This is a genomic window from Peribacillus sp. NJ4, assembly GCF_030348345.1.
Classification (GTDB): Bacteria; Bacillota; Bacilli; order Bacillales; family DSM-1321; genus Peribacillus.
The window spans coordinates 1,810,145-1,925,487 of the sequence record NZ_JAUCFQ010000001.1; the positions used below are offsets into that span (position 1 = coordinate 1,810,145).

121 protein-coding genes, 2 pseudogenes, 1 riboswitch and 1 other annotated feature (1 of these 125 cut by a window edge) are annotated in these 115,343 nt (G+C 41.7%); of the genes and pseudogenes, 101 read left to right on the forward strand and 22 right to left on the reverse strand.

The features are described 5' to 3' along the window. Positions 1 to 1,289: 1,289 nt before the first annotated feature. Positions 1,290 to 1,479, forward strand: a pseudogene (locus QUF94_RS09050) (ABC transporter ATP-binding protein); the annotation flags it as partial. A gap of 271 nt (positions 1,480 to 1,750) precedes the next feature. Here QUF94_RS09050 and purF read toward each other — a convergent pair. Next, positions 1,751 to 3,121 (reverse strand): amidophosphoribosyltransferase, encoded by a 1,371-nt coding sequence (gene purF / locus QUF94_RS09055; protein WP_289315566.1) that lies wholly within the window; start codon positions 3,119 to 3,121, stop codon positions 1,751 to 1,753. Between the two features lie 824 nt (positions 3,122 to 3,945). Between purF and QUF94_RS09060 the strand changes: the two are divergent. The 4 genes and pseudogenes from QUF94_RS09060 to QUF94_RS29060 all read left to right on the forward strand — a co-directional run. Beyond that, a pseudogene (locus QUF94_RS09060) lies at positions 3,946 to 4,292 on the forward strand (ATP-binding cassette domain-containing protein); the annotation flags it as partial. Positions 4,293 to 4,722: 430 nt separating this feature from the next. Then, a riboswitch (cyclic di-GMP riboswitch) is annotated at positions 4,723 to 4,806 on the forward strand. Between the two features lie 18 nt (positions 4,807 to 4,824). Next, positions 4,825 to 4,929 carry a DNA-binding anti-repressor SinI gene (gene sinI, locus QUF94_RS09065; protein ID WP_289315567.1) on the forward strand — a complete coding sequence of 35 codons (105 nt, stop codon included), beginning with the start codon at positions 4,825 to 4,827 and terminating at the stop codon, positions 4,927 to 4,929. 525 nt (positions 4,930 to 5,454) lie between these two features. Then, positions 5,455 to 5,592: a hypothetical protein gene (locus QUF94_RS09070; RefSeq protein ID WP_289315568.1), complete on the forward strand. Its 138-nt coding sequence runs from the start codon at positions 5,455 to 5,457 to the stop codon at positions 5,590 to 5,592. Between the two features lie 275 nt (positions 5,593 to 5,867). Beyond that, entirely contained in the window at positions 5,868 to 5,984 is a 117-nt protein-coding gene (locus QUF94_RS29060) for a YwzD family small protein (protein WP_483313645.1), read from the forward strand. A gap of 1,044 nt (positions 5,985 to 7,028) precedes the next feature. Here the strand turns inward: QUF94_RS29060 and tagU are convergent. Then, complete coding sequence (gene tagU, locus QUF94_RS09075) at positions 7,029 to 7,958, reverse strand: polyisoprenyl-teichoic acid--peptidoglycan teichoic acid transferase TagU (RefSeq protein ID WP_289315569.1); 930 nt, start codon at positions 7,956 to 7,958, stop codon at positions 7,029 to 7,031. Positions 7,959 to 8,112: 154 nt separating this feature from the next. On the opposite strand from tagU, the gene QUF94_RS09080 reads away from it, so the two are divergent. The 4 genes from QUF94_RS09080 (at position 8,113) to QUF94_RS09095 (ending at position 10,660) form a co-directional block, all read left to right on the forward strand. Then, positions 8,113 to 8,901 (forward strand): hypothetical protein, encoded by a 789-nt coding sequence (locus QUF94_RS09080; protein ID WP_289315570.1) that lies wholly within the window; start codon positions 8,113 to 8,115, stop codon positions 8,899 to 8,901. Between the two features lie 3 nt (positions 8,902 to 8,904). Next, positions 8,905 to 9,282: a GntR family transcriptional regulator gene (locus QUF94_RS09085; protein ID WP_289315571.1), complete on the forward strand. Its 378-nt coding sequence runs from the start codon at positions 8,905 to 8,907 to the stop codon at positions 9,280 to 9,282. Beyond that, positions 9,279 to 9,971, forward strand: a complete 693-nt coding sequence (locus QUF94_RS09090; RefSeq protein WP_289315572.1) for an ABC transporter ATP-binding protein — start codon at positions 9,279 to 9,281, stop codon at positions 9,969 to 9,971. The genes QUF94_RS09085 and QUF94_RS09090 overlap by 4 nt, the downstream gene beginning before the upstream one ends. 242 nt (positions 9,972 to 10,213) lie before the next feature. Then, positions 10,214 to 10,660, forward strand: coding sequence for a hypothetical protein (locus QUF94_RS09095; protein WP_289315573.1), 447 nt, complete (start codon positions 10,214 to 10,216; stop codon positions 10,658 to 10,660). Between the two features lie 506 nt (positions 10,661 to 11,166). Here the strand turns inward: QUF94_RS09095 and QUF94_RS09100 are convergent. Beyond that, the gene (locus tag QUF94_RS09100) at positions 11,167 to 12,438 is read right to left on the reverse strand and encodes a replication-associated recombination protein A (RefSeq protein ID WP_289315574.1); all 1,272 of its coding nucleotides are present in this window, start codon (positions 12,436 to 12,438) and stop codon (positions 11,167 to 11,169) included. A gap of 282 nt (positions 12,439 to 12,720) precedes the next feature. Continuing rightward, complete coding sequence (locus tag QUF94_RS28755; RefSeq protein ID WP_353957746.1) at positions 12,721 to 13,167, reverse strand: nuclease-related domain-containing protein; 447 nt, start codon at positions 13,165 to 13,167, stop codon at positions 12,721 to 12,723. Positions 13,168 to 13,611: 444 nt separating this feature from the next. Between QUF94_RS28755 and cymR the strand changes: the two genes are divergently transcribed. The 14 genes from cymR to QUF94_RS09170 all read left to right on the forward strand — a co-directional run bounded on the left by cymR (position 13,612) and on the right by QUF94_RS09170 (position 27,189). Continuing rightward, positions 13,612 to 14,031, forward strand: coding sequence for a cysteine metabolism transcriptional regulator CymR (cymR, locus tag QUF94_RS09105; RefSeq protein ID WP_034308657.1), 420 nt, complete (start codon positions 13,612 to 13,614; stop codon positions 14,029 to 14,031). Positions 14,032 to 14,092: 61 nt separating this feature from the next. Further along, on the forward strand, positions 14,093 to 15,238 hold the full coding sequence (locus QUF94_RS09110; RefSeq protein WP_289315575.1) for a cysteine desulfurase family protein: 1,146 nt from the start codon (positions 14,093 to 14,095) through the stop codon (positions 15,236 to 15,238). A gap of 29 nt (positions 15,239 to 15,267) precedes the next feature. Next, positions 15,268 to 16,383 (forward strand): tRNA 2-thiouridine(34) synthase MnmA, encoded by a 1,116-nt coding sequence (gene mnmA, locus QUF94_RS09115; RefSeq protein ID WP_289315576.1) that lies wholly within the window; start codon positions 15,268 to 15,270, stop codon positions 16,381 to 16,383. Between the two features lie 121 nt (positions 16,384 to 16,504). Beyond that, complete coding sequence (locus QUF94_RS09120) at positions 16,505 to 17,170, forward strand: tetratricopeptide repeat protein (protein WP_289315577.1); 666 nt, start codon at positions 16,505 to 16,507, stop codon at positions 17,168 to 17,170. Between the two features lie 36 nt (positions 17,171 to 17,206). Next, complete coding sequence (gene recD2, locus QUF94_RS09125; protein ID WP_289315578.1) at positions 17,207 to 19,615, forward strand: SF1B family DNA helicase RecD2; 2,409 nt, start codon at positions 17,207 to 17,209, stop codon at positions 19,613 to 19,615. A 107-nt stretch (positions 19,616 to 19,722) separates the two neighbouring features. Then, positions 19,723 to 20,292, forward strand: a complete 570-nt coding sequence (locus QUF94_RS09130) for a LemA family protein (RefSeq protein WP_483313646.1) — start codon at positions 19,723 to 19,725, stop codon at positions 20,290 to 20,292. Next, positions 20,292 to 21,065, forward strand: coding sequence for a TPM domain-containing protein (locus QUF94_RS09135; protein WP_289315580.1), 774 nt, complete (start codon positions 20,292 to 20,294; stop codon positions 21,063 to 21,065). Before QUF94_RS09130 ends, QUF94_RS09135 begins: the two co-directional genes overlap by 1 nt. A gap of 147 nt (positions 21,066 to 21,212) precedes the next feature. Next, positions 21,213 to 21,671, forward strand: coding sequence for a PRC-barrel domain-containing protein (locus QUF94_RS09140; protein ID WP_483313647.1), 459 nt, complete (start codon positions 21,213 to 21,215; stop codon positions 21,669 to 21,671). Beyond that, positions 21,661 to 21,876, forward strand: a complete 216-nt coding sequence (locus QUF94_RS09145; protein ID WP_063233024.1) for a hypothetical protein — start codon at positions 21,661 to 21,663, stop codon at positions 21,874 to 21,876. The genes QUF94_RS09140 and QUF94_RS09145 overlap by 11 nt, the downstream gene beginning before the upstream one ends. 227 nt (positions 21,877 to 22,103) lie before the next feature. Next, the gene (locus QUF94_RS09150) at positions 22,104 to 23,180 is read left to right on the forward strand and encodes an AI-2E family transporter (protein WP_289315582.1); all 1,077 of its coding nucleotides are present in this window, start codon (positions 22,104 to 22,106) and stop codon (positions 23,178 to 23,180) included. Positions 23,181 to 23,489: 309 nt separating this feature from the next. Next, on the forward strand, positions 23,490 to 26,126 hold the full coding sequence (gene alaS, locus QUF94_RS09155; RefSeq protein WP_289315583.1) for an alanine--tRNA ligase: 2,637 nt from the start codon (positions 23,490 to 23,492) through the stop codon (positions 26,124 to 26,126). A 66-nt stretch (positions 26,127 to 26,192) separates the two neighbouring features. Next, the gene (locus tag QUF94_RS09160; protein ID WP_034311358.1) at positions 26,193 to 26,462 is read left to right on the forward strand and encodes an IreB family regulatory phosphoprotein; all 270 of its coding nucleotides are present in this window, start codon (positions 26,193 to 26,195) and stop codon (positions 26,460 to 26,462) included. Continuing rightward, positions 26,462 to 26,887, forward strand: a complete 426-nt coding sequence (gene ruvX, locus QUF94_RS09165) for a Holliday junction resolvase RuvX (RefSeq protein ID WP_064463555.1) — start codon at positions 26,462 to 26,464, stop codon at positions 26,885 to 26,887. The genes QUF94_RS09160 and ruvX overlap by 1 nt, the downstream gene beginning before the upstream one ends. A gap of 11 nt (positions 26,888 to 26,898) precedes the next feature. Further along, complete coding sequence (locus QUF94_RS09170; protein ID WP_289315584.1) at positions 26,899 to 27,189, forward strand: DUF1292 domain-containing protein; 291 nt, start codon at positions 26,899 to 26,901, stop codon at positions 27,187 to 27,189. 66 nt (positions 27,190 to 27,255) lie between these two features. Here the strand turns inward: QUF94_RS09170 and QUF94_RS09175 are convergent, their stop codons facing one another. Then, positions 27,256 to 27,465 (reverse strand): hypothetical protein, encoded by a 210-nt coding sequence (locus QUF94_RS09175; protein WP_289318491.1) that lies wholly within the window; start codon positions 27,463 to 27,465, stop codon positions 27,256 to 27,258. 241 nt (positions 27,466 to 27,706) lie between these two features. Here QUF94_RS09175 and mltG point away from each other — a divergent pair, with 241 nt between their 5' ends. From mltG to QUF94_RS09215, 8 genes are all read left to right on the forward strand, one after another. Next, a complete protein-coding gene (gene mltG / locus QUF94_RS09180; RefSeq protein WP_289315585.1) occupies positions 27,707 to 28,843 on the forward strand; it encodes an endolytic transglycosylase MltG in 1,137 nt (378 codons plus the stop codon). A gap of 270 nt (positions 28,844 to 29,113) precedes the next feature. After that, positions 29,114 to 29,779, forward strand: a complete 666-nt coding sequence (locus QUF94_RS09185) for an O-methyltransferase (protein ID WP_289315586.1) — start codon at positions 29,114 to 29,116, stop codon at positions 29,777 to 29,779. Continuing rightward, positions 29,766 to 30,695: a peptidase U32 family protein gene (locus QUF94_RS09190; RefSeq protein ID WP_289315587.1), complete on the forward strand. Its 930-nt coding sequence runs from the start codon at positions 29,766 to 29,768 to the stop codon at positions 30,693 to 30,695. The genes QUF94_RS09185 and QUF94_RS09190 overlap by 14 nt, the downstream gene beginning before the upstream one ends. Before the next feature lie 32 nt (positions 30,696 to 30,727). Then, a complete protein-coding gene (locus QUF94_RS09195) occupies positions 30,728 to 31,999 on the forward strand; it encodes a peptidase U32 family protein (RefSeq protein ID WP_289315588.1) in 1,272 nt (423 codons plus the stop codon). A gap of 1 nt (position 32,000) precedes the next feature. Further along, positions 32,001 to 32,639, forward strand: coding sequence for a uridine kinase (udk, locus tag QUF94_RS09200; protein WP_144479404.1), 639 nt, complete (start codon positions 32,001 to 32,003; stop codon positions 32,637 to 32,639). A 304-nt stretch (positions 32,640 to 32,943) separates the two neighbouring features. Beyond that, positions 32,944 to 33,420 carry a transcription elongation factor GreA gene (gene greA, locus QUF94_RS09205; RefSeq protein WP_289315589.1) on the forward strand — a complete coding sequence of 159 codons (477 nt, stop codon included), beginning with the start codon at positions 32,944 to 32,946 and terminating at the stop codon, positions 33,418 to 33,420. A gap of 124 nt (positions 33,421 to 33,544) precedes the next feature. Further along, positions 33,545 to 35,305, forward strand: a complete 1,761-nt coding sequence (locus tag QUF94_RS09210; RefSeq protein ID WP_289315590.1) for a peptidoglycan D,D-transpeptidase FtsI family protein — start codon at positions 33,545 to 33,547, stop codon at positions 35,303 to 35,305. An 87-nt stretch (positions 35,306 to 35,392) separates the two neighbouring features. Further along, positions 35,393 to 36,121, forward strand: a complete 729-nt coding sequence (locus QUF94_RS09215) for a YrrS family protein (RefSeq protein WP_289315591.1) — start codon at positions 35,393 to 35,395, stop codon at positions 36,119 to 36,121. 63 nt (positions 36,122 to 36,184) lie between these two features. Here the strand turns inward: QUF94_RS09215 and QUF94_RS09220 are convergent, their stop codons facing one another. Then, the gene (locus QUF94_RS09220) at positions 36,185 to 36,397 is read right to left on the reverse strand and encodes a DUF2536 family protein (protein WP_289315592.1); all 213 of its coding nucleotides are present in this window, start codon (positions 36,395 to 36,397) and stop codon (positions 36,185 to 36,187) included. A 160-nt stretch (positions 36,398 to 36,557) separates the two neighbouring features. On the opposite strand from QUF94_RS09220, the gene QUF94_RS09225 reads away from it, so the two are divergent. The 6 genes from QUF94_RS09225 to QUF94_RS09250 all read left to right on the forward strand — a co-directional run bounded on the left by QUF94_RS09225 (position 36,558) and on the right by QUF94_RS09250 (position 41,086). Then, positions 36,558 to 37,196, forward strand: a complete 639-nt coding sequence (locus tag QUF94_RS09225; RefSeq protein ID WP_289315593.1) for a class I SAM-dependent DNA methyltransferase — start codon at positions 36,558 to 36,560, stop codon at positions 37,194 to 37,196. 16 nt (positions 37,197 to 37,212) lie between these two features. Beyond that, complete coding sequence (mtnN, locus tag QUF94_RS09230) at positions 37,213 to 37,908, forward strand: 5'-methylthioadenosine/S-adenosylhomocysteine nucleosidase (protein WP_289315594.1); 696 nt, start codon at positions 37,213 to 37,215, stop codon at positions 37,906 to 37,908. Positions 37,909 to 38,003: 95 nt separating this feature from the next. Beyond that, positions 38,004 to 38,927 carry a PLP-dependent cysteine synthase family protein gene (locus tag QUF94_RS09235; RefSeq protein ID WP_289315595.1) on the forward strand — a complete coding sequence of 308 codons (924 nt, stop codon included), beginning with the start codon at positions 38,004 to 38,006 and terminating at the stop codon, positions 38,925 to 38,927. A 1-nt stretch (position 38,928) separates the two neighbouring features. Beyond that, positions 38,929 to 40,065 carry a bifunctional cystathionine gamma-lyase/homocysteine desulfhydrase gene (locus tag QUF94_RS09240; protein ID WP_289315596.1) on the forward strand — a complete coding sequence of 379 codons (1,137 nt, stop codon included), beginning with the start codon at positions 38,929 to 38,931 and terminating at the stop codon, positions 40,063 to 40,065. A 115-nt stretch (positions 40,066 to 40,180) separates the two neighbouring features. Further along, positions 40,181 to 40,447 carry a YrhC family protein gene (locus QUF94_RS09245; protein WP_289315597.1) on the forward strand — a complete coding sequence of 89 codons (267 nt, stop codon included), beginning with the start codon at positions 40,181 to 40,183 and terminating at the stop codon, positions 40,445 to 40,447. Positions 40,448 to 40,945: 498 nt separating this feature from the next. Next, on the forward strand, positions 40,946 to 41,086 hold the full coding sequence (locus QUF94_RS09250) for a YrzI family small protein (protein ID WP_072273247.1): 141 nt from the start codon (positions 40,946 to 40,948) through the stop codon (positions 41,084 to 41,086). A 235-nt stretch (positions 41,087 to 41,321) separates the two neighbouring features. Here QUF94_RS09250 and QUF94_RS09255 read toward each other — a convergent pair whose 3' ends face one another. Next, the gene (locus QUF94_RS09255) at positions 41,322 to 41,510 is read right to left on the reverse strand and encodes a hypothetical protein (protein ID WP_289315598.1); all 189 of its coding nucleotides are present in this window, start codon (positions 41,508 to 41,510) and stop codon (positions 41,322 to 41,324) included. A 190-nt stretch (positions 41,511 to 41,700) separates the two neighbouring features. Here QUF94_RS09255 and sigK point away from each other — a divergent pair, with 190 nt between their 5' ends. Then, positions 41,701 to 42,432, forward strand: coding sequence for an RNA polymerase sporulation sigma factor SigK (gene sigK, locus QUF94_RS09260; protein ID WP_289315599.1), 732 nt, complete (start codon positions 41,701 to 41,703; stop codon positions 42,430 to 42,432). A 176-nt stretch (positions 42,433 to 42,608) separates the two neighbouring features. Here sigK and QUF94_RS09265 read toward each other — a convergent pair whose 3' ends face one another. Further along, positions 42,609 to 42,911, reverse strand: a complete 303-nt coding sequence (locus tag QUF94_RS09265) for a hypothetical protein (RefSeq protein WP_289315600.1) — start codon at positions 42,909 to 42,911, stop codon at positions 42,609 to 42,611. Positions 42,912 to 43,074: 163 nt separating this feature from the next. Here QUF94_RS09265 and QUF94_RS09270 point away from each other — a divergent pair, with 163 nt between their 5' ends. Further along, positions 43,075 to 44,865 carry a M3 family oligoendopeptidase gene (locus tag QUF94_RS09270; protein ID WP_289315601.1) on the forward strand — a complete coding sequence of 597 codons (1,791 nt, stop codon included), beginning with the start codon at positions 43,075 to 43,077 and terminating at the stop codon, positions 44,863 to 44,865. 65 nt (positions 44,866 to 44,930) lie between these two features. Here QUF94_RS09270 and pssA read toward each other — a convergent pair whose 3' ends face one another. Then, the gene (gene pssA, locus QUF94_RS09275; RefSeq protein WP_289315602.1) at positions 44,931 to 45,470 is read right to left on the reverse strand and encodes a CDP-diacylglycerol--serine O-phosphatidyltransferase; all 540 of its coding nucleotides are present in this window, start codon (positions 45,468 to 45,470) and stop codon (positions 44,931 to 44,933) included. A gap of 135 nt (positions 45,471 to 45,605) precedes the next feature. Between pssA and QUF94_RS09280 the strand changes: the two genes are divergently transcribed. After that, a complete protein-coding gene (locus QUF94_RS09280; protein ID WP_289315603.1) occupies positions 45,606 to 46,391 on the forward strand; it encodes a phosphatidylserine decarboxylase in 786 nt (261 codons plus the stop codon). 53 nt (positions 46,392 to 46,444) lie between these two features. On the opposite strand, the gene QUF94_RS09285 is transcribed toward QUF94_RS09280, so the two are convergent. Further along, entirely contained in the window at positions 46,445 to 46,585 is a 141-nt protein-coding gene (locus QUF94_RS09285; protein ID WP_034311351.1) for a sporulation histidine kinase inhibitor Sda, read from the reverse strand. 465 nt (positions 46,586 to 47,050) lie between these two features. Between QUF94_RS09285 and QUF94_RS09290 the strand changes: the two genes are divergently transcribed. Genes QUF94_RS09290 through QUF94_RS09325 form a run of 8 tightly spaced genes read left to right on the forward strand, consistent with a single transcriptional unit; the run spans position 47,051 to position 52,064 of the window. Beyond that, the gene (locus QUF94_RS09290; RefSeq protein WP_289315604.1) at positions 47,051 to 47,572 is read left to right on the forward strand and encodes a YqeG family HAD IIIA-type phosphatase; all 522 of its coding nucleotides are present in this window, start codon (positions 47,051 to 47,053) and stop codon (positions 47,570 to 47,572) included. Further along, entirely contained in the window at positions 47,569 to 48,678 is a 1,110-nt protein-coding gene (gene yqeH / locus QUF94_RS09295; RefSeq protein ID WP_421156041.1) for a ribosome biogenesis GTPase YqeH, read from the forward strand. Before QUF94_RS09290 ends, yqeH begins: the two co-directional genes overlap by 4 nt. Before the next feature lie 20 nt (positions 48,679 to 48,698). Continuing rightward, positions 48,699 to 49,541, forward strand: coding sequence for a shikimate dehydrogenase (gene aroE, locus QUF94_RS09300; RefSeq protein ID WP_289315606.1), 843 nt, complete (start codon positions 48,699 to 48,701; stop codon positions 49,539 to 49,541). After that, positions 49,535 to 49,825, forward strand: a complete 291-nt coding sequence (gene yhbY, locus QUF94_RS09305) for a ribosome assembly RNA-binding protein YhbY (protein WP_207437102.1) — start codon at positions 49,535 to 49,537, stop codon at positions 49,823 to 49,825. Before aroE ends, yhbY begins: the two co-directional genes overlap by 7 nt. A gap of 11 nt (positions 49,826 to 49,836) precedes the next feature. Continuing rightward, positions 49,837 to 50,406 (forward strand): nicotinate-nucleotide adenylyltransferase, encoded by a 570-nt coding sequence (locus QUF94_RS09310; protein ID WP_289315607.1) that lies wholly within the window; start codon positions 49,837 to 49,839, stop codon positions 50,404 to 50,406. Then, positions 50,396 to 50,968, forward strand: a complete 573-nt coding sequence (yqeK, locus tag QUF94_RS09315; RefSeq protein ID WP_289315608.1) for a bis(5'-nucleosyl)-tetraphosphatase (symmetrical) YqeK — start codon at positions 50,396 to 50,398, stop codon at positions 50,966 to 50,968. The genes QUF94_RS09310 and yqeK overlap by 11 nt, the downstream gene beginning before the upstream one ends. Then, positions 50,968 to 51,324, forward strand: a complete 357-nt coding sequence (rsfS, locus tag QUF94_RS09320; RefSeq protein WP_057218744.1) for a ribosome silencing factor — start codon at positions 50,968 to 50,970, stop codon at positions 51,322 to 51,324. Before yqeK ends, rsfS begins: the two co-directional genes overlap by 1 nt. Then, positions 51,321 to 52,064, forward strand: a complete 744-nt coding sequence (locus tag QUF94_RS09325; protein WP_289315609.1) for a class I SAM-dependent DNA methyltransferase — start codon at positions 51,321 to 51,323, stop codon at positions 52,062 to 52,064. The genes rsfS and QUF94_RS09325 overlap by 4 nt, the downstream gene beginning before the upstream one ends. A gap of 100 nt (positions 52,065 to 52,164) precedes the next feature. On the opposite strand, the gene comER is transcribed toward QUF94_RS09325, so the two are convergent. Beyond that, complete coding sequence (gene comER / locus QUF94_RS09330) at positions 52,165 to 52,995, reverse strand: late competence protein ComER (RefSeq protein ID WP_289315610.1); 831 nt, start codon at positions 52,993 to 52,995, stop codon at positions 52,165 to 52,167. 110 nt (positions 52,996 to 53,105) lie between these two features. Here comER and QUF94_RS09335 point away from each other — a divergent pair, with 110 nt between their 5' ends. From QUF94_RS09335 to QUF94_RS09345, 3 genes are all read left to right on the forward strand, one after another. Continuing rightward, on the forward strand, positions 53,106 to 53,741 hold the full coding sequence (locus QUF94_RS09335) for a helix-hairpin-helix domain-containing protein (RefSeq protein WP_289315611.1): 636 nt from the start codon (positions 53,106 to 53,108) through the stop codon (positions 53,739 to 53,741). A 74-nt stretch (positions 53,742 to 53,815) separates the two neighbouring features. After that, positions 53,816 to 54,376, forward strand: a complete 561-nt coding sequence (locus QUF94_RS09340) for a ComE operon protein 2 (protein ID WP_289315612.1) — start codon at positions 53,816 to 53,818, stop codon at positions 54,374 to 54,376. 25 nt (positions 54,377 to 54,401) lie between these two features. Further along, complete coding sequence (locus tag QUF94_RS09345; protein ID WP_289315613.1) at positions 54,402 to 56,708, forward strand: DNA internalization-related competence protein ComEC/Rec2; 2,307 nt, start codon at positions 54,402 to 54,404, stop codon at positions 56,706 to 56,708. A 75-nt stretch (positions 56,709 to 56,783) separates the two neighbouring features. Here QUF94_RS09345 and QUF94_RS09350 read toward each other — a convergent pair whose 3' ends face one another. Further along, a complete protein-coding gene (locus QUF94_RS09350; RefSeq protein WP_289315614.1) occupies positions 56,784 to 56,918 on the reverse strand; it encodes a YqzM family protein in 135 nt (44 codons plus the stop codon). Between the two features lie 341 nt (positions 56,919 to 57,259). On the opposite strand from QUF94_RS09350, the gene holA reads away from it, so the two are divergent. Then, positions 57,260 to 58,276, forward strand: coding sequence for a DNA polymerase III subunit delta (holA, locus tag QUF94_RS09355; protein WP_289315615.1), 1,017 nt, complete (start codon positions 57,260 to 57,262; stop codon positions 58,274 to 58,276). An 88-nt stretch (positions 58,277 to 58,364) separates the two neighbouring features. Here holA and rpsT read toward each other — a convergent pair whose 3' ends face one another. Next, positions 58,365 to 58,631 carry a 30S ribosomal protein S20 gene (rpsT, locus tag QUF94_RS09360; protein ID WP_034308554.1) on the reverse strand — a complete coding sequence of 89 codons (267 nt, stop codon included), beginning with the start codon at positions 58,629 to 58,631 and terminating at the stop codon, positions 58,365 to 58,367. A 286-nt stretch (positions 58,632 to 58,917) separates the two neighbouring features. Here rpsT and gpr point away from each other — a divergent pair, with 286 nt between their 5' ends. From gpr to deoC, 13 genes are all read left to right on the forward strand, one after another. Continuing rightward, positions 58,918 to 60,036: a GPR endopeptidase gene (gpr, locus tag QUF94_RS09365; protein ID WP_289315616.1), complete on the forward strand. Its 1,119-nt coding sequence runs from the start codon at positions 58,918 to 58,920 to the stop codon at positions 60,034 to 60,036. 86 nt (positions 60,037 to 60,122) lie between these two features. After that, on the forward strand, positions 60,123 to 61,322 hold the full coding sequence (gene spoIIP / locus QUF94_RS09370) for a stage II sporulation protein P (RefSeq protein WP_289315617.1): 1,200 nt from the start codon (positions 60,123 to 60,125) through the stop codon (positions 61,320 to 61,322). Positions 61,323 to 61,342: 20 nt separating this feature from the next. Continuing rightward, on the forward strand, positions 61,343 to 61,666 hold the full coding sequence (locus tag QUF94_RS09375) for a YqxA family protein (RefSeq protein ID WP_289315618.1): 324 nt from the start codon (positions 61,343 to 61,345) through the stop codon (positions 61,664 to 61,666). A gap of 176 nt (positions 61,667 to 61,842) precedes the next feature. Further along, a complete protein-coding gene (lepA, locus tag QUF94_RS09380) occupies positions 61,843 to 63,678 on the forward strand; it encodes a translation elongation factor 4 (protein ID WP_289315619.1) in 1,836 nt (611 codons plus the stop codon). A gap of 89 nt (positions 63,679 to 63,767) precedes the next feature. Beyond that, positions 63,768 to 64,919 (forward strand): radical SAM family heme chaperone HemW, encoded by a 1,152-nt coding sequence (gene hemW, locus QUF94_RS09385; protein ID WP_289315620.1) that lies wholly within the window; start codon positions 63,768 to 63,770, stop codon positions 64,917 to 64,919. A gap of 124 nt (positions 64,920 to 65,043) precedes the next feature. After that, positions 65,044 to 66,072 (forward strand): heat-inducible transcriptional repressor HrcA, encoded by a 1,029-nt coding sequence (hrcA, locus tag QUF94_RS09390; RefSeq protein ID WP_289315621.1) that lies wholly within the window; start codon positions 65,044 to 65,046, stop codon positions 66,070 to 66,072. Between the two features lie 98 nt (positions 66,073 to 66,170). Beyond that, a complete protein-coding gene (gene grpE, locus QUF94_RS09395; RefSeq protein WP_375089561.1) occupies positions 66,171 to 66,767 on the forward strand; it encodes a nucleotide exchange factor GrpE in 597 nt (198 codons plus the stop codon). Positions 66,768 to 66,804: 37 nt separating this feature from the next. After that, positions 66,805 to 68,637: a molecular chaperone DnaK gene (gene dnaK, locus QUF94_RS09400; RefSeq protein WP_289315622.1), complete on the forward strand. Its 1,833-nt coding sequence runs from the start codon at positions 66,805 to 66,807 to the stop codon at positions 68,635 to 68,637. A 329-nt stretch (positions 68,638 to 68,966) separates the two neighbouring features. Next, positions 68,967 to 70,082, forward strand: coding sequence for a molecular chaperone DnaJ (gene dnaJ / locus QUF94_RS09405; RefSeq protein WP_289315623.1), 1,116 nt, complete (start codon positions 68,967 to 68,969; stop codon positions 70,080 to 70,082). A gap of 36 nt (positions 70,083 to 70,118) precedes the next feature. Further along, positions 70,119 to 71,060: a 50S ribosomal protein L11 methyltransferase gene (gene prmA / locus QUF94_RS09410; RefSeq protein ID WP_289315624.1), complete on the forward strand. Its 942-nt coding sequence runs from the start codon at positions 70,119 to 70,121 to the stop codon at positions 71,058 to 71,060. 144 nt (positions 71,061 to 71,204) lie between these two features. Continuing rightward, on the forward strand, positions 71,205 to 71,957 hold the full coding sequence (locus QUF94_RS09415; RefSeq protein WP_289315625.1) for a 16S rRNA (uracil(1498)-N(3))-methyltransferase: 753 nt from the start codon (positions 71,205 to 71,207) through the stop codon (positions 71,955 to 71,957). A gap of 6 nt (positions 71,958 to 71,963) precedes the next feature. Further along, entirely contained in the window at positions 71,964 to 73,301 is a 1,338-nt protein-coding gene (mtaB, locus tag QUF94_RS09420) for a tRNA (N(6)-L-threonylcarbamoyladenosine(37)-C(2))-methylthiotransferase MtaB (protein ID WP_289315626.1), read from the forward strand. A 155-nt stretch (positions 73,302 to 73,456) separates the two neighbouring features. After that, positions 73,457 to 74,128 carry a deoxyribose-phosphate aldolase gene (deoC, locus tag QUF94_RS09425; protein ID WP_289315627.1) on the forward strand — a complete coding sequence of 224 codons (672 nt, stop codon included), beginning with the start codon at positions 73,457 to 73,459 and terminating at the stop codon, positions 74,126 to 74,128. Between the two features lie 33 nt (positions 74,129 to 74,161). Here deoC and QUF94_RS09430 read toward each other — a convergent pair whose 3' ends face one another. Continuing rightward, complete coding sequence (locus QUF94_RS09430; RefSeq protein WP_289315628.1) at positions 74,162 to 75,094, reverse strand: Na/Pi symporter; 933 nt, start codon at positions 75,092 to 75,094, stop codon at positions 74,162 to 74,164. 224 nt (positions 75,095 to 75,318) lie between these two features. On the opposite strand from QUF94_RS09430, the gene rpsU reads away from it, so the two are divergent. The 26 genes from rpsU to QUF94_RS09560 all read left to right on the forward strand — a co-directional run bounded on the left by rpsU (position 75,319) and on the right by QUF94_RS09560 (position 99,604). Continuing rightward, complete coding sequence (rpsU, locus tag QUF94_RS09435) at positions 75,319 to 75,492, forward strand: 30S ribosomal protein S21 (RefSeq protein WP_028391853.1); 174 nt, start codon at positions 75,319 to 75,321, stop codon at positions 75,490 to 75,492. 14 nt (positions 75,493 to 75,506) lie between these two features. Continuing rightward, on the forward strand, positions 75,507 to 75,950 hold the full coding sequence (locus tag QUF94_RS09440) for a GatB/YqeY domain-containing protein (RefSeq protein WP_289315629.1): 444 nt from the start codon (positions 75,507 to 75,509) through the stop codon (positions 75,948 to 75,950). Positions 75,951 to 76,254: 304 nt separating this feature from the next. Beyond that, entirely contained in the window at positions 76,255 to 77,574 is a 1,320-nt protein-coding gene (locus QUF94_RS09445) for an NfeD family protein (RefSeq protein ID WP_483313682.1), read from the forward strand. A 50-nt stretch (positions 77,575 to 77,624) separates the two neighbouring features. Then, complete coding sequence (floA, locus tag QUF94_RS09450; protein WP_421157110.1) at positions 77,625 to 78,626, forward strand: flotillin-like protein FloA; 1,002 nt, start codon at positions 77,625 to 77,627, stop codon at positions 78,624 to 78,626. A gap of 22 nt (positions 78,627 to 78,648) precedes the next feature. Next, positions 78,649 to 79,152 carry a hypothetical protein gene (locus QUF94_RS09455; RefSeq protein WP_289315631.1) on the forward strand — a complete coding sequence of 168 codons (504 nt, stop codon included), beginning with the start codon at positions 78,649 to 78,651 and terminating at the stop codon, positions 79,150 to 79,152. Positions 79,153 to 79,278: 126 nt separating this feature from the next. After that, complete coding sequence (gene yqfC / locus QUF94_RS09460; protein WP_034308511.1) at positions 79,279 to 79,563, forward strand: sporulation protein YqfC; 285 nt, start codon at positions 79,279 to 79,281, stop codon at positions 79,561 to 79,563. Between the two features lie 15 nt (positions 79,564 to 79,578). Continuing rightward, positions 79,579 to 80,766, forward strand: coding sequence for a sporulation protein YqfD (yqfD, locus tag QUF94_RS09465; RefSeq protein WP_289315632.1), 1,188 nt, complete (start codon positions 79,579 to 79,581; stop codon positions 80,764 to 80,766). Between the two features lie 3 nt (positions 80,767 to 80,769). Then, on the forward strand, positions 80,770 to 81,732 hold the full coding sequence (locus QUF94_RS09470) for a PhoH family protein (RefSeq protein ID WP_289315633.1): 963 nt from the start codon (positions 80,770 to 80,772) through the stop codon (positions 81,730 to 81,732). A 191-nt stretch (positions 81,733 to 81,923) separates the two neighbouring features. After that, positions 81,924 to 84,098: an HD family phosphohydrolase gene (locus tag QUF94_RS09475; protein ID WP_289315634.1), complete on the forward strand. Its 2,175-nt coding sequence runs from the start codon at positions 81,924 to 81,926 to the stop codon at positions 84,096 to 84,098. Next, positions 84,095 to 84,571, forward strand: coding sequence for an rRNA maturation RNase YbeY (gene ybeY, locus QUF94_RS09480; protein WP_289315635.1), 477 nt, complete (start codon positions 84,095 to 84,097; stop codon positions 84,569 to 84,571). The genes QUF94_RS09475 and ybeY overlap by 4 nt, the downstream gene beginning before the upstream one ends. Continuing rightward, a complete protein-coding gene (locus QUF94_RS09485; protein WP_089361538.1) occupies positions 84,549 to 84,926 on the forward strand; it encodes a diacylglycerol kinase family protein in 378 nt (125 codons plus the stop codon). The genes ybeY and QUF94_RS09485 overlap by 23 nt, the downstream gene beginning before the upstream one ends. Before the next feature lie 38 nt (positions 84,927 to 84,964). Further along, positions 84,965 to 85,363, forward strand: a complete 399-nt coding sequence (gene cdd / locus QUF94_RS09490) for a cytidine deaminase (protein WP_289318330.1) — start codon at positions 84,965 to 84,967, stop codon at positions 85,361 to 85,363. Then, on the forward strand, positions 85,356 to 86,285 hold the full coding sequence (era, locus tag QUF94_RS09495; protein WP_289315636.1) for a GTPase Era: 930 nt from the start codon (positions 85,356 to 85,358) through the stop codon (positions 86,283 to 86,285). The genes cdd and era overlap by 8 nt, the downstream gene beginning before the upstream one ends. Positions 86,286 to 86,384: 99 nt before the next feature. Continuing rightward, positions 86,385 to 86,528 (forward strand): YqzL family protein, encoded by a 144-nt coding sequence (locus QUF94_RS09500; RefSeq protein ID WP_101222596.1) that lies wholly within the window; start codon positions 86,385 to 86,387, stop codon positions 86,526 to 86,528. A gap of 33 nt (positions 86,529 to 86,561) precedes the next feature. Beyond that, positions 86,562 to 87,314 carry a DNA repair protein RecO gene (recO, locus tag QUF94_RS09505; protein ID WP_289315637.1) on the forward strand — a complete coding sequence of 251 codons (753 nt, stop codon included), beginning with the start codon at positions 86,562 to 86,564 and terminating at the stop codon, positions 87,312 to 87,314. A gap of 58 nt (positions 87,315 to 87,372) precedes the next feature. Then, positions 87,373 to 87,549: a binding site (T-box leader), on the forward strand. A 100-nt stretch (positions 87,550 to 87,649) separates the two neighbouring features. Next, a complete protein-coding gene (glyQ, locus tag QUF94_RS09510; protein ID WP_061140675.1) occupies positions 87,650 to 88,546 on the forward strand; it encodes a glycine--tRNA ligase subunit alpha in 897 nt (298 codons plus the stop codon). Next, positions 88,533 to 90,602 carry a glycine--tRNA ligase subunit beta gene (gene glyS, locus QUF94_RS09515; RefSeq protein ID WP_289315638.1) on the forward strand — a complete coding sequence of 690 codons (2,070 nt, stop codon included), beginning with the start codon at positions 88,533 to 88,535 and terminating at the stop codon, positions 90,600 to 90,602. Before glyQ ends, glyS begins: the two co-directional genes overlap by 14 nt. Before the next feature lie 162 nt (positions 90,603 to 90,764). Next, entirely contained in the window at positions 90,765 to 91,403 is a 639-nt protein-coding gene (gene ccpN / locus QUF94_RS09520; protein ID WP_286182260.1) for a transcriptional regulator CcpN, read from the forward strand. Positions 91,404 to 91,419: 16 nt separating this feature from the next. Continuing rightward, entirely contained in the window at positions 91,420 to 92,241 is an 822-nt protein-coding gene (locus QUF94_RS09525; RefSeq protein ID WP_289315639.1) for a pyruvate, water dikinase regulatory protein, read from the forward strand. Positions 92,242 to 92,741: 500 nt separating this feature from the next. Continuing rightward, positions 92,742 to 93,197: a YaiI/YqxD family protein gene (locus QUF94_RS09530; RefSeq protein WP_289318331.1), complete on the forward strand. Its 456-nt coding sequence runs from the start codon at positions 92,742 to 92,744 to the stop codon at positions 93,195 to 93,197. A gap of 51 nt (positions 93,198 to 93,248) precedes the next feature. Next, the gene (dnaG, locus tag QUF94_RS09535) at positions 93,249 to 95,054 is read left to right on the forward strand and encodes a DNA primase (protein ID WP_289318332.1); all 1,806 of its coding nucleotides are present in this window, start codon (positions 93,249 to 93,251) and stop codon (positions 95,052 to 95,054) included. Between the two features lie 35 nt (positions 95,055 to 95,089). After that, positions 95,090 to 96,223, forward strand: a complete 1,134-nt coding sequence (gene rpoD, locus QUF94_RS09540) for an RNA polymerase sigma factor RpoD (RefSeq protein WP_289315640.1) — start codon at positions 95,090 to 95,092, stop codon at positions 96,221 to 96,223. A 207-nt stretch (positions 96,224 to 96,430) separates the two neighbouring features. Beyond that, the gene (locus QUF94_RS09545) at positions 96,431 to 96,859 is read left to right on the forward strand and encodes a hypothetical protein (protein ID WP_289315641.1); all 429 of its coding nucleotides are present in this window, start codon (positions 96,431 to 96,433) and stop codon (positions 96,857 to 96,859) included. Positions 96,860 to 97,197: 338 nt separating this feature from the next. Beyond that, positions 97,198 to 97,566: a cytochrome c550 gene (gene cccA / locus QUF94_RS09550; protein WP_133352846.1), complete on the forward strand. Its 369-nt coding sequence runs from the start codon at positions 97,198 to 97,200 to the stop codon at positions 97,564 to 97,566. Between the two features lie 215 nt (positions 97,567 to 97,781). Beyond that, positions 97,782 to 98,489, forward strand: coding sequence for a tRNA (adenine(22)-N(1))-methyltransferase (locus tag QUF94_RS09555; protein WP_289315642.1), 708 nt, complete (start codon positions 97,782 to 97,784; stop codon positions 98,487 to 98,489). Continuing rightward, positions 98,486 to 99,604 (forward strand): Nif3-like dinuclear metal center hexameric protein, encoded by a 1,119-nt coding sequence (locus QUF94_RS09560; RefSeq protein WP_289315643.1) that lies wholly within the window; start codon positions 98,486 to 98,488, stop codon positions 99,602 to 99,604. Before QUF94_RS09555 ends, QUF94_RS09560 begins: the two co-directional genes overlap by 4 nt. A gap of 47 nt (positions 99,605 to 99,651) precedes the next feature. Here QUF94_RS09560 and QUF94_RS09565 read toward each other — a convergent pair whose 3' ends face one another. After that, positions 99,652 to 100,596: a 4-hydroxy-3-methylbut-2-enyl diphosphate reductase gene (locus QUF94_RS09565; protein ID WP_289315644.1), complete on the reverse strand. Its 945-nt coding sequence runs from the start codon at positions 100,594 to 100,596 to the stop codon at positions 99,652 to 99,654. Between the two features lie 127 nt (positions 100,597 to 100,723). Continuing rightward, positions 100,724 to 101,398, reverse strand: a complete 675-nt coding sequence (vrrA, locus tag QUF94_RS09570) for a VrrA/YqfQ family protein (protein ID WP_289315645.1) — start codon at positions 101,396 to 101,398, stop codon at positions 100,724 to 100,726. A gap of 423 nt (positions 101,399 to 101,821) precedes the next feature. On the opposite strand from vrrA, the gene QUF94_RS09575 reads away from it, so the two are divergent. Next, on the forward strand, positions 101,822 to 103,135 hold the full coding sequence (locus QUF94_RS09575; protein ID WP_289315646.1) for a DEAD/DEAH box helicase: 1,314 nt from the start codon (positions 101,822 to 101,824) through the stop codon (positions 103,133 to 103,135). 12 nt (positions 103,136 to 103,147) lie between these two features. After that, the gene (locus QUF94_RS09580) at positions 103,148 to 104,044 is read left to right on the forward strand and encodes a deoxyribonuclease IV (protein WP_289315647.1); all 897 of its coding nucleotides are present in this window, start codon (positions 103,148 to 103,150) and stop codon (positions 104,042 to 104,044) included. An 86-nt stretch (positions 104,045 to 104,130) separates the two neighbouring features. Here the strand turns inward: QUF94_RS09580 and QUF94_RS09585 are convergent, their stop codons facing one another. Further along, positions 104,131 to 104,391, reverse strand: coding sequence for a DUF2624 family protein (locus tag QUF94_RS09585; protein WP_063233031.1), 261 nt, complete (start codon positions 104,389 to 104,391; stop codon positions 104,131 to 104,133). Positions 104,392 to 104,605: 214 nt separating this feature from the next. Between QUF94_RS09585 and QUF94_RS09590 the strand changes: the two genes are divergently transcribed. From QUF94_RS09590 to QUF94_RS09600, 3 genes are read left to right on the forward strand one after another with little or no spacing between them, the layout of a single operon-like run. Then, positions 104,606 to 105,370, forward strand: coding sequence for a metal ABC transporter ATP-binding protein (locus tag QUF94_RS09590; RefSeq protein ID WP_289315648.1), 765 nt, complete (start codon positions 104,606 to 104,608; stop codon positions 105,368 to 105,370). Between the two features lie 21 nt (positions 105,371 to 105,391). Next, positions 105,392 to 106,225 (forward strand): metal ABC transporter permease, encoded by an 834-nt coding sequence (locus tag QUF94_RS09595; RefSeq protein ID WP_289315649.1) that lies wholly within the window; start codon positions 105,392 to 105,394, stop codon positions 106,223 to 106,225. 14 nt (positions 106,226 to 106,239) lie between these two features. Then, positions 106,240 to 106,665 carry a Fur family transcriptional regulator gene (locus QUF94_RS09600; RefSeq protein ID WP_289315650.1) on the forward strand — a complete coding sequence of 142 codons (426 nt, stop codon included), beginning with the start codon at positions 106,240 to 106,242 and terminating at the stop codon, positions 106,663 to 106,665. Positions 106,666 to 106,703: 38 nt separating this feature from the next. Here the strand turns inward: QUF94_RS09600 and QUF94_RS09605 are convergent, their stop codons facing one another. Continuing rightward, a complete protein-coding gene (locus tag QUF94_RS09605) occupies positions 106,704 to 107,288 on the reverse strand; it encodes a 5' nucleotidase, NT5C type (RefSeq protein ID WP_289315651.1) in 585 nt (194 codons plus the stop codon). An 87-nt stretch (positions 107,289 to 107,375) separates the two neighbouring features. On the opposite strand from QUF94_RS09605, the gene QUF94_RS09610 reads away from it, so the two are divergent. Further along, the gene (locus QUF94_RS09610; RefSeq protein ID WP_289315652.1) at positions 107,376 to 107,927 is read left to right on the forward strand and encodes a DUF308 domain-containing protein; all 552 of its coding nucleotides are present in this window, start codon (positions 107,376 to 107,378) and stop codon (positions 107,925 to 107,927) included. Positions 107,928 to 108,026: 99 nt separating this feature from the next. Here QUF94_RS09610 and ispG read toward each other — a convergent pair whose 3' ends face one another. The 3 genes from ispG to QUF94_RS09625 form a co-directional block, all read right to left on the reverse strand. Beyond that, positions 108,027 to 109,139: a flavodoxin-dependent (E)-4-hydroxy-3-methylbut-2-enyl-diphosphate synthase gene (gene ispG / locus QUF94_RS09615; protein ID WP_289318333.1), complete on the reverse strand. Its 1,113-nt coding sequence runs from the start codon at positions 109,137 to 109,139 to the stop codon at positions 108,027 to 108,029. 213 nt (positions 109,140 to 109,352) lie between these two features. Continuing rightward, on the reverse strand, positions 109,353 to 109,685 hold the full coding sequence (locus QUF94_RS09620) for a hypothetical protein (RefSeq protein ID WP_289315653.1): 333 nt from the start codon (positions 109,683 to 109,685) through the stop codon (positions 109,353 to 109,355). A gap of 425 nt (positions 109,686 to 110,110) precedes the next feature. Further along, positions 110,111 to 110,878 (reverse strand): DUF1189 domain-containing protein, encoded by a 768-nt coding sequence (locus tag QUF94_RS09625; protein ID WP_289315654.1) that lies wholly within the window; start codon positions 110,876 to 110,878, stop codon positions 110,111 to 110,113. Positions 110,879 to 111,041: 163 nt separating this feature from the next. Between QUF94_RS09625 and QUF94_RS09630 the strand changes: the two genes are divergently transcribed. Together QUF94_RS09630 and sodA are read left to right on the forward strand one after the other, a co-directional pair. Then, positions 111,042 to 111,527 carry a DUF456 domain-containing protein gene (locus tag QUF94_RS09630; RefSeq protein ID WP_207440841.1) on the forward strand — a complete coding sequence of 162 codons (486 nt, stop codon included), beginning with the start codon at positions 111,042 to 111,044 and terminating at the stop codon, positions 111,525 to 111,527. Between the two features lie 144 nt (positions 111,528 to 111,671). Beyond that, positions 111,672 to 112,280 (forward strand): superoxide dismutase SodA, encoded by a 609-nt coding sequence (gene sodA, locus QUF94_RS09635; RefSeq protein ID WP_034308436.1) that lies wholly within the window; start codon positions 111,672 to 111,674, stop codon positions 112,278 to 112,280. A 76-nt stretch (positions 112,281 to 112,356) separates the two neighbouring features. Here the strand turns inward: sodA and QUF94_RS09640 are convergent, their stop codons facing one another. Beyond that, positions 112,357 to 112,656, reverse strand: a complete 300-nt coding sequence (locus tag QUF94_RS09640; RefSeq protein ID WP_289315655.1) for a hypothetical protein — start codon at positions 112,654 to 112,656, stop codon at positions 112,357 to 112,359. 664 nt (positions 112,657 to 113,320) lie between these two features. On the opposite strand from QUF94_RS09640, the gene QUF94_RS09645 reads away from it, so the two are divergent. Together QUF94_RS09645 and QUF94_RS09650 are read left to right on the forward strand one after the other, a co-directional pair. Further along, entirely contained in the window at positions 113,321 to 114,541 is a 1,221-nt protein-coding gene (locus QUF94_RS09645; protein WP_289315656.1) for an MFS transporter, read from the forward strand. A 188-nt stretch (positions 114,542 to 114,729) separates the two neighbouring features. Next, a protein-coding gene (locus tag QUF94_RS09650) for a peptidoglycan D,D-transpeptidase FtsI family protein (protein WP_289315657.1) crosses the window boundary here: on the forward strand, positions 114,730 to 115,343 show its start. Its footprint extends 1,555 nt past the window's final position; the window shows 614 of its 2,169 coding nt (coding positions 1-614); the start codon lies at positions 114,730 to 114,732; the stop codon falls past the right edge of the window.

Genomic DNA, 115,343 nt, shown 5'->3' on the forward strand with positions numbered 1-115,343 from the left:
ATTAATCACTGAAATAATGGGTATTATTAAATGAATTAAAGAAAGAGTAACTATTAAAAGCTATGACTCATATCTAGAGGGCGGTTGCTCTATTGACTGGATTAATTAAGAAAGGATGAATTTTAATGCCTTTATACCAAATGAAAGAAATATTGACACCCTTAAAATTAGTTGGAGTTAAGTTTTTTAAATCCGATGATAATAGTATTTTCATCAAGGTTTTTAACCAACATCGAAGAAGGTTAAAGTAATATGTTTTGATATAAGGAGTATTAACCTAAATGTACCTCCAAAGTGTTAGGAGAACCACTTTAGCAGAACATCTAGCGTGTTAAATAAAAGTCATTAGTTGTTTATTGAGAGACTAAAATAAAAAAGTTTTAGGCTCCTTAGTATGTGTGGTTTTAAAGATCCATCATGATATGTGTAAGCGAAGTAACATTATGATAAAAGGTGTCTACGGGGACACATGGGTATGAAAAAAATCGGTAAAATCACCTGTCATAAAAATACAAACTTCAGATCATTTAAGGAAAGGTATTTTGTATGAGGTAATAGGTACAGAGTAAAAGAATGGTATGTATAAAGGGAAAAAATTCAGGATTATCGTTCGTGACTTCATTAGGAGAGAACAGAACTTGAAAAGTCATCATATCAATGGAAAATATAAGAATATTAGTACATGGGGAAGGCTGATAATCAGCCTTTTTTTTTGAACTGGATTCTACTGTTATCTTTTGTTATAACTTGAAAGCTTGCGGATGAAGTGATCTGTAATCAACAAAACTATTCATTTGCGTGGGCTGATAGGTAAGAGTTTCTTATAGATTAGAACAATATATTGTTAGTTCCCTATAATATTGTTCGGGAATTGTAAGTACGAATATTTCTATGTAATATTCGGATATAATTAGATATATTTACTGACTATAATGTTCCGGCGTTAAAACTTTTCAATAAGTAGTAAAGCAATATTTAATAAAAAGTAAGGATTATCAGTATATAGTAATATTGTAAGCGCTTTCGATTTGGGGTAGTATGAATAAAATAGTAAAAAGAATGACGTTGCATTATTAGTATTCATTATTAGTATTTATATTTAACAACAGAAAAACAATCGGAAAAAATCCTATAAAAGGGGAAGCTTTAATATGAATGAACTTAGCAATGTTTTTGTGGGGCTATTGTGGGGAACGTTATTAAGCTTTCCGTTGTGGTTGTCATTTTTCGGTTGGATTAAAATAATAATGAATTTTATAAGTTAAGAAATTAAAGACTCGGAATAAAAAGATACACTCATTGGTGATCGAGAAGTTCGACTGTTAGGAGGAGAAAGACAGCTCGTGTACTAGCCCGAAGAATTTTACGTAAACCATCGATCCTTGTTCTAGATGAAACAACAAGTGCCTGAAAGACTCAAAGGAACCTTGACCATTATTGTAATTGCTCATCGGTTAAAGACTTCGTAATGCGGATCAGTATTGGTTTTGGAGTAGGGTGAAGAAGCCTAGTAACACGAATCTCTTAAATCCCGGTTCAGCATAAACTTGAACACCTTAAAAAAGTTGTATAGATAAGTGGAGCCATCCATTTGTAGAGAGAAAGAAAGAGAGAGATAAGTAATTGTAAGTGGTAAGAGAAAACAGTGACAAATTCCAAGGTTTAATAGTAGGAAAATGGCAGGCACCACACAAAGACAGTTGTTTTTGTGTGGTGCCTGCCATTTTTATCCTACTTAAGCTGTATCACTTCAAATATTAGTTGGGTATGCACCACTAAAACAGGCTACACAGCGACTGCTAGTTTCTCCAAGATCCACATCTACAGCCTCTAATAACCCTTGGGTGCTTAAAAAAGCTAATGAATCTGCCCCGATAACCTGTCCCATAGCTCGTTCGTGTTCGTGTATGTTGGCAAATAGTTCTTCCTTAGTTGGCATATCCACTCCATAAAAACAAGGGTTTCTAACCATAGGTGAACTAATTCTTACATGGACTTCCTTGGCACCTGCTTGCCTAATCAATTGGACAATGCGCTTGCTTGTCGTTCCCCTAACAATCGAATCATCGACTAATACCACCCTTTTTCCTTCCAAAATTTCTTGCACAGCGCTTAATTTCAGTCGAACAGCTAAGTCGCGCAATTCTTGCGTGGGCTCAATAAACGAACGACCAGCATAAGGATTTTTAATAATCCCCATTTCATATGGAATTCCTGATTGTTGGGAAAAACCAATGGCGGCAGGGACGCTTGATTCGGGAACTGCAACGACAACATCAGCTTGTGTCGGATGTTCTTTTGACAGAATTTTACCTAATTCCTTCCGGATTGTTAAGACACTTCTTCCTTGAATAACGGTATCCGGACGGGCAAAATAGACAAATTCAAAGGAACAAAGGGAAACCTTACCTTTTTCAGCAAATCTTCCAGTTTGAATTCCATTTTCATCTATAAGAAGCCATTCACCCGGTTCAACTTCCCGCCAGAACTTAGCATCAATTGCATTTAAAGCGCATGTTTCTGATGAGGCGATGATTGATTCACCAATTTTTCCAAGGCTAAGCGGACGTAACCCATGACGATCCAGGGCAATTAGCATTTGTTTTTCAGTCATTATAATCAAGGCAAATGAACCGTCGATACGTTTAAGCATATCAGGTGCGCTTTCTGCGAAATGCTTTTTACTTGAACGAGCTATTAAGTGAGCAATAATTTCAGTATCGGTTGTTGTTTGAAATATGCTTCCCTGCTGTTGTAACACTTCCCGTTCTATCCTTGCATTTACGAGGTTGCCATTATGAGCAACAGCCAGGTCCCCCTCGCTATATTTAAAAACGAGGGGTTGTGCGTTTTGCAGTAAACTTTCACCAGAAGTTGAATATCGTACATGACCAATGGCCATGTTGCCGATTAGTTCATCAAGGATGTCCCGTGAAAATACATGGGTAACTAATCCCATTCCCCTGTGATTCCTGAATGATTTCCCATCACTAGCCACAATTCCTGCACTCTCCTGACCACGGTGTTGAAGTGCATGAAGTCCGTAATAAGTTAATTCGGCTGCTTTGGGGTGATTGAATACTCCAAATACCCCGCATTTCTCCTGCATTTCTGAATCCATTTTTCTCTTCCTCCCGTTGATATCCTTTTTGTTATTTTTGGCAAAAGGTGAATTTCTATCCTTTTTATTTACTAATCAGTAAATGGATAGGGATTAAACTAATTGCAGCCATAAAAAAGTTCTATGGAACAGGTAGGGATAATTGCTTAGCGTTATTGAATGAATATCTTGGTATAAAAGACTTTTGGGTATAATGGAATATTTTGTATTAATGTAATTTGTATGATTTATATTAAACTATATAGTAAAGAACAGATATTAATTTATAAAATCTAGCTCAGTATTAAAATAGTGAATAATACAGTTAATATTTTTGCCGATTAGCGATACTTTAATATGAAGATCAAGCAAAGGGACTTCGCAGAAGGCGATGTCAAGCTGCTATCAAAATACAAGGAGAATTTGATGACAAAAAACAAATTTATTACGTTCGAGGAAGCTCATGAAAAGAAAGAAAGAAGTAAGAAAATTTTTATTGGGTCTTATATTACTATTATTTTAATTTTGATTTCTTTATTGACTTTTTTTCTTGGTAAATCATAACTGGTGTTAAATAGGGCTGAGAAATCAGTCCTTTTTTTGTGTTAAGAAGGTGAAAGAGGAAGTATGCAGGGAGCTCTCCTTTTGTCGAAATGGGTAGTCAAAGTAGTTAAGAGTCCTAAGACTACAAAAGAGACGATCTTTATTTTCAGAAGTTCTTGTTGTGGGACTATTGTGGGGAACACTTTTAAGCTTTCCGTTGTGGTTGTTATTTCTCGGTTGGATCAAAATAATAATGAATTTTGAATTTTATAAGATAAGAAATTAAAGACTCGGAATAAAAAGATACACTCATCGGTGATCGAGGTGTGCGACTATCGGGAGGAGAAAGGCAGCGTCTAGTGTTAGACAGAGGATTTTACGTAAACCGGCCATCCTGGTATTGGATGAAGCGACGAGTGCTTTGGATACGGAGAACGAAGCGAAGATTCAATCCGCTATTGAAAGATTAAAAGGAAAAATGACCATCATCGTCATAGCTCATCGATTATCGACGATTCGCAATGCCGATCAAGTGTTGGTCATGGATCATGGGGAAATCATTCAGGTCGGTGAATATAACCAGTTAGCGAATGAAAAAAGAGGGATGTTTAGCAATTTATTAGGTATCCAAATGGAATCAAGTGTGTAAATATTTACTAGAGTTCACGAACAGTCAGGTTACAGCCATATTATGGCATTGTAATGCTGGCTTTTTTTCTTAGGGAAAATAAATTAAAACTGAATCACTTAGCCCACTTATTTCGAAAATATTATTTTTGTAGAATAGTAAATTGGGATTATTATAGCTATTATAAATCTTTTTTTATTAAAAGAGTTGTAAAGAAAGAGTATTATACCAGTGTTTTTGCATTGTGATGTCACTTTTTGATGAATGATGTTGAAAAATGACAGAAAAAAACGAATAGTATTAAGAGCTATTATTACGTTTTTAAGTATAATTAACATTAATATAGTTTTAATTAAGGGTAATTTTTTGAGGGCATGATGGTTTATTTAGCCCCATGGAAACAGTGAATTGAAGGGATTTATTAATCTTGAGAATAATTAATGTGAAATATTCTTGAGAAAGGCAAACCTATTGAAAAGTAGGGACGCAAAATTACAGGTCTAAGGCTAAATGCTAAGACGGCTGTGTTACCACAAGTTGGGTGGGATTTATCATGGAAGCTAACAATGAACGGGAAGAATGGGCTTATCTAATTTTAGAGGCTAAAAATCTAGGATTATCTATTGAAGATGTGTGGGAGTTCATCAAGGGAAAATGAACTGGAAAAAGCAAATCAGGGGATAAAAATTACGTTAGGGAAGGCTGTTATACAGTCTTCTTTTTTTATTTTCATTAAAGGAAATCACCTTAAAAGGTATCTAGAATATAGAACATGGGGACAATAATAAAAAGGCAACCTAAATTGAGAGGGATTTTTATTATGGATGGACTTAATTCTTTTATAAAGGGATTAATATGGGGAACTTTATTCAGTGTACCGTTATGGTTGTCTTTTTTCGGTTGGATAAAAATAATAATGAATTTTATTAAGTAAGCGCTTAATAAAATTAGATATTAAAATGATACCTAGGCAGGATTTAACAGAATGATCATAGAATTTAGTTAAAGTACATAATAAGTTAGTCGTAACCTGCTACAGATTTAAGAAATATAGCCTATAAAAAAATAGTTAATAATACTTAAATATTTTTGGTAGTGTGCCGATACTACACTATAGTGATCAAGCAAAGGCCGCGGTAGGCGATGTCAGATAGCTGCCATCAAAATAAAAGGAGATTATTTGATGTCAAAAAACAAATTCATTACGTTCGAGGAAGTTTATGAAAAGAAACAGAGAAGCAAGAAAATTTTTATTGGGACTTATATTACCATTACGTTAGTTTTAATTTCATTAATGACTTATTTTATGGGACAATCATAACATTGGGTATCAAAAAAGGGCTGAGTAATCGGTCCTTTTTTGGTTTTCTTATATCACACCTATTTACTTATATCTTACTATTATTCATTCCTCCGGTATATTTCGGAAATGTTAAAATTGGGTGAATTTTTGGCTTTTAAACTAGTTTCCGCTTGCCAATCCTTAATATATGTGATTATCAAATAAAAGAGCTATAATCCTTATTTTTGAAAAAAAGGATTAGGACAACAGGATGAAAATGGTGGCTCAAATATATACTGGAGTGGAAATTACGAATGGATTTTTTTGATATTATAAAAGACACTTTTGCAAAAGGAGAGTCTGGGCAGGATGTTACTGTGAATGAACTTGTGGAAGAGATTAAGGAGAAATTAAGCGGGATCATTGAATAACCTAATAGAATATGATTGGTAGATTTTCATCTTATGGCAGGATGTCATGCTTGACACATTTGGCGGTTTGCTAGGAATCTTCTGTTTTCTTTTCTTTTATCGGAGAAGGCGTCATAGAATCTAAGAAATCTTTTTCGGTACATATACGTAAGGAGCATGTCTACCAACATGCTTCTTTTTTGTCGTTATCCTTATATATGAATGATAACCTGTGAGGGCGATGAGGTGAGGAGACAAGATAAGATTCCTATAGGAGTATCGGCGAGCTTGTATCATTTTTTGGGAAGTCCAGGGATATGTTAAGTTTTGAAGTGAAGCTTCGGTTTTCCGAACCTGCGGATGTGCAAAATCGGTCCAGCGCCAGCATATGGAAGTGCAGACCTTTCAGTATGATGTAGGCCAATTTAAGAAAGTGAAGAACTGGAGGCTGGATAAGGATGGGAGGCAGCATAAAACGGCCTATGAAATTCCAGTTACACAGGTCTTCAATTCTCGCTTTGGATGTTTACATGGAACAAGATTGCTATGTCGTGAAAGAAAAAGGCGAATGGCGTTTGTTATGGGATCACCAGTTTGAATAGATTCCTCTCCTTTTTCAGGCTCGAGTTCGTTTTATTGAAAAGGGAGAGGCGATGCTCTCATGTAGCGATGATAAGATCTACTTCTCATGAAACATATTTCATTCTTGAACGATCACTGATGGCTTTAAGAATAAACATTTTGTCCTGTGTGCTTAGCATAGCCCAGCTGCCTGCTTTGATTTTCATGTAAATCCGCTCCTTTTGTTTAGGATTATTTATTATAGTTGATGAATGGTGGTTGATGGAATTCCGGGTCCATAGAATAATAGGTCTAGTGATTTAAAGGGGCAAGGGGAAGATGGAATTATCAGCTCATATTAGATTATACCGTTTTTTTATGCCTAATAAACAACAAAAATTCCTACAAATCTCTACAATTGGTGTCCGTTTTTTGTCAGAATATTGGACGGGGAAAATGAAAAAGCTGTCAGGATGCGGGTCCGGACAGCTCTTTCATTTTTTCTTATTTGATGGATAATTGTTCTTTTAATTCGGATTGAACCTTTTCTTTTTGTTCATCCGACACAATATTATAGTAGACTCCGTCGATTTTCGTTCCATTTCCTGGAATAGTTGCTTGGGTTATGCTTTTGCTAGCGTCCCTGTAGTTCTTTTGGATGTCCATCATGTCATCAAACGTCAAATTCGTCTGGATATTTTTACTTAATGCAGCGAAGACATCATCGTATTTCGTCAATGATGAAAGGCTTGCGCCTTCCTTGATGACAGCTTCGATGATGGAACGTTGTCTGGATTGACGGCCATAATCACCATTCGGATCTTCATATCTCATTCGCGAATATTTAAGTGCATCTTCCCCATTTAGATTAATGCTTCCCTTTGCAAAATGGACGCCTTCATAGGTGAAGTCCAAATCGTTTTGGACAGTCACGCCGCCGACTGCGTCAACGATATCCTTAAAGCCTTCCATATTGATTTTCATATAATAGTCGATAGGGATATCCAGGAAATTCTCAACGGTATCCATGGACATTTTCGCTCCGCCGAAAGCAAATGCGTGGTTAATTTTATCCTGTGTACCATGACCGACTATCTCGGTCCGTGTATCACGCGGAATGCTTAGCATTTTTACCGATTTCTTTTGTGGATTGACTGTCAAGACGATCATAGTATCTGAACGGCCTTTGTCGCCATCACGTTCATCGACACCGAGCATGAGCATCGAGAATGGCTCCTGATCTGATAGTGCAAGGTCTTTGGTTCGTTTATCCGTGGTACGGTCTATTGGTGTATGCATCGTGTCAACGGTTTTTGTCAGTGAATTCCATACAGAGTAGGCAAAAGCTCCCCCTGCTAATATAAAAAGTAGGACAATTATACCGACTACCTTCAGCCAAGTCCGTTTCTTTTTCTTCTTTTTTTCATGTCTCATATATTACTTCCTTCCTCTTTTTGTAACCACATCATCTATTATATTTAATTTCAGTTTAAAAGAATAGTATATTATGTTATTTTATAATACCTTTGACATATTTTGGTGTAACTGTGTACTATGTAACTAGAACAATTCTGAAGGGGTTGAGAAGTTGAATTCATTTAAAGGTTTAGTGCAAAAGGAGTGGTTGATCGGGAAATCCACACTTCTGTGGTTGTTGGTTGCGCAAGTTGGCTTGGTGTTCATTTCTTTTTTAGTATCCAAATTTTTGGAAGTTGCAGGTCTTTTTTATATGTGTACATGGGTGATCTTGTTCTTACAGCCATTTATTATGTTCTCTTTGATTTTTGGATGTTTGAATTACGAGGGGAAGACGCAATTGTGGATTCACAATCCCCAGTCTGCAGCGATGTTGCTTGGAAGTAAATTAGTGTCAAGTGTGCTGTTTCAAGTGGTTTCCATTTTATTTGCCAGTTGTTTAGTATTTGTGGCTTTTAAGGTTCCGACTAGTTATTTTCAGCAAGACTTTCAGGTGGGAAATATTACAGAATTAGGTGGCTTGTTACAGTTAGGCGGGGTTATGACGGCGGTTAGTATTGTCATAGCTGTGCTTATGATGTTTTTATGGGTAGTGTATCATGCACTCGCAAGGGTTCAATTTATTAAAAATATTCGTTGGCTGTTAGTGTCTCTTCTGTTTATAGGAATGGTTTTGTTGAAAAATTGGGTTGGTCATACAATGGTATATCAGAAACTGGATGATATATGGGCTGTACCGGCTTTTAGCGGTTCGTCGTTTAGCTTGTCTCAAGCCAAGTTGGAGTTTTATATAGAAAGCGGGGGAAATATTTCGCTTTTGACAAGCGGGTTGGATGTTATTGGATTAGTGATATTGTTCCTCGCTTCATGTTGGCTGCTGGACCGAAAGATTGAGGTGTAAAGGATGCCAGAGGATTTTCATGCATCAAAGCCGATTTATTTACAGGTTGCGGATCGAATTTGTTATTCAATTGTACGGGGTGAAATAAAGAGTGGGGATAAATTGCCATCGGTCCGCGAAATGGCTGTCGAAATGGGTGTCAATCCGAATACGATACAGCGTACTTATAGCGAGATTGAGAGGGATGGAATTGTGGAGACGAGAAGGGGGCAAGGTACATTCGTTAAAAATGATTCGGCGCTGATTGCTTCACTGCGTACCCGGATTCAAACGGAAGTTATTGAGACATTCGTTGAGAACATGAAAGAAATTGGCTTGTCGAGAGAAGAAATGCTGACGGCGGTACAGCAATTTCTGAAGAAGCAGGGGGATGCGGAATGACAGTTGAGCTGCATGATGTAACGAAAAGGTATGGAAGCATTGCTGCCCTTGATGGTGTATCACTCACGTTTGAAGTGGGGAAGATTTATGGGGTGTTAGGAGCCAATGGTAGCGGTAAGTCAACATTGCTCAAACTGATTGCGGGTCTCGCGAAACCGGATCATGGTGAAGTGACGGTCGCTGGGATGCCGGTAAGCAGGAGGACAGCTTCTGTTGTTTCTTATCTGACAGAGCTTGATTTTTTCTATCCCAATTTTACGGCAGGTCAGTATATTGAATTTCATGCATCGCAGTTTGCTGATTTTAATCGGGATAAGGCAATTGAAATGCTGGCATTCATGAAATTGGATGACCGGATGAAGGTCCGTACGATGTCGATAGGTAATCGGGGAAGGCTTAAATTAGTGCTAGCCCTTTCCCGTGAGGCACCGGTCATATTATTGGATGAACCATTCTCAGGGTTGGACGTTATGGTCAGGGAGTCGATTGTACGGTGCTTGCTGTCTTCTATCGATTTTGAAAGGCAAATGGTTATTATGGCGACTCATGAAATTGAGGAAATCGAGAACATCCTTGATGAAGTCATTCTGATTAAGGATGGAGAGATCATTTCAAAAGAAAATGTCGAGGACCTCCGCGAAAGTAGTGGGAAATCGGTGGTCGGTTGGCTAAAGGGACATCATAGCTAACATGAAGGGGAAAATGTAAAGTAGCTTCGATTCCGAGGCTATTTTTTTGTTTGCAAGGAGAAGAAACTTTGAGTCTAATTAAATTGACCAGGTAAAATTGAATCACCAAATATTCCTAAGAGAATGAAGTTTTACTTTAAAATGGGTGATAAGCAAAGTCCCTATTAGATAGAAGGCGCATATATATGCAGTACGGATATCCCTAAAGAATAATTAAATAAATATTGGAGGTTAAAAAATAAATGGAATATTCAACGGAAAGTTCATCGTACGAAAGTGATTCAACGGAAAGCTCATCGTATGAGAGTGATTCAACGGAAAGCTCATCGTATGAGAGTGATTCAACGGAAAGCTCATCGTATGAGAGTGATTCAACGGAAAGCTCATCGTATGAGAGTGATTCAACGGAAAGTTCATCAGATGAAAGTAGTTCAACGGAAAGCTCATCAGATGAAAGTAGTTCAACGGAAAGCTCATCATCAGATGAAAGTAGCTCAACGGATTCAGCAGATGAAGGCAATTCAAATGAAATCCTTTCCGGCGAAATTGGTACAAATGAACTCACCGCAGAAGAAAATTCAGCTGAGGGTGAAGAGAATGGCAGTCCTCGTCGTGTAAATGTATTTAAGAAAATGTGGCTGGAAAATATGATTAAAGCATCGAAGGGTATCTATAAAGAAGAAGATTGACCACACAGGTACAGCAACCAAAAAGTTGTTGTGCCTTCTTATGAAAGTGGACATGCCGCTAGCAATCGCAATTGACATATCCTTTTACTGGATACGAGGAAACCTAATTTTTCTGCGGCTAAAAGTGCGCAGATTGCAGTCCGCAATAATCTAAGATTAAATGCTGTAAAAGTTATCGGGCTAGAATCAAATATTGAAATGTTGTTTCTGCCCTTGATGCGGACTAATTCCCGGGGAAAATTGGCCAAGCAAGGCGATTCAAAGGGAATTTAGCCTAAGCGTTCCGGTTTTTAACTAAGAAAGTCCTAGCCGGAGCGTTTGGCTGACAGGTGTACATACAAACCAATAAACTGGTCGTGCTCAATTTAGTTATGCATCCGCAGAATATTGGAATGAGTAATAAGGTTGATGAATGCTCATGAGGAGGCGGTCTTTGTCAATCTGAGGAATATTAAAAGTTTTCAATTCCCACAATAAAAAAACTCCGGGTCTGAAGTGATCCGGAGTTATTTCTTTTTCTCGATATTTTCATAGACCGAGGCAAGGGCTTGTTCAAATTTTCCGCTCTTTTTAGGTTTGTAATATTTTTTGCTGCGCAGTTTGTCCGGTAAGTATTGCTGCTTCACCCAGCCATTCTCGTAGTCATGCGGATAAAGGTAGCCGATGCCGCGTCCGAGGTCAGTGGCGCCTTTGTAATGGGCATCCTTGAGATGATCTGGTACATCTCCACTATGGCCGCTGCGAATGTCGGACAGAGCTGCATCAATTGCGACAATAGCCGTATTCGATTTTGGTGATAGGCATAACTCGACCACTGAGTTGGCAAGTGGAATCCGGGCTTCAGGAAACCCAAGTCGTTCAGCGGCTTCGACGGCAGAGAGTGCCCTGGGACCAGCCTGGGGATTGGCAAGACCTATGTCTTCGTAGGCAATGACCACCATGCGGCGGGCAATGCTGACAAGATCACCGGCTTCGACCAATCGCCCCAAATAATGAAGGGCTGCATTCACATCACTTCCGCGAATTGATTTTTGGAATGCCGACAGAACATCATAATGGGCATCTCCGTCCTTGTCATGTGAGAAGCTTTTTTTCTGCATGCATTCCTCGGCAATTTGTAGATCTATATGAATCGTTCCGGACTCATCGGTTTCGGTGGAAATGACGGCGAGTTCAAGAGCGTTAAGGGCACTGCGGACATCTCCGTTGGAAGCAGTCGCGAAATGGGTAAGGGCATCAAGGCTGACATCGGTTTTATACGCACCAAGCCCCCGTTCTTCATCATGAAGTGCCCGTTCCAGAGCTTTGGTTATATCATTGGTTTCCAATGATTTGAGCTCGAAAATCTGGCACCGGCTTCTGATGGCCGGATTGATTGCATGATAGGGATTGCTGGTAGTTGCACCGATCAAGGTGATCATCCCGTTTTCAAGATAAGGCAATAGGAAATCCTGCTTCGCCTTATCGAGTCGATGAACCTCATCAAGCAGCAGAATCACTTTCCCGGACATCTTAGCCTCGGCTGCCACGATTTCCATATCCTTTTTATTATTGGTCACCGCGTTCAGCGTCCGAAAAGCAAACTTCGTGCTTCCTGCAATCGCACTTGCAATCGATGTCTTGCCAATTCCCGGCGGACCATACAAAATCATGGAAGAAAGCTGCTTGGCTTTCACCATCCTTGCAATAATTTTTCCTTCACCGACCAGATGCTCCTGCCCGATGATCTCATCAATCGATCGAGGCCGCATCCGGAAAGCAAGCGGTTTAATATTCATTGCGCACCTCTCCTTTTTATATAAGGTATCACAACTGATAGGGGAAATGCGCTGATTATGGTGTAAAAGAGAGCGAATTCTTAATATAGTAGTCCGTTTGGGGATTTAATTTGTGCTATAGTTCGATAAATCGACCTACCGGGGGAATAATCCGTCCTAAAATGAATTAATTCGACCTACCAGCAGAATAATCCGACCTACCAGGGAATAATTCGATCTATCCTTCTAAGAGAGAATTTAATAGATAAACGCTGCCTCTAGTATGGCCGGAATGATTCAGTTTCAGTGAAAGTAATAGTTTTTTGCACTGGATGGGGATTGGAGTTGGACGAAGTTTCGAAATGCGCTGTTTGTAATTGTAGGTTTAACGAGGTATAGATAATCATAAAGTGCCGAAATGTGAGCATCAAGGGAAATATCCAAACAGGTACGGCAAATCCACTTTTTTGATTTCCGCTCCATGGTAAATGCAGAACACTTAAAGATTTCACCAGCCATGTTTTTGACTTCAAGGATTAAAAGGAAAGAGGATGTGAGGATGAGGATGTCCATTTGGAAGGGAAAAGGTGATCCAAATAGACGGTGGTCATGAAAGGGTAGATACTCTTTTTCAGGAAGGGATTTAAGAGATTGGAAGACTCTGTATTCACCGTTGTATCCTGCCTTGATTTTTTTGATATCTGCAATTATTGCAGGTTGCCTCGCATGTCCGGGAGGTAAGTGTCTCATCAGAGCAGAGCATCTAGCATGTCTATCTTAAAAGGCATCTTGCAGTTTTTAATGATCATGATAACCACTCCTTATAGATTTAAGTGAAGTATTCTCGGTTAATAAAGTGATTTCCTATATTTTAGTGAAAATAAATGTGGCATGGAACGAACTTTTATATTAAATCGAGCTAGGGCCCAATAATCCGGCCGTCCGAGCGGGAAATTCGACCTTTCCCCACTATCCGACCGTGCGTACGAATAATCCGTCCTAACCCAAAATTCCGTCTACACCGGAAAAAAATCCGTCATCCGATCAGTTACATTTCATTCTTTTTTTGCATTTTCCTACCTTTCCAATTAGGATAATTTGACAAATGAAGGGCGGGTGAATGCATTTCCGGCGGGAATATGCTATAATTTCAAAAGAATTTAGAAACGGATAAATAATTTGAGGTGTATATGTATGAAGATATCTACTAAAGGCCGTTATGGTTTAACGATCATGATCGAGCTTGCTAAACATTATGGAGAAGGCCCGAAAAGTTTGAAATCGATTGCCCAGACGCATAATTTGTCGGAGCATTATTTGGAGCAGTTGATTGCGCCGCTTCGTAATGCAGGGTTGGTGAAGAGTGTCCGTGGTGCTTATGGCGGGTATGTCTTGTCTAAAGATCCTCAGGAGATCACTTCGGGTGATGTCATCCGCGTATTGGAAGGGCCGATTACCCCGGTTGAAGGCATTGAGGATGAAGAGCCGGTTAAGCGCCAGCTTTGGATCCGGATTCGCGATGCTGTGAAGGATGTATTGGATAATACGACGCTTATGGATTTGGCTAGCTACAAGGATACGGGTGAAATCGATTCTTATATGTACTATATTTAAGTGATTAGCAATGCGCCTATTATGTAGGCGCTTGCGTTTTTTTAATGGAGGCGACAAAAAAGTGGACAGAATATATTTAGATCATGCTGCGACTTCACCGATGCATCCGAATGTGATCGATAGGATGATGGTAGTCATGAGCCATGACTTTGGCAATCCGTCGAGCATTCATGCTTTCGGGCGGGAGGCGCGCCATGTTTTGGATGAGGCGCGTTCGAGTATTGCTACGAGCATAGGTGCCGGGCGGAATGAAATCATTTTCACGAGCGGTGGAACCGAGGCGGATAATACGGCAATCATTGGTGTTGCCAATGCTTATAAAGAAAAGGGAAAGCACATCATCACGACGGAGATTGAGCATCATGCGGTCTTGCATACGTGCCAATTCCTTGAGAAGTCTGGCTTTGAAGTCACATATTTACCTGTGAATGAAGCGGGGCTTATTTCAATTGCCGATTTAAAGGCTGCATTGCGGGACGATACGATTTTGGTTTCGGTCATGTTCGGCAATAACGAGGTTGGAACGATTCAGCCGATTGCTGAAATTGGACAGCTGCTCAAGGGGCATCCAGCCATTTTCCACACGGACGCGGTCCAGGCATATGGTTTGATCCGTATTGACGTTCGTGAGTTGGGGGTGGATTTGCTGAGTGTATCAGCACATAAAATCAACGGTCCCAAAGGAATCGGCTTTCTATATATGCGTGAAGGTTTGAAGCTGAATCCGCATTTATATGGCGGGGAACAAGAACGCAAACGCCGTGCAGGTACGGAGAGTGTGCCGGCAATTGCTGGTTTTTCAGAAGCTGTTTTACTTGCACAAAGCTCGATGGAAGAGAAAACGGAGCAATACAAGCGATTTAAAGACGTATTGCTTGCCGTCTTTGATGAGGCGGATGTACAATATGAAATTAACGGATCTATGGAACAGTCGCTGCCACATGTGCTGAATGTTAGTTTTCTGGGTACGAATGTGGAATCGATGCTCGTCAATATGGACTTGGCAGGTGTTGCGGTATCGAGCGGATCCGCTTGTACAGCCGGGTCAATCGATCCGTCGCATGTACTAGTGGCGATGTTCGGGAAAGATTCGGAGCGGACGAAGAATTCGATTCGTTTCAGCTTCGGTTTGAACAACACGGAAGAGGACGTCAGGCAGGCAGCTGAAACCACCGTTAAAATCGTTCAAAGATTAGTGGGAAGATAATTCCTTCTTTAAATAAATGAGGTGACAGAATGAATAAAGCACCAAAGGACACCCGCGTCGTCGTGGGCATGTCAGGAGGCGTGGATTCTTCTGTGTCAGCCCTGCTATTGAAGAATCAAGGCTATGATGTGGTCGGGATTTTCATGAAGAACTGGGATGATACAGATGAAAACGGAGTTTGTACGGCAACGGAAGATTACAATGATGTAATTGCCGTATGTAATCAAATCGGCATCCCTTATTATGCGGTCAATTTCGAAAAGCAATATTGGGATAAAGTTTTCACTTATTTCTTGGATGAGTATAAAGCGGGCCGCACTCCGAATCCGGATGTAATGTGCAATAAGGAAATCAAGTTCAAGGCATTTCTTGAACATGCGGTAAGTCTTGGTGCTGACTATGTGGCTACAGGTCATTACGCACAGGTTGAATACCGGGATGGCGAATACAAAATGCTTCGCGGTATCGATAATAATAAGGATCAAACGTACTTCTTGAATCAACTTACTCAAGAACAATTGGAAAAAGTCATGTTTCCGCTTGGACATATTGATAAGAAGGAAGTCCGTGAGATTGCGAAAGAAGCGGGTCTTGCTACGGCAACGAAAAAAGATTCTACAGGCATCTGTTTTATCGGTGAACGTAATTTCAAAGAGTTTCTAAGCAATTACCTTCCAGCTCAGCCAGGAGATATGGTCACGATGGATGGCAAGGTCATGGGCAAGCATGACGGATTGATGTATTACACCATCGGTCAGCGTCACGGTCTGGGGATTGGCGGCAGCGGCGATCCTTGGTTTGTTGCGGGTAAAGACTTGAAACGCAATGTTTTATATGTGTGTCAAGGGTTTGATAATGATGTGCTGTATTCCAATTCGCTTCGTGCAGTGAATGTTAGCTGGGTAGCGGAACATATACCTGCGGATGAATTTACATGTACGGCAAAGTTCAGGTACCGTCAAGAGGATAGCGGTGTTAAGGTGAAGGTCTTGGAAAATGGTGATGTCGAAGTCATCTTTGACGAGCCAGTCCGCGCGATCACACCTGGACAAGCAGTCGTATTCTATGATGGTGAAGTGTGCCTTGGTGGCGGTACGATTGATGAGGTATTTAAAAAAGGTGAAAAACTGACTTACGTAGGGTAAAATAAGCATGTCCCCAGCTGTGTTTGCGGTTGGGGACTTCTTTTGGATTGCGGGTGTGCTGTCTGAATTCGACTACTGTTATGCTATACTTTTTAATATAAAAATGGAGTGTGAAATGATAATGGATAAGAATCAACTAGGAATTGAGTTAATGCAGCAAGGGAAATACGAAGAAGCGGCGAAAGTTTTTAATGAGGCGATCGAGGAAAATCCGAATGAGCCTGTTGCCTACATAAATTTCGGGAATGTATTGACTGCCGTTGGTGAAACGGATAAAGCGGTCAAGTTTTACAGAAAGGCGATTGAGCTGGATGAAAATGCAGCTGCGGCTTATTATTCATTAGGTAACTTATACTATGAATCCGATTCTAAATTAGTCGAAGCGAAGGATATGTTTGAAAAGGCAATCCGCTTGGGACTGGAGAACAGCGATGCTTACTTTATGCTTGGATTGACATTGATGGCGTTGGATCAACCGAAGTTGGCGATGCCTTATTTACAGAGAACGGTGGAGCTGAGCCCAGAGGACGTTGACGCGAGATTCCAATATGCACTATGTCTTGCCAATGCGGAATTATACGATGAATTGATCAATCAACTGAATTTAGTTGTGGAGCAGGATCCGGGACATGCCGATGCTTATTATAATTTAGGTGTTGCGTTTGCCGGGTATCGTGAAGATGCGCAAGCAGCGATTGCTTATTTTGATAAGGCTTTGGAAGCACAGCCTGACCATATGCTTGCTGCACACGGTAAGAAACTGATGGAAGAAATGAATGCTGAGTAAATAGTCGGCATATGCATGGAAAGGTGGGGAGTAGCGTTGAGCCAGCAAGATTCGTTGGATTTGTTTTCAGAGGAGAAAATGTTCATGAAAGGAAGTCATTTAGTGACGATCTTTCATAATGAAGAAAATATGTACTCGGTTGTAAGAATTCGTGTGCATGAAACGAATCTGAATTATGAAGAGAAGGAAGCTGTCGTAACAGGTTATTTTCCAAGGATGCATGAGGATGAGATCTATATTTTTTATGGGGCGATGAAGGAACATGCGCGTTTTGGCCTTCAATTTCATGTGGAGCATTTCCGTAAGGATTTGCCTCAATCCAAGGAAGGGATCGTCAGTTATTTATCCGGTGATCTTTTCAAGGGCATTGGGAAAAAAACAGCCGAAAGCATTGTTGAGACACTAGGGGAAAAGGCAATTTCCAAAATTCTGGCTCAGCCTTCGTTACTTGATGATATCCCGAAGCTATCAGGGGAAAAGGCAAAGGGCCTCTATGATACATTAGTCGAGCATCAAGGTTTGGAGCAGGTGATGATCGCCCTGAATCAATATGGCTTTGGACCACAGTTGTCGATGAAGATTTATCAAATGTATAAACAGGATACGATCACGATGGTTCAGGGAAATCCTTATAAGCTCGTAGAGGATATTGAAGGGATTGGTTTTGGACGGGCGGATGAGCTTGGGCATCAGCTTGGCATTTCCGGCAGCCATCCCGACCGAATCAAGGCTGCGTGCTTGTATACACTTGAATCACAATGCCTCCAGGATGGAAATATCTACATAGAAGCCGAGCAGCTATTGGAAGCGGTCAAGCGGCTGCTTGAGGAAAATAAACGGGATCGCATTGAATTCACAAACATTTCCTCGGAAATAATCGAATTGACGCAAGAGGGGAAAATAGTTGTCGAGGATCAACGAATTTATCCGCCTTCACTATTCTATTCCGAAAAGGGAATCGTCATGAACATCAAGCGGCTGCTTGCTCAAACGGAGTATGAGGACCAGTTCCCGGAATCGGAGTTTTTGCTGGCACTTGGGAAGCTGGAAGAGCGGCTTGATGTTTCCTACGCCCCGGCCCAAAAGGAAGCGATACAAACAGCCCTGCAGTCCCCCATGTTAATCTTGACGGGGGGACCGGGTACCGGTAAGACGACAGTGATCAAAGGAATTGTTGAGCTTTATGCGGAGCTGCATGGTGTATCCATGGACATTAACGATTATAAAAAAGAAGGAAGCGATCCATTTCCATTCGTACTTGCGGCTCCTACTGGCCGTGCAGCGAAACGCATGGCCGAATCGACTGGACTTCCCGCTGTTACGATCCACCGTTTGCTGGGGTGGAACGGGAGTGAAGGCTTTTCCCATGATGAGGATAATCAGTTGGATGGCCGGATCGTGATCATCGATGAGGTTTCCATGGTGGATACGTGGTTGGCCCATCAATTGTTTAAAGCCTTGCCGGAAAATGTCCAAGTGATATTGGTAGGTGATGAAGATCAGCTGCCATCAGTCGGCCCTGGGCAGGTTTTAAAGGATTTGCTTGCATCGGATTGTGTACCGACTGTCAGTTTGGAACATATATACCGTCAAGCTGACGGCTCATCGATCATTGAATTGGCCCATGACATCAAAAAAGGAAGACTCCCGGATGATGTTACGAAGCAGCAAGAAGATCGATCGTTCATTCGCTGCCAGACCGGGCAAATCGCCCAGGTAATCGAGAAAGTGGTTGCGAATGCCAGGACAAAGGGTTTCACGGCCAGGGATATACAGGTGCTGGCTCCGATGTATAGGGGGCCTGCCGGGATTGATGCACTGAATAAAATGCTTCAGGAAGTGTTCAATGGCAATGCGGATGAAAAGCGGCGGGAAATTAAATTCGGTGACGTGATATACAGAACGGGTGATAAGGTGCTTCAACTGGTGAACCAGCCAGAGGAGGGTGTCTTTAATGGCGATATGGGTGAAATCGTGTCCATACTGTTCGCTAAGGAAAATACCGATCATGTCGATAAAGTTATCATATCTTTCGAAGGTATCGAGGTGACCTACACGAAACAGGACTTGAACCAGATTACTCATGCATATTGCTGCTCCATCCATAAGTCGCAGGGAAGCGAATTCCCCATTGTTATTTTACCTGTAGTGAAAAGTTATTATCGGATGCTCCGCCGAAATTTATTGTATACGGCGATTACCCGCAGTAAAAATTTCTTGATCCTTTGTGGTGAAGAGGATGCATTCCGTTTAGGGATCGAGCGTAATGATGAGATGCGCCGGAAAACGACTTTGCGTGAAAAGCTGCGGGAGATTTTGAGTGAGGAAGATATGCCGGTTGAAAAGGGAGAGGTACATGCACAAGAGGCAAGTTATCTTGATACTCTCATGCATGCTGACCCGATGATCGGGATGGAAAGTGTCACCCCTTATGATTTCATGTAGCTGGTGATCAATGTTTTGTTTCTACATTTAATGAATTTTGTTTAAAATTCATAGTTTTGGTGGAACTAATATAGAATATAACTTAAACGTGAAAGAGCAGGGGGGATTTGATGAAAAAAGGGTGGATAATAGGTATAGTCGTTGTCGTTTTACTTGTCATTTATGGGGCATCTTCGTACAACGGCCTTGTAAGTGCCAATGAAGACGTCGACAATAAATGGTCACAGGTGGATAACCAATTAAAACGAAGAGCGGATTTGATTCCGAATCTTGTTGAAACGGTGAAGGGTTATGCTTCGCATGAAACGGAAGCCATTAAAGCGGTGAGTGATGCACGCTCAAAGTTGGCCGGTGCCAATTCGACTGAAGATGCGATTGAAGCTGATCAAGAATTGAGCGGGGCCTTGAGCCGTCTTTTGGTGGTTGTCGAGAACTATCCGGATTTAAAGGCCAATGAGAACTTTAAGGGTCTCATGGATAGTTTGGAAGGAACCGAAAATCGGCTGACGGTAGCACGAAAAGACTATAATGATGAAGTTACCAACTATAATAAGATGATTAAACGCTTTCCGAAGAATATGATGGCAGGAGCGTTCGGGTTCGATGCTAAACCATATTTTGAAGTGACCGATCAAGAAAAAGAAACGCCAAAGGTTGATTTCGGGAGCGATAAATAATGAAAAGACTCGCTGTGTTTGCGCTATTCTTCATTCTCACGTGCAGTTTAGCAAACGTGGTCGCAGCACAACCTAACATCCCTGAACCAGTTGGGGATATATATGTTCAGGACTTCGCCGGAGTCCTGGATGATCAGGAAAAATCCGAACTCATCGAACTTGGGAAACGATTGGATGATGCCACAAAAGCACAAATTTCCGTTTTGACGGTTGATTCGATGGAAGGATCCGAGATCGAGGAGTACTCGGTCGAGGCATTGAGATCATTCAAGCTTGGTGATGCCGAGTTGAACAATGGAGTCCTCATTGTTCTGGCCATGGAAGAACAAAAAATCCGTATTGAAGTGGGTTACGGTTTGGAAGGGGCCATTACCGATATAAAATCTGGACAGATTTTGGACAATGTGGCTATCCCTGCGCTGAAAGAGGGTAAATATGATGTTGCCCTGACGGAAACCTATAAGGCCGTATATAACGATGTCACGAAAGAATACAACCTAGGTGACGAGTTTTATCAAGATCTCTCCGTTCAGCCTGAGTCAGAAAACTTTCAGCCATCAGGTTTACAGATTTTCCTCATTATCATCGTAGTCATCATCGTATTCATCCTCGATGCCAAGTTCTTTAAAGGATTTTTCCTTCAAATGCTAATCAATATCCTTTTGATAATCATTAGTCGCGGAGGCGGCGGTGGCCGTGGAGGCGGCAGCGGCGGTCCACGGGGCGGCGGCGGAGGAAGTTCCGGTGGCGGAGGTGCCAGCAGGGGATGGTAAAGCAGGTGGGTCAGACCGGGAAACCGGTCTTTTTTTTATGCCTGTTCCCTGTATTTCCGGAAGATCGAGCAACAATGGAAAACCTTTCAGCACATCTATTTTCAGCAGAAAAGAGATAATAAGAATGTTCGGAAAGGCGGGATGACCTTGCGGACGTTTTCATTATTGAAAGGGATGCCGGTTTTTACAATCAAAGGAGAAAGAGTCGGCACGGTCCACGATTTATCAATTTCTGAAATGGGTCAGGTAACAGGCTTGGTCGTTCATCAGCAAGCATTGTTCAAAAGAGCTTTTCATTTGAAACTTGACGATATTTCTTCATTCGGTCCAGATGGGATCGTCATCTTGCAACAGGATTCAAGCTTAAGGAAAGTACCTGCGGATTCCATATGCCTTTCGAAGGACGAATTATTGGGACGCATGCTTTTTTCAGAAGTGGGCGAAGAACTGGGTTTACTGCAGGATGTATATTTCAAGGAGAAAATGGGCACGATTATAGCGTATGAAACAACGGATGGGTTTTTCTCGGAGTCGACAGTGATAGAATCAAAACAGCCGCCTGCATTAGGGAAGGATACCATCATTGTTTCAGTTTATGAACAGTGAGGTGTCCATTTTGGAAATTAAATGTCCGAATTGCCGCAGTAAAGATGTTGGGAAGATTGGCGTGAATCAATATTATTGTTGGAATTGCTTTATTGAAATGACCTTATCCGAAGGCCTAATTAATACGCACCAAGTCGAGGAAGATGGAAGTTTAAGCTCATTGGACGATTTGTTTGAGGAAAATGACCGCCGCTTCAGTATGTAATTTAACGGAAGAGGTGTTTGCAATGGCTAGACGTTCACGGAATACTCTAATGAATATGGGTTCGGACTTGATGAACTCGAAGATGATCAAGCGGAACATGAAGAAAATACGCAAAAGATTAAAGTCATTATTATAGCGGGAATGGGTGTCCTGATAATGAGGACACTCTTTTTTATGTATGAAAACCTTCCGCCTTTCGAAGAATAAATGAGCGGGAGGTGTTTATAGTGAGTATTCGTCTAAAGTGGTTTTATCGCCTGGGTTTTTTATTGCTCTTATTTTTCGTTATCTATATTTTTATGAAACTTAAGCCCATGTGGGGACCTGCCTTTACTGTATGTGTGACGGTACTGCTGCCTTTTTTGATTGGTGCGTTCATCAGTTACTTGCTGCATCCTGTTGTGGAATATTTAAATGAGAAAGGGATGCGTCGCTGGCTTTCGATTACGATTATCTATTTGTTGTTTTTCGGAGGGATCGGCTTTGCTGTGTATAAAGGTATTCCAGTGATGGTCAGCCAGGTACGCGAGCTGTCGGAAAGCGTACCGGAACTGGTTGAACAGTACCGGGGCAGAATTGATAAACTCAACCATCAGACGGCGGCGTGGCCGTTCGGAATTCATGAAAGATTCGAAGAAGGTGTCACCCTTTTCGAAAATTGGCTGAAGCGTATACCTGAAAAGGCAATGGAGTATGCAATGCGGATGATTGATTTCATACTCCTTATTGCGTTGATTCCATTCATTGCTTTTTATATCCTGAAAGATTTCACAGCTTTAAAAAAAATGGCATGGTATATGACTCCGAAGAAGTGGCGCAAGCAGGGACGGGCATTCGTTCGTGATGTGGATGCGTCACTTGGCGGATATATCCGCGGACAAATCATCGTCTGTGCCGTGATCGGTTTGATTTCCTCGCTGCTCTTCTGGGTAGTCGGAATGCAATATCCGCTTCTATTGGGGGCGATAATCGGAATAACGAATGTCATTCCGTATTTCGGGCCTGTTATTGGGGCCATCCCTGCAGTGATCATCGCCGCGACAATGTCAGTGAAAATGGTGGTGATCATCGCGGTCATCGTGCTCGTGCTTCAATTTCTCGAGGGAAATATCCTGTCGCCGCTCATAGTCGGTAAAAGCCTCCATATGCACCCGCTGTTCATCATGCTCGCATTATTGGCCGGAGGTGAAATAGGCGGTATCACGGGCATGGTCCTTTCGATACCCATTTTGGCTGTGTTGAAAGTTTTTGTGCTTCATGCCCGCGTTCACTTTAGAAAGAAGCCGCCCCTTATTGACAAATAAAAGTCTTGTGAATATAATCCATTACATAAGATAATTCGTTGAAGGATGAAGTATGCTGAAGTCCATCTAAAAGAGAGGGGTCCCCCAGGCTGAAAGGGACTGCAAGGTGAAGAGCAGCAGAAAGCTAGTCCTGAGAGCAGCTAATACCTGCCGTCATGCCGCGTTAAGGCTTTTATGAAGGTGATGGACCCGGGAATGTTTCTGCGTCCATAATCAGGGTGGTACCGCGAGTTAACTCTCGTCCCTGTTTTTGGGATGGGAGTTTTTTGTGTGCTCAAAATTACATAATTTTAAAAGGAGGATATATATATGAAGTATTTAACTGGTGCTCAAATCCGCCAAATGTATTTAGATTTTTTTAGTGAAAAAGGCCATAACATCGAACCAAGTGCGTCATTGGTTCCTCATGAAGATCCATCATTGCTATGGATCAATTCCGGGGTGGCGACGTTAAAGAAATATTTTGATGGACGGGTGATTCCTGAAAATCCAAGGATTACAAATGCTCAAAAGGCCATCCGTACAAACGATATTGAAAACGTAGGGAAAACGGCACGTCATCATACGTTTTTCGAAATGCTCGGAAACTTCTCCATTGGTGAATATTTCAAAGAAGAAGCCATTACATGGGCATGGGAATTTTTGACGGATGAAAAATGGATTGGGTTCGACAAAGAGAAATTGGCTGTGACGATCCATCCTGAAGATGATGAAGCATTCGAACTCTGGAATAAGAAAATCGGTGTTCCTGCTGAAAGAATCATTCGCCTGGAAGAAAACTTCTGGGATATCGGTGAGGGTCCAAGTGGCCCGAATACAGAGATTTTCTATGACCGCGGACCAGCATATGGCGATGATCCGAATGATCCGGAACTATATCCAGGCGGGGAAAATGAACGGCATCTGGAAGTCTGGAATCTTGTGTTTTCTCAATTCAACCATAATCCTGACGGTTCTTACACACCGCTTCCAAAGAAAAATATCGATACAGGAATGGGCCTTGAACGTATGGCTTCCGTCGTTCAAGATGTGGCTACGAACTATGATACAGATTTATTCATGCCAATCATCCGGGCAGTCGAAGAGATTTCCGATGTGAAGTATGGTGTTGATTCAGAAAAAGATGTTGCATTCAAGGTCATTGCCGACCATATTCGTACGGTAGCCTTTGCAGTAGGTGACGGGGCTCTTCCATCCAACGAAGGCCGCGGTTATGTACTGCGCCGTTTACTCCGCAGAGCGGTTCGATATGCTAAGCAAATCAACATCAATCGACCATTCATGTTCGAGCTTGTGACGGTCGTCGGCGAAATCATGAAAGACTTCTACCCTGAAGTCCTCAATAATAAAGAATTCATTGCAAAAGTTATCAAGAATGAAGAGGAACGCTTCCATGAAACCCTTCATGATGGACTGGCCATCCTTTCTGAAGTCATTAGAAAGGAAAAGGAAAAAGGCGGTACAACCATTCCAGGCAGTGATGCATTCCGTTTATATGACACATATGGTTTCCCGATCGAGTTAACGGAAGAATATGCAGAAGAAGAAGGCATGACCGTCGATCAAGCCGGTTTTGAAAAAGAAATGGATGCACAGCGTGAACGTGCCCGTTCAGCACGTCAAGATGTTGATTCCATGCAAATCCAAGGCGGGGTATTAGGCGATATTAAAGTTGAAAGTGAATTTGTCGGCTATGATCAAGTTGCGGTTGAAGCCAAAGTTTCTGCCATCATTAAAAATGGCGAGCTTGTTACGGAGGCACAAGAAGGTGAAGAAGTTCAGGTAATATTGAACAAGACTCCTTTCTACGCGGAAAGCGGCGGGCAAATAGCTGATAAAGGAACGATGGCTAGTGAAGCCGTGAAGGTTGATGTCCATGATGTTCAAAAAGCTCCTAATGGCCAAAATCTGCACCGTGTAACAGTGGCTGCCGGCACTTTAACATCAGATTCCGATATCATTGCTGCGGTAGATCAAGAGAACCGCATCCATATCACGAAAAATCATACTGCGACACATCTTCTGCACCAGGCGTTGAAAGATGTGCTTGGTACACATGTCAATCAGGCTGGTTCACTCGTACAAGCTGAGCGCCTTCGCTTCGATTTCTCTCATTTTGGCCAGATAACGGTGGAAGAGATTGAGCGGATCGAAACGATTGTAAATGAAAAGATTTGGCAAAGCTTACAAGTGAATACGGACTATAAAAACATTGAAGAAGCTAAAGCGATGGGTGCAATGGCCTTGTTCGGCGAAAAATACGGCAAGATTGTCCGTGTCGTTCAAATAGGCGATTATAGTCTTGAACTTTGCGGGGGTGTCCACGTCCCGAATACAGCGGTGATCGGCTTGTTCAAAATCGTTTCAGAAAGCGGCATCGGTGCAGGGACTCGCCGGATAGAAGCGGTAACGGGTGCCGGGGCATACAAATTGATGACTGATCAAATCGGTGTCTTGAAAGACGCGGCTGCTAAGCTGAAAACGAACTTGAAAGATGTACCTTCAAGAATTGAAACGGTCTTAGCTGAAGTGAAGGATCTTCATCGTGAGAATGAAAGCCTGACTGCAAAGTTAAGTAATATTGAAGCAGGAAGCCTTGTTTCTAACGTAAAAGACATAAATGGGGTTCAAGTATTGGTGGCAAAAGTTCAAGCTACCGATATGAATAATCTGCGTGCCATGGCTGATGATTTGAAACAAAAGCTCGATTCTGTCATTATCGTATTAGGATCGGCCCAAGGTGATAAAGTCAATTTAATTGCCGGGGTTACCAAGGATTATATCGATCGCGGTTTCCATGCTGGTAAATTGATCAAAGAAGTTGCTTCCCGTTGCGGCGGAGGCGGTGGCGGACGTCCAGATATGGCCCAAGCCGGCGGAAAAGACCCTGAAAAATTGGATGCAGCACTTAATTTTGTTGAAGAATGGGTCTTATCGATTTCATAATCAATGAAAAGTGTTGTACAATGTAGGTAATAGTGGATTCTGGACGCTGAGGAGAGGTGCATGTTAATGAGTTCCTTTGATAAAACGATGAAATTTAATTTTCCCGAAGAACCATTCGAAAGAGATGTACAAGAAGTATTGTCTCAAGTTTATGTTGCTCTTCAGGAAAAAGGTTATAACCCGATCAACCAAATTGTCGGTTATCTATTATCTGGTGACCCGGCCTACATCCCGCGCCATATGGACGCTCGGAACATTATTCGTAAGCTTGAACGCGATGAAATCATCGAAGAATTGGTTAAGTCGTATCTTAAGAACCATCGAGAGGAATACTAATGCGCACAATGGGACTTGATTTAGGTTCAAAAACCATCGGCGTTGCCGTGAGTGACGCGATGGGTTGGACTGCACAAGGATTGGAAACGATTAAAATTAACGAAGCTGGAAATGACTTCGGCTTTAAACGTCTCAATGAAATTATAAAAGAGCATGAAGTTTCTAAAATTGTCCTGGGGTTACCTAAAAATATGAATGGAACTGTTGGACCGCGAGGCGAGATCAGTCAAGATTTCGCTAAACGATTAGAAAAAAAATTCAAGCTGCCGGTGTTTCTCTGGGATGAACGGTTGACAACTATGGCGGCTGAACGTGTCCTTCTTGAGGCGGACGTGAGCCGAAGCAAACGCAAGAAAGTCATTGATAAAATGGCTGCTGTCATGATTCTGCAGGGATTCTTGGACAGACAAACAAATTCAATATGAGGTGAATACAAATGGAACACGGCGAAAACAACATTACAGTAGTAGATGAAAACGGAAACGAGCAGCTTTGCGAAATCCTTTTCACATTCGACTCAGATAAATTCAACAAATCTTATGTACTTTACTATCCGATGTCTGCAGAAGATGAAGAGGAAGAAATTGAAATCCACGCTTCATCATTCATACCAAGCGAAGATAATAAAGATGGTGAACTTACACCGATCGAAACAGAAGAAGAATGGGATCTAGTCGAAGAAATGTTAAATACATTCCTTGACCAAGAAGAAGCTGAAGAAGAATAATATCAGAAAAAACCGACCTCGATCGAGGTCGGTTTTTTCATTTATGTACCAGTAAACCCTTATCTTTTAGCTGCGAATAAAAAAAAAAGTAGCGAGCGGACCCAAAAATAATGAGAGCAAGAACCAATTCAGCGCCGTTCTATTTTTACCTTGAGCAAGTCCTGCGTTAATGAGTGCCAATGTCCCCCAACCTACAAAATAAGAATTATCCAACTCCTTCACACCTTCCCTCATCTGAAAATTAATATCGGCATCACTACATGATATTCCTGTCATTGACTGAAATGCCTAACACATGCAGGGAAACAAATTTAAGGGCTTTTTCTATTAAATAATACCTGAATATTGACAAAACTAGTGCTTTTTTGCCATAAATAGAGTAGTAATGAATGTAGTTTTGCAAAAACCATGTAATTATTTGTTGATTTTAGTATAATGTTCGAAGCAAAGTTTAATTAGAGAAAGCATCATCGAGAAACCATTCTGTAGTTGGTGTGAGTTTGCAGGGGGAATGAAAATGGATGAAAAAGATAAAAATTTATCTAAAAAGGAACATATCCGTATGAAATTGTTAGAACAGCAAGGAGAAGCCAGGCTGGTCCGTAAAATCATCATGATTACGATAGCTTCGCTTATTGTATTAATTGGGATAGTTGGTCTTGTGGGCTTTTTATATATCAACTCAGCCATGAAACCAGTCGATCCTGATGATGATACCATCAAGAAAGTGAAAATCCCAATCGGTTCTTCCGTGAATGGAATTTCAACACTGCTAGAAGAACAGGGAATAATCAAGGACGCACGTGTATTCAAATATTACATTAAGTTCCGCAATGAATCCGGTTTTCAGGCAGGTGAGTATAAATTATCGCCTTCGATGCCAATTGAAGATATTGTCACAAGCATCAAAACCGGGAAACTCATGAAAGAAGCTGCATTGAAGATAACGATTCCTGAAGGAAAGCAGCTTATCCAAATTGCCGATATCATCGCAGTGAAGACCGGTGAAGATCCGAAAAAGGTCTTTAAGGTATTGAATGATAAGAAATTCGTCAAGTCCATGCAAGAGAGATTTCCGGAGCTCTTGACGTCGGAAATTGAAAATGAAAAGGTATTATATCCGCTTGAAGGGTACCTTTTCCCAGCTACTTATGACTTTTATGAGGAAAAGCCGACCATGGAATCCATAGTCATCGAGATGCTGAAGAAAACGGAAGAGACATTACAGGCATACGAGACCCTGATGGACAAAAACGATTATTCCGTACACGAGATGCTGACCTTCGCTTCGCTTGTCGAAGAGGAAGCGACGGCACAAGTCGATCGCGGAAAGATAGCTTCCGTCTTTTACAATCGTATCGAGGAAGATATGCCGCTTCAAACGGATCCGACTGTTTTGTATGCAAAAGGTTCACATAAGAGCAGGGTATATTACAAAGACCTTGAGGTTAAGTCCCCTTATAATACGTATAAGAACAAGGGGCTGCCGCCAGGACCGATTGCCAATGCCGGAACGACATCGATCGATGCGGTATTGAAACCTGAGAAAACGGATTTCCTATACTTTTTGGCAACACCTGAAGGGGAAGTCCTGTACTCCAAAACCTTGGATGACCACAATAACAAAAAGGCAGAGCATATTTCCAATAAATAAATAAAAAATGCAATGCGACTGAGGGGGGAGAGATATTACTTTCCCCTTGTTTTTATGATAGAATAGTACAAGTGAATTTTAGATTCGATTTTTATCGGTGACGTAACTCGGCGAATGCCGGGTTTTATTTTGAAAGATAAGGAAATGTAGATCGTCAAGCATACTTGTTTCAGCTCCTTGTGAAAAATTGTAGGCAATAGTTTTTGACCGATCAATTTCTTCATGCACTGACCAAGCGCTTTCGTTTTTCTTATAATTGGAGGAAACGTTTTGAACGGAAAAATAGAACAATATCTTCATTCCTTAATTCCGGAGCGTACGGGTTTGATTAAGGAGTTGGAAGATTTTGCAATGGAAAATAATGTGCCGATCATGGAGCCGGAAGGCATTGAGGTGCTGCTTCAGATTTTAAGGCTCCACCAGCCTAAGTCGATATTGGAGGTTGGTTCAGCGATTGGCTATTCGGCCATAAGGATGGCTGAGACCCTTCCGGAGGCTAAAATCGTCACACTTGAACGGAATGAAGCCCGTATTGAGCAGGCAAGAGCTAACATCAAGAAGGCTGGGCTTTCGGAAAGGATTACCCTCATTGAAGGGGATGCCCTTGAAGCAGGACCGAAAGTCATGGAACATGGTCCGTTTGATATCATCTTCGTTGATGCAGCTAAAGGGCAGTACAAGCGATTCTTTGAACTGTTTGAACCATTCCTTGCTGATGCTGGCATTATCATTACTGATAATGTTTTATTTAAAGGCTTGGTTGCCGAAAACATTGAAGAAATGGAAATGACGAGACGAAAGCGAGCTCTCATCAAAAAAATCAGAGACTTTAACATCTGGTTACATGACCATCCTCATTTCGATACCGTAATTTTGCCGATTGGTGATGGTGTGGCCATAAGTAAACATAGAGGTGACAAAAATGAAAAAGCCTGAATTACTCGTGACTCCGACAAGTGTCGATCATATAAAAGAACTTATCGATGCTGGAGCTGATGCCTTCGTCATTGGGGAACAACGTTATGCGCTTAGGCTGGCAGGGGAGTTCAAACGTGAAGACGTCAAGAAGGCGATTGAGCTTGCACATGCCGCAGGCAAGAAAGTATATGTATCCATGAACGCCATTTTTCATAATGAAAAAGTGGACGAGCTTGAAGGGTATGTCACATTCCTTAAGCAGGCTGGTGCCGACCGGATCATATTCGGTGATCCAGCGGTCTTAATGGCTGTCCGTGCCGTGGCACCTGATATGCCCCTGCACTGGAATACAGAGATGACGGTAACGAACTGGTACACATGTAATTATTGGGGGAAACGCGGTGCTGTCCGTGCCGTTGCTGCCCGTGAGATAAGTATGGACGAGATAGTGGAAATGAAGGAAAATGCCGAAGTGGAGATTGAAGTGCAAGTGCACGGCATGACATGCATGTTCCAATCGAAGCGGACGCTCCTTGGTAATTACTTTGAATACCAAGGCAAGGCATTGGAAGTGGAAAATCGGAAGGAACATAGAAATATGTTCTTGCATGATAAGGAACGTGAAAATAAATACCCGATTTATGAAGATGAAAATGGTACACATATCATGAGTCCGAATGATATGTGCATGATCGATGAACTTCAGGAATTGATTGAAGCGGAAATTGATTCCCTGAAAATCGAAGGGATATTACAAACACCGGAATATATCAACGAAATGACAAAGTTGTATCGGGAAGCGATTGACGTTTGTGCAGAAGACCCTGAACGTTATGATGACCTGAAAACGGAACTTTTTGAAAAAGTAAAAGCGGTTCAGCCGGATACCCGTGAGTTGGATACAGGATTCTTCTTTAAGGAATCGGTTTATTAAAGAAAAGGGTAAGAGAAAGAGGAGGAATAGCCTTGAATGCTATTGCTGATAAAATTTCCAAGATCGTTGATGGAAAGAGAGTCATTGTAAAAAAACCGGAATTGCTGGCTCCGGCTGGCAACCTGGAAAAATTAAAAATTGCCGTCCATTACGGTGCGGATGCCGTGTTCATTGGCGGTCAGGAATATGGCCTTCGTTCCAATGCCGGCAACTTCACGTTTGAGGAAATGCAGGAAGGCGTCGAATTCGCTAAAAAATATGGCGCTAAAGTATATGTAACAACCAATATCTTCGCACATAATGAAAATATCGATGGTCTGGATGAATACCTGGAAGGCCTTCAGGAAGCTGGAGTTCATGGTATCATCGTCGCCGATCCATTAATCATCGAAACGTGTAAACGGGTCGCTCCGAACGTCGAAATCCATTTAAGCACGCAGCAATCGCTATCGAACTGGAAGGCTGTTCAGTATTGGAAAGAGGAAGGCTTGGAGCGGGTTGTTTTGGCACGTGAGACGAGTGCTGATGAAATCCGTGAGATGAAGGAGAAGGTCGATATTGAAATCGAGGCTTTCGTTCACGGGGCCATGTGCATTGCCTATTCTGGACGCTGCACCCTTTCGAACCATATGACGGCGCGGGATTCGAATCGCGGCGGCTGCTGTCAGTCTTGCCGTTGGGATTACGATTTATATGAGTTGGATCAAGAAGGGGAAAAGGCTTTATTCGATAAAGAAGATGCTCCATTCGCAATGAGTCCAAAAGACCTGAAGCTGATAGAGTCCTTGCCAGGCATGATTGAAATTGGCATAGATAGCTTAAAAGTCGAAGGAAGAATGAAGTCCATTCATTATATTGCTACAGTTGTCAGCGTTTATCGTAAGGTGATTGATGCGTATTGTGCCGATCCGGACAATTTCAGGATTAAACAAGAATGGCTGGAGGAGCTTGATAAGTGTGCGAACCGTGAGACGGCATCATCTTTCATGGAAGGGGAAATTCCTGGGTATAAACAGCAAATGTTCGGGAATCATACCGTAAAGACTCGCTTCGACTTCGCTGGTTTGGTGCTTGATTACAACGAGGAAACTCAAATCGCCACCATGCAGCAACGTAACTTCTTCAAGCCTGGAGATGAAGTGGAGTTTTTTGGACCGGAAATCGAAAACTTCACTCAAAAAATCGGTACGATCTGGGATGAGTCAGGTAAGGAGCTGGAGGCAGCCCGCCATCCGCTTCAAATTGTCCGCATTCAAGTAGATAATCAAGTATATGTGAACAATATGATGCGGAAGGAGAATTGACATGACAAGGAAGAAACCAGTGGTCATCGGAGTTACCGGAGGGTCGGGATCAGGTAAAACAAGTGTTACCCGTTCCATTTTTGAATTCTTTCAAGGACATTCGATCTTGATGATCGAACAAGATTATTACTATAAAGATCAAAGTCATCTGCCTTTTGAAGAGCGGTTGAAAACGAACTATGATCATCCGCTGGCATTTGATAATGATTTGTTGATCGATCACCTTAACGCATTGCTGCGCTATGAAACGATAGAAAAACCAGTTTATGATTATTCGATCCATACACGTTCGGAAGAAGTCATCACAGTTGAGCCGCAGGATGTCATCATCCTTGAAGGGATCCTTGTACTGGAAGATGAGCGCCTTCGAGACCTGATGGATATGAAACTATATGTTGATACAGACGCAGACTTGCGGATACTCCGTCGGATGACCCGTGATATTAAAGAACGTGGACGTTCCATAGATTCAGTCATCGAGCAATACATCAGTGTCGTTCGCCCGATGCATAATCAGTTCATAGAACCGACGAAGCGTTATGCCGACATCATCATTCCAGAAGGCGGTCAGAACCATGTGGCGATTGACCTTATGGTGACAAAAATTCAAACAATCCTTGAACAAAAGTCTTTTTTGTAATAACATAGCATAAATAATGATAGGTGCCATTTTCCTCCGTTTTTTAAATAATCCCATTTATTTATTGGGAAAGACTGGACAAATGCTGGAAAACGCAATACTCTATTCTTGATACAGAACGAACCGGCTGCCACCGCAGTCGGTTTATATACTAAGGACCGAGTTGTTCCTTAGTATAAAAGCGCGTACTTTTTAAGTCGTGCAAATATATATTTTGACTCGAGTTTTAGAGTTAAGCATTATATACTACATAAACTTGTCACAGCGAAAGCTTGCTGTAAAGAATTTGAAGGAGTGAAGGGTTTTGGCAATCGAAAAAGAATATCCAATGACTAAAGAAGGTAAGTTAAAGCTTGAACAGGAACTGGAACAATTAAAAACGGTTAAACGTAAAGAAGTGGTGGAGAGAATTAAAATCGCCCGCAGTTTTGGGGACCTTTCCGAGAACTCAGAGTACGATTCCGCAAAAGAAGAGCAGGCATTCGTTGAAGGACGTATTACAACAATCGAAAACATGATCCGTAATGCAAAAATCATTGAAGGCAATGATTCGAATACAGATACAGTTTCACTTGGAAAGACGGTAACATTCGTGGAACTTCCAAATGGTGACGAAGAAACATATTCCATCGTAGGAAGTGTTGAAGCGGACCCATTCGATGGGAAAATATCAAATGATTCTCCAATCGCGAAAAGCTTAATAGGGAAAAGGGTCGGCGACAAGGTATCGATCATGACACCTGGCGGCGAAATGAGCGTCAAGATTGTATCCATCAGCTAATTAACGGCTTAAGAGGATGTCCATATGGGCATCCTCTTTTCATATCGGAAAAACGCCGCGTTAAATTTGTTCATAATTGTTTAAAAATTCGCACCTCGTCAACAATGGTTACGAGGTGTATTTTATGAAAAAGAAACGAATGAGGTTGCTGGCTCTTTTTTTGACCACTTTTATGCTGATGCTCATAGGCAGGCTTGCCTACATCCAACTTGTATCGACAGAATCTTTTTCGAAGCATGATGTGAACCTGATAGAAGCAAGTGTGAATCAGCGTTCACAGATATTAAAGATTGATGATGGGCGTGGAAAGTTTTATGACAGAAATGGGGAACCACTTGCACATGAAGAAATCCCAACACTCGTCCTATTTCCATTTTTGAACAAAATGACATGGCCTATAGATGAAATTGCCTCGATCATAGGCAGATCGGAAGCGGAGCTGAAACGGGCAATTGAACAAGCGGATGAACCATTCGTATTTGGCGGAGATGAACCGATAGAGTTGACGCCCAGCCAATCGAAGGCAATCAATCAATTGAAGATACCCGGGGTCTTTGCGGTGAACGAGAAATTATATCATGATCAAACCCCTGCGGCCCAATTGATCGGCACGACGAATATATCGGATGCGGAAAAGAAAAAACGTTATCCGGACATGAATTTATCTCCTGAAACGAAAATAGGAAATACGGGACTGCAAAGGACCTTTGATGAGTTCTTGCTTTCCGCTGGGGAATCGAAGCTCGTATTTCACGTGGACGCAAGTGGGGGCCCCATGTTCGGTGTCGATGTAAAATACGTAGAACCTGCTAATCCTCTTTACCCAGTGAAGGTCGTGACGACGATAGATAAAGAAATTCAGGAAAAAGCGGAGAAGCTCGTAGATGACCGCGGGATAAAAAAAGGCGGTCTCGTACTCATCGATATCGAAAAAAGTGAAATCGTCGCCATGGTATCACGTCCGGCGCTTAATATAAAAGATCCGAATGGCGAAGGGGCCGTCAATATGATGTTGACTCAAAAAACGCCGGGTTCCGTCTTTAAAACGGTTACGGCAGCAGCTGCCATCGATTATGAAGCGGCAAGCCCCACAAGGACATTTAATTGTAATTTAACGATTGACGGCAAAACGGATAAGCAGAGGGAACTGGGCATACTTAATTTTGAAAATAGTTTTGCCCAAAGCTGTAACAGGACATTTGCCGAATTGTCCCAGGAAATAGCTGAGAAGGATCCCGACTTTTTGGATAAATATGCAAAAATGTTAGGGTTGGTTGGCGAAACGGGCTGGCAAGGGGACGTATATCACACGGAAGTTACTCAGTTGCATCATGAACAAACCGGGAAGGTCTGGCATGATGACGACTTAAAAAAAGATCCCAAAATGATTGCCAAAACAGCCATTGGCCAGCAGGATGTCCAAACGACACCGCTCGCGATAGCGAATATGATGGCCACGATTGCCCGCGGTGGCAAGAAGGAACAGGTCAAAGCCGTTTCCAAGGTCGAATTTAACAATAGTATGACCGTAGTCGATTTCCCCAATCAAAGTATTGGCGGCGAAACGCTGTCTCCATATACAACGATGAAGATGCAGCATCTTCTGAGGAAAGTCGTAACGGAGGAGAAAGGGACTGGCGCTTCTTTGAGAGATTTACCTGTGGAGGTCGCTGGCAAGTCTGGAACTGCTCAGACGAATATTAAAAAAGGAGAGCTCAATAAGCTCAATAAATGGTTTGCGGGCTACTTTCCATATAAAGATCCAAAATATGCCCTTGTTACCGTAAGTTTTGAAACAAAGGAAAACAGTTCCAGTATGACGCCGCTTTTTTCAGATATTGTAAAAGTCCTGTACTCCAAGAACCAGGACAATAGCGAGAATTGACGAAAAGTGTAGGAAACCCTTCCCTTCTATCTCTAGCTAAATCATGTTAAAATGAGGCAGTAAGAAATGGTAAGGGAGGAATGGACCTTGGGCTCACGTTTCAATCAGCGAGATCAAAAAAGAAAAGTAAATAAAATATATAATATTGCAATCACCATCGTTTCCATTTTAATCGTCATTGTCGCAGTCACGATTTTCTTAAGTGATGATGGCACCGAATCAAAGAAAACCACGACCGAACCTAAGCAAATTGCCGAAGAAAAGGGAAAAGTAGTGGACAAACCTGCTGGGAAAGAGGAAGAAACGGATTCAGAGAAGGTAGAGGCAGAAGAGGATAGTAAAGCAACAGAGGAAGATGAAGAAGATAGTAAAGCAACAGAGGAAGATGAAGAAGATAGTAAAGCAACAGAGGAAGATACAGAAGAGAAGGCTGAAGATGGTTCAGACCCAGAAAAAGCAGGGGATGCCGAACTTGTGGAAGTGGAAGGCAGCGGAGATGGCAATGTCGCGGCTACATATACGAGTGAGGGCTGGAAACCAGTTGGAACTGAGCAATCCGGGGAACACACTACAAGCTTCGAAAAGGGCTCGGTCGATTGGAATGAAATGAGTAAAGCCATTGCTAATGGCGCTGGAATCGATGAAGGAAGCATGATGCTATGGTGGCTTCAAAACGGCGGTTCGCCTAACACGGCAATCGGAACCGTTTCTGAAGGGGACAATCCTAAAACCTTCCGTGTCCATATTGAATGGGTGGACGGATCAGGTTGGAAACCTGTAAAAGTCGAAGAGCTGAAGTCAAACGATAAAAGGTAATAGTTAAATTATCCAAACTAAAAACCCCCGAAAGGAATCTTTTCGGGGGTTTTTTCATGGAGATTACTTTTGGGCTTTAAAGTGAACGACTGCGCTATAAAATCGTCTGCCTTCCTCACTAACATACATTTGGTGTGACACGGATTGAACCTGAAGCATGATCGCTTTATTGATTTCAATTTGTGATTGGATTTTTTCTTCAAGATTCTTAATGCTTTCTGCCTCGAAAAATTCTATTTTATCTTCGAATAATTTTAAGTCGAGTTGAAAACCCATGATTGTTCCCCTCCAACATTTAGATACTGTTAGTTTAACATACCTTTTTGTTTGTATCTGAACCTAATGATGGATTTGCCTAAAAAACAAGAACTGTTTTTGTGTTTAATTCATATTATGCTTATAGGTTTTATTATTCCATCATAAAAAGGTGATTAAAATGGGCAGAGAATTTTTAGATTTATTCGAAGAATGGTCAAAATCGTATGATGATACTGTTGGTGGACACGATATTGAGTATCAAGAAGTTTTTAAACATTATGATAGGATATTGGACAGCGTCACGTATCGGGCACAGGGTCACGTGCTGGAGTTCGGCGTAGGTACCGGGAATTTAACGGAAAGGCTTTTGAAGAAAGGCCTAAAGGTATCGGGAATCGAGCCTTCACCCGCCATGAGAAAAATAGCGGTAAGCAAAGTGGGCGGAAAAACGGAAATTGTAGATGGCGATTTCATCGATTTTCCGAAGCCGGAGCAGGTGGATTCGATCGTGAGTACGTACGCGTTTCATCATTTAACCGATGAAGAAAAAGAAAAAGCGATAGCCAACTATGGAAAGTTACTGAATACTGGTGGTAAAATAGTGTTTGCGGATACGATGTATCAATCAAGGGAAGCGCATGAACGAGCGATTCTAGATGCAAGGCAGGCAGGCTTTCATAATTTGGCGAACGATTTGCAAACGGAATATTATACTACGATTCCTTTTTTGGAGAAAGTACTTGAAGAAAATGGATATAAAGTAAACTTCGAGCGCTGCAATCAATTTGTCTGGATTATGGAGGCGGAAAAATTATAGGAAGAGGTTTTTACTAATGAAAGTAGCCATAATCGGAGCAATGGAAGAAGAAGTTACGATTTTACGTGATAAATTGGAAGGTTTGGAACAGGTGACCATTGCCGGTTCCGAGTTCAATACAGGCACACTGAATGGTGTTGAGGTCATTTTGCTTAAATCGGGAATCGGTAAAGTGAATGCGGCAATGTCCACTGCGATCCTTTTAGAAAAATTCAAACCGGATGCTGTCATCAATACTGGCTCTGCCGGCGGTTACCATCCAGCACTTAATGTCGGGGATGTGGTCATATCCAAGGAGGTTCGCCACCATGATGTCGACGTGACGATTTTTGGATATGAGTACGGTCAAGTCCCTCAGCTGCCGGCAGCTTTCATTCCGGATGAAAAGCTTTTCGCAATCGCAGAAGAAGCAGCTAAAGAAATCGAGGATATACAAGTGGCGAAAGGGTTGATCGTGACAGGGGATTCTTTCATGAACGATCCTGATCGGGTTGAATTCGTCAGAGGGAAATTTTCGGATTTATATGCGGTGGAAATGGAAGCGGCAGCCATTGCTCAAGTGGCCTTCCAATTTAAAACACCGTTTGTCATTATTCGTTCCCTTTCGGATATCGCAGGTAAGGAGTCCAATATTTCCTTTGATAAATTCCTGGAAACTGCGGCTCTTCATTCAGCGGCACTGATTTTAAAAATGGTTGAAAAAATGAAATGAAATGTTAAGTGATCAGCGGAAGACTTTCCGCTGGTTATTCTTTATTGCATAAACCTCATTAAATTGGTAGGATAACTATGAAAGGATGTCCGAATATGAAAGTCTTTCAAAATATTCATGAGTTGATAGGGGAAACGCCGATGATGGAAATCACCCATTTCCAGCTTCCGGATGAAGTCCGTATCTTTGCCAAACTGGAATACTTTAATCCGGGAGGCAGTGTGAAGGACCGGCTTGGTCAAGAACTGTTAGCCGAAGCTTTGCGGACTGGGAATGTAAAAAAGGGTGGGACGATAATCGAACCGACTGCCGGAAATACTGGGATTGGCTTGGCGTTGGCGGCGATAAACAGTGGAGTGGACGTGATATTTTGTGTTCCGGAGAAATTCAGTGCCGAGAAACAGGAATTGATGCGTGCCCTTGGAGCAAAAGTGATCCAGACCCCGACAGAGGAAGGAATGAAAGGAGCAATCGCCAAGGCTAAGGCGTTGCTGGCTGAAATTCCGGGTTCCTATTGTCCCCAACAGTTTGCCAACCCATCCAATCCTGATGCATATTATAAAACGCTGGGACCTGAAATATGGGAACAGATGGATGGCGATGTGGATGTGTTTGTTGCCGGTGCGGGTACGGGGGGGACATTCATGGGAACATCGCGATATTTAAAAGATAAGAATGCTGCCGTCAAAACGGTCATTGTCGAACCAGAAGGATCGATTTTAAACGGCGGCAAAGCAGGACCCCATAAAACCGAGGGGATAGGGATGGAATTTTTACCTGCCTATATGGATGAAACGTATTTTGATCAAATTCATACGATAAGCGATCAGGATGCTTTCCATATGGTGAAGGAATTGGCGATCAAAGAAGGCCTGCTTGTCGGCAGTTCTTCCGGAGCGGCATTTGCAGCGGCCATGAAGGAAGCGGCCAAGGCTTCCCAGGGTACGAATATCGTCGTCATATTTCCGGATTCCAGTGAACGATACTTAAGCAAAAAAATTTATCAGGGAGGTATATGAAATGAGGAAAAAAACACAATTGATCCATGGCGGCATTTTTGGTGATGAAAAAACAGGAGCGGTTTCGGTGCCGATCTATCAAGTGAGCACTTATAAACAGGATGGTCCGGGGAATCACCGGGGATATGAATATTCCCGTACAGGCAACCCCACCCGCCATGCACTCGAGGAATTGATCAAGGACCTGGAGGAAGGAAAAAGAGGATTCGCCTTCGGATCGGGAATGGCAGCGATGACGGCGGTTATGATGCTGTTCAATCAAGGTGATCATGTATTGATGACCGATGACGTTTATGGAGGGTCTTTCCGGGTCATCACTAAAGTGCTTAACCGCTTTGGGGTGGAAGCTACGTTCATCAATACGAGTGACATACATTCGATCGAAAACGAGATCAAGGACAATACCAAGGCACTGTTCATTGAAACTCCGACGAATCCATTATTGAAGATTACTGATCTAGAAGCGGTATCAAAAATAGCTAAAGATAACGGCATCCTTACAATTGTGGACAATACCTTCAGTACGCCATATTGGCAAAATCCACTTACACTTGGAGCAGATATCGTACTTCATAGCGCTACGAAGTATCTGGGGGGACACAGCGATGTTGTAGCGGGTCTTGTCGTGGTGAATGATGAAAAACTTGGCAATGACCTTCATTTCATCCAAAACTCTACAGGAGGCGTGCTAGGGCCCCAAGATTCATGGTTGCTGATGCGTGGCATTAAAACGCTGGGAATCCGGATGGAAGAACATGAAAAAAATACATCTCGGATCGTCAGCTTCCTATCCGGGCATAAAGACGTTTCGAAGATTTATTACCCAGGTCTTGAAAACCATCCAAACCATGATATTGCCAAAAAACAATCGCGTGGCTTCGGCGGTATGGTTTCGTTCGATGTCGGCAGTGCCGAAAAAGCCGAATCCGTTTTGAGTAAAGTGAAATTCTTCACACTGGCTGAAAGCCTAGGGGCAGTGGAGAGCTTAATTTCGATTCCAGCCTTGATGACACATGCCTCGATTCCGGCAGAGCGCCGTGCAGAGCTTGGAATAACCGATGGGTTGATTCGTATTTCAGTTGGTCTGGAAGACGTTGAAGACTTATTGGAAGACTTGGAACAAGCGCTAAAAGGATAAATCGGAAAAGGAACCGCTTCATAGCTACCTGCCATTATTTACACCCTGTCATTTGGAATAAATATGGTAGAATGAGATATCGATATCTTATTAGCTTGAAAGAAGGTGGAATGGCATGAAAAACCGCAAAAAACAAACGGCGGCAATGCTCCGTTCGAAAATGGTCGATTTTAAACAATTTGCGATCACATTGTTATGTGTGGGCTCGTTCTTCTATTTAGGAACCATCCTTCCCTCTGGCGACAAAACGATGATTGACACATATGTCTATATGGGAGCGACAATTATGTTCCTTGGCATATCCATAGTATTTTTCCGATTATCCAATAAATATAAAAGGACCCTGGCGGAAATGGATGACCAGGATTCTTTACAACAATAGAAGCAAACCTGATTCTTTCAAGAATCAGGTTTTTTTGTTTTTTCTTACGTTATTGCCCGTTGTATGGGCAGATATATCATACTCATTGCCTCCTTGAGGTAATAGTTGCTCTTGAAAATGGGAAAAAAGAATGAAGTTTCAAAAAAATAGGCAAAAGCCGTTTACAAATATCGAATTTATGGATATACTTACCAGGTAATAAAAAATATTCCAAAGGGAGGTCGAAGAAAATGAAGTTGTATCTATATGATGTAATCGTTACTGATCAGATTAGCCGGTCCGTTTCAAATGACAATCACATACAATTCGACCTGTGCCAAGCGGAATATTTCTAAAGCAATTTTTTGGCTTTATTAATCATTCACATAGCGGCCGCAGGGAGAAGTGTTTTATCCTGCGGCCTTTTTATATTTTCTAAAAAATCCCGCAGGAGGACGTAACTTTCTGCGGCCTTTTTATGCCTTTTTGTTGGGCCGCTCCCTTAAAGGAGGTGATATTATGACACTGAATATGCTTTTTTTCACAATCACGATAAAAATGAAAAAAATGACTGCTGAGGAATGTTTGCAACAGGAGAGAATCCACAAGATTAGAGAAGAACATCTGGACAAAGCGATGAAACATCGTCCTTTTTTCTAAAGACATAAAGAGGTTGGTATCCCGATAATAATTTAAAGAAAGGTGGAGGTTAATATGTTGAATCTGGTATACGTAAAAGGAGAGAAGCGTTGCTATTGGCAGGAGAAGGATACCGGCTAACGGCCGGAACTGTGATAGCCGTTTCCGTTGTTGTCGATCAGTCGCTACGCAATTTGAAATGAATAGTAAAAGAGGAAAACTCGGCACTCGGGCCGAGTTTTTTTCTTTGCTTGCATCAGCAGCACGGACCAGATCCGCCATAACCAAACCCACATCCGGTGAACCACCAAAACCCGAAAATGAGCAATAAAATCAAGAGGACGATAAACAGGCCATAACCAAACCCGTAACCGGATCCGGCATAACAAGGTGCAGGAGCCGGATAACCATAGCTGCACCCGTATGGTCCATAGTTATATCCCATCCCTAAAAACCCCCTTTCCTTAAAAATTCACTTTCATTATATGAACGTTTGCCCGTGTCCGTTTGGGAATTCAACCAGTCTGGTTTGAACATTTAATACTTTCATGATTTCTTTTAGCTGGACAGACACGAACAAGCCCATTGCTGCATAGGTATGAATAGGGAAACCAAAGAAACGGGGGATGAAACCAATGCCCGGAATACTTACAGTTGTCGGTTACATTATCAAAGAATTTTACTTATTTGTTTCCTATGTGAAAAACAACGCTTTTCCCCAGCCCTTGTCATCTCAGGATGAAAAGAGATATCTGAAGCTTATGAGTGAAGGGGATGGTGATGCCCGTAACATCCTGATCGAGCATAATCTCAGGCTTGTTGCCCATATTGTCAAGAAATTCGAGAATACGGGCGAAGATACAGAGGATTTGATTTCGATTGGGACAATTGGATTGATAAAGGCCATTGAGAGTTATTCGGATGGAAAGGGTACGAAGCTGGCCACATATGCGGCGCGATGCATTGAAAATGAAATCTTGATGCATTTACGGGCTACTAAGAAAACGAAGAAGGATATTTCCCTGCATGATCCGATCGGTCAGGATAAAGAAGGAAATGAGATCAGTTTAATCGATGTGCTGAAATCGGAATCGGAAGATGTAATCGATACGATTCAGCTTAATATGGAAATTGAAAAAGTGAAAAAGTACATTGATATTTTGGATGAACGGGAAAAGGAAGTCATTGTAGGCAGGTTCGGACTCGATTTAAAAAAGGAAAAAACCCAGCGGGAAATAGCTAAAGAGCTTGGCATTTCCCGCAGTTATGTATCAAGGATCGAAAAACGTGCCTTGATGAAGATGTTCCACGAATTTTACAGGGCGGAAAAAGAGAAGGAAAAAAAAGCTAAAGGATATGAAAAGTAAAAAGAGTGCGGGGATCTTTCCCCGCACTCTTTTTTTAATATTTATTTCTGATCAAATCTGCAAATGCATGATAAATCTCGATTCCCTGAAAAAGAAACAGACGTGAAGCGGTTAAAGAAAAGACCCCTATCATAATTAGTCGGAACCACATATGAATCACTCCTCCATTTTATTTTTTATAAAATGTCAGAGCGTAAGGCAACGTAATTCGCCTGATAAAAAACTGGACTGAGATATCGTTGGCGGAGATTTGAGTGAAAATAAAGAAAACTTAAAATGGAAAATTCGAAAATGAAAACAATGATAATGGACTGCCAGGAACTAAGGAAAGGAACGAAAGGCAGCTTCTTGTCGGCCTTTTCCCATTGATGAACATCTGTATGTTCTTCAATGGTTAGCTGCTGTGCATGATGGTGGAACTGTATGGGCAGTGTCCATAGGAGAAGGATGATAGCAGACAGGTGGATAAATAATTTCATATGAATCAACCACCCCTTTCCCAAGAATATAATTATCATATCATGCTTTTATTGTGGGATATAGAAAAATGTTCTGACAAAAATACTGAAAATTCCTTTTAATTAGAAAAATTTTGAAAAAACCTCTATAATAGGATTATTGATAAAAAGGGGGCAATGCAGTATGGGATATTCTTTGACATGGGATTTGGATATCTTTTTTAAAGGAGGAAGTTCTTCCAAGGAGTTCCTGCTTTTTTTAGATGAAATTAACGAAGAGGTAAAAGAATTAGACCGACTTGTAAGCAATATCAATCCAGAAGGAAATGATGAAATCAGTTTAATCAGGGCATTTGACCTTTTAAAAAACACTAATATGAAATCGTCACAGGCCGGTGCTTTCATCGGGTGCCTGCAAGCTCAAAATGAGCAGGATAAAAAGGCAGGTCAGCTGCGGATCAAACAAATGAAGATAGTCGCTTCACTAAAAATGGTGTTAAGCAAGCTGGATGAAAAGTTGTTGCAGCTTGATGATGCGTTTTTTAAAAAAATCCTCGAAAAAGAACCATTGAATGAATTGAAATTCGTATTGAACGAACGTCGGGAAAGGGCAAAGGAAAAGCTTTCCGTAAAGGAAGAATCATTAATCACCCAATTGTCCATGGACGGTTTCGAAGGTTGGGGCCAAATGTATGATACGATCGTTGGTTCAATGACCATCCCTTATAAGGGTGAAAATCTTTCTGTAGGCCAAGCGGCGAATAAATTTTCTGATCCCGATGGAATGGCCCGAAAAGAATTATTTACTGCATGGGAACAGGCTTGGGAGGAAAAAAATGATCTTTTTGCCCGGACTTTGAACCACTTGGCGGGATTTCGTCTCAGCGTGAATGAAAAAAGGGGCTGGGATGATATTTTGAAGGAGCCTCTTGAAATAGGGAGGATGAAAAAAGAAACCCTCGAAAGTATGTGGAATGTAATTGCCGACCATAAGGAGCCGCTTGTGAGGTTTTTACAAAGGAAGGCAGAGTTACTGGACTTGGATAAATTAAGTTGGGCGGATTTGGATGCACCGCTGGCTGTCACAGCCGAGTCCAAAGTGATGGATTATCAAGAAGGTGCGGACTTCATCGTGCAGCAGTTCTCTAAATTTGGCACTCAATTAGCAAAATTCACCCAAAAAGCTTTTGAAGATAGCTGGATTGAAGCGGAGGACAGACCAGGTAAAAGGCCAGGAGGTTTTTGCACGGGCTTTCCATTAAATAAGCAGTCAAGAATTTTCATGACGTACTCGGGCACCCCTTCCAATGTATCGACATTGGCCCATGAATTGGGGCATGCATTCCATTCTTATGCGATGAGGGATATCCATCCATTGAATCGATCATATGCAATGAACGTGGCTGAAACAGCCTCTACTTTTGCTGAAATGGTCGTATCGGATGCAGCTGTGAAGGAAGCGGCCAGTGAAGAAGAAAAGTTGGTTCTTTTAGAAGATAAAATTCAGCGTTCCGTATCATTATTGATGAATATCCATGCCCGTTACTTATTCGAGACAAGATTTTATGATGAAAGGAAACAAGGATATGTCAGTGCCGAACGGTTGAATGAACTGATGGTTGATGCACAAAAAGAAGCTTATGGTGATGCGTTAAGTGATTATAATCCAACGTTCTGGGCATCAAAGCTACATTTCTATATTACAGGTGTACCATTTTATAATTTTCCGTACACATTTGGATACTTATTCTCATTAGGCATATACGCGAATGCCCTGAAAGAACCGTCAGGATTCGAAGAAAAATATATCGCCCTATTAAAGGATACTGGTTCCATGAAGGTCGAGGATTTGGCGGAGAAACATTTAGGCGTCGATTTAACGACCCGGGATTTTTGGGAAGAAGCGGTTAAGTCCTGTATGGAGGATGTAGAAGAATTCATACGATTGACTGATCCCCTTGTCCGAAAGGCATAAAAAGCTTTAGGCTGAATATGAACGAAAAAAAGCGGATGTCCGGTTTAGGACATCCGCTTTCCTATTTAAACTTTCCTCATTTTAAATGGACTGACCATGAGTAATGATAATATAATCATAAGGGATAAGAAAAAGACCGGATGAAAATATGGAATGGCGAGATAACTTAAGGTAGCGATGCAGCCGGCAACCGTAATGGGAACTCCTGTAAAATACCCATTGCTTTCACTTATATTGAAGCGGGCGAGGCGAAATGCGCCGCAGCCGATATAGAAAACCGTGAAGAGTGTGCCAGGTGCTCCGAATTCTATTAATATTCCTTGGTATAATAATAGAGCTGGTGCGACGCCAAAAGAAATGATGTCACACATGGAATCAAGTTGCTTACCCAATTCCGATTCAATGTTGAACTTCCGTGCAACCATACCGTCAAAGCGATCTGCAAGGGCAGCCAGGAAGATTAAAAGCAGGCTTAAATTCAATTGGCCGTGCATCACGGCAATTATCGCAAATCCACCAAGGGATAAATTCATTAAAGTAAGTATATTTGCTGTTTGTGCTTTCACTTTTTTAATGGTTTGATCTAGGGCGTGTAATAAAAACATCTTTTCACTCCTTTCAAATGAAACAAAATAAAACAAAATATAGTAAACATAAGTATTTATTATATAATAATATTTTATTTAACACAATTTATGCAAGTCATTTTTGAATAATTTTACAATTTGGAGTGGTTTTATTTGTATCAGTCTTTGTATCGCATTCTTATTGAACTGACGAATGGTCGGTATTCATCAGGTTTATTAAAGCATTTTAGCCAATCTCGTTGGAGCAGGCCCTTAATTTTACTATATGTAAAAACTTTCAACCTTAATCAACAAGAATTTGGTAAGGATTTAAAAGGGTATACGAACCTGCATGATCTATTTACAAGGCGGTTAAAGGCGGACGCCAGGCCCATCACTGCCGTTCCTTCTGCAGTGGCTTGTCCCGTGGACGGTATACTCGAGGATTCAGGGGAGATATCCGCTGATAAAAAGATCATCGTTAAGGGAAAGGTATATTCAATGGAGGAGATGCTCGGGGATGAGCTTTATTTGGAAAAGTACCTAGGCGGCAAATATCTCGTGTTATACTTAAGCCCAAGTCATTACCATAGGATCCATGCACCAATCAAGGGTTCCGTAGTCAAACGATGGACGCTTGGAAGAAAATCGTACCCCGTTAATAAATGGGGGATGAAATATGGAAAAGAGCCATTGTCAAAAAATTACCGTACAATAACTGAACTTCAAAATGAAGCTGGAAGCCTGGCAATGGTGAAAGTCGGGGCCATGTTTATAAATTCAATCGTCATTACCGATGAATCGGATGAATTGGAAAAAGGACAAGAATTTTCATATTTCAGCTTTGGGTCGACAGTGGTACTTCTTTTTGAAAAAGGCAGTTTTGAACTTGAAGGAAACTTATCCATTCCGGCTGATGTCCGTGTCGGTGAAACAATCGGATTCATGAAAGCCGTCTAACTCCAAATGAAAATAAGAAGGCTGACATTTAATGTCAGCCTATGTATTTCATATTAAAAAATTGATCGGATTTTATGTGTTAAGGATCTTCGATGAATTTCCGTTTCTATGAGGCGGATGAAATCGGTACTTAACTTTAAATTCTGCGCTTTAAAATAGGATTCCAGCAACAGGTCATCAGATAGTTTTTGCATCAGAACGCCATTTACGGCTGCTCACCTCCAGTAGGTATTGCGAGGAATAATTTGGTTTTCACTTGCATATATTGATAAGTCTTCCTTGATGTACCCCTACTGTATCAGAAATAAACGTGGAGAACAATCGTTCTGTTATCCACAGTTAAAAGTGGATAACCTGTGGTTAAGTTGTTTACAAGGTGGAAGAAATGGTGCACATCAGTATGGAAAATGTTAGTAAAGTTATCCACAGGTTGAACAAATGAAATTTTTGTCGAAATCTTTTAGGAATTATTAGTTCTTTGGTTCTGGTCTACCTGCTAATTTCCCATTCCTTAATAAAAAATGCCTTTCCATATCAGAAAACATACATTATGATGTTTTTTTACCGTCAGCCTTTCTTTCCTAATTTTTTTTGAAAGTAAGCCGGAAATTCGATATGATGGAGACGGTAAATTTTAATGAAAATACAGAGGTGTCAATATGCTTAAATTATTTTTGCCGAGTGAACATGTTAAAAGCATTTTTAATATAGATCCTCAAGAATTGAAAAAAAGAGGGATTAAGGGAGTCATTACCGATTTGGATAATACTCTCGTTGAGTGGGATAGGCCAACTGCCACCCCCGATTTGATCAAATGGTTCGACAATATGAGGGATCATGGGATTTTAGTGACGATTGTATCCAATAATAATGAAAATCGGGTTCGGTCTTTTTCCGATCCGCTTCACATTCCGTTTATCTTCCAGGCAAGGAAACCGATGTCAAGGGCTTTTCATAAAGCACGTAAGTCAATGGGATTGAAATTGGAAGAAACGGTTGTAATCGGCGATCAGTTATTGACGGATGTATTGGGAGGAAACAGAGGCGGGTTCCATACGATCTTAGTGGTCCCTGTCGCACAAACCGACGAATTCAGAACGAAAATCAATCGTTATTTTGAAAGAAAGATCATGGCGTTTTTTAAACGAAAAGGAATGCTAGAATGGGAGGATCACAATTGAACAATCATCAAGAATTAGTGTGCATCGGCTGCGGTGTGAAAGTCCAGACTGAAGATCCGAAGGAGTTGGGCTTTGCCCCTACATCGGCTCTGGAAAAAGAGAGCATCGTGTGTCAGCGCTGCTTTAAATTGAAACATTATAACGAAGTTCAGGATGTATCCTTAACAGACGATGACTTCTTGAAAATCTTGAATAAAGTAGGCGAAACCGATTCTTTAATCGTCAAAATCGTCGATATTTTTGATTTCAATGGAAGCTGGCTGCCTGGCCTGCATCGATTTGTAGGAAGAAATGATGTTCTTCTGATCGGTAATAAGGTCGACTTATTGCCTAAATCAGTAAAACCGAACAAGTTGATTAATTGGATGAAGCAATCGTCCAAGGAATTAGGGCTTAACCCGGTTGATGTCCTGCTTGTCAGTGCGGAAAAGGGAAAGCACATACTTGAAGCGGCTGATGCGATTGAGCGGTATCGTAAAGGTAAGGATGTCTATGTGGTAGGCTGTACGAATGTAGGTAAATCGACTTTCATCAACCGTCTTATAAAAGAAGTGAGTGGTGAAGGGGATATCATCACGACATCCCACTTCCCAGGGACAACATTGGATATGATCGAAATACCTTTGGATGATGGACAAGCATTGATCGATACACCAGGAATCATCAATCATCATCAAATGGCTCATTATGTGGACAAACGGGACTTCAAGGTGATTATGCCGAAGAAGGAAATCAAGCCGAGAGTGTACCAACTGAATGAAGCGCAGACGCTATTTTTCGGAGGGTTGGCCCGGCTGGACTATGTCTCAGGCGGAAGGCGTTCACTGACTTGCTACCTTTCGAATGAATTGAATATCCACCGTACGAAATTGGAAAATGCAGATGAATTGTATAAAAACCATGCCGGGGAATTATTGACGCCCCCACGGCCTGAACAAATCGAGGAGTTCCCGAAGCTGATTCCACATGAATTCTCCTTGAAAGATGGTAAAATGGATATTGTGTTTTCAGGTCTTGGCTGGGTTACGGTCAATGAGCCAGGAGCGAAAATCGTTGCCCATGTACCAAAGGGCGTAAATGTGATCGTTCGTAAATCATTAATCTAAATATAGGGGTCGTCTAGGCTATGAAAAAGATATATGGGGTAATGGGAGATCCAATTGCACATTCGATGTCACCGGACATTCATAATGATGCATTTGAAAAAGAAAATATAGAAGCGGTTTATCATCATTTTCATGTGACGAAAGAAGGTTTGAACGATGCTGTAAAAGGCATGAAAGCCCTTGGTATAGAAGGGTTTAACATCACGATCCCTCATAAGACTTCAATCATTCCATTCCTTGATGAAGTGGATGAACTGGCCCTTGCAATCGGGGCTGTAAATACGGTTGTTAACAAAAATGGTCGGTTTATAGGGTATAATACAGACGGAAAAGGATTTTTTAAATCTTTATGCGATGAAATATCAGGTGACATTAAGGCTAAAAAAACGTTAGTGATCGGAGCGGGCGGTGCTGCGCGTGCGATTTATTTTACCCTTGTAAAAGAAGGGGTAAAGCAAGTTGATATTGCAAACCGGACAAAGGAAAGAGCGGCCCAGCTTGTTTCTGATTGCCCATATGATAAAGTATCGAAGGCACTCTCGATTATCGAAGCGGAAGAAAGCTTATCACAATATGATTTAATCATCCAAACGACTTCTTCAGGAATGAGCCCGGAATTGGATCATTCACCGTTGAAGGTCGACCAGCTTAAAACCGGTGCAATTGTCAGTGATATCATCTATAACCCTCTGCATACCAAGCTGCTGCGTGAAGCGGGGGAAAAAGGGGCGAAAACGCAAAATGGTTTGGGGATGTTCATAAACCAGGCTGCGCTCGCTTTCGAGATATGGACGGGCATTATGCCGGATACAGCAAGAATGACAGATATTGTCTTGAACAAACTAGGAGGTAACACATGTTAACAGGAAAACAGAAAAGATTTTTACGATCAAAGGCCCATCACCTCAATCCAATTTTTCAAGTTGGTAAAGGCGGGGTCAATGATAATCTCATCAAGCAAATTGGTGAGGCGCTTGAAGTACGTGAATTAATCAAGGTCAGCATACTGCAAAACTGTGAAGAGGACCGCAATGATGTGGGACGTTCTTTATCAAAAGGTGCACGGGCGGAATTGGTTCAGATTATCGGCAACACAATTGTGCTGTATAAAGAATCAAAAGAAAACAAACAACTTAAATTACCTTAAGGAACCTATCTATGAAAAAAATTGGAATTCTTGGCGGTACATTCAACCCTCCACATATCGGGCATTTAATTATAGCGAATGAAGTGCTGGATGCCCTTGAGCTAGATGAAATCAGATTCATGCCAAATCACGTTCCTCCACATAAAGAAAAATCGGAGGAAGTAACCGATATGGACAGGCTGGCTATGTTGGAAAACGCGATAGCCGGAAACCCATCTTTTTATATTGAGGGTATTGAAATAGAAAGAAAAGGCACATCTTATACGTATGATACGATAAAATTGCTGAAAGAACTTGAGCCAAGCAATGAGTTCTATTTCATAATTGGCGCAGATATGATTGAGTATTTACCGAATTGGCACCGTATTGACGAGCTGGTGAACATGGTCAATTTCGTCGGGGTGAAACGCCCTGGCTATAATGAAAAGACCGTATACCCAATCACGATGGTGAAAGTCCCTCAGATGTTCATTTCTTCTTCCATGATACGAAGGAAGTTAAGAACGGGGAAAACCGTGAAATATTTAATAGCAGATCCAGTGGTGAAGTATATTAAAGGGAATGGTTTATATGAATCGTGAGAAAGCTTTGGCGCTGGTCAAAGAACAAATCACCGAGCGCAGGTACATTCATACCTTGGGTGTGGTCGAGTCGGCGATTGAACTTGCTGAACTGTATGGTGCCGACGTCAAAAAAGCGGAACTGGCAGCCATTTTCCATGATTATGCAAAATTTCGTCCAAAAGAGGAAATGGAGCAAATTATAATCGCTGAAAAAATGGATCCGGAGTTACTTGAATACAATATGGAGCTGTGGCATGCTCCTGTCGGGGCTTATCTTGTAAAAAAGGAAGCCGGTATCACTGACGCTGAAATATTGGATGCGATTGCCCATCACACGTCTGGCAGGGTTGGCATGAGCCTTTTGGATAAGGTCGTATACCTTGCTGACTATATTGAGCCGGGACGTTCCTTTCCCGGAGTCGACGAAGTCAGGCAGACAGCAAAGCGAAATTTGGATCATGCTGTCATCCAGGCTTTAAGGAATACAGTTGTTTTTTTAATGAAAAGAAATCAGGCAATTTACCCTGACACATTTAAGACATATAATGATTTGATCATGAATTTGAAGGAGAAGATGTAATGACTGAACGTGAACTTCTTGTAATTGCAGCAAAAGCGGCGGATGATAAAAGAGCGGAGGATATCGTAGCATTGAACATGCAAGGTATTTCCCTTGTAGCGGATTACTTTTTGATCTGCCACGGTAATTCTGAAAAACAAGTACAAGCAATAGCTCGTGAAATGAAGAGCAAAGCTGATGAATCAGGAATCAATGTAAAACGTCTTGAAGGTTTTGACGAAGCGAAATGGGTGCTTGTGGATCTTGGCGATGTAGTGGCCCACATCTTCCATAAGGATGAAAGAAACTATTATAACCTCGAACGTTTATGGGGAGATGCACCTTTTGAAGATCTAGAGAGTGAACTGACTCCATGACTTACGAACGCTTTGCCTATGTATACGATGAATTGATGAAGGACGCTCCCTATGAAAAATGGCTGATGATCCTTACGGCGAAGCTGGAACAGTACGGAATTGGTGGAAGGAAAGTCCTGGATTTAGCGTGTGGAACCGGGGAAATGACTGTTGGATTGGCGCAACACGGATTCGAAGTCACCGGCGTGGATTTATCCGATGAAATGCTTCTCGTTGCCAATGAAAAAGCGGTGAAGCTTGGATTATCGATTCCACTTTTCCAACAGAATATGGCAGAACTCGAGGGACTTGGTCAATTTGACTGTGTCACGATTTTTTGTGATTCGCTGAACTACCTTCGCGACGAGGCGGATATAGTGAAAACGTTCAGCCGGGTTCATGAGCATTTGAAGGATGGCGGATTATTCTTGTTTGATATCCATTCCATTTATAAAATGGAAGAAATCTTTCGTGATCATACGTTTGCTGTCAATGGTGAAGAAGTATCCTATATATGGGACTGTTTCCCAGGTGAAGAACCTTACAGTGTGGAACATGATTTAAGTTTTTTCGTGAGGGACGATGAAAGTGGTCTGTATGACCGTTTTGATGAGTTGCATTATCAACGGACCTATCCGGTTGAACAATATAAACAGTGGTTGCAGCAAGCTGGTTTTACCGTTTCTGACATTCTGGCGGATCTTGAAGAAGAACCGCTTGTAACGGAAACCGAAAGAATCTTGTTTGTAGCAAGTAAATGAATTAAGAGGTCAGTAATCGCCGTTCGTACATCACTGTACGAGTGGAGGTCTGACCTCTTTTTTTTATTTTTAGAAGGAAATGAGATATTGATTACGAATATTAATAAGGATGGCCGAACTGTTTTTCCACTTCTTGAAGATCCTCTGCAAACTTTTCATGTGTAGCTTGAAAGAGATGATGGAACATTTCCCCTGTTTCAGCTTCTAAAACCTTGATCCCTTCACCCGTGATTCCACCCTTTACACAAACCTTTTCCTGCAAGGCCGGCAATGTATAAACTCCTTTACCAAGTAGTTCACCTAAGCCAATCAACATGTTCTCAGTCAAAGTCGTAGCGGTTTCTTTATCAATCTTCGTCGTTTGGCATGCCGCGTCAATGAAAGCTTGTGCTAAATAGCTGAAGAAGGCAGGACCGCAGCTGACGATGTCGGAAGCTACCCGGGTGATATCATTTTCAATGATGACCGGTGCCGATATGGCGGAGGCCAATTCATATAATTCCGACTTTTTTTTCTCACTACAGCCATTGCCGAAACTCAGTAACGATACCCCTGAGCCCACCCGGTTGGTTATGCTGGGGATAAAACGGGCGCAGGGGGCTTTCACTGCTGATTCAAGCTGAGACACTGAAAGCGGGCTTGTAATGGAGATAACTAGTTGTTCCATTTTTATATGATGTTTGATGCCCTGTAACAGGCTGTCAATTTGTAATGGTTTTACACAGAGAAAAATAAAGTCCGCTTGCTGGACGACTTCGGCTGCGCTTTCCGCCACCTTGATTCCGGGGTGTTTTTCTTTCAGCACCAATGCTTTGGAAAGCGTTCGATTTGTAATGATTAGATCAGCCGGATTCAAAATTTTCGCCTCCAGCCACGCCTCGATTAAAATGGTACCCATATTGCCGGTTCCGATTACACCGATTTTCTTCAATGCCGATCAACTCCTCTCACTTAAAGCGATTGATACTCCTAAAAACACTATGTATTTTTAATCTGTCCTATGACAATGTATCTTGAGAAATCAAACAAGGAGGCAAAGAAATGGATAAAATTTTAAAAAAGAAAATGGCGTTGATTACCGTTGCAGTGGCATCTGGGGCAGCGGGAATTTACTTTTTTTTGCAACCAGGGGAGGATCCGGTTGATACGGAAGATATATTTTCCGTTACGGCAAAAGGAGATGAAATCGAACAAAGTGAAAATGAAACGGAAACCGAACCGGTAATCATTAAAGTGGACGTTAAAGGGGCTGTACAGGTCCCAGGGTTATTTACGGCACAGGCAGGTGACCGGGTGATCGATTTGATTTCGGCTGCAGGCAGTTTTACGGACAAGGCCGATAAGGATAAAGTGAATTTTGCCCAAATCGTTGAAGATCAAATGGTCATTTATGTACCGGAAATAGGTGAAGAAGACAAAGGGAACTTGGAGGACATATCAGTCGTTTCGTCTGGTAATGCTGCTTCCAAAGGGACATCAGAAGGACGGGTGAACTTGAATACAGCTACCCAGGAAGATTTAGAAACCCTGACGGGAATTGGACCATCCAAAGCGATTGCGATCCTGGAATATAGGGAAACGGTAGGGAAATTCAAGCAGGTAGATGACTTGAAGAAGGTATCGGGAATCGGCGATAAAACGTTTGAAAAGTTACAGGAGTACATTTCGGTGCAATGAATGATTGAATATGCTACACAAATGAACGGGAAGAGGGTAAAATTGAAGAAAATCATTGAGTAAGGGGATACAACATGAACAGGATTAGTTGGGATCAATATTTCATGGCGCAAAGCCATTTATTAGCTTTAAGGAGCACATGCACACGCCTCACTGTAGGAGCGACGATCGTCCGGGATAACCGAATCATTGCTGGAGGATATAATGGGTCAATTGCTGGCGGAACCCACTGTATTGATGATGGCTGTTATGTAATTGATAATCATTGTGTCAGAACGATACATGCTGAAATGAATGCACTTTTACAATGTGCGAAATTTGGAGTGCCTACTGATGGGGCTGAAATATATGTGACGCATTTTCCATGTCTGCAGTGCTGTAAATCACTCATCCAAGCTGGAATCAAAGCTGTTTATTATGCGGAGGATTACAAAAATCATCCATATGCTCTGGAATTATTTAAACAGGCTGGTGTCAAGACCGAAAAGGTTGAAGCAAAAGGGGCCATCGATGTTAATGGAAAAGAAAAAAAGGACTTTGTGTTCTCATTGCTAGCTCAACTTGAACGAACAGGTCTGGAAAAAGAAGCTGTATTGGAGCTGGAAAAGCAGGCCAAACAGATATTTGACAATTAAATCTTAAATCGGACGGGGGGCAGGCATGGCTAGGCACCTTCTCTTATTAGCCGTCTCGGCCACATTTGGAGTTTCGGCCCATTCATTTTTAAATGTAAGGCTTTTGATCATTATCTTTATTTTTCTCTGTTTCCTTTATTTTTCGGTCGGGTTAAGTGTGAAGGCCCTTAGCATTCATTTAATGATTATGGGGATTTTTTTAGGGGCCGCCTCCTTCTCCAATCACCGAAATAACACGGCCTATCATGGAACGGAAAGCCAATTTATCATCACATTTACCGATCAGCCGAATATAGATGGAAATTCATTAAAAGGATTCGTGGGCAGTGAGAAAGGCGAACGGTTAATGCTTCGTTATAAAATCAACACCGAACAAGAAAAGGAAAAGCTGGGCCAGCTTCTGCGTATCGGTTTATCCTGTCCTGCTGTAGGGAACTTGCAAATTCCCGACAAAAACAGGAATGAAAACAGTTTCGATTATCAGCGCTACCTTTTCCGCCAAGGCACCCATTGGATATTTAACGCTGATTCCATATCATTTCGAGAATGCCAAGAAGTTGGAAACTCGATTGTCATTTCGATTCGTAATTTGCGCCTGAAGGGAATTACGTATATTAGAGAACACTTTCCGGAAGAATCGAGCGGTTTTGTCGCAGCACTCATATTCGGCGACCAGACATATATAGATGAAGGTGACCTTGCTAATTATCAGCGGCTGGGTCTGGTTCATTTACTGGCGATTTCCGGTCTTCATGTCAGTTTTTTAACGGGGATGTTATTTTATCTTGGCATCAGGGTTGGAATTACAAGGGAAAGAATGATGGTGGCCATCCTGATTTTCCTTCCAGTTTACATGATACTCTCAGGTGCTAGCCCATCAGTGGTAAGATCCTGTTTAATGGCTATGCTTTTCTTTTTACTCCTGCTATTCAAGAAGCGGATCTCGGCGGGTGCCGCAATCGGATCGGTTTATATGGCACTATTGTTTTTTCAACCTAATATGCTCTATGATATAGGTTTTCAGCTCTCATTCGCAGTCACTTTCTCCATTATCATGTCTTCAAGCATTTTCTTAAGATACCCCAAAAAAACGATGCAGCTATTCATCATCAGTTCCATCTGCCAAATGGCAGCCCTTCCCATTTTGCTTTTTCACTTTTTTGAAGTATCTTTTCTTGGCGTGTTCTTGAACGTATTGTATGTTCCGCTTTATTCGATCATTTTGCTTCCATTTTCATTAATTACCCTCTTCATTCATTTATTACTGCCTTCCCTGGGGCAGCTCCTCATAACTATATTGAACTTCACCTTCATACTTTGTAATAAAGTCGCGGATGCAGCATCCGAGTTGCCACTAGCCTCCATTGCGTTTGGAAAACCACCCTTCATCATGATGGCATTACTTGTTATTTCCCTTTTAGGGTTATACCTGGCTTGGGATGAATCTTTTGGAAAAAGTAAAATTTGGTGCGGAATACTGATTGTCCTATTACTTCTTCAATATAATTTACAAAGGTTCTCACCTTTTGGTGAAGTACAGATGATCGATGTTGGACAAGGTGATTCCATTTTAATTATCCTGCCGTTCAATCGCGGTAATTATTTGATTGATACGGGTGGACAAATTACATTTCCAATCGAAACATGGGCAAAAAAGCGAAAGAAGTTCAACACGGCGGATGATATCATCATTCCATTATTAAAAAGTAAAGGAATCCACCAATTGGACAAACTGATTTTAACCCATCCGGATGCAGATCATATGGGAAGTGCAGGAGAATTAATTGAGAATTTCAAAGTTGGGGAGATCGTCATAGGAGGCTGGAGTGAGGAGCATTATCGGAATTTGGATTTTGTGTCCATGGCAAGAGATAAAAAGATGAAAATGACCGTCTTGAAGAGGGGGGACCATTGGGTAGTGGGCGGAGCGCAGTTTTCCGTGCTAAGTCCATATGAAAAGGAAGACAATAAGAATGATTCATCGATAGTCCTTCACTCAGAGATTGGGGGATTGTCATGGATATTTACTGGAGATATGGGAGAAGAGGGCGAAAGGGAGCTATTAAGCACATTTCCGCAGTTGCAGGCGGATATCTTGAAGGTTGGTCACCATGGCAGTAAAACTTCTTCTTCCACGTTATTCCTTGAACAGCTACAGCCGAAAGCTGCTCTTATTTCGGTTGGAAAAGAAAATGGCTACGGTCACCCACATGGAGACGTAATTGGGAATCTGGAGGGAAATGGCATTAAGGTGTTCAGGACGGATGAGGATGGATCTATAATTTATAAGTATTACAAAAGGAGAGGAACCTTTCGGAAGACACTTCCATAGTATGTAGAAAATCAAAAAGAAAGAGACTGCAACGGCAGCCTCCATCAGGAAAAATAAGTGCATGTAGTAATGAAATCAGGATCCGACAGCTTTAACGACGACAGCTATGGTGAACAAGGCAGCGAAAAATACAAAAGAACCGATGAATCCCATAGCGGAATCAGCGACGTCATCTGTCTTGGATTGGACATTCTTTTCGAATTCGTTCATTATTACCCCTCCTATTTCTGCTAATAGTATAAAACATTACCAAAAAAAAATCTACAGGCTTCATTTCTTCATTTCCTTTACTGACAAGAGTTGTCACAAATAGTTTGGGATTTTGAGGTCAAAATAAAAGTACAAACAAAGCAAGCGAAAAAAGAAAAGCCAATTTTTGTTCTACATGAATACTTTACCCGCTTTCAAGGAAGATTACCCGGGCCTTTCTTGAAAGTGTTCATATAGATCCGGAATTAGTCCTTTAGGGGGCTAGTTCCCTTTATAGCTTGTCAAATGGTCCATCCACCTATACCATTAGAGAAGAATACATAAAAAAGAGGCGGATTCTATTGGTATTAGACGTATGGAAAAGTATAAAAAAAGGGCAGTTCGCTTCAGTATACTTGTTATATGGAACGGAAGCCTACCTAATTAATGAAACGAAGCAGCTATTGATCGAGAATGTCCTTCACGAAGATGAGATGGATTTTAACTTTTCTCAATTTGATTTAGAAGAGACGCCTGTTGAAACAGCGCTTGAAGATGTCGAAACCCTCCCGTTTATCGGGGAAAGGCGCCTTGTTTTCATGCAAAACCCATTTTTTTTGACAGCAGAAAAAACGAAGTCAAGAGTTGAACATAATGTGAAAAGACTGGAAGCTTATTTGGCTGATCCGGTTCCTTATTCTATTGTCGTTTTGACCGCACCTTATGAGAAACTGGATGAACGGAAGAAAATCACCAAGGAACTGAAGCGTAAGGCGGTTCTCGTTGAAGCGAAGAAGCTTGGTGATCATGAGTTAAAGGTGTGGGTGAAGGAGCGGGTAGAAGCTTCTTCTGTCCAAATAGATGAACAGGCTACAGAGCTTTTACTTGAACTTGCAGGAACGAATCTGATGATGCTGACGAATGAACTGGATAAAATGGTCCTTTATGCAGAAGCTGATAAACATATTACGGTCGAGATAGTGGAAAAGCTGGTCGCTAAATCCCTTGAGCAGAATATCTTCACGCTAGTTGATCATGTCTTACAGCGGAAGATGGAAAGTGCCATGACGATTTTACACGATCTGCTCAGGCAGAACGAAGAGCCGATCAAGATCTTAAGTGTCATGGCTGGACAAGTCAGGCTAATGTATCAAGTGAAAGAGCTTTCCCGTCAAGGCTATAGCCAGCAAAAAATTGCGGGACAACTGAAGGTGCATCCATACAGGGTGAAACTGGCACTCGAAAAGACGGGGAAATTCCAGGAACGCGAGCTGTTGTCCATCATGAACGACTTAGCGGAGGCGGATTATAAAATGAAGACCGGCCAAGCCGATAAGGCGATCACGCTTGAGCTGCTGCTTTTAAAAATCAGATCATAAAAAAGGTGGCAGGAACCCTGCCACCTTTTTTATACGAAAAAACACGCACAAAAAAAACGATCCAATTGGATCGTTTAATTTTGTGTCATTATGCGTTAAGAGCGTTAAGTCTTTTCGCTAAACGAGATTTTTTACGGGCTGCCGCATTTTTATGGATTAATCCTTTAGATGCAGCTTTGTCTAATTTCACAGCAGCTGTTAATAGAGCTTCTTTAGCAGCTTCAACGTTTTCACCAGCTAATGCAACTTCAGCATTTTTCACTGTAGTACGCATAGTTGATCTAACAGTAATGTTATGAACGCGTTTTTTGTCGTTGATTTTTACACGTTTAATAGCAGATTTAATGTTTGGCATTCCGTTCACCTCCTACAAAGAAATCGAGATTATATGAACTCGACTTTTCAAATCCATATCAAATAGCACAAGTGATATTCTATCAGACTGCTCATAAATATGCAATACTTCAGATTGAGAATCGAAAAGGAATTATAAAAGGAATTATAATTTCAGTAATAAATTCATCTCGTCATAATTCATTGTATCAAAAAAATGAATAATAAAAAAGCAAAAACGACAGAATGTTTAAGAGAGACCATGAAAATTACTAGATTAGATACAATTCAAACATCAGGAGGCCGTTATGGAAAATAATTTGGACCTTAGTGAATACGGAATTCGAACAGATTTGGCGATTGAAGCAAAGGAAATTGCCCTTGAACATAAAGGTGTCGTTGAGGAAGTGGATGTATCCCATATTGAAGGGGTCATAATTAAGGAAAAAGAAGTGGAAGATCTGAAGGTATCCTTAGTCGAGGTCACGGCTGAAGGGGAAAAAGAAATCGGTAAAAAACAGGGCAGCTATTTGACCATCGAAGTCCAGGGAATCCGCCAGCAGGATACGGATACTCAGCAACGGGTGGAAAAGGTGTTTGCCAATGAACTGGCGTACTTCTTGAAACGGAATAAAATCACCAAGGAAAGCAGTTGTTTAGTTGTCGGCCTTGGTAACTGGAATGTTACTCCCGATGCTCTGGGACCTGCAGTCGTTGAGAACCTTGTAGTCACAAGACATTTGTTCGAATTGCAGCCTGAGTCGGTCAAGGAAGGCTATCGGCCGGTCAGTGCGATCTCCCCTGGTGTGATGGGGATTACGGGAATCGAGACGAGTGACATCATAAAAGGAGTCATCGAAAAAAGTAACCCTGATTTCCTGATCGTCGTTGATGCATTGGCTGCCCGTTCGATTGATCGTGTGAATTCCACGATTCAAATTACGGATACAGGCATCCATCCAGGGTCTGGTGTTGGAAATAAACGAAAAGAATTGAGTCAGGCTACCCTGGGAGTTCCTGTTATAGCCATTGGAATACCTACCGTCGTGGATGCCGTATCGATAGCAAGCGATACGATTGATTATATCTTGAAGCACTTTGGCAAGGAAATGAATGAAGGGGACAGACCATCCCGTTCGTTGGCACCCGCTGGATTCAGTTTTGGAAAGCGGACAAAGCTGACCGAAGAGGATATGCCAGGTGAACAGGAACGCCAAACTTTCTTGGGAATGATAGGTGTCCTCCCTGATGAAGAGAAACGGAAATTGATTTATGAGGTGCTTTCGCCACTTGGTCATAATTTAATGGTTACGCCCAAAGAAGTGGATGTTTTCATTGAAGATATGGCCAATTTGATAGCTAATGGATTAAATGCTGCCCTGCATAATTCAATAAATCAAGAAAATACGGGCTACTATACCCGTTAAATCATTTTCAGTGCCCAAAAATGGTGTTCTACCCTTTCTAGCAAAGTCATAGGTATTAATAGACAAGCTATAGAGAGGGTGGAAAGATGAAAAGAAGAAATTCCCCAGGGATCATAACAGCTATTCACGGATCAACAATAATAAAAACTTTTCTAGGTATTCTCGCCTTGCTTCTTTTTGTATTTTCAGTCAGTGGTGTCATGACTTCCCTAAGACCGGAGTATCGGATATCTTCGAATTCCGTACATACTGTAGCCAACCAATTCTCGGGAAAAATGCTGTTCTCGATGCTGGCCAATGAAAACCATTATTTTTTTAATGCCCTGCCAGAAGGTAAGCAGGAATCGGTTATCACGAATCAATTGATAAAAGTCTCGACTAACATTTCATTGGAGGACCCGAGAAGTTTACTTGGCAGGGAACTTCCTGGCTTTTCGATTTTTGATAATGAGATCCTCGTGGCTGGTGAAGGAACGAATTATACGAATATGCCGTATGAATCCTCGCCGCCAGTAGACGTCCTGAATGAAGAAAGGGATGCATCCCTGCAAAACCTGGATGAGATTGAAGAACCGGAAAAAGGAGTGGCCAATCAGCCGAATCAAACGACCAATGGACGGAAAGTGGTCGAGATTTACCATAGCCATAACCGGGAATCGTATCTTCCTTATTTAAAAGGGGTGACAAATCCGAATCTAGCCTACCATTCTAAAATCAATATTACGAAATTGGGGGAACGAATGGTGGAGGACATGGCTGATAACGGGATAGGGTCATCGCTTGATAAAACAGATATCATGGGCAATTTGAATAATAAAGGATTGAATTATGCCAAATCCTATCAAGAGTCTCGTAAATCCGTTCAGACTGCGTTGGCTACCAACAAAGATCTAGAATATATCATTGATATCCATCGTGATTCTAAACGAAAAAAACATACGACCATTAACATTAACGGTAAAGATTATGCCAAGATTGCCTTCGTGGTCGGGGGCAATAACCCGAACTTCGAAAAAAATGCAGCGCTTGCCAATAAGCTTCATAAAGCTTTGGAGAAAAAATACCCAGGCATTTCACGAGGGGTTATGAAACAAGGCGGAGCGGGGCAGAATGGAGTATACAATCAGGATTTGTCAAGCAATGCCATGCTCTTGGAAATTGGCGGTGTTGATAATACTTTCGAGGAAATGTACTTAACCGTTGATGCCTTTACCGATGTTTTCAGTGAATTTTACTGGGATGCCAAAGCGGTTGATAAAACGACTGGGGAATCGGAAGCGAAGTAAGTTGAAAGGAGTTCTCTATCATGGTTCGGTTTTGGTTGAAATGTACAGGGATTGTGCTCGTATTATTTTTAGGTGTTTTGATTGGAATGCAGCAAGCGAACGATGGGATGAAAAAAATGAAGGGGTATGAAGATCCCTCTTTGAATAGTGCATTCATTATTAACCAATCGGATCAAGGGGAGATGGAAGCGGATATTCTTGGCGAAAAAGTAACAAGTCATGATTTGGAGACGAAAAAAGAAAAGCTTGAAGAAATGAAAGCTTTCAACTTTTTCTCATCGGTCGGCAAAACGCTTGGAGATACGATATCAGGGGCCTTTCAAGCACTTATTGATATGATTTAAGTATGAAATAAGTTGAGTGTGCCCTATCAAAAGGTTGCATCCGAATCCGGAATGCAGCCTTTTTTTATCCTTTGCCCTACAATGATGATTCTTTTGTAACTATTCTGTTGAATCTTGCATTTTCTATTGATATAATAAAAAATAGTGTATTGTGTCGACTAGTGGGAGTGAACGTCATGAATAGAGAAGAAAAATTAAAAAGACAATCAAAGATTCGTAACTTTTCCATCATCGCTCATATTGATCATGGAAAATCTACATTGGCGGATCGTATCATTGAAAAAACGAACGCAATGACTCAGCGTGAAATGAAGAGTCAACTGTTGGATTCCATGGATTTAGAGCGAGAGCGTGGAATTACGATTAAATTGAATGCGATTCAATTGAAATATAATGCGAAAGATGGCGAAGAATATATTTTCCATCTTATTGATACACCGGGACATGTCGATTTTACGTATGAAGTTTCACGAAGCCTTGCAGCGTGTGAAGGTGCTGTCCTTGTTGTCGATGCGGCACAGGGAATTGAGGCCCAAACGCTTGCAAACGTGTATTTAGCTTTGGACAACAACCTGGAAATCATTCCGGTCATCAATAAAATTGATTTGCCGAGTGCCGATCCGGAACGGGTACGTGGAGAAATCGAGGAAGTAATCGGATTGGATGCTTCCGATGCAGTTTTGGCTTCCGCTAAAGCGGGAATCGGAATCGAGGAGATTTTGGAGCAGGTCGTTGAATTGGTGCCAGCACCACAGGGAGATCCCGATGCCCCGTTCAAGGCGCTTATTTTCGATTCACTGTTTGATGCGTACCGCGGTGTGGTTGCCTATATCCGTGTTGTTGAGGGTTCCATTAAAGTGGGCGACAAAATCAAAATGATGTCCACTGGCAAGGAATTTGATGTAACCGAATTGGGTGTCTTCAATCCAAAAACCCAGCTTTTGGATGAACTTAACGTCGGTGATGTAGGTTTCCTTACTGCCGCCATTAAAAACGTTGGTGATACGACTGTTGGTGATACGATTACCAGTGCCGTGAATAGTGCGACAGAGCCATTGCCGGGTTACCGGAAGATGAATCCGATGGTATATTGCGGTTTATACCCAATTGACGCATCGAAATTCAATGATTTAAGGGATGCATTAGAGAAGTTGGAATTGAACGATTCAGCGTTACAGTTCGAAGCGGAATCATCGCAAGCATTGGGCTTCGGTTTCCGTTGCGGATTCCTTGGACTCCTTCATATGGAAATAATCCAGGAACGGATTGAACGTGAATTCAAAATTGATCTGATCACCACTGCGCCAAGTGTTATTTATGATGTGATCCTGACAGACGGAACGGTCCTGAAAGTAGATAACCCGTCCAATATGCCGGATGCTCAAAAGATTGAACGAGTCGAGGAGCCATATGTCAAAGCAACGATGATGGCACCGACAGAGTTCGTCGGAACGATCATGGAAATCTGTCAAAATAAACGCGGTAACTTCATTGATATGGAATATATCGATGAGACTCGTGTGAGCATTCATTATGAAATACCATTATCGGAAATCGTTTATGATTTCTTCGATCAGTTGAAATCCAATACTAGAGGCTATGCTTCATTCGATTATGAGTTGATCGGCTACAAACCGTCCAAGCTTGTGAAGATGGATATCTTACTGAACGCTGAAACTGTGGATGCGTTGAGTTTCATCGTTCATAAGGACTTTGCTTATGAACGCGGTAAAGTCATTGTTGAAAAATTGAAGAAATTGATTCCAAGACAACAATTTGAAGTGCCGATCCAAGCAGCGATCGGGCAAAAGATCGTGGCCCGTTCTTCGATTAGTGCAATGCGCAAAAACGTATTGGCTAAATGTTACGGCGGCGATATTTCCCGTAAACGTAAGTTGCTCGAAAAACAGAAAGAAGGTAAAAAGCGGATGAAACAGGTAGGTTCCGTTGAAGTGCCGCAAGAAGCTTTCATGGCTGTTTTGAAAATGGATGATACGACACCGAAAAAATAAATAAAATAAACGATAGATAGAAAAAAGAGGGTAGAGGAGATCTAGCCTCTTTTTCTATCGACTCATTCGATTAAAAGGTTGTGAACACAATGATTAAAAGCGCCTACCTCCATATACCATTTTGTGAACATATTTGTCACTATTGTGATTTTAATAAAGTATTTTTACAGGGACAGCCGGTCGACGAATATTTACAGATGATGAAAAGGGAAATGGTGATGCAACTTTCCAAATACCCGACTGCAGGTTTGGATACGGTTTTCGTCGGTGGAGGGACACCGACCTCCCTAAATGAAAAGCAGCTTGCTTTTTTATGTGAAGCGATCAATGAAACCCTGCCATTTGATCCAAAAAAGGCTGAATATACATTCGAAGCCAATCCAGGGGATCTTTCGCGAGAAAAACTCGAGATACTTTATCATTCAGGTGTCAATAGACTTAGCTTTGGAGTGCAAAGCTTCAATGATGAATTATTAAAGCGAATAGGCCGGACTCATCGGGCTTCTGAAGTATATGAAACGATTCATTTGGCTCAAGAAGTTGGCTTTACGAATATCAGCATCGATTTGATTTACGGATTGCCGGGACAAACTATGGAAGATTTCAATGACACGTTGGATAAAGCGATTGCCCTTCAATTGCCGCACTATTCCAGCTACTCATTGATCGTTGAGCCGAAAACGGTTTTTTATAATCAGATGCGAAGGGGTAAATTAAACCTGCCGCCGCAGGAGCTCGAGGCTTCGATGTATGAGAAGTTGATGGAAGAGATGGAGAAGCATGGACTGCATCAATATGAAATCAGTAATTTTGCCCGTGCTGGGTTTGAAAGCCGGCACAACCTGACATATTGGGATAATGTGGAGTATTATGGGATTGGTGCCGGTGCACATGGCTATACTGGAGGAAAAAGAGTGGCCAATCATGGACCGGTGAAGAAATATATCACACCATTGATGGCGAACCAGCTGCCTGTATTGGAGGAACGCCCAGTACCGCTTCATGAACGGATGGAAGAGGAGATGTTTTTGGGTCTCCGAAAAACGGAAGGAGTTTCATTGGAAACCTTCAAGAATAAATTTTTTGTTGAAATGACGGAGATTTTCAGGAAACCGCTCGAAGAAGAAGCGGCAAAGGGTCTGCTTAAGGTGGAAGGCGGGTTCGTGCGCTTGACGGAGCGGGGGAAACTGCTTGGAAATGAAGTGTTCCAATCATTTTTAGGCATAATTGATTCCGAGTGAAGTTAATCCATGTTATTTTAACGAGTAATTAGCGGTTTTCATTGTTGACATCATAAGCTTCATTTGATAATTTATTAGTATATTAGCACTCGAAGAGACAGAGTGCTAACAGAGGTGATCATACATGCTAACTGATCGTCAATTATTGATTCTACAAGTGATAATCGAGGATTTTATCCATTCTGCCCAGCCAGTCGGGTCACGAAGCTTGTCGAAGAAAGATGAAATTACGTTCAGCTCTGCCACAATTCGCAACGAAATGTCTGATCTTGAAGAAATGGGATTTTTAGAAAAAACCCATACTTCTTCCGGTAGGATTCCTTCTGAAAAAGGGTATAGATATTATGTGGATCATTTACTTTCTCCTCAAGCTCCGAAAAAGAATGAAATGAAGATATTAAAATCCGTTTTTGTAGAACGAATTTATGAATTGGAAAAGATCGTTCAGAAGTCAGCGAAAATACTTTCGGAACTGACGAATTATACGGCGATTGTACTGGGGCCAAAAGTGAATGAGCATAAGCTGAAGAAAATCCAGATCATTCCTTTGAGCCCGGAAACGGCAATAGCCATCATTATTACTGATACAGGTCATGTGGAAAATCGAATGATTTCCTTACCGCCTTCTTTTGATATAAACGAAATTGAAAAGATGGTGAACATATTGAATTCCCGTTTGGTCGATGTTCCGCTAGTTGATCTAAAGGATAAGATCTACAAGGAAGTGGCTGTTCTTTTGAGCCGTCACATCCATAACTATGGATCGATGGTCTCTGTCCTGGCGGATACCCTAACGGACACAAAGCCCGAAAAAATATTTTTCGGCGGGAAAACGAATATGCTAAGGCAGCCTGAGTTCCATGATATTGCTAAAGTAAGCACGCTTTTATCGATGATTGAGCAGGAGCAGGGTTTTTATGAACTCATTACTCAAAATCCATCGGGCATCCACGTCAAGATTGGCCGTGAAAACCAAAACACAGTGCTCGATGACTGCAGTTTGATTACGGCAACATACTCAATCGGGCAGGAGCAAGTGGGCACATTAGCCATATTGGGTCCGACGAGAATGGAATATTCGCGAGTGATCAGTTTGCTTTCGTTTTTCTCGAAAGATTTAACGGCCCTAATGACAAAACTGTATCAAAAATAGTAGCAAAGGTAATATTGTTAAGGTGGCGGAGGTCATATTCCGCAGCCTGACCTATTACTTTAGCATAAATTGTATAACCCTTTTAGGGAGGTGAGATTGTGACAGAAAATAAAAATGAAGAAAAAACATTGGAAAATGAAACAATCGAGGAAAGCGCTGCAGAAGCAGTTTTCGCTGAAGAAGAAACTCCAGCAGAACAAAACCAAGAGGAAACTCCGGTTGAAAAAGATGAACTTCAATTGGCTCATGAAAAGATTGCTGAGCTTCAGGCAAAAATCGAAGAAATGGATAACCGTTATCTTCGTCTGCAGGCCGATTTTGATAATTCAAGACGCCGTGCCAAGCTTGATATGGAGGCGGCTCAAAAATATAGAGTTCAAAGTATTGCCAGTGATTTAGTGGAAGCTCTTGATAATTTTGAAAGAGCTACAAAAATCGAAGCGGAAAATGAACAGACGAAATCCCTGCTTCAAGGCATGGAAATGGTCTACAAAGCGATTACTGATGCATTGACTAAAGAAGGCATCGAACCGATCAGTTCGGTTGGTGAAGAGTTCGATCCGCGTTTGCATCAAGCGGTCATGCAAGTTCAAGATGAAAACTTCGGTTCTAACATCGTCGTCGAGGAATTCCAAAAAGGATACCTTCTAAAAGACCGTGTGATTCGACCTGCAATGGTTAAAGTGAACGAATAAGATTATTACATATAAAAAATTGGGAGGTAGTGAAACTATGAGCAAGATTATTGGTATTGACTTAGGTACAACAAACTCTTGTGTATCTGTACTTGAAGGCGGGGAACCAAAAGTAATCCCGAATCCAGAAGGAAACCGTACAACACCATCCGTAGTGGCATTCAAAAATGGAGAAAGACAAGTGGGGGAAGTGGCAAAACGCCAAGCGATTACAAACCCTAACACAATCATTTCCATTAAACGCCATATGGGTACCGACCATAAAGAAGTAATTGAAGGAAAAGAATACTCACCTCAGGAAGTTTCTGCAATCATTCTTCAATACTTAAAATCATACGCTGAAGAGTATCTTGGCGAAAAAGTTACAAAAGCGGTTATCACTGTACCTGCTTACTTCAATGATGCAGAACGTCAAGCAACTAAGGATGCTGGGCAAATTGCTGGTCTTGAAGTGGAACGTATCATCAACGAACCTACAGCTGCAGCACTTGCATACGGTTTGGATAAAACGGAAGAAGATCAAACGATCCTTGTATTCGACCTTGGCGGCGGTACATTCGACGTATCGATCATGGAACTTGGAGATGGCGTTTTCGAAGTTAAGTCCACAGCCGGTGACAACCGTCTAGGTGGAGATGATTTCGACCAAGTCATCATCGATTACCTAGTTGAAGCATTCAAGAAAGAAAACGGAATCGACCTTTCAAAAGATAAAATGGCGGTACAACGTTTGAAAGATGCAGCTGAAAAAGCGAAAAAAGATCTTTCCGGCGTAACTTCAACTCAAATTTCATTGCCATTCATCACAGCTGGGGATGCTGGCCCGCTTCACTTGGACGTAACGATGACTAGAGCAAAATTCGATGAGCTTTCTTCAGGTCTTGTTGAGCGTACTATGGGACCAACTCGTCAAGCATTGAAAGATGCTGGCCTTTCAGCATCTGAAATTGACAAAGTAATCCTTGTTGGTGGATCTACACGTATTCCTGCGGTTGTTGAAGCGATCAAAAAGGAAATCGGTCAAGAACCAAGCAAAGGTGTAAACCCTGATGAAGTAGTGGCTATGGGTGCTGCAATTCAAGGTGGCGTATTAACAGGAGATGTTAAAGACGTTGTCCTTCTGGATGTAACTCCACTTTCACTTGGAATTGAAACGATGGGCGGAGTGTTCACGAAACTGATTGACCGTAATACTACGATTCCAACTAGTAAATCACAAGTATTCTCGACAGCGGCTGATAACCAAACGGCAGTTGATATCCATGTTCTTCAAGGTGAACGTCCAATGTCAGCGGATAACAAAACGCTCGGTCGTTTCCAATTGAGTGACATTCCACCTGCACCGCGTGGAATTCCGCAAGTTGAAGTGACATTCGATATCGATAAAAATGGTATCGTGAACGTTCGTGCGAAAGATCTTGGCACGAACAAAGAACAAGCGATCACCATCAAATCATCTTCAGGACTTTCTGATGAAGAGATCGAACGCATGGTACGTGAAGCGGAAGAAAATGCCGATAGCGATAAACAACGTAAAGAAGAAGTTGAACTTCGTAACGAAGCTGATCAATTAGTCTTCCAAACGGAAAAAACGCTTAAAGATCTAGAAGGTAAAGTGGACGAAGCGGAAGTAACAAAAGCAAATGAAGCGAAGGACGAACTGAAAGCTGCAATCGAGAAAAATGAGCTTGAAGAAATCCGCGTGAAAAAAGATGCACTTAATGAAATCGTTCAAGCTTTGACAATGAAGCTTTATGAAGAATCGGCAAAAGCTCAGCAAGCTGGCGAAGCCGGTGCTGGCGAATCTGCTAAAGACGATAATGTCGTCGATGCAGAATACACGGAAGTTAACGAAGAAGAGAAAAAATAAAAAGTGACCCAATCGGGACACTGATAAATATTGGGCAGTTCATTTCTGCCTGCCATTGTAGAAAAGTCAAAGTCAGGTTATCTTGACTTTGGCTTTTTTTACAATGAAGGGAATCATTGTCAGGGAGCGTTGGCATCTGGTTTTCTTTTAATCTTACAATCGCTGTTGGGGAATCATGGGATTTTAGAAATAAATATGTGCAATTTGGGGCTGGCATTACCAATTACAAAAAAGTGTTAAAGCCTGTTTGTACTTTTCTAGTTGATTATTATCTTCGTTCAGTGATAATATTACCTTTATGTGAATCGAATCGGGAGTGGATTTTAGATATGAGTAAACGCGATTATTATGAGGTGTTAGGCCTTTCGAAGAGTGCTTCGAAGGAAGAAATCAAAAAAGCGTATCGAAAGCTCTCCAAACAATATCACCCTGATATTAATAAAGCGGACGATGCTGCGGATAAATTCAAGGAAATCAAGGAAGCTTACGAAGTATTGAGTGACGAACAGAAAAAGGCCCATTATGACCAATTCGGACATACAGATCCAAATCAGGGCTTTGGTGGTCAGGACTTTGGTGGTTTCGGCGGTTTTGAAGATATTTTCAGTAGCTTCTTTGGTGGCGGCGGACGTAGGAGAGATCCTAATGCACCGCGTCAAGGGGCGGATTTACAGTATACGATGACGCTTTCTTTTGAAGAGGCTGCATTTGGAAAAGATACTGAAATCGAAATTCCGCGTGAAGAGAATTGTGATACATGTAAAGGATCCGGTGCCAAACCAGGCACAAAAGTGGAAAATTGTTCACATTGTCATGGAACCGGTCAATTGAATGTTGAACAAAACACAGCGTTCGGAAGGATTGTGAACCGGAGAGCATGTCACCATTGTCAAGGAACAGGAAAAATCATTCCTAATAAATGCTCAACATGTGGCGGTGACGGAAAAGTCCAAAAACGTAAAAAGATCCAAGTTAAGGTGCCAGCCGGAATTGATGATGGTCAGCAATTGCGTGTAACCGGCCAAGGAGAGCCAGGAATCAATGGCGGTCCAGCTGGAGACCTGTATGTTGTCTTCCATGTACGCAGCCATGAATTCTTTGAGCGGGATGGCGATGACATCTATTGTGAAATGCCGGTTACTTTCGCTCAGGCAGCATTAGGCGATGAAATAGAAGTTCCGACCCTTCATGGAAAAGTGAAGCTGAAGATCCCTGCCGGTACACAAACAAGCACGCGTTTCCGTTTAAAAGGCAAAGGTGTTCCTAACGTCAGAGGATATGGCCAAGGAGATCAGCATGTAGTCGTATTAGTGGTAACGCCTAAAAAATTAACGGAAAAACAAAAGGATCTGCTTCGTGAGTTCAGCGATATCAGCGGACAAGGTATAGATGAACAAGAAGATGGCTTTTTCTCAAAAGTGAAACGTGCATTTAAAGATAGGTGAATAAAAGTAAAAGAACAAATTGGGAGTTGGTAGATTATGAAGTGGTCTGAATTTGCAATCCAAACAACGAATGAAGCGGTTGAACCTGTTTCTAATATTCTTCATGAGGCAGGTGCGAGCGGTGTTGTCATTGAGGATCCTCTAGAATTAGTCAAGGAACGCGAAAATGTTTTTGGCGAAATCTACCACTTAAACCCAGATGATTATCCGGATGAGGGTGTAGTCATTAAGGCTTATCTTCCCGTAAACAGCTTTCTTGGTGAAACCGTTGATGCTATTAAGGAATCAATCAATAATCTCCACCTTTTTGATATAGACCTTGGGAAGAATGTTGTTTCAATTAGTGAAGTGAATGAAGAAGAGTGGGCGACGGCTTGGAAAAAATATTATAATCCCGTCAAGATATCCGAACGTTTTACCATCGTGCCAACATGGGAAGATTACACTCCAGTAAGCAGCGACGAACTAATCATCGAACTTGATCCAGGCATGGCCTTCGGAACAGGTACACACCCGACAACGGTCATGTGCATCCAAGCGTTGGAACGTACAGTGCGGCCTGGGGATTTAGTTGTTGATGTAGGAACGGGTTCTGGTGTTCTAAGCATTGCTGCTGCATTATTGGACGCAAAACGAATCCAGTCCCTTGATTTGGATGAAGTGGCTGTACAGTCAGCTATACAGAATGTGGAACTTAATAACGTTCAGGATAAAGTGTCCGTTTCAAAAGGTAACTTGCTGGATGGTGTAAATGAACATGCGGATGTCGTCGTGGCTAACATTCTTGCCGAAGTGATCATGCGCTTTACGGATGATGTAGCGAAAGTCGTCAAACCGGGCGGATATTTTATAGCTTCTGGAATCATTCAACCTAAGAAACAAGATGTGAAGGATGCGATTACAGGATCTGGCTTCACCATTTCCGAAACCATCTTGATGGAAGATTGGGTAGCGATAATCGCGAAAAGAAATGATTAATTGAAAAAAGTTACTCTGATTATCGGGTATTTTGATAGTCAGAGTACCTTTTTTTAGCTTGAATCTTTGCATGGCTTGCATTCGGGTAATAAGCCTCTGACTGTTAGCCTGTAAGTTTTTAGACTAGACGAAGTGGGTGGCAGTGTGCAACGGTATTTTCTTAACGAAGAAGACATCAATGGAAACACGGTAACGATATCAGGCGATGATTTTCACCATATCGCCAGGGTCATGAGGATGGGACCGGGGGAGCGGATCATCACGGTGAAAGGCAATGGTATGACAGCTATCACGGAAATTTCGGAAATTAGTGATGATGCTGTTATAGGGACCGTTATCGAATGGAAGAATGAAGAAAAGGAACTTCCTGTGAGGGTTGTGATAGCGAGCGGTCTGCCTAAAGGGGATAAATTGGAATATATCGTTCAAAAGGGTACGGAACTGGGTGCCGTTGAATTTATCCCTTTTATTGCGGCTCGTTCGGTGGTAAAATGGGACCACAAAAAGGTAGGTAAGAAATTGGAGAGGCTCCAGAAGATTTCAAAAGAGGCGGCTGAACAATCTCACCGCACAGTTATCCCTGCCATCAAGGAACCGATGACGGCAGTTCAGCTAGCTGGGTATGCTTCCGGTTTCAATCATAAATTAATCGCTTTTGAAGAAGAGGCAAAACGTGGGGAAACTTCTGTACTCGCATCTGTCTTGAAAGATATCACCCCAGGGCAATCGATCTTATTCGTGTTTGGTCCTGAAGGTGGGTTAGCAGATAAGGAAATTGAAAAACTGACTGATGCCGGTTTTGTGGCTTGCGGTCTTGGACCAAGGATATTAAGAACTGAAACAGCACCTTTATATGCACTTTCCGCTGTTTCTTATCATGTAGAACTTTTGAGGTGATGAAAAATGGCAACGGTCGCTTTCCATACATTAGGCTGTAAAGTGAATCATTATGAAACAGAGGCTATTTGGCAATTATTCAAAACTGGGGGATATGATCGTGTTGAGTTTGAAAACACATCAGATGTATATGTCATCAACACATGCACGGTGACAAACACTGGCGATAAGAAAAGCCGTCAGGTCATCCGTCGTGCCATTCGTAAGAATCCGAATGCCGTCATAGCGGTAACGGGATGCTACGCTCAGACATCGCCAGCAGAAATCATGGCTATACCAGGTGTGGATATTGTTGTAGGAACACAGGACAGGGTTAAACTGCTTGATTACATCGAGCAATTCAAGGTTGAACGTGAACCAATCAATGCTGTAGGAAATATCATGAAAAACCGTGTCTACGAAGAGTTGGATGTACCTGCTTTTACAGACCGTACACGTGCTTCATTAAAGATTCAGGAAGGGTGCAATAATTTCTGCACTTTCTGCATCATCCCTTGGGCTCGTGGATTAATGCGTTCCCGCGACCCAAAGGAAGTCGTTCACCAAGCTGAACAGCTTGTGGAGGCTGGATATAAAGAACTAGTCCTGACCGGAATTCATACTGGTGGATATGGAGACGATTTGAAGGACTATAATTTGGCGATGCTGCTGCGGGACCTGGAAAAAATCGATGGGCTGAAGCGCATCCGTATTTCATCCATTGAAGCCAGCCAAATTACAGATGAGATCATTGAAGTGCTGACCAAATCGAAAAAAGTCGTACGTCATTTGCATATTCCAATCCAATCGGGTTCCGATACGGTTTTAAAACGGATGAGACGTAAATATACGATGGATTTCTTCGGTGATCGAATCGAAAAGTTAAAGATTGCACTTCCGGGTCTTGCTGTTACTTCGGATGTCATCGTAGGTTTCCCGGGTGAAACCGAAGAAGAATTCATGGAGACATATAACTTTATAGAAAAATATAAATTCTCCGAACTCCATGTCTTCCCTTATTCAAAACGGACAGGGACTCCGGCTGCGCGTATGGAAGATCAAGTGGATGAAGATGTCAAAAATGAACGCGTCCACCGTCTTATCGCTTTGTCGGACCAGCTGGCAAAAGAGTATGCATCACGATTTGAGGGAGAAGTTCTTGAAGTCATTCCTGAAACGAAGTTGGAAAATGGCCTTTATGAAGGATACTCCGATAATTACATGAAAATCGTCTTCCCGGCTTCGGATGAGATGGTCGGTGAAATCGTAAAAGTGAAGATTACAAAGTCTGGCTATCCATTTAGTGAAGGTCAGTTCGTGACGGTCGTGAAGGATTTTCCGTTGCAACAAGTTTCCAATATTTAAGACAGCCGTTTTCTGCTGTCTTTTTTTTTATCCTCTGCTTGCGTGTTTCTTGGTACATTCGGGTAAAGACTATATATATCGTCAAATTGGATAAACTATGGTATCATGAGAGGTACGTACAACTAGTTATAGATTGTTTTTGAGGAGGATTATTAATGTCACAAAATGTAGCAGGTTTAATTGACCACACGTTATTAAAAGCAGATGCAACCAAAGAGCAAATTAAGGTATTATGCGAAGAAGCGAGAGAATATAACTTTGCTTCCGTATGCGTAAACCCGACTTGGGTTAAGTATGCAAGCGAACTTTTGGAAGGTTCAGATGTAAAAGTTTGTACGGTTATCGGGTTCCCTCTAGGTGCAACCACACCGGAAACCAAAGCTTTTGAAACGAAAGATGCCATCAGCAATGGCGCCCACGAAGTCGATATGGTGATTAATATCGGCGCATTGAAGGACAAGGATGATGAGTTGGTAGAGCGGGATATCCGTGCTGTGGTAGCGGCATCCACTGGTAAAGCTCTATCGAAAGTAATCATTGAAACCGCTCTATTGACTGAGGAAGAAAAAGTCCGTGCTTGTGAACTTGCAGTAAAAGCGGGAACGGATTATGTTAAAACATCAACTGGTTTTTCGACCGGCGGTGCGACTGTTGAAGATATCGCGCTCATGAGAAAAACGGTCGGTCCCGATATCGGTGTCAAAGCTTCAGGCGGAGTCCGCAACACGGCTGATGCCCAGAACGTGATTGAAGCTGGTGCAACAAGAATTGGAGCGAGTGCAGGTGTCTCCATCGTAAAGGGCTTAACGGCTGATTCGGATTATTGATATTGCAATAAGCCGCATTCTTTCGAATGCGGCTTATTTTTTTATATGTGGCCGATGTGCCAAAAGAATGAAATTGGAGAATTGGCGTGCGAAAGGCAAGACAGCCAAAGAAGTCAAGATATTGAAAATGACACTCGCATGGGCGAGCTGTGTCCCCTTGTTTTCGGTGAAAAAGGCAGCCGCTCGTTCCAGGGTGTCCACAAAAGGCAGGAATGCGGCAACCCCGATGACGTTTAGCCAAATATGTGCATAAGCCGTGAAGACGGCTTGTCTCCCAGACCCGATGCTGGCCATGTATCCGGTGATGCAAGTGCCTATATTGGATCCGAGCATGATGATGATTGCGGAAGCGACGGATAACTCCCCATTCATCAAAAAGCTCATGGCTATCCCGATGGTTGCTGAACTGGAATGAATGAGTGCCGTCAATAGTATTCCGGCTAATAGGGCATAAATCATATGGCCCTCTATGTAATGGATGAGCGTCTGTATGGATGGATAGGCAGCAATCGGTGTCGAAAGCGTTTTAAAACCACTCATTGCCGCGAAGATGGCAGAGATTCCGATCAGGGACATCCCTAAGCTTCTCGGTAATACTTTAGGCATGAAGCAAAGGAAAGCGCCGCTGACAACTCCGGGAATGATCCAACGATCCAAAGAGAAGGTCATGAACTCTGCTGTAAAAGTAGATCCGATATTCGTTCCAAGAATAATCCCGATTGTTTGCGGGAATGTTAAGCTTCCTGCAGAAACGAGGCCGACCGTCATGACCATGACCGCCGAGCTGCTTTGCAGGATCCCCGTAAAGATGGTTCCGGCCATGAAACCTTTCCATGGCTTATCCGTTACCTTAAATAGAAAAGTTTTTAATGCTGCACCGGACATATTGAACAGTCCGATTCGTAAAACTGACATACCTGCCAAGAATATCGCAATGAATAGCAGGAATAAAAATAGCTCAAACATGACTGTCACCCCTTAATAATCTTATGGTCCATTATGAGGAGACATGCTATAAATTGGATTTCCATGCCGTTTTGAGAAAAGTTATGATAATAACATGATTAAATTCAAAATAAGTTTGATTTTATTGGTTGACCTGCTAAAGATGATATATTATAATTGTTTAGTACATGTATAACATGTTGACAACTTGAGTTAGTGTGTTGTTTTCGGAGGGAGGGAAAGAGATGTCTAAAACCGTCGTTCGTAAAAACGAATCGCTTGAAGATGCTCTTCGTCGTTTCAAACGTACTGTATCTAAAGCAGGATCGCTTCAGGAAGCTAGGAAGCGTGAATTTTATGAAAAACCAAGCGTAAAACGTAAGAAAAAGTCTGAAGCTGCTAGAAAACGTAAATTCTAAGAGAGGGTGGAAAGATGAGTCTTCTCGAGCGTTTAAATAATGATATGAAACAAGCGATGAAGAACAAGGAAAAGGACAAACTATCTGTTATTCGGATGCTGAAAGCTTCTATTCAAAACGAAGCTCTAAAGCAGAGACAAGAATTAACAGATGATGAAGAATTGACAGTGCTCTCTCGCGAATTAAAACAACGCAAAGACTCCCTCCAGGAGTTTGAAAACGCAGGTCGTTCCGATCTCGTGGATAAAGTCCGCACCGAACTAGTATACGTAGAGGCATATATGCCTGAGCAACTTTCAGAAGAAGAGATTTCTACTATTGTTAAACAAACGATTGAAGAAGTCAATGCAACATCCAAAGCAGATATGGGGAGAGTTATGGGAGCTTTAATGCCTAAAGTTAAAGGTAAAGCGGATGGTTCTCTAGTAAACAAATTAGTACAACAACATCTATCTTGAACTCGAAACTTAAAACTCGAAACCTAACCGCAGGCAAATTGCCTGTGGTTTTTGTGTATTTCACGGTTTTTATGCGTATATTTTTGAAGCAAAGTCCAAGATAATATAGGGTACTTTCAATTTTATTTGCTTTTTTTGAAACCTTTTTCATATACATACGTAATAACTAAAGAACAGAGTAAAGGGTTGCTTCATATGCTCCTTATTCGAATTTAGTTGCGGCCTGAATTTTACTGGTAAGTATCTTCATGAAATTGGAGGCACTTACAGCGTTTAATACGGGAAAGGGGGCGTTCCGTTGAAAATTTGGCGTTATTTATCTGTACTCCTGTTTGGATTGCTGTTCACCATGTCTTCATTTGGGATATCGTCGGTTTCTGCAAAAGAAAAGATCGTTTACCATGTTCCAATTGAAGAAACGGTGGAAAAGGGGCTCTCGGCCTTTTTGGAACGTGCGCTGACCACTGCTGAAGCAGCTGATGCAGATCTTGTCGTATTCGAAGTGAATACCCCTGGAGGTGCTGTGGATGCGGCAGGGGAAATCGCAAAGTTACTGTCCGATTCACCAATTAAGACAGTTGCCTACGTCAATAACAGGGCACTATCTGCAGGTGCATATATTTCTCTAAGTGCAGATGAGATCTATATGGTTCCAAGTGCTACCATGGGATCGGCGGCTGTCATTGATTCAACAGGGAACGCTGCAGGTAAGAAAGCGCAATCTTATTGGCTGGCTGCCATGAAGACTGCTGCAGAACAAAATGGACGCGATCCCATTTTCGCTCAGGCGATGGCGGATGATGACATCAATCTTCCCGAATATGGAGCGGAAAGAGGAAAGTTGCTGACATTTACAGCTGAACAGGCAAAAAAGGCTGGATATAGTGAAGGCACCGTCTCTGGGGAAGCGGAGCTGTATAGTATACTTGGGGTTGAGGATGCCGATATTCGGTCAATCGAAGAAAGCTTTCCTGAGAAACTTGCCCGCTTTTTGACCAATCCGATCGTCGTTCCCATTTTATTGACGCTAGCGGGAATCGGGATTGTGATGGAATTGTTCTCACCTGGTTTTGGAATTCCAGGGGTAATTGGGATCTCAAGTCTCGTCTTATTCTTCTATGGCCATCTTGTCGCTGGTATCACCGGGTACGAATCGTTAGCTATGTTCATCATTGGGGTCATTCTCGTTCTAATTGAGTTTTTTCTCCCAGGGGGGATTATCGGACTGCTTGGATTTACAGCGATCGTGGGGAGTTTATTCCTCGCATCAGATGATCCTGTTCATATGACGATATCCTTGCTAATTGCGGTCACCGTATCCATTTTGGTATTCATCCTACTTGTAAAGGTGTTTGGAAAACAAATGAAATTTTTCAGGAAAATGATATTAACCGATGCAACAAATACGGAACAAGGGTATGTCAGCAATCCGAATCGAGTTGATTTATTAGGTGTGGAAGGGGAGGCCATGACAGACTTGAGGCCTTCGGGAACAGCTTTGATCAAAGATGAAAGAGTCGATGTCGTGACTGAAGGAAGCTTTATTTCCAAAGGTTCGTCAATCATGATCGTTAAAGTTGAAGGATCTAGGGTGGTCGTCCGGGAAATTCCGGATTCGAATTAAAATTAAAAGATACAGGAAGGATGAATCATTAAGTGATAACTTCAGGAACGATATTTATTGTACTGGCAGTGATTGCTGCCATCATCGTATTGGCAGTGTTTTTCACATTCGTACCAGTAATGTTATGGATTTCCGCTTTAGCGGCAGGAGTCAAAATCAGTATATTTACATTAGTTGGGATGAGGCTTCGCCGTGTTATACCAAGCAGGGTTGTTAATCCCCTTATCAAGGCCCATAAGGCTGGAATCAATGTTTCAACGAATCAATTGGAGAGCCATTACCTTGCAGGGGGTAATGTCGATCGCGTAGTGAATGCTTTAATTGCTGCAGAACGTGCCAATATCGTCTTACCTTTCGAACGGGGTGCAGCTATTGACCTGGCAGGTCGTGATGTTCTTCAAGCCGTTCAAATGAGCGTTAACCCGAAAGTGATCGAAACTCCGTTCATCTCTGGTGTAGCGATGAATGGGATTGAAGTGAAAGCGAAGGCAAGGATTACGGTCCGTGCCAATATTGAACGTCTAGTCGGTGGTGCCGGTGAAGAGACGATCATTGCCCGTGTAGGTGAAGGGATCGTATCGACGATCGGTGCTTCTAAAATGCATACGGATGTACTGGAACACCCCGATTTGATTTCTAGAACGGTTTTATCAAAAGGGTTGGATTCTGGAACGGCATTCGAAATTCTTTCCATTGACATCGCTGAAGTGGATATCGGGAAAAATATCGGGGCCATATTACAGACGGACCAAGCGGAGGCAGATAAGAAAATAGCCCAGGCGAAGGCCGAAGAACGGCGTGCAATGGCTGTTGCACTTGAACAGGAAATGGTTGCCCGTGTTCAGGAAATGCGAGCGAAGGTTGTTCAATCCGAAGCGGAAGTTCCGTTGGCCATGGCCGATGCATTGAAAAGCGGAAATCTTGGAGTGATGGATTATATGAATATCCAAAATATCACGGCCGATACGGATATGCGCGATTCCATCAGTAAAATATCCGAAAATCCAAAGGATAACAATAATATCAACAACAACAATAACAATAATAATTAGGTCAGGGAAGGGAGGTCTTTAAATGGGAGATTTTATTGATTTCTTTCTCAAGAACCCATTCCTTATCATTGTCTTGATCGGTATTTTAACGTCCATGTTAGGAAAGAAAAAGCAGCCTCAGCAAAATGATGATCCAAACACGCCTCCGAAAAAGAAATGGCAGGAGGTCATGCGGGAGCTTCAGGGCGAAATGTCGCAAGGGGAACAGCAGCAAAGGCCTGCCCCTGCTCCCGTAAGGAAAGTCGATCAGCAGGCAACACAGGCTTTTGAAGTAATCGATGAGACGAATAACGAAGCGAACAAAAGGATTGCGGAGCTTAGACGGCTTCAGCAGAAGTACGATCAAGAGCGTTTATATCAAAAAGCGAAGGCAGATCAAATTACATCAGCGATATCTGATAATAACAGTCCGGTCTATCGCAAAGGACCGTCTTTTGGGAAAAAGCAGCTGATTGATGGCATCATCATGTCAGAAGTGCTGGGACCGCCAAGGGCGAAGCGAAGTCTTCAGCGGTCCAGAAGGTAATTCGGCACCCCGGGCCTTTTTCAGCCTGTCCTTGGTGTATGAAAAAAATAGACTTTCATTCCCTTATAATTTTGTGCTAGAACCCTCTTTCATTTCATACATTGAGATGAAAGGGGGTTCTTTTTTATGGCACGTAATTGGGGAAAAAAAGTGAAACAGCTTATGACCAAAACAATGGACCTTCCGCAAGATGTCATGATGGACCTGCCGCGAATTACTATGATCGGACAATTACATATTTATATTGAAAACCATCGTGGCTTATTGGCTTTTACAGACAGCGAAGTACGATTGATGCTGAAAAATGGGCAGTTGCTGATAAAGGGAAACGCCTTTGTCATAAAGACGATTTTGCCGGAAGAAATCATGCTCGAAGGCAAAATTGACAAGGTTTATTTTATCAATGAATGATCCCGGGAGGTCTCCATGAAAAACCAATGGACAAACTATTATACAGGCTATGTAAAAGTGAAGGCTTATGGAAAAGGTGCAGAACGGCTGATAAATATGCTGACGAGAAGGGGGCTTCATATCTGGGAAGTGAAGCGCGTCGGCAGCGAGGCCCTGATTTTCCATATGGATGTCAGGGATATCCCTAAACTCCGTCAGGTCATGCGAAAGAGCGATTGTAAAGTAAAGTTCATGCAGGGAAAGGGTTTCCCTTTCCTAATGAAGAGAATTATGAAAAACAGCGGGTTTTTAGTGGGTCTGATCGCTTTCCTGCTTTGCATATTTGTACTTTCCAATATGGTATGGGGCATCGAGGTGCAAGATGCCAAGCCGGCTACCGAGCATGCCATCCGAAAAGAATTGGACAAGATGGGTGTGAAGATCGGTAAAGTACAATTCTTTGTTGATGATGTGGATACGATTCAGCGTAAGCTGTCGGACCGGATTGGTGCATTGACATGGGTAGGGGTAGAGCTAAAGGGAACGACATACCATTTCCGGGTGGTTGAAAAACGGCAGCCTAAAGAGGTCGAGAAAACATCTCCACAAAATTTGGTCGCTTCCAAAAAAGCGATCATCACTGATATGTTCGTTGAAAAAGGACAATCTATAGTAAATGTGAATGATTATGTAGGAAAAGGACAGCTTCTTGTTTCGGGACTTATTGGAAAAGAGGATAAACAGGAAATTGTATCAGCCCAGGGAGTAATAAAAGGGAAAACGTGGTATAAAGCGAAAGTGGATGTGCCGTTAAAAACCAAGTTTTCTGTTTTTAACGGAAATGAAACGAGCAGGCACTTTTTGAAAATGGGGGACTTCTCCCTGCCTGTTTGGGGATTCAAGGACCCAGGTTATGAAAAACAGGTAAAAGAAACGACAGTGAGGCCGTTTCATTTTCTTCAATGGGAACTGCCCATTTCCTATAAACAGGTGACCTTAAGGAGCAAGGAAGATATAGTTCGAAGTTATACGGAGGAAGAAGCGGTGAAGGAAGGCAGGAAAATGGCTAAAGCGGAATTGAAAAAGCATTTAGACGAGGAAGATGAAATCGTCGAAGAAAAAATTTTGCACGAAAGCATGGAGAATGGTAAAGTTAAATTATCTATACATTACCAAGTTATTGAAGATATAGCGATTGGACAGCCAATCATTCAAGGAGACTAACGAATGGCAGATGATGTGAAAGTAATTAAGCTGGAAATAGAATCACCTAATGAAGCAATCGCTTTATTGGGCAATGGAGATTCAAATGTAAAAGTGCTTGAAGAGGAGCTTGGGATTTCCGTCATTACCCGGGGTGAAGCGGTGAGTGTTGCCGGGGAAATCGAGCGGGTAACGATGGGGCAGGATATCCTTAAGGCACTATTGACAGTGATCAGAAAAGGAATTGCAATCAGTTCCAGAGATGTGCTTTATGCGATTGAATTGGCTAGGAAAGGCACATTGGAGTATTTCGGAGAATTATATGATGAGGAAATCGCTAAAACGGCTAAGGGGAAATCCATTAAAGTCAAAACTATCGGCCAGAGATACTATATCCAGGCAATAAAGAAACAAGACCTGGTATTTGGAATTGGGCCTGCCGGTACAGGGAAGACTTATCTTGCTGTGGTGATGGCAATCAATGCATTGAAAAATGGACATGTTAAACGGATCATCCTGACACGGCCTGCCGTCGAAGCGGGCGAAAGCCTCGGTTTTCTGCCTGGTGATCTGAAAGAAAAGGTAGATCCTTATCTACGTCCGCTGTATGACGCTCTCCATGACCTTCTTGGGATGGAACAGACCCAAAGGATGATAGAGCGCGGAACGATCGAAATAGCTCCTCTGGCTTACATGAGGGGCCGTACGCTTGAAGATGCCTTTGTCATATTGGATGAAGCTCAAAATACGACAGAAGCCCAAATGAAGATGTTTTTGACCCGGCTAGGTTTCGGATCGAAAATGGTCATTACGGGAGACCGGACCCAAATTGACCTTCCAAAAGGCATGAAGTCAGGTCTGGTCCGGGTAGAAGAGATTTTGAAGAATATTAAAGGCCTTTCCTTTGTTTATTTTGAACAAAGTGATGTAGTGAGGCATCCGCTTGTCGCCAAAATCATTACTGCTTACGAGCAGGCGAAGTCATAAGAAAAAATCCGCCATTTTCAATCGGCGGATTTTTCGTGATGTGTCGAAATGACCTATCTTTTCGGTGAAAAAGTGGATATGGATCGAAAGAAGCTTTACATTTATTAATACGAGGTGAAAATTTATATGAAAACTGTTATGATTTTACATATCTAGAATAATAAACATCATTTTTTTTAGGAGGACCTTCCTTGAATCGTATCCAGAAATTTTTCACTCAAATAAAAGGGCTGTTGGTCCATCGTTTTTTTCAAGTGCTATTGTTTATCATACTTGGTTTGATAGCTTATGGGTTAATGTTCTCCAACGTAAAGCCGGAAAGGGTCCAGGTAGAGCTTTTTAAGCCTGCGGAACAAACAATCCGTTCAACCAAGACCGTGGAAGATACCTATAAGACGGAACAGGAAAAAGAAGAGATTTCAAAACAGGTGGCCGATGTTTATTCTTTAAAAAAAGAATATGCCAAAAATAAAGTCGACTTGATTTCATCCATTTTCGATTCAGCGATTGAGGTGAATAAAGAAACGGACCCCGATGAAGATCATAAAGAAGATGAGGGAAAAGAAGATAAAAAAGGGACCGTAAAGACGGATGCTCAAAAAGTATCCATATTAAAAGAAAAATTGACCGATGAAGTCAATAAAGATATTGAGGAATCCGTTTTTCTGGCTTTAGTGCAGGCGGATGAAGATGAGTTGAAAATTGCGAAGGATTCAACCATTACTGCCGTGAATAATGTGATGAGCTCCCGGATCGCTGCCAGTGACGTCGAAAATGCCAAGAAAAAGGTTGTAGAGGAATTGGGCTATATGAGCATCAATAGCGATATGAAAAAAGCCTCCAATTCCCTTGCCCGTACGGCAATCATTCAGAATGTGTTTTTCGATAAGGACAAAACCGAGGAACAGCGAAGGAAAGCGATCGAGAGCGTGGAGCCGATCAGGATCCTCCAAGGACAGATCATCGTTGAAGAAAATCAGTTAGTGGACAGGGATGTATATAGGCAGCTGGAATTGGCAGGCTTTTTAAATACCGAGTCTACCATCTACCCGTATATCGGCCTGCTGCTATTCATCTTTCTGACCATTGGCGCTTTTTATTACTTTTTCCACTTTTCCATTTCAAAAAAGGACAACAAGTACAATCAGTTATTGATCTTCAGTCTTGTCTTTATCCTTTCAATGGCTACCATGAAAACGGTCAGCATTCTGGCCGACCTTAAAAATTCGAATTTGGAATACATTTTCCCGGGTGCTATGGCGGCGATGCTCATCAAGATATTATTGAATGATAAGTTAGCGGTAGCCATGATTATATTGTTAGGTTCGTATGGTACGATTATATTTAATGGTGATACACCTGGAAATCTGGATTTCTCGATGGGGCTTTATATCATTTACGGGGGATTGACGGCAATCATCATCTTATCAAGACCCAATTTCAAATCAAAGGTGTTGGTAGCAGGGCTGCTATTGTCTTTAATCAATATCGCATTTGTTTTTTCTCTCATTTTTATTATGGACGGCCATTATACTAGAATGGAGTATTTATATTATGCTGCTGCTGCCATGGGTTCCGGAGTGGGCTCAGCCGTTTTGACAATGGGGCTGTTGCCGTTTTTCGAGGCTGGTTTCGGGATTTTATCATCCATTAAGCTTATCGAGCTTGCGAATCCCAATCATCCGTTACTGCGGAGGATCTTGATTGAGTCTCCTGGGACGTATCATCACAGTGTAATGGTCGCCAATTTGGCGGAATCTGCTTGTGAAGCCATCGGGTCGAATGGGTTGCTGGCAAGGGTCGGCAGTTATTATCATGATATCGGTAAAACGAAGCGGCCGCATTTCTTCATCGAAAACCAGATGAATGAGGAGAATCCGCATGATCGGCTGCAGCCGGAAACGAGCAGGGATATCATCATTGCCCATGCCGTAGATGGCGGGGAGATGCTGCGCAGTCATAAATTCCCGAAAGAGATTGTGGATATTGCAGAGCAGCATCACGGGACCACTTTATTGAAATTTTTCTACCATAAGGCAAAAAAACAGGATGAAGCCACACTGGAAGCAGCTTACCGATATCCCGGGCCAAGGGCGATAATGAAGGAAGTAGCTGTCATAGGCATTGCCGATAGTGTGGAAGCCGCAGTGAGATCGATGCAGCATCCAACGCCAGAGAAGATAGAAGAACTGGTAAGTTTCATCATTCAGGATAGGATTCAAGATGGTCAATTTGATGAATGTGACATTACTATGAGAGAATTGAGTATCGTTAAGCATTCCTTATGTGAATCGCTGAATGGTATCTTCCACTCCAGGATTGAATATCCGGAGACGGATAAATTAGGACAGAAGGTGAAAGAATGATTTTAGCTATCGATTTAATGGATGAAACGAACGAAGTAACTGAAGAGGCCCAGCGACTTGTTGAAAGCATTTTACAATTTGCTGCAAAAAAAGAAAACATTGAAAAAGATACCGAGCTGTCTGTTACATTTGTAGACAATGAGAGAATTCGGGAAATCAATAAAGAATATCGTCACAAAGATTCAGCTACCGATGTCATTTCTTTTGCACTAGAAGAAATGGGAGAAGATGAAGTGGAAATTGTCGGGGCGGAAATGCCACGCATGTTAGGCGATATCATCATTTCGATTGAACGGACGAAAGAGCAGGCTGAAGAATATGGTCATTCTTTTGACCGTGAACTTGGATTTTTAGCGCTGCATGGTTTCCTTCATTTATTGGGATTCGACCACATGAATGAAGAAGATGAAAAAGTGATGTTCACTAAACAAAAGGAGATCTTGGAAGAATATGGACTTTCAAGAGAAAGGTAAAAAAAGGTATCCTTTATTAAAAAGTTTCTCTTTTGCCTGTCAGGGAATTTTGGAGGCTGTTCGAACGGAACGCAATATTAAGATTCATTTCGCGTTAACGGCAATCGTCGTATTCTTTGGCTGGTACTTCTCGTTGAATGGGATGGAATGGCTTTTCATTTTGGCAGCCATTGCCGGTACGATTACGTTAGAGCTCGTTAATTCAGCGATTGAAAGGGTAGTTGACCTGGTGACGGATCAAATCCATCCCCTTGCCAAGCAGGCAAAAGATATTGCAGCCGGAGCTGTATTCATATATGCTATATTTTCTATAATAGTTGGATTGATTATCTTTTTGCCTAAGTTTGGCCTGTAGGTTGCCGAATGGTACTCAATTTGAAAGGAAGATGTGAATTGAATACGAATGAATTGATTGTTGAAGCTAAAAAAGCAAGGGAAAAAGCATATGTGCCTTATTCCAAATTTAAAGTGGGGGCAGCCCTTTTAACCGCTGATGGGAAGGTCTATCATGGTTGTAATATAGAAAATGCAGCATACAGCATGTGTAATTGTGCCGAAAGGACCGCTTTATTCAGCGCTTATGCCCATGACGATAAAAAATTCACTAAACTTGCAGTCGTGGCAGATACCGATGGTCCCGTTTCTCCATGCGGGGCGTGCAGGCAGGTTATTTCAGAACTGTGCGAACAGGATATGCCGGTTGTTTTGACCAACTTAAATGGGGATATAAAAGAACTAACAGTAAAGGAATTGCTTCCAGGAGCTTTTTCACCGGAGGATTTAAATGGATAAATTATTTGACGATACACAAGTAAAAGGTTACAAATCAGGTTTCATTTCGATTATTGGACGACCTAATGTTGGAAAAAGTACGTTTCTTAATCGTGTCATCGGTCAAAAGATCGCCATTATGAGTGATAAACCGCAAACAACAAGAAATAAGGTTCAGGGTGTACTAACACAAAACGATTCACAAATGATTTTCATTGATACACCCGGCATTCATAAACCAAAGCATAAGCTTGGTGACTTCATGATGAAAGTGGCAACGAATACATTGAAAGAAGTCGATTTGATTCTCTTCATGATCAATGCGACTGAAGGGTACGGACGCGGTGATGAGTTTATCATCGAAAAACTTCAATCCGTAAAAACGCCTGTTTTCCTGGTTGTAAACAAAATCGATGCGATGCATCCAGATGATTTACTTCCGATCATTGAGAAATACCAACAGCTTTACCCTTTTGCGGCAGTCGTTCCGATTTCTGCGCTTGAAGGAAATAACGTCGAGACATTGCTTGAACAAATCAAGGAACACTTGCCTGAAGGTCCCCAGTTTTATCCAGCTGATCAAGTGACCGATCACCCGGAACGTTTTATCATTTCCGAATTGGTCCGCGAGAAGGTGCTGCACCTGACACGTGAAGAAATTCCGCATTCAGTGGCTGTTGTCATCGATTCAATTAAAAAAATGGATAACAGCGATACAATTAATGTCATGGCGACGATCGTTGTCGAACGTGATTCACAAAAAGGCATTGTCATCGGAAAGCAAGGGAAGATGCTTAAAGAAGTCGGCAGCCGTGCCAGAGTGGACATCGAAAACTTATTGGGCTCGAAAGTTTTCTTGGAACTGTGGGTAAAGGTACAGAAGGATTGGCGTAACAAAGCCAGCCAGCTTCGTGATTATGGTTTCAATGAGAGCGAGTATTAATTAACAAAATTTACGCGTCATGAAAGTTTGGAAAACGGTCAAGCTAATCATATGGTCGGATATTCATATTGCTAGTTAAAAACGAAAGGTGGGCTTTATATGTTGGATTTTACCTGGGAATTATTTAGTGAAACAGGTAATGTGGACACCTATTTGCTGTTTAAGGAGATAGAAGTCGAGAGACAGGAAAGACACTTGGTATTGAATGATGAGCTAGCAGAAATTGATTTTCCTGTTTCATAGGTTAGTCTTGGCGAGCATGGGTGGTGTCTTGGTATGCTCCAAAAATGTGAGGGCATTGTCATAAGGCGAACTGCATATGGAGAAAATAACAAAATCATTACTATATATACCCGTGAGCTAGGAAAAATTGGCGTTATGGCCAGGGGAGCCAGTAAACCTAACAGCAGGCTTTCTGCCGTCACACAGCTTTTTTGCTCCGGGTATTTTCTTATAACCACATCAACTGGACTCGGAAGTCTTCAGCAAGGCGAAATGGTCGATTCACTCCGATTCATAAGGGAGGATCTTTTTGCCACTGCTTATGCCTCATATATTGTTGAATTGCTTGATAAAAGCGTCGAGGATAAGAAACCGAATCCATATTTGTATGAATTGCTTTCGCAAACCTTGCATTACATAAACGAGGAATATGACGCAGAGGTTTTGAAATTCATTTTTGAAATGAAGATGCTGCCCGTCAATGGGATTAACCCAGTGCTGAATCAGTGTGCCGTATGTGGTGAAACGGAAGGGGAATTCTCCTTTTCGCTTCGGGAAGCGGGCTTTATCTGTCACCGCTGTCTGGGGAAGGACCCTTATCATTATAAAATTTCACCTGCAGCCGTCAAATTGCTGCGGATCTTTTATTATTTCGATTTATCAAGGCTCGGAAACATTTCCGTCAAGCCTGAAACGAAAAAAGAACTGCAAAAAATCATCGATGCTTATTATGAGGAATATTCTGGTCTGCATTTGAAATCAAAAAAGTTCCTGAAACAGATTGATACGATGAAAGATATGTTTTAGGATCTGACCTATTGACATTCCATGCTAGTTTGTATAGAATTCTAATCATCAAAATAAGAAGATTGCGTTGATGGAAAAGAGTATCTGTCATTCTCCATAAAAAGCGAACCCGGGACGGTGGAAGCCGGGATATGGATTTACAGGGAAGGGCGTTTCCGGAGCATGTTGCTTTGAAAAGAGGCCGTTTTATAAACGGCAATTAGGGTGGAACCGCGGGTATACTCTCGTCCCTATGCATTTCGCATAGGGACGGGAGTTTTTTGTTTGCCAAAATGTGAATGGGTTCCGAGCCTTTAATTTTCAAAGAGCCGTTTTAAATAACCTGGAGGTGTACGATGAATATTCAAAATATGATTTTAACGTTACAAAAGCATTGGTCTGAACAAGGCTGTATATTAATGAATGCTTATGATGTCGAGAAAGGGGCAGGAACGATGAGCCCATACACGTTCCTGAGAGCCATTGGACCTGAGCCATGGAGCGTTGCTTACGTGGAGCCATCCCGCCGTCCGGCTGACGGTCGTTATGGTGAGAATCCTAATCGACTGTATCAGCATCATCAGTTCCAAGTGATCATGAAACCCTCGCCTGACAATATCCAAGAGTTATATTTGGATTCCCTGCGTGCATTAGGGATTAATCCGCTTGAGCATGATATTCGCTTTGTGGAGGATAATTGGGAAAACCCATCACTAGGGTGTGCTGGTCTTGGTTGGGAAGTTTGGCTAGATGGAATGGAAATTACGCAATTTACATATTTCCAACAAGTGGGCGGCCTTGAATGTAAACCGGTTTCCGTGGAAATTACATACGGGATCGAACGTCTCGCCTCTTACATTCAAGATAAGGAAAACGTATTTGACCTAGAATGGACAGAAGGATTCACAGTTCGGGATATATTTGGACAGCCGGAATACGAACATTCAAAATATACATTTGAAACCTCCGACCTTGATATGCTGTTTCAACTTTTCACGATGTATGAAAAGGAAGCGCATCGCCAAATGGAAGAAGGGCTTGTACATCCTGCATATGATTATGTTTTGAAATGTTCACATACATTCAACCTTTTGGATGCGAAAGGTGCCATCTCGGTGACAGAAAGAACTGGATATATTGCCCGGTGCCGTAACCTAGCGCGTAAGGTTGCCAAAACCTTCTATGAAGAGCGGGAAAAATTAGGCTTCCCGATTCTTAAAGTGAAAGGGGAGAATACAAATGAGCAAGCGTGATTTGTTATTGGAAATTGGATTGGAAGAGCTGCCTGCCCGTTTTGTGACAGCATCCATGAAACAGTTGTCAGATAAAGTGCAGCAATGGCTAACGGAAAAAGCGATTGATTTCGGAACGGTTGAAGCCTTTTCCACACCAAGACGTTTGGCCATATTGGTGAAAGACGTGGAAGAATCACAAAAGGATATCGAAGAAGAAGCAAAAGGACCGGCTAAGAAAATCGCTTTGGACAGCGAAGGCAACTGGTCTAAAGCCGCATTGGGATTCGTCAGGGGCCAAGGCATGACTTCAGAGGATATTTATTTTAAAGAACTCAAGGGTGTGGAATATGCCCATGTGAATAAATTCATAAAAGGACAGCAGACTGTTCAGCTTTTATCCGAGCTGCAGGAAATCATCAGTGGTATGACGTTCCCGAAAAATATGCGCTGGGCCAATCAAGAGCTCCGCTTCGTCCGTCCGATTAAATGGCTGATTGCCTTATTCGGGAATGACGTAGTGCCATTTAGCATCGCTGATGTGGAAACGGGCCGTGAAACAAAGGGACACCGTTTCTTGGGCGATAGCTCAATCATCGAGCAGCCGGATCAGTACGAAGAAACGTTAAAAGAACAATTTGTAATGGCGGATCCAGATAAACGCCGTCAAGTTATTTTAGATCAGATTAATGGGCTTGAGCAGGAAAAGGGCTGGATCATCCCAGTCGATGAAGAACTGCTTGAAGAAGTGAATAATTTAGTAGAGTATCCAACGGTGTTATTTGGACAATTTGAGGAAGAATTCCTTGAGCTTCCAGCAGAGGTATTGATCACATCAATGAAGGAACACCAACGTTATTTCCCTGTTAAAGATCAGGACGGGAAGTTGCTTGCTTTCTTTGTAACCGTACGTAACGGGGACGATCGCCATTTGGATAAGGTTTCTAAAGGAAATGAAAAAGTCTTGCGAGCCCGACTATCGGATGCAGCATTCTTCTATAAAGAAGATCAGAAAAAAGGGATTTCGGAAGCTTTGAAAAAGTTGGACAGCATCGTTTATCATGAAGAAATTGGTACATTGGCCGAGAAAGCTGCCCGGGTAACTGCAGTGACCGGTGCCCTTGCTGATGCTTTGAATTTAAAGGCAGAAAAAGAAATGGCGCTTCGTACAGCAGAAATTGCCAAGTTCGATTTGGTGAGTCATATGGTTTATGAATTCCCTGAATTGCAAGGGTATATGGGTGAAAAATATGCGCTCCTAAAAGGAGAAGCCAAGGAAGTGGCCGCGGCTATCAATGAACACTATATGCCAAGGCATGCGGATGACAATGTGCCGCCTTCAGTCATTGGAGCGGTTGTGAGTTTAGCTGAAAAAATTGATACTTTGGCTTCATTCTTTGCTATTGGCGTCATTCCGACAGGTTCCCAGGATCCATACGCTTTAAGAAGGCAGGCGAGCGGTGTCGTTCAAATTCTAGCTGAGAAGAAATGGAATATCCCTTTAGAGGAGCTTATTGTTTTAGGCCTTAAAGGACTTGAATCAAAAGGCATCTTAAAACGTGAACTTGAGGAAGTTAAAGCGGATATGTTCACATTCTTTAAAGCCCGTGTCAAACACCTACTGCAAGAACAGCAAATCCGTTACGATTTGATTGACGCAGTTCTGTTAAATGAGATCGGTTATATCCATTCCATCGTGGAACGGGCACACGTCTTGGATGCTAAAAAAGACGAAGAAGGCTTTAAAGAAAGCCTGGAAGCTTTGAGTCGCGTCATGAACATTGCAGTAAAATGTGACAATAAAGTGACGGTCGACCCTAGTGCCTTTGAAAATGATCAAGAAACAGCGCTATACGAAAAATTCCAAAAAGTAGCCATGCGTTATACTGAATCTAAAGACGAGAATGAGCGCTTTGAACAGCTTGTTTCGCTCCAAACGGAAATAGAGTCATATTTCGAGAATACAATGGTCATGGCGGATGATGCAGCAATCCGTAATAACCGTTTATCCCTTATGAAGGAAATCAGTGATTTGATTGCAGGCTTTGCTGCCATGAATAAAATCATCCTTTCATAATTGAAAGGATGTATGGAAATCGGAAACACTTTAAATAAGGGTTTCCGATTTCTTAAAAAGATAAATGGTCAATAAATAGGACAAACATGCCCTTATTAAATAATTTAGTATATAATTATTAAATGAATAACTTTTGTTACTTTACTCTGCGAAAGCAGTGGGGTGGTGATTATAATCCAACTGAATAAGCGTCAGGAACATATTTTACAAATTGTAAAAGAGAACGGACCGATTACTGGAGAACATATTGCCGATAGATTGAACCTTACCAGGGCGACCCTTCGTCCAGATCTAGCCATTTTAACGATGGCAGGTTTTCTTGATGCCAGGCCGCGGGTGGGGTATTTCTATACAGGCAGGTCAGGAACACAGCTTTTGACCGACAGCCTTAACCATCTTTATGTACGAGACTACCAATCGATCCCTGTCGTTGTTGACGAGGGCATTTCCGTATATGATGCAATCGTCATGATGTTTTTAGAAGATGTCGGGACCATGTTCGTCGTCGATAAGCACGCATTGCTTGTCGGTGTCTTATCAAGGAAAGACTTGTTGCGTGCGAGTATTGGGAAACAAGAGCTTAACTCCATTCCAGTCAATATCATCATGACCAGGATGCCCAATATTACAATGTGTTCAAAAGAAGACCTTTTGATTGATGTTGCCAAAAAATTGATAGATAAACAAATCGACTCATTACCGGTCGTCAAAGACACAGAAAAAGGCTATGAAGTAATTGGAAGAATTACAAAAACCAATATAACGAAAGCATTCGTAGCTTTGGCTGATGAAGGCTATTAGGGGGCTTGCAAAAGGAATGACGGAGAAAATGAACGGTTCTATTATATATGTTGTATCGGATTCAGTAGGGGAAACAGCGGAATTGGTTACAAAAGCAGCTGCAAGCCAATTCTCGGGATCTGCTTTTTCCATTAAGCGAATCCCGTATATTGAAGATGAACAAAACGTGGATGAAGTAATTTCACTGGCTAAATTGGATGGGGCGATCATTGCTTACACCCTTGTGAAGCCAGCTATTAGAGCGTATATGAAAGCACAGGTCGAAAAAGAAAACCTGTCTGCTTATGACATTTTAGGGCCGCTCATGGACATACTTCAGGAAAGGGCACCAAAAGGCCCGCTTAATGAGCCTGGTCTGGTAAGAAAACTGGATGATGATTATTTCAAGCGTGTTGAAGCTATTGAATTTGCGGTAAAATATGATGATGGACGTGACCCTCGAGGCATTTTACGTGCTGATATCGTCCTTGTGGGTGTTTCACGCACTTCAAAAACACCATTATCACAGTATTTAGCCCATAAACGCTATAAGGTGGCGAATGTACCTCTAGTGCCTGAGGTGGAACCTCCAGAAGAGCTGTTCCTGGTACCTCCTGAAAAATGCATTGGTCTAAAGATCAGTCCGGAAAAGCTGAACCATATTCGCAAAGAACGATTAAAGTCACTCGGGCTCAATGACCATGCGATTTACGCAAATGTTGAGCGCATAAAAGAAGAATTGACATACTTTGATAAAATCATATCAAGGTTGAACTGTCCAATTATTGATGTGACCAATAAAGCTGTTGAAGAAACAGCCAACTTGATTATCAATATTCTTCAAAACAAAGATCGTTGATCCTTATAATTAAGGCAAACAAAATGTGAGCTAGACACTTTAAGTGTCGGCTCACATTTTAATGCAAAGGTCAAAAAAGGGAATATCAAGAATAAGTTGAAAATAATTACATATAATTCCTTTTGGATTCCAAATGTTAACCGTTGATTTGCATGAAAACATAACCGGAATTTAAATGTTGGCATCTTCTAAACAAATAGACTATAATAAAAAATTGTGAGAAAAAAGTAATCTTAAGGTTTAGACTTAATTAATAAGGAATAAACTAAAGGTTAATGAGATGTCAAGGTTTTTATCATAAAAATAATTCGACATGTTCCGTATAATTCAAAATGGGCTTGCCCTATTCAAGGCAAAAGAGGCGCTTTCACTTAAATAAGCAGGTATAATGTTGGCACTATTAAAGGGAACACTTGTGAGCTAATGCTGAAAATTCACTATATCTTCATAAAGTTTAGGGGAGAAAAAGGATTATGCAGAAAGATGTAGAATTAGAAGGTATGAATAATAAACCTACCATACACGTCGATGCCGATGCATGCCCGGTGAAAGACGAGATCCTTCATTGTGCAGGTTTGCACGATGTCGAAGTCTGTTTTGTTGCATCATATAAAAATATGATGAATAACCCTGAAGGTAAATGGGTTTATGTCGATGCAGACAAAGAAGCGGCAGATCTTTATATTGTAAACTCAGTAAAAAAGGGTGATATTGTCGTTACTGCGGACATTGGTTTGGCTGGGACCCTGCTTCCTAAAAGCGTTTATGTTCTTTCCCCAAGGGGAAAAGAATACACAGACGAGAATATTTTCATGCTCTTGGACATGCGTTATCAGTCGGCGAAACTCCGCAGGCAGGGTAAACATACCAAAGGGCCGAAAGCATTCACAAAGGAAGATCGTACATGTTTTACAAATAAACTTTTGAAAACTTTGTCGAACTTTGCAGGGGATTAGGAAACAGTATCGAATTAGAAACTATCACCAATATTGCAAGGTGGAAAAATGATAAATGGCCGTATAGAAGATGAGAAAATTAACCAAATTCGCGAAGCTGTTGACATTGTTGATTTAATTGGGGAGTATGTCCAGCTGAAGAAGCAAGGACGCAATTATTTTGGCCTTTGCCCTTTTCATGGTGAGAACTCTCCCTCGTTTTCCGTTTCAACGGAAAAACAAATCTTCCACTGTTTTGGTTGTGGGGCAGGCGGGAATATTTTTACCTTCTTGATGGATATAGAAGGCTACAACTTTGTGGAATCTGCAAAAGTTTTAGCTGAAAAAGGAAATGTTCCTTTGGATGTTGAAATGAATAAGGATTCCAAGCGTTCTAACATGCCCGCAGGATCGCAGCAAATGGTTGAAGCCCATGATCTGCTGCGGAAGTTTTATCATCATCTCCTCGTTAATACGAAGGAGGGGCAGGATGCCCTCGAATATTTACTTAAACGCGGGTTTACTGAAGAGACGATAGAGAAGTTCCAAATTGGCTACTCTTTGGATTCATGGGACTTCGTGTCCAAGTTTCTTTTAAAACGTGGTTTTCCAGCGGAATACATGGAGCAGGCAGGGCTTATTATCTACAGGGAAAAAGACGAGTCATATTTTGACCGTTTCAGAAATAGAGTCATGTTTCCAATTATGGATCATCAAGGAAATACGATTGCGTTTTCAGGGAGAGCGATGGGGGACGATGAGCCCAAATATTTGAATAGTCCTGAAACGCCAATCTTTAATAAAAGTAAAACTTTATATAATTTCCATCATGCAAGACCTCACATACGAAAGAAAGAACAAGTAGTCATTTTTGAAGGCTTTGCCGATTGCATTTCAGCTGTTCGAGCAGGGGTAGAGAATTCGGTCGCTACAATGGGGACTGCCCTGACGGACCAGCATATCCAGCTTTTAAAAAGAAATACTGATCAGATACTTATTTGCTACGATTCGGACTCTGCGGGATTGAATGCAGCCAATCGTGCAGTTAATATGCTTCAGGACCATGAGTTTTCCGTGAAAGTCGCTCTCATGCCTGATAAGATGGACCCCGATGACTACATAAAGGAATTCGGTGAAAAAAGCTTTGTTTCTGAAGTAATAGGGGCCAGTTTAACCTACATGGCATTCAAAATGCATTATTTGCGTCGAGGGAAAAATGTAAATAATGAAGGAGATCGAATTCAATATATCGAAGAAGTCCTTAAAGAAATTTCGCGATTGCCCAATGCAGTGGAGAGGGATCATTATCTCCGGCAGTTATCCTCTGAATTTTCCCTATCATTGGATGCGCTGGAACAGCAGCAGCGACAGGTGTTCTTTACGGAACGCAAGAAGGGAACACTGCCGCAGCCCGCAACCCAAAAGAAAATGGCCCTGCAATATGAGCATAAGTTAAAGCCTGCTCATCATAATGCTGAAACGAAGTTGATTGCCCATATGCTAAAAAGCAGGGATATGACTTTCAAAATTCAGCAGTTGCTTGGGCAAACGGCCTTTCATGTAGACGAACATCAGGCAATCATCACCTATTTATATGCGTTCTATGAAGATGGACACGAACCGGATACAAGCTTTTTCCTTACTTATTTACCGGATCCAAACTTGAGAAGGATCGTTTCGGAAATAGAAATGATGTCAGTGAATGAGGAAGTTACCGATAAAGAACTGACCGATTGTATAAATCAAGTGTTGAAATATGAAAAGTTGTTAAAGATAAAAGAAAAACAAGTTGAAGAAAAAGATGCAGTGAGACGAAGTGATTATGTCACTGCTGCACAAATAGCCATGGAAATAATTAAATTGCGTAAAATGTTGTAGTCGTTTAGGTGTAAGTCCTGGAAGGAGGGGAACTAATGGCTGAAAAACCAGCACGTTCCAAACAAGTTGATAATGAATTTAGCCTTGAACAGGTGAAAGAAAAATTAATAGAGCTAGGTAAAAAACGAGGCTCTTTGACTTTAGAAAAAATCGCAGAAATGATTGGCGGTTTTGAGTTAGATTCCGATCAAATGGATGAGTTCTATGAGGTGTTAACAGAAAACAGTGTCGAAATACTCACGGATGGTGAGGAAGACGATGATGAAGATGATCCTGATGAGAAGAAACTTGCAAAAGAAGAAGAGTTTGACTTAAATGATTTAAGTGTTCCTCCCGGCGTTAAAATTAATGACCCGGTCCGTATGTATTTAAAGGAAATTGGACGGGTAGACCTTTTATCGGCAGAAGAGGAAATTTCTCTGGCTACTCGAATTGAAGATGGGGATGAAGAAGCGAAACGCCGTTTGGCTGAAGCTAACCTTCGTCTTGTTGTCAGTATTGCCAAGCGCTATGTCGGACGAGGAATGCTTTTCCTTGATTTGATTCAGGAAGGTAATATGGGACTTATCAAAGCGGTGGAAAAATTCGATTACCGCAAGGGATTCAAATTCAGTACCTATGCAACATGGTGGATTCGCCAAGCCATAACCCGTGCCATTGCCGACCAAGCAAGAACGATCCGGATACCGGTGCATATGGTGGAAACCATCAATAAATTGATCCGTGTCCAAAGACAGCTACTTCAGGATTTAGGACGTGAACCTTCTCCGGAAGAAATTGCGGAGGATATGGACTTAACTCCTGAAAAAGTTCGTGAAATCTTGAAAATAGCTCAGGAGCCTGTTTCCCTGGAAACGCCAATAGGTGAAGAAGACGATTCCCATTTAGGTGATTTCATTGAAGATCAGGATGCGACTTCGCCATCGGAACATGCAGCATATGAACTATTGAAAGAACAGCTTGAAGACGTATTGGATACTCTTACTGATCGTGAAGAGAACGTCTTGAGACTCCGCTTTGGACTTGATGATGGCCGCACTCGGACACTTGAAGAGGTAGGTAAAGTGTTTGGAGTCACCCGCGAGCGTATCCGTCAAATCGAAGCGAAGGCGTTACGTAAACTGAGGCATCCAAGCCGCAGCAAACGCTTGAAAGATTTCTTGGAATAAAATATATAAGCCCTTAACAGAGCCCTCTTTGAATGCCCAGCGTTCGGGAGTGGCTTTTTTTTTACGATCCGATGTAAAATTATCCATGTAAAAACAAAATTTATCCAGTTATCTATATAATGGAGATCTGTTTAACACGATAACTGAGTATCCACAACTTAGGCCAAGGTCCGTTAAAAAAGAAATGATCGCAAGGATGTGAAATTCATGGATGAGATGAGAAAGAAAATCATCATTAAAGAAATAAACTCCTGGAAGGAAAGTCGTATGCTTCCGGAGCAATATTGTAATTACCTGCTTGCATTATACCGTCAAGGTGAACTGCCACCATCAAATTCTAAAAACACCGGGAGCGATAAAAAGGACATTTTTTCCGGGCTGTCGATTGGGGCTCTTTTTGCATTTATTGTATTTTTGAATTATTTTACTGAAATACCCATAAGAATGCAAATGCTTATGACAACAATTTTAATCATTATCTTTGGACTGGCGGTCCGCCGCTTTATAGGCAGGAAAATCATTTTTCAAATGGCATTGATGGGAATGGCACTATCCTTGCTTTTATTAACAGTCAGTTTGGCTGAATTCCATGGCACCCGGCAAAGTGGGCATCCTTTATGTTTTCTTGTTCATTAATTGCGGACTCTGGATTTTAATGGGCAAAAAACTGAAGCTACTCCATTTCTTCCTGGCGGGAAGCTTGGGGGCAATGGTCACTCTTTACTTTTTATTAATATAATTTAAGGACGAGCAAACGGTTTTAAATAATGAATTTAGGGTATTATGAAACATATGTAAGAAAAAGTAAAATTGTTTGGAAATATACATAAGTTTTTGACAATTTTAAGAAATTATATAATATCTTCTATTTTTGGGCTTTTACTTGAAACTCTTTTCAAGTAAAATAATATATAGCTGTTTGTATATAATATTAAATATGGTAAGTTTAGGTTCTACATAGGGGAGGAAATACTATGAATCGCAATCCAGTAATGCCTTTTATTATTATCATGGTTTTTGGTATTGGACTTATGTTTTTACTTTCGTTTAAAGGTTTGGGTGATGCCAAAGATCTTGCTAAGGAAAAAGAGGGCGGCGAAAAGACAGAAGAAACAGAAAGTGCCTCTGCATCACCTGAGGACATTTATAAGCAAAACTGTATCTCTTGTCATGGTGACGCCTATCAAGGCGGTGTCGGACCGGCTCTAAAAGGAGTTAGCGATCGACTGTCGGTCGACGAGGTTAAAGACGTGATCACTAATGGACGGGGTGCCATGCCACCAGGCTTAGTCGAAGAACAGAACATTGACGCCATGGCCGAATATATTCATGGACTGAAATAATTCACGAAACTGACTCAAGAAATCGTTGGAAGGCGAATTTTTGAGTCAGTTTTCTTTTATTCCAAAAAGGAAGATTCCGGATGGAAGGTTCCCTTTGCCCAGTGATAGAAAGACCCATGTTTCTCCTTCCTGTAATTTTTCGATTGAACTTGGTATAATCGAATGGGAAACTAATTATATGCAAGACATTATTTGAATTAAGAGAGTTGATAAATATGAATCATGAGAAACTATCGATGAGATTAGAACGTGTTGCCATACATATACCAAAAGGAAGTATCCTTGCAGATATAGGGTCCGACCATGCTTACTTGCCGTGCTATGCGGTGACTAACGGCCTGTGTGACAGTGCTATAGCCGGTGAGGTTGTAGAAGGGCCCTATCAGTCAGCCCGCAAGCAAGTGGCCATAACGGGGCTCGGGGACAAGATAGAGGTACGTAAAGGAGACGGGCTTGAAGTATTGAATCCCAATGAAGCGACATGCATTACGATAGCAGGCATGGGAGGGACTTTAATATCAAGTATATTGGAAAGCGGAAAAGGAAAACTCGGCAAGGCGGAAAGGCTTATCCTTCAGCCTAATGTCGGTGCAGCGAATGTCCGCAGCTGGCTAATCGATAACGGCTGGGAACTTAGTGGAGAGGAAATCCTTGAGGAAGATGGGAAAATCTACGAAATCTTAATTGCTGAAAAAGGGGACCCGCTTCGCCCTTATCGTGTAAACATGCAAACCGGCCTGATTTTCGGTCCTTACTTAAGAAAGCAATTCAGTGACATTTTCATAAAAAAATGGCAGCTTGAGAAAAAACATTTGGAAAGAATCATCGAACAATTGGATGAAAGCGGACGAAGCGGATTGGAAACGAAACGCAATGAATTAAAATCCCAAATTTCCGTAATTGAGGAGGTGCTTAAAGGTTGAAGACAGTAAATGGTCACAAAATCATTGAAATGTTTGAACAATTCTCCCCGAAGCAATATGCAATGGAGGGAGATCCTATCGGTTTGCATGTCGGGCAGCTGAATAAGCCGGTTACTAAAGTGATGATTGCCCTTGATGTATTGGAAGAGGTTGTGGACGAAGCGATAGAACATGGCGTGGAATTAATCATCGCTCATCACCCGCTTATATACCGACCATTGAAAAGAATCGATACAATGGCTGCTGGAGGCCGGATCATCGAAAAGCTGATCAAACATGATATCGCTGTTTATGCTGCACATACCAATCTGGATGTAGCTAAGGGTGGAGTAAATGATTTACTTGCCGAAGCGCTCCAATTGCAGGACACAGAAGTATTGGTTCCTACTTACGAGACGGCCCTAAAAAAATTGGTCGTATATGTTCCGGAGGCCGATGAACAAAAGGTGAGGGAAGCCTTAGGTAAGGCAGGTGCCGGAGCAATCGGGGATTACAGCCAGTGTTCGTTTTCTGGAAAAGGTACAGGACGCTTCCTGCCAGGTGAAGGCAGTGAACCGGTAATCGGCTCCAAAGGAAAGCTTGAAGCGGTAGCGGAAATGCGGGTTGAGATGATATTCCCGGAAAATATCGAGAAGAAAGTGCTTGCTGCGATGATTAAAGCCCATCCATATGAGGAAGTTGCTCACGATATATATAAACTGGAGAATAAAGGGGAGTCACTTGGCTTAGGAAAGATTGGTGTACTTGCTGAAGAAATGACACTTGAACAGTTTGCTGAACATGTGAAGCGGACACTTGATGTGGAAAAGGTACGTGTCGTTGGAGATTTGCAAAGCCCGATAAAAAAAGTGGCCGTGTTGGGCGGAGACGGGAATAAATACTTTACGACGGCAAAATTCAAGGGTGCTGATGTATATGTTACAGGTGATATGTATTACCATACAGCCCATGACGCGATGATGATTGGCTTGAATATTGTGGACCCAGGCCACAATGTTGAAAAGGTGATGAAAAAAGGTGTGGCACGAATCCTTGAAGAAATGTGTCGCGAAAAGAATTACGATGTGGAATTCATTCCATCCCAGCTGAATACAGACCCTTTCCGCTTCATTTAAATAACACGAAAAAAGGCAGCCATAGTGGCTGCCTTTTCTTGTGTGTATCATTTCTTCACTTTAATCTTAGGTAAAATTTTATGCAATGGCGTTTTCTTTTCGGTATTCCAAGTCAATTCATCATTTGCTTCATATTGCTCTAGAAAAGCGATAACTTCCTTCGTTATCGGAGTTGGTGTAGAAGCCCCGGAAGTGACTGCAACCGTTTCTGCATCCTTTAGCCATTCAAGGTTCAGCTCGGAAATGTCAGCGATGCGATAAGCTCTCGTGCTGGCAATTTCTTCGGATACTTGTGCAAGGCGGTTTGAATTATTACTCTTGGGATCTCCGACGACGATTAAAACATCAGCTTCGCCTGCTTGCTGGGCAACCGCTTCTTGGCGTACCTGTGTCGCTAAACAAATTTCCTTATGGACTTCGGCATGTGGGAATTTTTCCTTAACCTTATCCATGATATCCAAAACATCCCATTGGCTCATCGTTGTTTGATTGGTCACAATGATCTTATCACTATTCAATTTCAAGGCTTCAACATCTTCATCCTTTTGAACCAGGTGTACGACATCGGGTGCAACTCCGACTGCGCCCTCAGGTTCCGGATGGCCTTTCTTGCCAATATAAATAATTTGATAACCTTCAGCTTCTTTTTCCCGAATTAAGTCATGAGTTGCGGTAACATCGGGACACGTTGCATCAAGCGTAACAAGACCTTTTTTCTCAGCGATCTTCCTAATCTCAGGGGAAACGCCGTGAGCAGTGAAGATGACGGTTCCGCTGTCCACCTGTTCAATGATATCGTTACGGTTACTGCCATCCAACGTGATGATGCCTTCCTCTTCAAACGCATCAGTCACATGTTTGTTATGCACGATCATTCCTAAAATGTAAATGGGGCGTGGCAAGGTTTTATCTAAAGCCGCATTTCGGGCGATGACCATGGCATCGACAACGCCATAACAATAGCCGCGCGGGGAAATTTTAATCACTTTCATCTATGTGTCCTCCTTCAAGGCAAGAAACTCTCACTTTTTATACCTTTCTATTATATAAGACCATAGATGATATTACAAAACATCCTATTTGCATAAATTCGGTTACTGGTAAAAATTTTTTATAACTTTAAATATAAAGCTTTGGACCGGATGACCTTTCCCTTTTGGTATTGTTACGAACTTGGGCGATGGGTTTAGCTTTTTCTTTTTTCTTCGAATCGGTTTTTACCTCACTGTTTTTTACCTCTACATTAGGCCCGCTTTCAACGGAAGTTTCCTGGTCACCGGTATCACCGGCTGACGATATGCTCCGGAAAACTTTCCACATTGAAGGCAGGTTTTTAATCACTGGTCCGTATTGTTCCACCATAGGGGTGAATTGTTCGGCTGCCTGCAGCACCTTTTGCGTATTGGAAAGCATATTGTTCAGGGAATCGGGGTTTTTTAGTGTTTCTAAGATACCGCCTCCGCTGCTTCTTGAAGAACTTTGGTTAGTGGAACCAGCTGGAGCAAACAAGTTAGGCGAACCAGCTTTTTGTTTTGACTTACCGAGTATCTTTGACAATAGCCCTTCCTTCTTTGCAGGCGGCATTTCCTGGCGCTGCGGTTGGGTGAAAGGACCTCGGAAACCTTGCGGTCCCTGTGGCCCCTGCGGTCTGTTTTGTATAATTGGCCGCCGCATCTGCTGATAAGGGTGGGGGATTTGTGGTGTTTGCCTGAATGGAGCAGGGAGCTGTTGCATCCTTCGACCATTGGGTGGCTGAAAACCGGGTCCGAATTGACGATTTCTATCTGGGAACATGGGTTTCACCTCCTCTATTTTATTATGCTGGTGTATTCTTCTATATAAAATATGCAGCTCGACAAAAAAGGTTTGAGGAAAGAGTGACTGGGCAGTTGTGAAGTGACCGGAAAGAAGGTAAGATGGTAACGGTAGTCTTTTAGCTCCATGTCTGCGGGGGATACGCTATGACCAGGACAGGGGCTTTTCGTTTGCAAGAGTCCATCTTAAGAGAACTAACCTCAGCGCTTGCGCTTTTTGTATAATCCAGCTTCAGCGCCCAGCTCGTTGTGAAAAAGATGATGGACCACATAAGGCAAAAGAGTGCCTTATGGGTCAATCCCTATTTTCTTCACGAGCAACCCAGGCGCTTGCGCTTTTTGTATAAAATTTATTATAATAACAGGACATGTCTAATGACTGACAGGATAAAGGAGTTTTTTGATGAAACAAAACCAATTTGAACGATTTAATTTGAAAAGCTACATTCTAGATGCGGTTCGTACTTTAGGGTTCGATAAGCCGACGGAAATTCAAGAGCGCGTGCTTCCGTCGCTTTTAAAGGGAAGTAGCTTAATTGGACAGTCGCAGACAGGTACAGGAAAGACACATTCCTATTTGCTGCCGATTATGAACAAGCTTGATGCTGGTAAAAATGAGGTTCAAGCGATTATTTCCGCACCAACCCGTGAGTTAGCGAACCAAATCTACAAAGAAGCTTTGAAAATTGCCGACCATTTCCCTGAGGATGAGCAGATTCAAGTCCGTTGTTTCATCGGTGGTACTGATAAACAGCGAATGATTGATAAATTGAAGACACAACCTCAACTGGTAATCGGTACGCCAGGCCGGATCAAGGATTTGGTTGAAGCTCAGGCACTTCAAGTGTATACAGCAAAAATGCTTGTAGTAGATGAAGCGGACCTTATGCTAGACATGGGATTCCTTGAAGATGTCGATGTATTTGCATCACGTATGGCTGAAAAAATTCAAATGCTTGTCTTTTCGGCAACCATCCCGGAAAAATTAAAGCCGTTTTTGAATAAATATATGGAGAACCCAAAGTATGTTCAAGTGAATCCCAAGCAGGCGACCGCTGCGAAAATTGAACATGTTCTGGTGCCGCTTCGCCACCGAAACAGAGAGCAGTTACTTCATGATATTATCGTTCGATATAATCCATATTTGGCGATTGTTTTCACGAATACAAAAAAAATGGCGGATCATGTGGCGAATTCCTTGATCGAAAAAGGGTTGAATGTCGGTCGTATTCATGGGGATTTAACGCCTCGTGAGCGTAAAAAAATGATGAAGCAAATCAATGATTTGGAGTATCAATTCATTGTTGCTACAGATCTGGCTTCCCGTGGAATCGATATTGAAGGTGTAAGTCATATCATAAACTATGAATTGCCTTCAGATTTGGATTTTTACATCCATAGGACGGGAAGGACGGCTCGTGCAGGATATTCCGGCATTGCCACTACCATTTATAATACATCCGATGAAGATTCATTGAACCGCCTTGAAAAAATGGGCATTGAATTCCGTGATGCCGATATCCAAAACGGTGATTGGGTTGATATCGATGAACGTAATAAACGGAAAAACCGTAAAAAACAAAAATCTGATATCGATGTTAAAGCGAGCAGGCACGTCAAGAAGCCAACTAAAGTCAAGCCAGGTTACAAAAAGAAAATTCAACGTGATGTGGAAAACTTTAAAAAACGTGAACGTCGTATACAGAGAAAGAAATAAGGGAGAAATCAGATGCTGAAGATTGGATCGCATGTTTCAATGAGCGGGAAAAATATGCTTCTTGCTGCGAGTCAAGAAGCGGCTTCATATGGCTCCAACACATTCATGATCTATACGGGGGCCCCTCAAAATACAAGACGTAAAAAAATCGAGGATTTAAATATCGAAGCCGGAAGACTGCATATGGAGGAGAATGGAATCAGTGATATCGTAGTCCATGCCCCGTATATCATCAATATAGGAAATACTACGAATCCAGCCACATACGAGCTGGGAGTCAACTTCTTACGTAGCGAAATCGATCGGACCGAAGCGATTGGTGCAAGGCAGATCGTACTTCATCCAGGTGCTCATGTTGGTGCAGGCAGTGAACTGGGCATCAAGAGAATCATCGAGGGATTGAATGAAGTGCTTACCGCTGACGATAAAGTTCAGATTGCCCTTGAAACGATGGCGGGTAAAGGTACTGAGTGTGGCAGGTCTTTCGAGGAGTTAGCGATGATCATTGATGGTGTGACCCATAATGAAAAATTATCGGTATGCTTCGATACTTGCCATACTCACGATGCAGGATATAATATCATTGAGGATTTTGATGGCGTACTGAATGAATTTGATAAATTGGTCGGTATTGAACGCATCAAGGTACTTCATATAAACGATAGCAAAAACGAACGCGGCATGCGTAAAGACCGCCATGAAAACATAGGATTTGGTCATATCGGTTTTAAAGCGTTGAATGATATTGTCCACCATCCGCAATTAAGCACTGTTCCAAAAATCTTGGAAACACCTTATGTGGGGGAAGACAAGAAAGACAAAAAGGCACCTTATAAATTTGAAATAGATATGTTCAAGAATAATCAATTTGAAGAAGATTTATTGGAAAAGATCAGATTCCAACAATAATCATAATAGAAAGGGACGATTCATCTTTATTTTGATGAATCGTCCTTTCATTTTACATTGGTTTAAGTATGCCGTTCTAAGATCCTTTAAAAGGTGGAAGTAAGGTTGTTAAATAGGGATTCTATTTCCCTCGCTGTGCTTGCACCGGCAACTTTTGTAATTTGACCAAGTACGTTCTGTCTTTGACGAATATCAAAAATGTTAATATTTTTACCTGCTAGAAGTGCAGTGATATCCTGTGCTTGCTTTTGGGTGAGTGCAACCTTGTGCTGCTTAGCAAGGGAAAGCAGTTCATCTGGGCGTATGCTGTTGATTTTATGATTGACCATCATTTCAAATAATTTCAAACGATCTCCTCCTTTGTTAAAACATATGAAGGAGGAAGACGTATGTGAACATGAAACTTTGTTTGATTTGCGGGAATTTGGTTTCGCTAACGTTTTTTGGTGGTTCTGGGCGGATGGGCACTTGTTTTGAGGACCGGATTCTTTACATCTGGACTTCTTTGATTTATACTAACGATTGTTAATCGTAATGATTCTTAAAAAATAGGTGATCTCTTTGGATAATGTAGTAAACCCCATAGTTAAATTAGAAGATATATCTTACAAATATACAAAAGATCTAGTGCTGGAACATGTTTCGCTTGAAATTCCTAGAGGTGCCTTCTTAGCTATCGTCGGGCCGAATGGATCCGGTAAGTCAACACTTTTGAAATTGCTGCTTGGTCTGTTCAAGCTTCAAAAGGGAAAAATTGAAATATTCGGGGAAGACATACGACGATTTAAAGATTGGCAAAAGGTCGGGTTCGTTTCCCAAAAGGCGAACTCCTTCAACTCTGGATTCCCTGCCACTGTCTTTGAAGTGGTTCAAAGCGGTTTGACCAAAAAAATAGGATTATTCAAGTTTGCTGGTAAAGAGGATAAGCAAAAGGTGAAGAAGGCCTTGGAATCAGTGGACATGCTTGAATATCAGAACCGCAATATCGGAGAATTGTCCGGAGGGCAGCAACAGAGGGTATTCATTGCCCGTTCACTGGTCAGCGAGCCGGAATTGATGATATTGGATGAGCCCACGGTTGGCGTTGATTCAAAGAACGTCCACCAATTTTATGAAATGCTTGAGATGTTGAATAAAAAATTAGGAATAACCCTGATTTTAGTAACCCATGATGTTGGTACTGTGACCGATAAAGTCACACATGTCGCCTGCTTAAATAAAAAGCTTCATTTTCACGGGGATGCCTGTGAATATAATGAGTTGAATGAAGGCGAGCTCTCGTCCATTTATGGACATGGGGTCCAATTTTTAAATCATGATCATTAATATGTTTTGGAGGATAGCCCAATGATATCGGGGATATTGCAATTTGAATTTTTGCAGAACGCATTCTTGACCGGAATCATCATCGGAGCGATTGCGCCATTAGTGGGCGTTTTTGTCGTGGTAAGGCGGATGTCGATGATTTCCGATGCGCTCAGTCATGTAGCGCTTGCTGGTATAGCGTTTAGTTTACTGCTTCAGAAGAGCTTTCTATCTCTAGCAGGATTGAATCCACTTTATATAGGGATGGCTTTTTCTGTAGGTGGTTCATTATTCATTGAAAAATTAAGAGGGGTTTACAAGCATTACCAAGAGCTTGCAATCCCGATCATAATGTCCGGCGGCATGGGTCTTAGTGTCATTTTCATATCCATTGCAGATGGTTTCAATACGGATTTATATAGTTATTTATTCGGCAGTGTAAGTGCCGTCAGCCGGGCGGACTTGTATGTCATATTGGCAGTGGGGATAGTAGTTGCCTTGATGCTAACCCTCTTGTATAAAGAATTATTTCTGTTATCTTTTGATGAAGAGCACGCGAAAGCGTCCGGAATACCTTATAAAGCCATTCATTTTATTTTCATTGTCATGGTCGCATTGGTCATTGCCGCTTCCATGAAAATAATTGGCATATTACTGGTTTCTTCGCTCATGACGCTCCCGGTAGCAGCTAGTCTCCGCTTTGCGAAGGGCTTTAAGCAGATGATTGTTTTTTCGGTATTATTCGGTGAAATATCTGTCATAGGCGGATTGTTTTTATCATACAACCTTGATCTCGCTCCTGGTGGGACCATTGTAATAATAGCTGTGCTAATTCTCATCTTGTCAATTTTGTTTGATAAGTGGAAAAATCGATAGATGGGGTGATTTTTTTGAACGTAACTACTGCCATGCAATTATTAAAAGATAAAGGTTTTAAACATACAGGAAAGAGGGAGGAAATGCTTCAGCTTTTCTCTTCCAGCGATAAATATTTAACGGCAAAAGATGTTTTGGAGAATATGAAAAAAGACTATCCAGGGTTAAGTTTCGATACGATTTACAGGAATCTTTCCTTATTTGTCGAACTAGGCATCTTTGAAGCGACCGAGTTGGAAGGGGAAAAGCATTTTCGCTTTACTTGCGGTCATTCCTCCCACCATCACCACTTCATCTGTTTGAATTGTGGAAAAACGAAAGAAATCGAATTGTGCCCGATGCAGGAACTTCAGGATAGCTTGAAGGACTATGATGTTTCGGGGCATAAATTTGAAATTTACGGACGCTGTCCCGTATGTAGCGTATCTTTGGAAGCATAAAAAACCATCGACCCTCGGTCAATGGTTTTTTTCTTGTATCATTTTATGGCTGCAGGTTTACCTGACATCCAATTATTCACCCAAACTGATGCTTCTTGCCAATTGTTGACCCGAATCACCCTTTCAGGCACAGGATCTTGGTTGTAAGGAGTATTAAATAAAATCACTGGTATTTTACACTCCTCCGAAATGGCCACTGCATTATCGTGCTTGTCCTCTAAAAACAGGTCGATATCAAATTTCTTGGCTGCAGCCACTTTATCGTGTGAACCTACAAGCTCTATATGATCATAAAGGACTTGATTCGTCGTGAACCAGTTCTTCGTTACATCCAATAAACGGGAGCTCCTGGCACTGATGAAATATAAGTTGGCTTTTTCTGTCCATTTTTCCAATACATCTTTCGCTCCTTCAGCCAATAAAGATTCGGAATAGATGAGTGGCTCGGTTTCAATGAACCATTTAGTGAATTCTTCTTTTGGAACATTCACGAAAGGGAATAAGTCATACTCCGTAATGTCTTCATAAGCTAAATTCAGCTGAAAAGCTTTATTTAAAAAGGGGACCATGGAATCTGGTCTCGTAACAGTCCCGTCTATATCAATGCCAAAACGTTTTTTCATGATGAATCTCTCCTCATTTTCAATACTTGTAATAGTGTAACATATACCATCATAGCTTTGGTAAAAACCCATATTTATTTCCAAGATATGAAACCATTTTCACGATGGATTCCAGCAATTTTTACATACACTATAAATGCTCCACAAACGAAAGTGAGGGATGCAAGAATGGAAAAAGATCAATACTCCAGTATTGACGATGAGATTCAATTGGCTAAAGAGGGCAGTGATCCATCCGTTGTGGATGATCAGCATCATGAGCGGTACTATAATGAAGATACACCTTCAGATGACAGACGATATGAAAGTCGCGGGACCAATACCAATATGGATAACCGTTATCAGGAAGAAACGTCTGCCGAAATTTCAACACCACCTCAGCGAATCAGGACATATAAGGATGACGAGTCTGCAGGTGCTGCTGATTCCGGGGATGTGGAATCAAGAGGGAAAGTTATTGGTGTCATAGCTTTGATCATCTCCATTTTATCGTTATTCATGATGCCTTTCATCTTAGGGGTTGTGGGTATCATTGTAGGGATAATGGCAAGAAGCCGAGGATCGAACATGGGTACTTGGGCCATAGTCATAGGTGCAATCTCCATCATCGTTGGCATATTCATCCTGCCATTCTTTTAAGCGTTATGAAACCCTTTGATGTCATTTCTCCAAAAATGCATCAAAGGGTTTTTCTAATGAAAAAAAAATCCCGAAAATGAAAATTCGGGATTTTTTGCTTTATTTATTTAGTAAAGCTGCAGCAGCAGCTTCGGCTCTTTGTTTTTCATAGTACTCTTCAGCAATTTTGTCAATTTCCTTTTTCAGTTCCTCGACCATCGTCTCTTCAGGCACTTTACGAACAATCTGACCTTTTCTAAACAGCAAACCTTCACCACGAGCCCCGGCTATGCCGATATCAGCCTCACGGGCTTCCCCAGGACCGTTTACCGCACAACCAAGCACTGATACCTTGATTGGTGCTTTAATCGTCTGGATGTACTCTTCAACCTCATTCGCGATGGAGATTAAATCAATTTCGATTCGACCGCAAGTAGGGCAGGAAATTAAAGTGGCCATGTTAGAAGCAAGGCCAAATACTTTTAGGAGCTCCCTTGCCACCTTCACCTCTTCTACAGGATCGGCACTTAAGGAAACACGCATCGTGCTTCCAATACCTTGACTTAGGATTGCACCTAGTCCGGCAGCACTTTTTACTGTTCCGGAGAACAGTGTACCTGATTCCGTGATCCCAAGATGTAAAGGGTAATCGAATGCTTTTGAAGCTTTTTCATATGCTTCGATGGCTAAATTCACATCGGAAGCTTTCATGGAAACGATAATGTCATGAAAATCGAGATCTTCCAGGATCTTGATATGGTGTAAAGCACTTTCTACCATTCCATCAGCAGTTGGGTACCCATATTTATCCAGGATTTTCTTTTCAAGAGAACCGGCATTGACCCCGATGCGGATTGGAATTCCTTTGGCCTTCGCAGCTTTCACGACTGCCTCAACCTTTTCACGGCGTCCGATGTTACCGGGATTTATCCTGATTTTATCCGCTCCGCCTTCAATGGCCTTCAGAGCAAGTTTATAATCGAAATGAATATCGACTACAAGAGGGATGTTAATCCGTTTTTTTATTTCAGGGATTGCATCGGCTGCCCTTTCATCCGGACATGCGACCCGTACGATTTGACATCCCGCTTCTTCAAGACGAAGGATCTCTGCAACCGTTGCTTCAACATCATGTGTTTTTGTAGTTGTCATGCTTTGTACTATAACTTCATTATTGCCGCCAATCGTTAAGTTTCCGACTTTAATTGGCCGTGTCTTGGTGCGATGTATGATTTCACTCAAGTGGAATTCTCTCCTTTAGGAAAAAATCAGTTTTGATTTTTAATTTGCTTCTCTCAAATATTGTATCAATGTACATACCGGTTGACAAGGAAATAGGACGCATTATCTTTTTTCAACAAGAAGGATTCCCTATTCCTGGATATATTCGTTGCTTGGAAACCCCTCTTAATGGTTCTTGGAAGGGGTAGTTCTCCATTAAGACGGTTATTTATAAACGGGTATCTTATATGCTTTGCCAATTTGCATATTTTCGGGCTGCAATCCTTCATTCAAACTTTGAAAGTCAGAGATGATCGTTTCGATTGGCTGATTGGATCCGCCTTTTTCCGTTTCAACAATGGAGAGTAAGGTATCCCCGGGTTTCATGGTGATTTCTTTATAAGCAGCAGTTGGTGCGGATGCTGGCTGACTGGCCGGGACGGCCGGTTCGCTTGTAGTGGCCGGTGGATGGGAAGCCGGCAGGGTCCCCGTAGTCAAATCGAAATAAATAATAAATAAAGTGAAACAGAATGAGATAAAAAGCAGTAGCCGTTTCAATTTTCCATCCTCCCAAGCTTGTCTTTAATTCATATATACTTGGAAGGGTCCGAAAATATGCCTAAAAATGGGCGGTTTTTCAAATGGAATGTGGAGTACCATTCAAATTCTCTATTTCAGTTGAGTAAAATCCTTATTTGAATGGGAGCTAAGAAAGGAGCTGATTTCCTTTGTAGTCAGACCAACCTCTCTTGCCTGCATTATAAGTAACAACCACTGTACATCAATATTACTCTCCTTCACGTCTATCACCTCTTAATTACTATTTCAACTATAAGTATAGGAATAACTTGGTGAGTATTTTGTCGAATTAAGTAGATATGAAAAAATGATGACTGTAGTCATATGCGGGAAAGGATTACCCGATTATTAGCAAAAGAAAAAGATCCGCACCAGGATGGGTCCGGATCTTTTTCTTTTTAAAATCAATCTTCGATCTTATTAGTTGATGTTTCTTTAATGGATAAATATAACATCATCAATGTCACAAACCAGCTAATGATTGAAGCGAATGGAACCGTTGCTTGAAAAGCATCCATGATGGTGAAGAATATGGTGGCAAGCGTAATGCTGTAAGCACTAATTCTCCATAAATGCCTATAGGAAATCGAACGGCCAAGGGCATTTTTGAAAAGAAGACCGAAAGCGGCAAGGATTGTCACTTTAATGAAAATTCCGCTGGCAGTAAACAGGTATAATATAAGTAGTAGCAATGGAAGGATGATCGGTAGCACAGATTCGACTGAATCAAGCCAAGTGGATATGTCCTGATTATCTCCTTCCAAAAGTGAATATGGAGAGGATTGCACGTTGCCTCCAGATACGAAAACCAGATCAGACTTTAAAAGAGCGACGGCCTCATCAGCTTTTGCAGCCACTTCTTCCGGGGTTAAGGCTCCCGTACCATCTACAAAAATTTGATAACCGTTTTTATTCAAGCTAAATGGTTCACCTTCTTCAGTCGTCAACGTGCCATTTTTGATTTCAAATGCCGGTAAGTCTTCGGATACTGTTTCATGCATGGCATCTATCCCGTCAACTATCATTGTACCGAAATAATAAGCTGAAGGGAGAAAGGCGATTAGACTTATAAAGAATACGAATAAAATCGTTTTCCCGATACCTTGGTTTTGAAAGGAAGCGATATCTTTAGGAGAATATAAGCTTACCCATAGTTGTTTGAATATGTTCAATGTTTTCAGCACCTAACTATATAAGATTCCTAACCAATTTTAACTATATGGGAAAAATAAAACAACCTGTATTCTGCTTCATTGGTTTCAACCATCAATAAAGAGGCAATTATGGAGAGATAAAGGCAATTTATAATTGAAATGAGAAAGGGCGTTTTTGGTTATGGATACACTATTTTGGATAATAATCATCCTCATGTTCATAATGGGCTTCGTCGGTCTGATTTTTCCGATCATCCCAAGTGTTTTATTCATATTCGGCGGAATATTGTTATATGGACTATTTTATTCGTTTGAACCATTTGGCTGGTTTTTCTGGACGGTACAAATTCTATTCGTCATCCTTTTATTCGCAGCCGATTATATCGCAAACATGGTTGGGGTCAAAAAATATGGCGGCACGAAAGCGGGGGTTTGGGGCAGTACGATTGGGCTTCTGGTCGGACCATTCGTGATTCCGTTCGTCGGAATTTTAATAGGTCCATTCATCGGGGCATTCCTGGCAGAAATCCTAGTCCATAAAAAAGACCCGGTCACTGCTTCTAAAATCGGCCTTGGTTCCGTCGTAGGTTTTATAAGTAGTGTAATCACAAAAGGCATCATTCAATTACTGATGATCGGATATTTTATATTCGTGGTATTCTCATAGGAAATAAAATCGAAAAATGAAAAATTGAGGCATAAGGTTTGAAACGGTTACAAAAATTTGATACTCTATTGCTAGCGAGTTTCAGGTATCTTTCGAGAACTGAAGCCCTCAAAAAAAACAGCTTACATAGGGAGGAATTTTATTATGGCTTTTGAACTTCCACAATTACCGTATGCATACGATGCATTGGAACCACACATCGACAAAGAAACAATGAACATTCACCACACTAAACATCACAACACATATGTGACAAACCTGAACAATGCTCTAGAAGGCAACCAAGAACTTCTAAGCAAAAGCGTTGAAGAAATTGTCGCTAACCTTGACGCAGTACCTGAAGCTGTTCGTACAGCTGTACGCAACAATGGTGGCGGACATGCTAACCACACTTTATTCTGGGAAATCCTTTCACCTAACGGCGGCGGACAACCAACTGGTGAATTAGCGGATGCTATCACTTCAAAATTCGGAAGCTTTGACAGCTTTAAAGAAGAGTTCGCTAAAGCGGCTACAACTCGTTTTGGATCTGGCTGGGCTTGGCTTGCTGTCAACAATGGCGAGTTGGAAGTAACAAGCACACCTAACCAGGACAATCCTTTATCAGAAGGTAAAACTCCTCTTCTTGGATTGGACGTTTGGGAGCATGCTTACTACCTAAACTATCAAAACCGTCGTCCTGAATACATCAATTCTTTCTGGAATGTTGTAAACTGGGATGAAGTTGCAAAACGTTACAGCGCTGCAAAATAATTTGTAATTAATTAAAAAGACAGGAACCCCCTTTCCAGGGAATCCTGTCTTTTTTTTGTTTCTTCTAATGAGGGGACTACAACAGTATAAGTGCAACTACTTCTCTGTCTTCGCCATCCTGTCTCACCAATCGAAGAGTTTTCTTTACACTGTTCTTGATCCCTGATTTCAAGTGATAGGAAAACAGTATAAGTGCAACTACTTCTCTGTCTTCGCCATCCTGTCTCACCAATCGAAGAGTTTTCTTTACACTGTTCTTAATCCCTAATTTCAAGAGATAGGAAAACAGTATAAGGGCAACTACTTCTCTGTCTTCGCCATCCTGTCTTCGCCAATCGAGAGTTTTCTTTATACTGTTCTTGATCCCTAATTTCAAGAGATAGGAAAACAGTATAAGTGCAACTACTTCTCTGTCTTCGCCAATCGAAGAGTTTTCTTTACACTGTTCTTGATCCCTGATTTCAAGTGATAGGAAAACAGTATAAGTGCAACTACTTCTTTGTCTTCGCCAATCGAGAGTTTTCTTTATACTGTTCTTGATCCCTAATTTCAAGAGATAGGAAAACAGTATAAGGGCAACTACTTCTCTGTCTTCGCCAATCGAAGAGTTTTCTTTACACTGTTCTTGATCCCTGATTTCAAGAGATAGGAAAACAGTATAAGGGCAACTACTTCTCTGTCTTCGCCAATCGAAGAGTTTTCTTTACACTGTTCTTAATCCCTGATTTCAAGAGATAGGAAAACAGTGTAAGGGCAACTACTTCTCTGTCTTCGCCAATCGAAGAGTTTTCTTTACACTGTTCTTGATCCCTGATTTCAAGAGATAGGAAAACAGTGTAAGGGCAACTACTTCTCTGTCTTCGCCAATCGAAGAGTTTTCTTTATACTGTTCTTGATCCCTAATTTCAAGAGATAGGAAAACAGTATAAGTACAACTACTTCTCTGTCTTCGCCAATCGAAGAGTTTTCTTTACCTTTTTTTACATAAATTCTTTTGTTTTTTCAAACACTAGAGTGGAATTTAAAGGAGAGTTAAAACAATGGGTATTTTAGAGAGATGGTTGGGTGAAGCGGGAGGGAAGAAGGATCTGCATCTCCTTTTGTTTATTGGCGGTCTGTACAGCCTAAGTATTGCTTTATCCAATACATTCGTTAATGTGTACTTGTGGAAACAATCCGGTCAAATTATTGATATTGCCGTATATAATCTAACCGTGGTGCTTTTTCAACCACTAACTTTTATCTTTGCTGGCAGGCTGGCGAAAAAAGTGGATCGAATCATTGTTTTGCGTCTAGGCGTTATCTTTTTGGCCCTATTTTATTTATCTGTCCTTTTGGTCGGCACACGTGCAACTGATTTCCTATGGCTGCTTGGTGCACTGTTAGGTATTGGTTATGGGTTTTATTGGCTTGCCTATAATGTATTGACTTTTGAGATCACTGAACCGGAAACAAGAGATTTCTTCAATGGTTTTTTAGGGATTTTATCATCCCTCGGGGGAATGGTTGGTCCGATTCTTTCAGGGTTCATCATTTCGAGGCTTGAAAAATTCACGGGATATTCCATTGTATTCGGATTGTCTTTGCTATTGTTTTCCATTGCGGTGTTTCTTAGCTTTTCGTTAAAAAGGCGTCCGGCTCATGGGAAATACTTTTTCCTTCGGATATTACAAGAACGTAAAAATAATCGAAATTGGCTCTTGATCACCCGTGCTCACTTTTTTCAAGGGATACGAGAGGGCACATTCATGTTCATCATTTCGATTACAGTTTTCATTCAGACGGAGAGTGAACTGGCCTTAGGTAGCTATGGGCTGTTAAATTCAGCCATTTCATTCGTTGCGTATTTTTTTGCTTCGCGATATATAAAACAGCCGATGCGGAAAAAAGCGATTCTTATTGGGGGAATCCTGTTGTATGCAGGGGTCTTATTGATTGCATTTGATATCACATTCGGAAAGCTTCTCATTTATGGGGCGATTGTTGCTACCGCTTATCCTATTCTTTTGGTCCCTTATATTTCATTGACTTATGACATTATAGGCCGCGCTTGGAAAGCAGCGGAAATGAGGATTGAATATATCGTTGTCAGGGAACTGTTCGTTCATATTGGAAGGATTGTATCCATATCGGGATTCATTCTTTCCGTCATGTTTTTCGACCTAAAGCAAGTACTGCCGGTTTACCTTTTGATCGTCGGGGCAGGGCATACAGTGATATATTGGTTTGTACGGAATATCGATATCATTGACCAAGATTAGAGGCCTTAGTGGCCTCTTTTCAATATCCATGACTTACGGTTTTCGGAATTATGAGCCGTAAGTCACTTTTTATGTAAAGTTCGTTAGATGTTTAATATTTCTAGAACACTAAGGTAGAAAAAAATATAAATGTTCTATAGAATAGTATAGGACTATTATGACTATGTAAAAAGGATGTGTGGCTTAGTGTGAATAAAAAGAAAAAGAAAAAGACGCATGTGCCTTTCAGATTGAATATTCTTTTCTTTTTAGTGTTTGTTTTGTTTTCCGCTTTAATTTTACGCTTGGGTGTTGTACAGATTGTTTATGGTGATGATTACCGGCGTGAGATTGAAAGAACAGAGGAAGTGACCGTGAATAATTCGGTGCCCCGTGGGAAAATGTATGACCGGAATTTAAAACTGATGGTCGATAACCAACCACTGGATGCAATTACATATACACGAAAGCAAGGTACGAAACAAACAGAAATGGTGGAAACGGCTGAAAAACTCGCGAAACTGATCGAAAAAGACACCAAAAAAGTGACTGAGCGCGATAAAAAGGATTTTTGGATTTTAAATAATCCAAAGTTGGCCGAGAAGAAGGTTACGGATAAAGAGAGGAAAAAGGTGGAAGAGGGAGAGCTGGAAGAAAGTGATTTGTATAAGATTCAGCTTGATCGAATTACTTCAGATGAAATAAAGCTTTCGAAAGATGAGCTGGAAGTCCTTGCGATCTATAGGGAATTTGCTAGCGGATATGCCCTTACCCCGCAAATTGTGAAAAACAAGAAAGTAACGAAAGAAGAATTCGCCAAGGT

Bases quoted from the DNA above. Each gene is read 5' to 3' on its own strand.
- purF (WP_289315566.1), bottom strand. From the start codon at position 3,121: ATGGATTCAGAAATGCAGGAGAAATGCGGGGTATTTGGAGTATTCAAT.
- sinI (WP_289315567.1), top strand. From the start codon at position 4,825: ATGGAAGCTAACAATGAACGGGAAGAATGGGCTTATCTAATTTTAGAG.
- QUF94_RS09070 (WP_289315568.1), top strand. From the start codon at position 5,455: ATGTCAAAAAACAAATTCATTACGTTCGAGGAAGTTTATGAAAAGAAA.
- QUF94_RS29060 (WP_483313645.1), top strand. From the start codon at position 5,868: ATGGATTTTTTTGATATTATAAAAGACACTTTTGCAAAAGGAGAGTCT.
- tagU (WP_289315569.1), bottom strand. From the start codon at position 7,958: ATGAGACATGAAAAAAAGAAGAAAAAGAAACGGACTTGGCTGAAGGTA.
- QUF94_RS09085 (WP_289315571.1), top strand. From the start codon at position 8,905: ATGCCAGAGGATTTTCATGCATCAAAGCCGATTTATTTACAGGTTGCG.
- QUF94_RS09090 (WP_289315572.1), top strand. From the start codon at position 9,279: ATGACAGTTGAGCTGCATGATGTAACGAAAAGGTATGGAAGCATTGCT.
- QUF94_RS09095 (WP_289315573.1), top strand. From the start codon at position 10,214: ATGGAATATTCAACGGAAAGTTCATCGTACGAAAGTGATTCAACGGAA.
- QUF94_RS09100 (WP_289315574.1), bottom strand. From the start codon at position 12,438: ATGAATATTAAACCGCTTGCTTTCCGGATGCGGCCTCGATCGATTGAT.
- QUF94_RS28755 (WP_353957746.1), bottom strand. From the start codon at position 13,167: ATGAGACACTTACCTCCCGGACATGCGAGGCAACCTGCAATAATTGCA.
- cymR (WP_034308657.1), top strand. From the start codon at position 13,612: ATGAAGATATCTACTAAAGGCCGTTATGGTTTAACGATCATGATCGAG.
- mnmA (WP_289315576.1), top strand. From the start codon at position 15,268: ATGAATAAAGCACCAAAGGACACCCGCGTCGTCGTGGGCATGTCAGGA.
- QUF94_RS09120 (WP_289315577.1), top strand. From the start codon at position 16,505: ATGGATAAGAATCAACTAGGAATTGAGTTAATGCAGCAAGGGAAATAC.
- QUF94_RS09135 (WP_289315580.1), top strand. From the start codon at position 20,292: ATGAAAAGACTCGCTGTGTTTGCGCTATTCTTCATTCTCACGTGCAGT.
- QUF94_RS09145 (WP_063233024.1), top strand. From the start codon at position 21,661: ATGAACAGTGAGGTGTCCATTTTGGAAATTAAATGTCCGAATTGCCGC.
- alaS (WP_289315583.1), top strand. From the start codon at position 23,490: ATGAAGTATTTAACTGGTGCTCAAATCCGCCAAATGTATTTAGATTTT.
- QUF94_RS09160 (WP_034311358.1), top strand. From the start codon at position 26,193: ATGAGTTCCTTTGATAAAACGATGAAATTTAATTTTCCCGAAGAACCA.
- ruvX (WP_064463555.1), top strand. From the start codon at position 26,462: ATGCGCACAATGGGACTTGATTTAGGTTCAAAAACCATCGGCGTTGCC.
- QUF94_RS09170 (WP_289315584.1), top strand. From the start codon at position 26,899: ATGGAACACGGCGAAAACAACATTACAGTAGTAGATGAAAACGGAAAC.
- QUF94_RS09175 (WP_289318491.1), bottom strand. From the start codon at position 27,465: ATGACAGGAATATCATGTAGTGATGCCGATATTAATTTTCAGATGAGG.
- mltG (WP_289315585.1), top strand. From the start codon at position 27,707: ATGGATGAAAAAGATAAAAATTTATCTAAAAAGGAACATATCCGTATG.
- QUF94_RS09190 (WP_289315587.1), top strand. From the start codon at position 29,766: ATGAAAAAGCCTGAATTACTCGTGACTCCGACAAGTGTCGATCATATA.
- udk (WP_144479404.1), top strand. From the start codon at position 32,001: ATGACAAGGAAGAAACCAGTGGTCATCGGAGTTACCGGAGGGTCGGGA.
- QUF94_RS09210 (WP_289315590.1), top strand. From the start codon at position 33,545: ATGAAAAAGAAACGAATGAGGTTGCTGGCTCTTTTTTTGACCACTTTT.
- QUF94_RS09220 (WP_289315592.1), bottom strand. From the start codon at position 36,397: ATGGGTTTTCAACTCGACTTAAAATTATTCGAAGATAAAATAGAATTT.
- QUF94_RS09225 (WP_289315593.1), top strand. From the start codon at position 36,558: ATGGGCAGAGAATTTTTAGATTTATTCGAAGAATGGTCAAAATCGTAT.
- mtnN (WP_289315594.1), top strand. From the start codon at position 37,213: ATGAAAGTAGCCATAATCGGAGCAATGGAAGAAGAAGTTACGATTTTA.
- QUF94_RS09235 (WP_289315595.1), top strand. From the start codon at position 38,004: ATGAAAGTCTTTCAAAATATTCATGAGTTGATAGGGGAAACGCCGATG.
- QUF94_RS09240 (WP_289315596.1), top strand. From the start codon at position 38,929: ATGAGGAAAAAAACACAATTGATCCATGGCGGCATTTTTGGTGATGAA.
- QUF94_RS09245 (WP_289315597.1), top strand. From the start codon at position 40,181: ATGAAAAACCGCAAAAAACAAACGGCGGCAATGCTCCGTTCGAAAATG.
- QUF94_RS09250 (WP_072273247.1), top strand. From the start codon at position 40,946: ATGACACTGAATATGCTTTTTTTCACAATCACGATAAAAATGAAAAAA.
- QUF94_RS09255 (WP_289315598.1), bottom strand. From the start codon at position 41,510: ATGGGATATAACTATGGACCATACGGGTGCAGCTATGGTTATCCGGCT.
- sigK (WP_289315599.1), top strand. From the start codon at position 41,701: ATGCCCGGAATACTTACAGTTGTCGGTTACATTATCAAAGAATTTTAC.
- QUF94_RS09265 (WP_289315600.1), bottom strand. From the start codon at position 42,911: ATGAAATTATTTATCCACCTGTCTGCTATCATCCTTCTCCTATGGACA.
- QUF94_RS09270 (WP_289315601.1), top strand. From the start codon at position 43,075: ATGGGATATTCTTTGACATGGGATTTGGATATCTTTTTTAAAGGAGGA.
- pssA (WP_289315602.1), bottom strand. From the start codon at position 45,470: ATGTTTTTATTACACGCCCTAGATCAAACCATTAAAAAAGTGAAAGCA.
- QUF94_RS09285 (WP_034311351.1), bottom strand. From the start codon at position 46,585: ATGCAAAAACTATCTGATGACCTGTTGCTGGAATCCTATTTTAAAGCG.
- QUF94_RS09290 (WP_289315604.1), top strand. From the start codon at position 47,051: ATGCTTAAATTATTTTTGCCGAGTGAACATGTTAAAAGCATTTTTAAT.
- aroE (WP_289315606.1), top strand. From the start codon at position 48,699: ATGAAAAAGATATATGGGGTAATGGGAGATCCAATTGCACATTCGATG.
- yhbY (WP_207437102.1), top strand. From the start codon at position 49,535: ATGTTAACAGGAAAACAGAAAAGATTTTTACGATCAAAGGCCCATCAC.
- QUF94_RS09310 (WP_289315607.1), top strand. From the start codon at position 49,837: ATGAAAAAAATTGGAATTCTTGGCGGTACATTCAACCCTCCACATATC.
- yqeK (WP_289315608.1), top strand. From the start codon at position 50,396: ATGAATCGTGAGAAAGCTTTGGCGCTGGTCAAAGAACAAATCACCGAG.
- rsfS (WP_057218744.1), top strand. From the start codon at position 50,968: ATGACTGAACGTGAACTTCTTGTAATTGCAGCAAAAGCGGCGGATGAT.
- QUF94_RS09325 (WP_289315609.1), top strand. From the start codon at position 51,321: ATGACTTACGAACGCTTTGCCTATGTATACGATGAATTGATGAAGGAC.
- QUF94_RS09335 (WP_289315611.1), top strand. From the start codon at position 53,106: ATGGATAAAATTTTAAAAAAGAAAATGGCGTTGATTACCGTTGCAGTG.
- QUF94_RS09340 (WP_289315612.1), top strand. From the start codon at position 53,816: ATGAACAGGATTAGTTGGGATCAATATTTCATGGCGCAAAGCCATTTA.
- QUF94_RS09345 (WP_289315613.1), top strand. From the start codon at position 54,402: ATGGCTAGGCACCTTCTCTTATTAGCCGTCTCGGCCACATTTGGAGTT.
- QUF94_RS09350 (WP_289315614.1), bottom strand. From the start codon at position 56,918: ATGAACGAATTCGAAAAGAATGTCCAATCCAAGACAGATGACGTCGCT.
- rpsT (WP_034308554.1), bottom strand. From the start codon at position 58,631: ATGCCAAACATTAAATCTGCTATTAAACGTGTAAAAATCAACGACAAA.
- gpr (WP_289315616.1), top strand. From the start codon at position 58,918: ATGGAAAATAATTTGGACCTTAGTGAATACGGAATTCGAACAGATTTG.
- spoIIP (WP_289315617.1), top strand. From the start codon at position 60,123: ATGAAAAGAAGAAATTCCCCAGGGATCATAACAGCTATTCACGGATCA.
- QUF94_RS09375 (WP_289315618.1), top strand. From the start codon at position 61,343: ATGGTTCGGTTTTGGTTGAAATGTACAGGGATTGTGCTCGTATTATTT.
- lepA (WP_289315619.1), top strand. From the start codon at position 61,843: ATGAATAGAGAAGAAAAATTAAAAAGACAATCAAAGATTCGTAACTTT.
- hemW (WP_289315620.1), top strand. From the start codon at position 63,768: ATGATTAAAAGCGCCTACCTCCATATACCATTTTGTGAACATATTTGT.
- hrcA (WP_289315621.1), top strand. From the start codon at position 65,044: ATGCTAACTGATCGTCAATTATTGATTCTACAAGTGATAATCGAGGAT.
- dnaK (WP_289315622.1), top strand. From the start codon at position 66,805: ATGAGCAAGATTATTGGTATTGACTTAGGTACAACAAACTCTTGTGTA.
- dnaJ (WP_289315623.1), top strand. From the start codon at position 68,967: ATGAGTAAACGCGATTATTATGAGGTGTTAGGCCTTTCGAAGAGTGCT.
- prmA (WP_289315624.1), top strand. From the start codon at position 70,119: ATGAAGTGGTCTGAATTTGCAATCCAAACAACGAATGAAGCGGTTGAA.
- mtaB (WP_289315626.1), top strand. From the start codon at position 71,964: ATGGCAACGGTCGCTTTCCATACATTAGGCTGTAAAGTGAATCATTAT.
- deoC (WP_289315627.1), top strand. From the start codon at position 73,457: ATGTCACAAAATGTAGCAGGTTTAATTGACCACACGTTATTAAAAGCA.
- QUF94_RS09430 (WP_289315628.1), bottom strand. From the start codon at position 75,094: ATGTTTGAGCTATTTTTATTCCTGCTATTCATTGCGATATTCTTGGCA.
- rpsU (WP_028391853.1), top strand. From the start codon at position 75,319: ATGTCTAAAACCGTCGTTCGTAAAAACGAATCGCTTGAAGATGCTCTT.
- QUF94_RS09440 (WP_289315629.1), top strand. From the start codon at position 75,507: ATGAGTCTTCTCGAGCGTTTAAATAATGATATGAAACAAGCGATGAAG.
- QUF94_RS09455 (WP_289315631.1), top strand. From the start codon at position 78,649: ATGGGAGATTTTATTGATTTCTTTCTCAAGAACCCATTCCTTATCATT.
- yqfC (WP_034308511.1), top strand. From the start codon at position 79,279: ATGGCACGTAATTGGGGAAAAAAAGTGAAACAGCTTATGACCAAAACA.
- yqfD (WP_289315632.1), top strand. From the start codon at position 79,579: ATGAAAAACCAATGGACAAACTATTATACAGGCTATGTAAAAGTGAAG.
- QUF94_RS09470 (WP_289315633.1), top strand. From the start codon at position 80,770: ATGGCAGATGATGTGAAAGTAATTAAGCTGGAAATAGAATCACCTAAT.
- ybeY (WP_289315635.1), top strand. From the start codon at position 84,095: ATGATTTTAGCTATCGATTTAATGGATGAAACGAACGAAGTAACTGAA.
- QUF94_RS09485 (WP_089361538.1), top strand. From the start codon at position 84,549: ATGGACTTTCAAGAGAAAGGTAAAAAAAGGTATCCTTTATTAAAAAGT.
- era (WP_289315636.1), top strand. From the start codon at position 85,356: ATGGATAAATTATTTGACGATACACAAGTAAAAGGTTACAAATCAGGT.
- QUF94_RS09500 (WP_101222596.1), top strand. From the start codon at position 86,385: ATGTTGGATTTTACCTGGGAATTATTTAGTGAAACAGGTAATGTGGAC.
- recO (WP_289315637.1), top strand. From the start codon at position 86,562: ATGCTCCAAAAATGTGAGGGCATTGTCATAAGGCGAACTGCATATGGA.
- glyQ (WP_061140675.1), top strand. From the start codon at position 87,650: ATGAATATTCAAAATATGATTTTAACGTTACAAAAGCATTGGTCTGAA.
- glyS (WP_289315638.1), top strand. From the start codon at position 88,533: ATGAGCAAGCGTGATTTGTTATTGGAAATTGGATTGGAAGAGCTGCCT.
- QUF94_RS09525 (WP_289315639.1), top strand. From the start codon at position 91,420: ATGACGGAGAAAATGAACGGTTCTATTATATATGTTGTATCGGATTCA.
- QUF94_RS09530 (WP_289318331.1), top strand. From the start codon at position 92,742: ATGAATAATAAACCTACCATACACGTCGATGCCGATGCATGCCCGGTG.
- rpoD (WP_289315640.1), top strand. From the start codon at position 95,090: ATGGCTGAAAAACCAGCACGTTCCAAACAAGTTGATAATGAATTTAGC.
- QUF94_RS09545 (WP_289315641.1), top strand. From the start codon at position 96,431: ATGGATGAGATGAGAAAGAAAATCATCATTAAAGAAATAAACTCCTGG.
- cccA (WP_133352846.1), top strand. From the start codon at position 97,198: ATGAATCGCAATCCAGTAATGCCTTTTATTATTATCATGGTTTTTGGT.
- QUF94_RS09555 (WP_289315642.1), top strand. From the start codon at position 97,782: ATGAATCATGAGAAACTATCGATGAGATTAGAACGTGTTGCCATACAT.
- QUF94_RS09565 (WP_289315644.1), bottom strand. From the start codon at position 100,596: ATGAAAGTGATTAAAATTTCCCCGCGCGGCTATTGTTATGGCGTTGTC.
- vrrA (WP_289315645.1), bottom strand. From the start codon at position 101,398: ATGTTCCCAGATAGAAATCGTCAATTCGGACCCGGTTTTCAGCCACCC.
- QUF94_RS09575 (WP_289315646.1), top strand. From the start codon at position 101,822: ATGAAACAAAACCAATTTGAACGATTTAATTTGAAAAGCTACATTCTA.
- QUF94_RS09580 (WP_289315647.1), top strand. From the start codon at position 103,148: ATGCTGAAGATTGGATCGCATGTTTCAATGAGCGGGAAAAATATGCTT.
- QUF94_RS09595 (WP_289315649.1), top strand. From the start codon at position 105,392: ATGATATCGGGGATATTGCAATTTGAATTTTTGCAGAACGCATTCTTG.
- QUF94_RS09605 (WP_289315651.1), bottom strand. From the start codon at position 107,288: ATGAAAAAACGTTTTGGCATTGATATAGACGGGACTGTTACGAGACCA.
- QUF94_RS09610 (WP_289315652.1), top strand. From the start codon at position 107,376: ATGAAACCATTTTCACGATGGATTCCAGCAATTTTTACATACACTATA.
- QUF94_RS09630 (WP_207440841.1), top strand. From the start codon at position 111,042: ATGGATACACTATTTTGGATAATAATCATCCTCATGTTCATAATGGGC.
- sodA (WP_034308436.1), top strand. From the start codon at position 111,672: ATGGCTTTTGAACTTCCACAATTACCGTATGCATACGATGCATTGGAA.
- QUF94_RS09645 (WP_289315656.1), top strand. From the start codon at position 113,321: ATGGGTATTTTAGAGAGATGGTTGGGTGAAGCGGGAGGGAAGAAGGAT.